Raw genomic sequence first — 115,343 nt, forward strand, 5'->3', positions numbered from 1 at the left:
CATCGAAAATTGGATTAACAACTATCCAAAGAAATGTTTGAACTATTTATCTCCTAGACAATTTTTACTAAATGCCTAACTTAGACTTGAAATTTAGCGTTCGAAAGTTGACAAAGTGTTTTGTTTAGAAAATAGCTGATACTCACTCAAAATCTCCAATAGAGAAGGCAGGTTAATGGAATTAGACGGTGAATCCTAGCGTCGCATAGCTTTGTTTTTGGTAGAGTAGGGCTTTATTTCAGATTCTCACTCTATCATACAGACTAAAAAATCATGCAAAAAACCAGAGTGCTTAGCTCTGGTTTTCAGACTGAAGACAAAGTCTCTAGGATTGATTTTCATGGCTTTTCTTAGCAGACGCAAAAGCAATAAAATATTTTTGTCCATCTACTGTAGTAATAACACCTGAAAACAACTTTTTATGTGTTGATGTTTTATAAAATTGAGAATACTCTACCTCTGAATCAATATTACCCAATTTGTAAAATTAAGCTAGACAGAAAAAGCCATCTATGTTAGGCTCAGATAAACTACCACATTTGTCTGAAAGGAACTAACATAAATGACTTATACTCATCTTACCACAAATGAACTCGTAATGATAGAGGCTTATTACCAAGAAGGTAAGAAAGTTTGCGCTATTGCAAAGTCACTTGGAAGAGCGAGATAAACCATTTATAATGTTATCTCTTTTCTGAAAACGGGTCATTCAGCTTATGACTATTATCAACGCTACAAAGCCAACAAGAGGCATTGTGGCCGGCAAAAGACCCAACTCACCAAACCAGTACAAGAGTTTATTCAATCCTATCTAGCATCAGATTGGAGCCTCGATGTGATAAAAGGAACTCATCCTGATAAAATTCCTTGTTCCATGCGTACTCTCTATCGCTTAGCTGACCGCGGCATCTTCAAGAAAGAGGCTATGCCTTGGCAAGGCAAACGAAAGCCAAATGGGATGAAAGAGAGGCGAGGAAAACAAGCTTTTCGCAGAGATTTGCGGGAACGCGCTAACATTTATCCAAACTTTGAAACTGAATTTGGTCACCTTGAAGGAGATACTATTGTTGGAAAGAATCATAAAAGCGCTGTTATCACGCTAGTTGAAAAGCAGTCAAAAGCGATGATCGTGCTTCAATCCAAAGGGCGAAAAGCCAGTGACATTGAAGCTGCTATAAACCAATGGATGTCCCGATTTCCTAAGAATCTCTTCAAGTCCATCACTTTTGATTGTGGGAAGGAATTCTCGAATTGGAAGTCAATTTCTAACAAACAGGACATTGACATTTTCTTTGCGGATCCTGGTTGCCCCGGTCAACGCGGACTAAATGAACATTCTAACGGTTTATTGAGACGCCATGGACTTCCAAAGCAGATGGATTTCAGCGAACTTTCTCAAACATTCTTATCAGCTGTAGCTGATAAGAGAAATCGAATCCCGAGGAAGTCCTTGAACTACCAAACGCCATACCAAGTTTTTCTGAGTCAGGTGAAATTGTCTAGCTTAATTTGACAAATGAGGTTATGTAAAAATTCTAGATAATCAATATCGATATTATAAAAACCAAACATATAATCCTTTCCCAAAAAAGGAACAGCCAAAGCTGCTCCTTTATCACCTTCGCTTAATAGGTGGAAGAACACCTTATCTAATATAATCTTACCATTTTTTTCTTATTTGCCAATATCAAACTTATCATTAATTCACACATCAACCTTTATATTTGACATACCAGCTCAAAAATTTTACAATGTAAGCGATAACAAATTAATAAATTCAGTATTTAGGTTAGAAAGGAGAAATAATAATTATGATTACAACAATAATCGTTTCCCTCTTAATATTTAGCATTCTCGGATTCTTAATTTACTTACTCTTCAAAACACTAAAAAAACAACACTAACAAAAAAAAGAACGAGTTGGATATGTACTGACCCCCAAAAGTTGGACAAGAAATATTATTGAAAGGATTTAATTCTGTATTGCACAGGACTAAGTCCTTTTAATTTTGTTTTGATTCGTTTGTTATTGTAGTAAAAAATATAATCGCTAATTGCTTGTTCCAGTTGTTCTAGTGATGTGAAGGCATTCTCAAATCCATAAAACATCTCGGACTTGAGAATGCCAAAGAAGGATTCCATCATGCCATTATCAGGACTGTTCCCCTTACGAGACATCGAAGGACAAATCCCTTTAGATTCCAAAAAGTGATGATAAGACCAGTGTTGATATTGCCATCCTTGGTCGCTATGGAGAATGGTTCCCTCGTAACGGTTAACTGGAAAGGCTTTTTCAAGCATGGTATGTACCTGTCTCAAGTTCGGTGAGCGAGATAAAGTAAAGTCAATAATTTCACCATTATATCCATCCATAACAGGGGATAGGTACACTTTTCCCTCCGTTAAAGCAAACTCCGTTACATCTATATAGCACTTCTCATAAGGTTTAGTTCCTTCAAACTGACGTTGAATCAGGTTGTCAGCCTTCTTTCCTACCTCGCCCTTGTAAGAGGAATACTTGCGTTTCCGACGAATACGAGCAGCTAGTTTCATCTCTGTCATCAAACGTTGTACCTTCTTGTGGTTGACACAGAAGCCTCGATTGCGAAGTTCCAAGTGAATACGACGATAGCCATATGTGCCTCTACCTTCAGTTCAGATATGGCAATATCTTCCACGATTTAGGTGGACGGTCTTTATCGCCCTAATCGTCTCCCTTGTCGCCTACAAGCAAATGTCTTAAATGAAAAAGACACCTTATTTCTGGATTGGCAGAAGCAGGTGTCTTTTATGGTTTTGAGATGGGTTCTAGCGATTAAACACAATCGGCATCTCGCGACTGAACTGGGATTTATAGCTGTCATACACCATAAATTTAGCAATGTTCTGCCGTGACACACTGAATTTTGCCTTACTATCCCCGAAAGCGTAGGTGTAACCTACGCCGTCTGATTTGAGGTTGGGGTTGAGAAAACGGACGACTGTCCAGTCAACGGATGTTTGCTCCAAGATAGCTTGCATTTTCTTCATTTCTCGGTAGCCAGCTGGTAGGAAGAGCCGAGCCATGACTTTTGGAACGAGTGTCACTAGAGAATTTTTGTCGCGGTGGCGGTCGGCTAAGGTTGGCGTGCCGTTAATAATCAAGCGTTTGCTCTGCCATTCTTCCATAACAGCTACCAAGACAGCCAAGCCATCGGCGACAGGTGTGGTTTTATCCTGGCGCTTGCTGTTTAAGGAGGGGCCGACTGCTGAGATGACGACATCGCTATTAACGACTTGCTGTCGGACAAAGTTGGCATCGGTCATTAAGCCATAAGCTTTATGCTGGGCGGGCGACTTGTCCAAGGTTCCCTGACGGCGGGCGACGGCAATGACCTCATGTCCAGCCTTGACGGCTTCACGGACAACAGCTTGGCCAATGGCACCATTGGCACCAAATACGGTTAGTTTCATATCATTTCTCGCTTTCTTATTGTATAATGCTAGTATAGAGAAATCAAGAAAGGAAAACAACCAACAATTTTCTGAATCTGTTGGTCAAGATAATATGGATAAGTAGTTTATTCCTGCTGAGGACAAGATTAAGGAAACATTTCTGAATTTGTTGCAACACGAAGAGTTTGAAAAAATTTCGGTGCGACTGATTTGCCAGACAGCCAACATCAATCGTAGCACCTTTTACGCTCATTTTGAGGACAAGTATCAGCTGGCTACGGTGGTTTTTCAAGAGCAAATGAAGGATTTTATGCGTCACCATCCTGCAGCCACCTTCCCTTTTGGAAGAGATTTTGTCTGGGAATTATTGGTTGGAACTCGGTCCTTTATTGATGACATCGCTGAAACTTGGGGCTATGGGTTCTCTTCTCTCATCCCTCTCGTGCAGGAGCAGTTGCAGACCGACTTGCAGACTATTCTAAATTTTCAACTGAGGACAGCAGACCTAAATTTAACACCTCATCAGAAGGACTGGCTGGCCAAGAGTTTGTCCGCCAGCCTCTTCTATCTGATTCAAGATAGTCACAAACGGAAAATTGATTTCTCGTCCTTAAAAAATGACTTACTGCCCGTCATCTATCCAACACTTGACTGATTTTGTTGGTTGTTTTTCGATTTTTCCTTTGTTAGACTAGGGGCATCATTAAAAAGAAATGAGACTCAGTTATGACAAGTTTTGAATTTGGTGTTTATAGTTTGGGCGAACGCATACCCTTAGCTGATGGGCAGCGACTCAGTAGCAGAGGGCGGATTGAAAATATCATCCAGATGGGCAAATGGGCAGACCAGGCCGGTCTGGATGTCTTTGGGATTGGCGAGCACCACCGTGGGGATTTTGTGACTTCCTCCTACGCCATGATTTTGGGAGCGATTGCTCGAGAGACTAAGGGTATCAAGCTGACCAGCACCCTGTCCGTTATCAGCACCGTTGACCCCGTCCGTCTCTACGAGGATATGGCGACTCTTGATTTATTGGCAAATGGCAGAGCGGAGGTCTTTTTAGGGCGTGGAGCCTTCCTAGACTCATTCAAGCTGTTTGGGGCAGATGTCCGCCAGTATGATCAATTATTCGAAGAAAAGCTGGAGCTATTCAGCCAGCTTCAAGAACAGGATAAGGTCACTTGGCAAGGACAATTTCGCCCAGCCCTGAAAAACGCTCCGATTGCCCCTCGACCAGTTCAACAGAAACTACCGACCTGGATTGGTGTTGGTGGGAGCCCAGAATCTGTTGAACGTGCCGCTCGTTTAGGCTATAAAATGGCTCTCGGTGTCCTAGGCGGTACAGTTGACCAGTTCAAACCCCTGACCGACCTTTATTGGGCAGTCGCCAAACAATATGGTCACGACCTTAACCAACTGCAAATCGCTATTACAGGTCATAGTTTTGTCGGAGAGACAGGTTATCAAACGAGAAAAGATTTTCTTTTGCCTTATAACCGCTATCAAGAATACTTTGCCAAAGAAAGAGGTTTCCACTTTGTACAGACCAAAATGTCCGATTTGGAGCGGCAGAGTGCACCAGAATACATGCTGGCGGTCGGTAGTAGCGATGAGTTGGTCGAGAAAATCCTCTATCAACATGAACAGTTAGGTCAGACACGGTTTATGGGGCAGTTCGACATGGGAGGCATGCCCCTAGCCAAGGTTGAAAAGGCCATTGATCTCCTAGCGACTGACGTAGCTCCAAAAGTGAGAAAAGCATTAAGGATTTGAAAATATTCAGTAAAAAAGCGCAAAAAGTGAACCGCACCCCAAAAGTTAGACAGACAATCTAACGAATGGGGTGCGGTTCAATATCCAACTCGTTCTTTTTTTATTTCACACTTGTCAATCAGATCTATCAATTCTTCAACCGAATCACCATCTTCGCCATCTTGAAAACTCTCAAGCGATTCATGATGAAAAGCAGGATTCTTTGCATTCAATTCAATCATCTTATCCAAAATTTCTATTATTACCTCACTTCCAGAACTGCCACCACGATTTTTTATCGTGTTCAATCAACTTTAATTCTTGATTTTCCTTTTGAAATTTCAACAAAAGAACGTTTTGTTGTTGATTTGATTCAATCAAAGAACGAATAGTTTCATTCTTTTTATTCAGTTCATCGCGTAACATTTGTATTACTAACGAATCACCTTGTTTTTCTTCTGCTTCACTTTGTTCAGCGTTCGTTTCACTTCGTGATTCATTGCTAAAAAGAATATAACGTATATACTCAGAAAGCTTCATATCAACATTCTCAGCACGATTCTCTAAATCGGATTTCTCCGATTCAGATAACCGTATATTGAGATTCTTTGTGTTTTGTTCTACCATTGTTTTACCTTTGTTTTTCAATGTTTTCGTTTTTGTTATACTTATTTGTAATACACGTTTGCGATTTTGATTATACTGTTCTTCAGATTTTATCTGAACATTTGAGAATTTTGATTCATCAACAAACCCATATTGTTTTTCACTTTCATCATGAACTTTCTCAACAATCCCTTTGAACACTTCAGGACGATAACGACCGCTAAGATTATTGAATTTCAAAACATCACTTGGCTTCTGAGGCAAAATCTCTTCATCAATTTTACCACCGCCAGCGCCAGTTGATTGTCGTGAAAAATATGGGAGCTTCTTGCGAACGTCATCACTCAAATACTCATAAATGACTGGTTCATAAACCATTTTCAAAATCGAACAAGCATATTTTGAGCGAGTGAGTTCAACCCATACTGGTTCCGATTGTAGTCTAGCTTTTCTTTGTGAAACATAAGAAGACCTCACAAGCGTTTTCTTTTATTATACTCCTAAAAACACGAAAAGCCTCTAGAAAATCAATCCTAGAGACTTTGTCTTCAGTCTGAAAACCAGAGTTTTTTCCTGAAAACTCTGGTTTTATCTTGCTTATTTTTCTCCAAAGAAGGCTTGGTAGAGGGAGCGAACGGCCTCTTCTTCTTGCTCAGTTTTGATAACGAACATGATGGAAAGCTCACTTGAACCTTGAGAAATCATTTCGAGGTTGATATTGCTTTGAGAAAGGGCACGGGCGGCGGTTTCCATGACTCCAATATGGTTTTTCATGTTTTCGCCGACGATCATGATGATGGACAGTCCTTTTTCAATAGACACTTCGTCAACTTCTAATTTACGTGTTAATTGGTCAATGATTTCTTGTTCCTTGATAGGCGTTAATTGCTTAGCCTTGAGGACGATGGACATGTCATCAATTCCTGTTGGCATGTGCTCGAAGCGGATGTTGAGGTCTTCTAAGATTTGCAAGACTTTACGTCCGAAACCAACTTCCTTGTTCATAAGGTACTTAGACATGTTGATGCTGACAAAATCAGAAGCGCCTGAAATACCGACTACAGGGAAGGTAGCTCCGCTATGTTTGGTAACAATCTTTGTACCTGGATGAGATGGGTTGTTGGTGTTTTTAATAACCAAGGGAACACGACCGCGGTAGGCAGGGATGAGAGCTTCATCGTGGAGGACGGAGAAGCCAGCATAGGCCAGTTCACGCATTTCCTTGTAGGTCAATTCTGTAATCGAATGTGGGTTTTTAACCACACCTGGATGGGCAGCGAAGATACCGTCTACGTCAGTGAAGTTTTCGTAAAGGTCAGCCTTGACACCAGCTGCAACGATAGAGCCGGTAATGTCAGACCCACCGCGTGAGAAAGTACAAATTTGACCTTGAGCAGTTACTCCAAAGAAACCAGGGATGACAAGGATTTCATCTGAATCGCGTAGTTCTTCCAATTTGTCGTAGCTAGATGGCAGGATGCTTGCGTTACCCGGTTCACCAGTTACGATGATTCCTGCCTGTTTAGGATGGACATAGCGAGCGGTCAAACCATTTTTTTGGAAATACTCCGCAATGAGTTTGGCGTTGTTATCTTCACCTGCAGCTAGGAAGGCGTCGTAGGCAAAATCATTGCCTTCGATTTCAATTTTAGCCAGTTCTTGAATGGCGAAAGCAATGTTTTGTGCCAATTTTTCAGAGAGACCAAGTTCGCTAATCATGTCGTGGAAGCGCGTGATAATCCAGTTTTGAATACCTGTGACATCTTGGTTGGCTGCAGAGGTTTTGTAATACTTGATCAAGGCATCGGTAACCTTGGTATCTTCTGAATTACGTTTACCCGGTGCAGACACGACCACAAAGCGACGGTCAGGGTCAGATTTTACAATATTGAGGACTTTCTCGAGTTGCTGGGCAGAGGCAAGAGAGCTTCCACCAAATTTAATAACCTTCATAGTTTAGTTTTCCTTTTCTTGAGTTTAGGCAATTATACCAAAATTCTGTCATTCTGTCAGTATTTTTTGAATTGAATGACAATTTATTTTTTGAAAGAAATAGCAGAGCTGTGACAGCGGAAAAATGATTGACCTATTTGCTTTTTGGGGTGGCGCAATATAGAGAAAGAATTCTGTTTTTCGAAAAATACTTTGATGTTTTAACTTTTCAATTATCAAACTATCGGGTATAATAAAGGTGATAAAACAGCCTAATAGGTCATCGAGGAGGTCACTATGGCATTTGAAAATATTTTGTTCACGGTAGAAGACGGAGTTGCAACCTTATCTTTTAATCGCCCAGAAGTATCCAATGGATTTAACATTCCCATCTGTAAGGAAATTTTAGAAGCTATTGAATTGGTCAAGGCAGATGAGTCTGTCATGATTTTGAATATTACTGCTCAAGGTGCTGTCTTTTCGGTCGGTGGAGACCTGGTTGAAATGCAACGAGCTGTTGAAGCGGATGATGTTCAATCCCTAGTTGAAATTGCTCACCTGGTCAATGATATTTCCTATGCCCTTAAAAAATTACCAAAGGTCGTGATTATGTCAACTGATGGAGCAGTTGCAGGCGCAGCAGCTAATATGGCAGTTGCAGCAGATTTCGTTGTTGCTTCTGAGAAGACTAAATTTATCCAAGCCTTTGTTGGGGTTGGATTGGCACCAGATGCTGGTGGTTTATTCCTGATGAGTCGGGCAATTGGAGCTACACGGGCAACCCAGTTAGCCATGACCGGTGAGGGACTCAAGGCTGAAGAAGCCAAAGACTATGGTATTGTCTATAAGGTTTGTGAATCTGAAAAATTAGAAAAGACAACTGCTCAACTCATCAAAAAACTGAAACGGTCTTCACCTAATTCCTTCCGTGCTATCAAGGAAATGGTTTGGCAGGCTAATTTTGTGGGTTGGGAAGACTATGCTAAGGTTGAACTCGGTTTGCAGAAAGAACTAGCTTTCAAGGAAGATTTTAAAGAAGGGGTTCGTGCCCATGCAGAGCGCCGTCGTCCGAACTTTTCTGGGAAATAAATGAAGTCGTAATAAAGGAAAAATGTAGGACATTTGCTGTGTTCATAGTTTTCTTTTCAAATAATTTGAGACAGCAAATACTTGCATTTTCAAATCGAATCTGATATATTTTGATTATCAAAGTTTTATCAAGCTGTAAAGGAGGTAATGTTTTTGGACATCAAACAAATTAATGATCATCTCGTCGATATTTTTAACCGTATTTTGGTCATTGAAGAGAATAGTCTTAAGGTTAGTCAATTTTCAGATGTATCCCTTAAAGAAATGCACACGATTGAAATTATTGGCAAAAGTGACCGCGTTACCCCGAGTGACATTGCTAGAGAGTTATTGTTGACATTAGGCACTGTAACAACGAGCTTGAACAAACTTGAGAAAAAAGGTTATATTGAACGTACACGGTCGGAACAAGACAGACGTGTCGTCTATTTATCGCTAACGTCTAAGGGGCGCTTGTTGGATAGACTTCACGGGAAATTCCATCGCAATATGGTGAAGCATATCACTGAAGGGATGGACGAGTCTGAGGTTGAGACCCTTGGTCGCGGTTTGAGTAACCTGTATACTTTCCTGGAGGAGTTGATGTAGCATGGTTTTTGCAAAAATTAGTCAGGTGGCGCACTATGTTCCTGAACAGGTGGTAACCAATGATGATTTGGCACAAATCATGGACACCAACGACGAATGGATTTCTACTCGGACTGGAATTCGCCAACGTCGAATTTCGCGTGACGAAAATACCAGTGACTTGGCAATCCAGGTGGCCAAAAGCTTGTTGAAAAAGGCTAAGCTTGAGGCAAGTGAGCTTGACTTCATTCTGCTTGCGACAATTACGCCAGATAGTCTGATGCCGTCTACAGCGGCTAAGGTTCAAGCGGCAATTGGGGCAACTAAGGCCTTTGCTTTTGACCTAACAGCTGCCTGCAGTGGATTTGTCTTTGCTCTATCAACAGCAGAGAAATTTATCAGATCGGGTGCTTATAAGCGAGGTTTGGTTATCGGAGCTGAGGTTTTTTCAAAGACTCTTGATTGGTCAGATCGGTCAACGGCTGTTCTCTTTGGAGATGGAGCTGGAGGTGTTCTACTAGAAGCCTCTGCAGAGCAACACTTCCTAGCTGAGTCCCTCAACACTGACGGATCACGGCAGGTTTTGACATCTGGCAAGGCAGCCTTTGGTTCACCATTTACCCAATATGCAGAACCAGAGGAAAATGCCTTGCAAATGGATGGTCGAGCAGTCTTTGATTTTGCCATCAAAACCGTCTCACAAAACATTCTGCAATTGCTGAATGACAGTGGTATAGACGAGTCTGAGATAGAGTATTTCTTCTTGCACCAGGCTAATATCCGGATTTTGGATAAAATGGCTCGTAAGATGAAGATAGCACGGGAGAAATTCCCAGCTAATATGATGCGATATGGCAATACTAGTGCCGCGAGCATCCCCATCCTTCTTTCCGAATGCGTGGAAGATGGAACGATCAAATTGGATGGAAATCAGACAGTTCTTCTATCTGGATTTGGTGGAGGCTTGACATGGGGGAGCCTCATTGTTAAACTTTAGTTATATGATTGTGCAAAAGCACAGCTATAAAAAATTTATTTTATTGAAGGAGACAACATCATGGCAGTATTTGAAAAAGTACAAGAAATCATCGTAGAAGAACTCGGCAAGGACGCTGAAGAAGTAAAATTGGAAACAACTTTCGATGAGTTAGACGCTGACTCATTGGACGTATTCCAAGTTATCTCAGAAATCGAAGATGCTTTCGACATCCAAATCGAAACTGAAGATGGATTGAACACTGTTGGCGACTTGGTTGCTTACGTAGAAGAAAAAACTAAATAAGAAAATGGTGGGGTGGGCGATGTCTCACTCCCTCTTCTTCTAGATATACTTTGATTATCAAAGAATTCCAGAAGATGAAATTTAGCAGTTAGAAGGTTATTTAAAATGAAAACGCGTATTACAGAATTACTAGGCATTAAATATCCAATTTTCCAAGGAGGAATGGCATGGGTCGCTGATGGCGACTTGGCAGGTGCAGTCTCCAATGCTGGTGGGTTGGGCATTATCGGGGGCGGTAACGCACCTAAAGAAGTTGTAAAGGCCAATATTGACAAAGTAAAATCAATTACGGACAAGCCTTTTGGGGTTAATATCATGCTCCTTTCTCCATTTGCGGATGATATTGTAGATTTGGTCATTGAAAAAGGAGTCAAGGTTGTCACAACTGGTGCTGGAAATCCTGGAAAATACATGGAGCGTTTCCATGAGGCAGGAATTACGGTAATCCCTGTTGTTCCATCAGTCGCTTTGGCTAAACGAATGGAAAAACTTGGAGCGGATGCCGTTGTTGCTGAAGGGATGGAAGCTGGAGGTCATATCGGTAAATTGACAACCATGGCTCTCGTCCGTCAGGTTGCCGCTGCAGTTGATATTCCAGTTATTGGAGCTGGTGGTGTCGCTGATGGTGAAGGTGTTGCAGCTATCTTTATGTTGGGAGCTGAGGCAGTCCAAGTTGGGACACGCTTTGTTGTTGCCAAGGAATCTAATGCCCACCCAGCCTTTAAGGAAAAAATTCTAAAAGCTAAAGATATTGATACGACTGTGTCAGCTTCAGTAGTTGGTCACCCGGTTCGTGCCATTAAAAACAAATTGTCTACAGCCTATGCCAATGCTGAGAAGGACTTCTTGGCGGGTCGCAAGTCTGCTGAAGAAATTGAAGAGCTTGGAGCAGGTGCCCTCCGCAATGCTGTTGTTGATGGAGATGTGGTCAACGGTTCTGTAATGGCAGGTCAGATTGCTGGTCTGGTTTCTAAGGAAGAAACCTGTGCAGAAATCTTGGAAGACCTCTACTCAGGTGCTAAGGCTGTGATTGCTGAACAAGCTAAACGTTGGTCTTAAGATAAACGAGGAAAAAATAATGGGAAAAACTGCCTTTTTATTTGCGGGACAAGGTGCCCAGCAACTTGGGATGGCGAGTGAACTCTATGCCAAATATGAGGTTGTCAAGGAGACCTTTGACCAGGCCTCTGAGATTTTGGGTTATGACTTGCGTCAACTGATTGATGAAGATGAGGCTAAGCTCAACCAAACTCGCTACACGCAGCCAGCAATTTTAACGACTTCAGTAGCTATTTATCGTCTCTTAGCAGAAAACGGCATTCAACCAGACATGGTTGCGGGCTTATCCTTAGGAGAATATTCAGCCCTTGTCGCTGCTGGAGCCCTTGATTTTGAAACTGCAGTGGCCTTGATTGCCAAGCGTGGTCAATTTATGGAAGAAGCCGCACCAGCTGGTTCTGGTAAGATGGTTGCTGTCATGAATACAGACCCAGCCCTCATTGAAGAAATCTGCCAGCAGGCTTCAAGCAAAGGTGTGGTTACACCAGCCAACTACAATACACCAGCTCAGATTGTCATCGGTGGTGAGGTTGAGGCTGTTAACTATGCAGTTGAATTGCTCAAAGAAGCAGGGTGTAAGCGACTGATTCCCCTCAAAGTATCAGGTCCCTTCCATACAGCCCTTCTGGAGCCAGCAAGTCAACAATTAGCTGCTGAGTTGGACAAGGTTGAGTTTGCAGAGTTTCGTATTCCTTTGGTGGGAAATACGGAGGCAACCGTTATGCCAGCTGATCAAATCAAGTCACTCTTGGCCCGTCAGGTCAAGGAGCCGGTGCGTTTTTACGATTCTATCGAGACCATGCTTTCAGCTGGTGTTACTGAGTTTGTTGAAATCGGTCCTGGGAAGGTTCTCTCAGGCTTCTTGAAGAAAATTGCTAAAGAAGCGGTAGTATACCAGGTTGAAGACCAGGCAGGTCTGGACTTGATTCTAGCAGAAAAAGGAGATCGGGAATAAATGGAATTGACACAAAAAAATGTCTTTATCACGGGCTCAACGCGTGGGATTGGCCTGGCTATTGCTCATAAGTTTGCCAGCCTTGGTGCCAACGTGGTGCTCAACGGTCGCTCTGCTATTGCTCAAGATATCTTAGATCAGTTCAAGGATTATGGGGTTAAAGTAGTGGCGATTTCCGGCGATGTGTCTGATAATGCGGATGCTAAACGGATGGTCGATGAAGCCGTCGAAGCCTTGGGAAGCGTGGATGTTCTGGTTAACAATGCTGGAATTACCAATGATAAGCTCATGTTAAAGATGACTGAGGATGATTTTGAGCGTGTGCTAAAAATCAATTTGACAGGAGCCTTTAACATGACACAATCGGTCTTAAAGCCGATGACCAAAGCGCGTCAAGGTGCTATTATCAATATGTCCAGCGTGGTCGGTCTGACTGGAAATGTTGGACAAGCTAACTACGCAGCATCCAAAGCTGGCTTGAACGGCTTTACCAAATCGGTGGCCCGTGAAGTAGCTGCTCGAGGTGTCCGTGTTAATGCGATTGCGCCTGGTTTTATCGAGTCTGATATGACGGATGCCATCCCAGATAAAATGAAAGATGCCATGGTTGCTCAGGTCCCAATGAAACGGATGGGACAGCCTGAAGAAGTAGCTGAAGTAACAGCTTTCCTAGCGACCCAAGAGTACCTTACTGGTCAAGTTATCGCTATTGATGGCGGTATGACCATGCAATAATGACCTTCTAATAAGCCTAAGAATAGGAGAAGAAACATGACTAGAGTTGTTGTAACAGGTTACGGTGTAACCTCACCAATCGGAAACACACCAGAAGAATTTTGGAATAGCCTCCACGATGGTAAAATCGGGATTGGCCCAATTACAAAATTTGATACGACAGATTATGCTGTTCACAATGCTGCGGAAATTAAAGATTTTCCATTCGATAAATACTTCGTCAAAAAAGATACCAACCGTTTTGATGACTATTCTCTGTATGCCCTTTATGCGGCTGAAGAAGCAGTTGCCAATGCTGGCTTGGATACAAAAACTATCGATACGGACCGTTTTGGTGTTATCGTAGCAACTGGTATCGGTGGTATTTTTGAAATTGAAGATCAGGTCTTGCGTTTGGATGCCAAGGGTCCTAAGCGTGTGAAACCAATGACTCTTCCTAAAGCCTTGCCAAACATGGCTTCAGGGAATGTTGCCATGCGTTTTGGAGCAAACGGTATCTGTAAGTCAGTCAACACAGCTTGTGCATCTTCAAATGATGCTATTGGTGAAGCCTTCCGTACCATCAAATTTGGGTTGCAAGATATCATGTTGGTTGGTGGCTCAGAAAGCTCTATCACTAAGTTTGCGATTGCAGGTTTCCAAGCCTTGACAGCTTTGTCTACGACTGAGGATCCAACTCGTTCATCTATTCCTTTTGATAAGGACAGAAATGGCTTTATCATGGGTGAAGGTGCTGGTATGTTGGTCCTTGAAAGTTTGGAGCATGCTCAAGAGCGTGGGGCTACAATCTTAGCGGAAGTTGTAGGCTATGGAAATACCTGTGATGCCTACCACATGACATCTCCACATCCAGAAGGTTTGGGCGCGATCAAGGCTATGAAATTGGCCTTGACAGAAGCTGGAATTGAGCCAGCTGAAGTTGGCTATGTCAATGCTCACGGAACATCTACCCCTGCAAATGAAAAGGGCGAGAGCGCAGCTATTGTTCAAGTCTTTGGTAAGGAAGTTCCTGTTTCCTCAACCAAGTCCTTTACAGGTCACCTTCTTGGAGCGGCAGGTGCGGTTGAGGCCATTGCCACAATCGAGGCTATTCGTCATAGCTATGTTCCGATGACAGCTGGAACTCAAGAATTATCTGACTATATTGAAGCTAACGTTATCTACGGCCAAGGTAAGGAAGCGGACGTTAAGTACGCGATTTCAAACACCTTTGGTTTTGGTGGGCACAATGCTGTTGTGGCCTTTAAACGTTGGGAGGGTTAAACCGTGAATATCTCTGAAATTAAAGAACTCTTGGCTCAGTTTGATCAATCAAGCCTCCGTGAGTTCTCTTACAAAAATGGAACAGATGAGTTGAAATTCTCCAAAAATGAGCATCAAGCTCCAGAATTTCCACCAGTACCACACTTTGCTCATCCAGCCCCTGTATCAGCTGAAGTACCGGCTGTCCAAGCAACTGCTCCTATCGCTACAGATGCTCCTACAGCTACTGAGTCAGGACAAGCAGAGGGAGAAGTTGTTGAAAGTCCACTGGTCGGTGTAGCCTATCTTTCACCATCTCCAGATAAACCCGCCTTTGTTGCTGTCGGAGATAGTGTCAAGAAAGGACAAACCCTCTTGATTATTGAAGCAATGAAGGTCATGAATGAAGTACCATCTCCACGTGATGGTGTGGTTACTGAAATCCTCGTTAACAATGAGGACATGATTGAGTATGGAAAAGGTTTGGTACGCATCAAATGACAATAGATATCAATCAGATTAAGGAAGCACTTCCCCACCGCTACCCATTCTTACTGGTGGATCGTGTGCTGGAAGTTTCTGAGGATGAGATTGTTGCTCTTAAAAATGTGACAGTCAATGAACCTTTCTTTGAAGGCCATTTCCCTCAGTATCCTGTCATGCCTGGTGTTCTAATCATGGAAGCCTTGGCCCAAACGGCAGGCGTTTTAGAATTGTCCAAGCCTGAAAACAAGGGTAAACTTGTCTTTTATGCTGGCTTGGACAAGGTCAAGTTTAAAAAGCAAGTTGTCCCTGGGGACCAGCTGATTATGACGGCTAAGTTTGTGAAGCGCCGTGGAACGATTGCTGTTGTTGAAGCCAAGGCTGAAGTTGATGGTAAACTGGCTGCCAGTGGAACCCTAACCTTTGCGATTGGACAATAAGATTATACACACTCTATAGTCTTTTGAATTAACCTTGATACATTGTTATTTTCGACTTGCAGTACCCTGGTACTGTCTACGTCTCAACGCCTTGTCTCAAAGTTCTTCATTCGACTATAAATCAAAATCAGACGGGTCAAGTTGACCCTGACCTTAAACAGTTCGGCAAAAAGCTTTACGACGTTTGGTTTTGATTTTGAAAGAGTTTTAGTCTGGTCTAACCGAAGTCTAGTCTACTAGCTGAAGAGCTCAAAATAAGATTGTAAAAATGATGTTTAAGAAAATTTTGATTGCCAATCGAGGCGAAATTGCGGTGCGGATTATCCGTGCTGCCAGAGAATTAGGAATTGAAACCGTTGCAGTTTATTCTGAGGCAGACAAGGATTCCCTCCATGCCCTTTTGGCAGATGAGGCAATCTGTATCGGTCCTGCTAAGGCGACAGATTCCTACCTGAACATGAATGCAGTGCTTTCGGCTGCGATTTTAACCAAGGCTCAGGCCATCCATCCAGGATTCGGTTTTTTGAGTGAAAACTCCAAGTTCGCGACCATGTGTGAAGAGATGAACATCAAATTCATCGGTCCTTCAGGAACAGTCATGGATAAGATGGGGGATAAAATCAACGCCCGTGCGGAGATGATTAAGGCTAATGTGCCTGTTATTCCAGGTTCTGATGGTGAGGTTTTCACGGCTGAGGATGCTTTGGAAATAGCAGAGCAGATCGGCTATCCAGTCATGCTTAAGGCTTCTGCCGGTGGTGGCGGAAAAGGGATTCGTAAGGTCACTCAAAAAGCAGACTTGGTTGCTGCCTTTGAGTCTGCCTCTCAAGAAGCACTCGCTGCTTTTGGGAATGGTGCCATGTATATTGAAAAAGTGGTTTACCCAGCCCGACACATTGAGGTGCAGATCTTAGGCGATAGTCACGGCAACATCATCCACCTTGGAGAGCGGGATTGCTCCCTTCAACGTAACAACCAAAAGGTTTTGGAAGAAAGTCCGTCAGTGGCTATCGGTCAAACCCTTCGCGATGAGATGGGGCAGGCAGCAGTCCGCGCGGCCCAAGCTGTTCAGTATGAAAATGCTGGGACAATCGAGTTTTTGGTTGATGAGTCGACTGGCCAATTCTACTTTATGGAAATGAACACACGGATTCAAGTCGAACATCCTGTGACTGAATTTGTGACAGGTGTTGACCTGGTCAAAGAACAAATCAAGGTGGCAAGTGGCTTAGAATTGTCCTACCGTCAGGAAGACATTTCCATCACTGGCCATGCCATTGAGTGTCGGATTAACGCTGAAAATCCTGCCTTTAATTTCGCACCAAGTCCAGGTAAGATTGAATCAGTCTTCCTGCCTGCTGGCGGTGTCGGAGTTCGTGTAGACTCAGCTGTTTATCCAGACTATACCATCCCTCCTTACTACGATTCAATGATTGCCAAGGTCATCGTTCATGGGGAAAATCGTTTTGATGCCCTGATGAAGATGCAACGAGCACTCTACGAATTTGAGGTTAGTGGTGTGATTACCAATGTAGACTTCCAATTGGATCTGATTTCGGACAGCCACGTAATTGCGGGAGATTACGATACGTCATTCTTGATGGAAACCTTCCTCCCTGCCTACCAAGAAGATAAGGAATAGTGCCTATGGGTTTATTTAGTAAAAAGGATAAATATATTCGCATCAATCCCAATCGTTCGGTGGTGAGAAAAACAGAAGCGCCTCAACCTGATGTGCCAGACGATCTCTTTGCCAAATGCCCAGCTTGCAAACATACGATTTACAAAAAGGACCTTGGTGTCATTAAAATTTGTCCCAAGTGTTCCTATAACTTCCGGATATCGGCCCAAGATCGCTTAGCGATTACGGTAGATGAGGGAAGTTTTGTGGAATTATTCAAAGGTATTGAGACGACTGATCCGCTCAAGTTTCCTGGTTATAAGGCAAAGTTGGTCCAAACTCGTGAAAAAACTGGCCTTGATGAGGCAGTAATTACAGGACTGGCAGAGATGAATGGAGTCAAGATGGCTCTGGCAATCATGGATTCCAATTTCATCATGGCGTCCATGGGAACCGTTGTTGGTGAAAAATTGACCCGTCTCTTTGAATATGCGACAGAAGAAAAGTTGGCGGTTGTTATCTTCACGGCTTCTGGTGGAGCTCGTATGCAGGAGGGGATTATGTCCCTCATGCAGATGGCCAAGGTCTCCGCAGCAGTGAAACGTCACTCAAATGCAGGTCTCTTTTATCTGACTGTGTTGACGGACCCAACTACTGGTGGTGTTACAGCCTCTTTTGCCATGCTGGGAGATGTCATCATAGCAGAGCCACAGAGTTTGATTGGTTTTGCTGGACGACGTGTGATTGAGACTACGGTACGTGAGAACCTGCCAGATGATTTCCAGAAGGCCGAGTTCTTGCTGGAGCATGGTTTTGTCGATGCCATTGTCAAACGAACAGAAATGAAGGATACGATTGCGAAACTCGTTGCCTTCCATGGAGGTGTCTGATGAGCGATGTATCAAGAGTTTTAAAAGAAGCCCGTGACCAGTCTCGCTTGACGGCCCTGGATTATATTGATCTGATTTTTGAAGATTTTATGGAACTCCATGGCGACCGTCATTTTGCTGATGATGGGGCCATTGTCGGTGGTCTTGCTAAACTTGATGGACAAGCGGTCACAGTTATCGGGATCCAAAAAGGGAAGAATCTACAAGATAACCTCAAGCGGAACTTTGGTCAGCCAAACCCTGATGGCTATCGGAAAGCTCTGCGTTTGATGAAGCAGGCTGAGAAATTTAACCGCCCTGTCATTACATTCATCAATACTGCTGGTGCCTATCCAGGTGTTGGAGCGGAAGAACGTGGTCAAGGTGAAGCCATTGCTCGTAACCTTCTGGAAATGAGCGATTTGAAGGTGCCCATCATTGCCATTATTATAGGTGAAGGTGGTTCTGGAGGTGCCTTGGCCCTGGGCGTTGCAGATCAGGTTTGGATGTTAGAACATACAATTTACGCCATCCTCAGTCCTGAGGGCTTTGCCACCATTCTTTGGAAAGATGGGTCTCGGGCGACTGAAGCAGCTGAACTGATGAAAATCACGGCTAGAGAATTGCTGAAGATGGGTGTGGTCGATAAGGTCATCCCTGAACACGGCTATTTCTCATCGGAAATCGTCGCCAATATTAAGTCAGAATTAGTTAAAGAGCTGACTAATTTGCAAGGTCAAGACCTATCAGACTTGTTGGAGAAACGCTACCAACGCTTTAGAAAATATTAATACTAGCCAAGTCAACTTTCGAGTTGGCTTTTTGTGTTCGAAAAAGCTTCTTGACCATTGATTGAAAAATGAGTAAAATAGTCTAGACAATTATCAACAATTTGAAAGTGATGGACTCATGAACCAGAAAAAATCGTTTCTTATCTTTCTCATCGTGGGACTGATGTTGTTTGCTCTCTTTTTTGGAGCAGGAAATCTCATTTATCCAGCTTTACTTGGTCTGTACTCAGGTCAGAATATTTGGTGGGCTGTGTTGGGCTTTTGTTTGACGGCTGTGACCCTTCCTTTACTGGGGGTGGTCGCTATTGCATACACAGGGGCTGAAGATGCTCAAGGCATCTCTAGTCCGGTCGGTAGATGGTATAGTATAGCTTTTTCAGTGGCTCTTTATCTTTCGATTGGTCCATTTTTTGCTATTCCTAGGACGGGAGCAACTTCCTATGCGATTGGTATTGAGCCAATTTTCGGGTCTAGCTTTATGGGTAAGCTCTTGTATGCTTTGGTTTTCTTTGGGATTTCCTATTGGCTGGCCATTCGCCCGAGTAAGATGGCAGACCGAATTGGGAAATATTTAACTCCAACACTGTTAGTAGTTCTCTTAGTCTTGGTGGTAGCATCTTTTCTTCATCCTGCTGATGGTATTGGTCAGGCCCACAATGCTAGTAGCGCGATTAGCGATGCCTTTGGAGACCACCCTCTGATTGCGGGGCTGATTCAAGGTTATGGGACCATGGATGCTCTGGCATCACTGGCCTTCTCAATCGTTGTGATCAATTCGGTTAAGACACTAGGGATTAAGAAGAACACAGAGATTGCTAGTGTATCTGTCAAGTCGGGTGTAGTCGCGATTGTTCTCTTGGCTCTGGTTTATATTTTTGTGGCCCGTATTGGGGCGACCTCACAGTCTCTTTTTGACTTTAAGCAAGGTGTTTTTATGTCAAATGGCGGAGCGGTTGACGGAGGTCAGGTGCTCAGTTTAGCCTCACGTTTTTATCTGGGAACTATCGGTCAGGCTGTCCTTGCCTTGGTAATTTTCCTAGCCTGTTTGACGACTGCAACAGGATTGATTACAGCCTGTGCTGAATATTTCCACAAACTGTTACCTCGGTTATCACATCAAGTCTGGGCTACGATTTTCACCTTGGTTGCGATGGTTTTATACTTTGGTGGTTTGTCTGAAATCATCAAGTGGTCGATCCCGGTACTCTATCTTCTTTACCCACTGACTGTTGCGATTATTTTCTTAGCATTGAGTCAAAAGTGGTTTGGGAAAGACCCAATTGTCTATCAGATAACCATCGGGTTTACAGCTCTGGCTGGACTCTATGATGCACTGCTGACTTTGTCAAAGATGACAGGACTCTTTACGTTACCGAATGTTGTACAGTCTTTCTTTGAAGCCGTCCCAATGGGACAATTTGCCATGGGCTGGATTAGTTTTAGCCTCTGTGGCTTTGGCATCGGGATGCTCTGTCATGTCCTAAAAGGAAAACAAAACTAAGCTGGGAACTTTCCCGGCTTTTCTTATGGAGAACATAAAATTTTAGTTTGTGATGTGGTATAATGGAAAGATAAAGATTTTTAAACTGATTATGGCTTCAGAGAGTCATTTCTTATCTCTCAAGGCTTCCGGTGTCCTTGTTGGAGTTTCTTGTGGGGATAGATAGTGAGTTAAAAATTTTACGTTATGAGCAGTATGTTAGCCAATTGGAATGGGAGAAGCGATGAGTCGATTGATACCTGGTAGAGTACGAAATGAGGGTATAGGCCTATTTGAGTCTGGACTGGTTAAGTTTAAAGAACAAGATGGACAGACATTAAGGTTTCAAGTAGAAGGTCACAATCTTTCTTATTCCTCCATAGATGAAGAGATTGATTGTGATTGCGAGTTCTTCTCGAAGAAGGGATACTGTGAACACCTCGCGGCAGTTGAGGCTTACCTCAAGCAGACTTCAGAAGGGCAGGAACTTGGACAGAGTTTAGAAGAGGAGCAGGCTCACGTAAATGTGGAGCGCAAGGAACACACCTTTGGCAGTTTATTTTTAGATGGCTTAGCCATCAATGAAGATGACCACTTACGCTATCGAATTGCTGCAGTTGGTGAGTTGTCTCCTTTTTCTGGAGATATTTGGTGGACTTTGAAAATCAACCGATTACCAGATGCGAGGTCTTACGTAGTTCGTGATATCAAGGCCTTTTTATCTACCATAAGAAAAGAATCCTATTTACAAATTGGAAAAAATTATTATGAACCCGTGTCTTTTCTTCAGTTTGATGAGGCTAGTCAAGCTTTGATTTCCTTTCTCTGGCGATTAATTCCTGATGGAGAGAGGATTGACTGGAGTTATCTTCTTCCTGAACAGCACCGTTTTCTGGCTTTGCCATCAGGCTTTTTTGAAGAGGGAGTTAATTATCTCAGCCATCTCTATGACTTTCACTTGACCATTGGCAACCTAGGATTTTCGGAAGTTCGCTTTAAATCATTGGAGTCTAAAGATGAACTGTTTGCATTTAAAGTTCTGGTTCATCGACGTGAGTTAGAATTAATTGTGACGGAAAAAAATTGTCACTCCTTTTATGGCGGGAACTTTCTTTGGTATTTGAATACCTTTTATCACCTTAGCTCAAAACAATTCAAGCTTATGCAAGCTTTGCGTTCTCTGCCCATTGGGAGTGACTTAGCCAAGCATGTCCTCTTTGATTTGGAAGATCAGGCAAAGCTTGCAGCTAGTTTGTTAGATTTCAAAGAACTTGGACCCGTTGATGCTCCTAAGGTTTTTAATATTCAGGAGTTTGAGGTATCCTTTTTCCTAGAGCAAAATGGACCAAAGGAAATAGGCTTGCAAATGATTTTTGATTATGGAAACATAAAAGTTTCTAGTCGAGAAGAACTCAATCAGTTGCCTTTTACAAGCCATTTTAAAAAGGAAGAGACCATAATTCGGACCTTGCGTGAACTCGGATTTGGACTTGGTTTTTCCTCACGTCGGCATTTTGATAGCGAGGAAGCTGTCTATCATTTTTTCAATCATGATATCGAACGTCTCAAACGACTGGGACAAGTCCTTTTGTCTGAAGAATTACAGGAACTCTATCGCTTAGTTCATCCGAAGGTTACGGTTACTCGGCAGGGAGGTCTCTTGGATGTCTCCTTTGATTTTTCGGGAGTCGCCGAAGCTGACGTTAATCAAGCCTTGGATGCCTTGTTGGCAAATGAAGACTATTTTGTTTCGACTAATGGTCAAATTTTAGTCTTTGATGATGAGACAAAAAAAGTCTCACAAACCTTGCAAAATCTAAGGGCAAAACGAAGTGCTAATGGCCACCTTAACCTTAGTCAGCTGGCTGTTTATCAAGTTTCAGAGGCCTTATCGTCACTAGAAGAGATTGAGTTCTCACAGGATTTTGAGCAGCTCGTCTATGATTTGGCGCATCCTGAATCCTTTGACATGGGAGAGGTTACGGTTCAAGCGACCTTACGTGACTATCAAACGACGGGGATTAAGTGGCTATCCATGCTGGATCACTATGGCTTTGGGGGAATCTTAGCTGATGATATGGGGTTGGGCAAAACCCTCCAAACCATTGCTTTTCTGACTGCCAAGCTAACAGTAGAGTCCAAGGTTCTCATTTTGGCACCCTCCAGTTTAATTTATAACTGGAAGGATGAGTTTACCAAGTTCAGTCCGGATCTTGATGTGGTGGTTTCCTATGGGCTTAAGGATCAGAGGGACAGGCTCATAGCAGAGCGGCATCAGGTTGTTATTACTTCTTACGCTTCGTTTCGACAGGATTTTGAACTCTATAGTCAAGACTCTTATGACTATCTGATACTGGACGAGGCCCAAGTCATGAAAAATTCTCAGACTAAGATTGCTCAGGCTCTTCGAGAGTTTGATGTTAAGCATTGCTTTGCCCTGTCTGGGACACCGATAGAGAATAAGCTCTTAGAAATCTGGTCTATCTTCCAGATTGTCTTGCCTGGCCTTTTGCCTAGTAAGAAGGACTTTCTTAAACTAGACGCTGAGGCAGTTGCCCGCTATATTAGGCCTTTCATTCTGCGTCGTAAGAAGGAGGATGTTCTGCCTGAATTGCCAGATTTGATTGAAATGACCTACCCCAATGAATTAGCTGAGGAGCAAAAGGCTATTTACTTAGCGCAGCTCCGACAAATGCAGGACAGTATCCGCCAATCCAGTTCCACTGAACTCAATCGACGGAAGATTGAAATTCTTTCAGGTATTACCCGACTACGCCAAATCTGTGATACACCAAATCTCTTTATGGATTATGACGGACCAAGTGGAAAATTGGAGAGTCTGCGTCAGCTCTTGCTGCAGATCAAGGAAAACGGTCACCGAGCCCTCATCTTTTCTCAGTTTACGGGCATGCTTGCCATTGTTGAAGACGAATTGGCCAACTTAGACATGACGTCTTATAAGATCACTGGATCAACCCCTGCCAATGAGCGTCAGGAGATGACTCGTGCCTTTAATAAGGGCAGTCGAGATACCTTCCTTATCTCCCTTAAGGCAGGAGGTGTCGGGCTTAACCTGACAGGGGCAGATACTGTTGTTCTCATCGACCTTTGGTGGAATCCTGCCGTTGAAATGCAGGCTATCAGTCGCGCCCATCGAATCGGTCAAAAGGAAAATGTTGAAGTTTACCGTCTGATAACCAAAGGAACAATCGAAGAGAAAATTCTTGAGCTACAAGAAAGTAAGAAAAATTTAGTGACAACAGTACTTGATGGTAATGAAACGAGAGCCAGTCTAAGTATTGACGATATTAAAGAAATTCTAGGATTAACAGATGATTAGGATGATGTTTTTGGACAAAAAAGCGAAGGACTTTGAAAACTTTAAAGAATTAGTTTATAATAAGAGTGTTATTGCGAAGGTCCAAACGACTTCCTCAGAAAGGATTCCAAGATGATTAGAAATGAAAGACCCTTTCCCTTGGTTGCCGATGGGGAAACCGTTATTGAAGAAGCTAGAATCATGCGCCTCTATGAAAATGAGGATTTAATTACCAACATCAAGGGTAATTATCAAGAAAAGGATTACGATGATGTCACTCGAGATTATCAATTCATCTCGGGAGGTCGTCATTCTGTTCATGCCAATCCTGAACGTTACCAGACACGGGAAGAAGGCAAGTCTTATGCAGAATTGGCGCGTGAAGAAGCAAGACGGGATATTAAAAAGAAGCGTCAGGCTATGCCTATCAAAGAGCACGTCCTTACATCAAAGCGTAGAGAAGTTAAACCAACTGCTCCGCTTATTCAAAAGAAAGTGGGAGACCTTCAAGCTTACGCCCAAAACTTACACCAAGAGGATTATATCTTAGCAGAAATCAAGTCTAGTTATAGTCAGCCACAAAATCCATCAACGAAAGCTTTTAAAAAGAACAATTATGATTACCTTAAGCGTAGTCAAATTTACAACAAGGAAGCCTATAGCAAAAAAAATCAGCAGCAGCCTGCCCAGGAGCTCAACTTGTCTCGCTTTGATGAGGTTGAGTAGGTAGGCAAAACAGGAGAGAATATGTCAAAAACCTATCATTTTATCGGAATTAAAGGCTCTGGGATGAGCGCCCTTGCTCTTATGCTTCATCAGATGGGGCACAAGGTTCAAGGGAGCGATGAAATCAAGTATTACTTTACGCAACGTGGACTAGAGCAAGCAGGTATTGCAATTTTACCTTTCGACGAAGCAAACATTACTGCGGATGTTGAGCTGATTGCTGGGAATGCCTTTAAAGAAGGTAATAATATTGAAGTGGCCTATGCTGTTAAAAATGGGATTCCTTTTAAACGCTACCACGAATTTTTGGGTGAATTAATGAATCAGTACACCAGTTTTGGTGTGGCTGGAGCTCATGGAAAGACTTCAACAACAGGTCTTTTGTCTCATGTCATGAGAAATATTACAGATACTTCTTATCTTATCGGAGATGGAACAGGTCGTGGATCTGAAAACAGCCAATATTTTGTTTTTGAATCCGATGAATACGAGCGCCATTTCATGCCTTACCATCCAGAGTACACGATCATTACCAATATCGACTTTGATCACCCTGATTATTTCACGGGGATTGATGATGTGTTTAATGCCTTTAATGACTATGCTAAACAGATCAAAAAAGGGATTTTTGCCTTTGGTGGCGATGAGTATCTTCGTCGTCTGGAATCAGATACTCCGATCTACTACTACGGTTTTGTTGAGGGAGAGGATGATTTTGTAGCTTACGATTTGATTCGCTCCACGAATGGATCTGATTTTAAGGTTAAGTACAAGGATGAAGTTCTCGGCAGCTTCCATGTTCCTGCATTTGGTAAGCACAATGTCCTCAATGCGACGGCAGTTATTGCCAATCTCTATATCGCAGGTTTTGATATGGCATTGGTTGCAGAGCATCTCAAGACCTTTGAAGGGGTGAAACGTCGCTTCAGTGAAAAGCGGATTGGTGAGACCATCATCATCGATGACTTTGCCCACCATCCAACAGAAATCATTGCGACTCTCGATGCAGCCCGTCAAAAGTACCCATCTCGAGAGATTGTAGCGATTTTCCAACCGCATACCTTCACACGGACTATTGCCCTCTTAGATGATTTTGCAACAGCCCTCAATGAAGCCGATATTGTTTACTTGGCACAAATCTATGGGTCTGCTCGTGAAGTGGACAATGGTGATGTCAAGGTTGAGGACCTAGCGGCTAAAATCAACAAACCAGCTCAGGTTGTAACGGTTGAAAATGTTTCTCCTCTACTCGACCACGACAATGCGGTCTACGTCTTCATGGGCGCGGGTGATATTCAACTCTACGAACGCTCTTTTGAGGAACTATTGTCTAATCTAACGACTAATAATCAATAATGACAAGCGAGGCTGGAATGAAGATTCTAGTCTCACTTTTTAAAAAATGGGCTGATCTTTAATGAATTCATTGGTAGACTGAAAATTGTGTCAGATAAAGAGCTTTTTAAAATCCAAACTGATAAATCCTGTTGCAGTGGGCTTGTTCTTGCAGGTGAGATGAGGAAAAGTAGGTTTTTAAAATATGATTCAATTTGGGTGTTACCTGCAAAGATCAAATTTAGGATTAAAGAGAAAAGGAGTTGAGTAAATGTCGCTTACCATGTCCATCAGACAGGGAAAACCTGAAGATTTAGAAATTTTATTTTCCATTGAATATGAAAATTTTGGACCAGAGATAGGGATGCCAAAATCGGTAATGGCAGCTTATTTAGCAAAGGCCAGTGAAACTTTTCTGGTTGTGGAATTTGGAACTGTCATTGCAGGTTATATTATGGGAACGATGGCACTCCAAGCAAACCTTATTGATGAGTATTTTTTTAGTGTTCCCTCCCAGTCGATTTCTGAAGCTTATGTGGCAGTTACAGGATTGTCTGTTTCAGAGGCCTTTCAAGGCCAGGGGATTGGCACGATGCTTTTGGCGGCGATGAAAGACCTAGTTGTTTCCAAAGGGCATAAAGGAATTGTTTTAACTTGTGAAGAAGGTCTAGTGCCTTATTATGAGATGAATGGCTTTGAAGACTATGGTTTATCCGAATCAAAACTGGGGAATCAAGAATGGATTAAAATGGTTTGGTTAGCTCAGGATAGAGCTGATATTGTTACGAAACCATAACAAATAGCCTCTAAGATTGCATTTATAGCTATTTTACGCTATAATGGCGTTTGATAAAGATTAGGAGGACAAGCCTTGACTGATAATCAAAACGACACTAATAAGGTCGGGAATCAGCCGTTGAGCTTCAAAGAACAAATCCTAGCTGATTTAGAAGAAGCCGTAAGACAACGTCGCCTTCGTGAAGAAGAAGAGTTAGAAAAGGAAAGACTAGCTAAAGAAGAAGCAAAGCATCAAGCTGAGCTAGAGCTGCAACGTCTAGAAAGTCTTCAAGCTCAAAAAGAGGCTGCGCTTGTATCAGCTGCTAAGGAGCAAGCCCGACAGGAAGCGGCAGCACGTGCCACTATCCAAGCTGAAAAAGCTCAAGAAGAGGCCAAGCGAGCCAAGGAAGAGGCTGCAAAAGCTCAAGCGATTGCTTTCGCTCAGATGGAGCAGGAGCAGGAGCGACTCAAACAGGAAGCTCTCAGTCGCCAGGTTACTGATGTAACTTTAGTTGCTGAATCAGAAAACGTGACTGAGCGAGATTTGGATCAGACACAATATTACGATAAGGGCACCTTGGCTAAGTCGTTGGCAACTCAGAATGATGACCTGGCAGAGACAAAGTCTCTTCCTGTTGATTTGATCGAGAATCAGCAGACAGGAATTGTTGAGGATTCGTCAGACAATGAAGAGTTAGAAAATAACGATAAACTTCGTCGCGACCGCCATCGCCAACAAAATAATCGGATTGCACGTAAGATTTCTCTTGGAATTGTAGCGGTAATCGCAGCTGTGGTTCTTTTGACTGGTATTTTCACCTATCGATTTATTTCATCTGCGATTGGTCCTGTAGATGCTGATTCAACCGAGTATGTTCAGGTTGAAATTCCATCCGGTTCAGGAAACAAACTGATTGGTCAGATTTTGGAAAAGGCAGGCGTGATTAAGAGTGCGACTGTTTTCAACTACTATACCAAATTTAAAAACTACAGTAATTTCCAAAGTGGTTACTATAATGTTCAAAAGAGCATGGACTTGGATGACATTGCCGAACTACTTCAACAAGGTGGAACTGCTGAGCCAGTAACTCCTGCGCTTGGTAAAATTCTGGTTCCTGAAGGCTATACAATTGAGCAAATCGCTGAGGCAGTAGCTGTTAATGCGGGATCTAAGAAGGGTGATGCGAGTCCTTATAAGGCTAAAGATTTCCTGAACTTAGTTCAAGATGAAGACTTTATTTCAAAAATGGTTGAAAAATATCCAAAACTGTTAGGAAGTCTTCCTGATGCTAATCAGTCGAAATATCAGTTGGAAGGTTATCTTTTCCCAGCGACGTATGCATACTATGATGGGACGACCTTGGAAGATATCGTTGATCAGATGTTGGCAGCGATGGATAGTAATCTAGCAGCCTATTATGACGAAATCGTTGCGAATGGTCAGACTGTAAATGATGTGTTAACCTTGGCTTCCCTAGTGGAAAAAGAAGGTTCTACGGACGATGATCGTAAGAATATTGCGAGTGTCTTTTACAATCGCCTAAATGCAGATATGCCATTACAAAGTAACATTGCAATTCTTTATGCGATGGGTACCCTTGGTCAGTCTACAACCTTGAAGCAAGATACGACGGTTGATACGTCTATCGACTCACCTTATAATGTTTACACTAATACCGGCCTAATGCCTGGTCCTGTAGACAGTCCAAGTCTAGCCGCTATTGAGGCAACAATGGCTCCTTCAGATACTGATTACCTCTACTTTGTAGCTGATGTCACAACTGGAGAAGTTTATTATACGACTGATTACGAAGAACATTTATCAAATGTTGAGAAATATGTGAACAGTAAGGTTAACTAAGGCTAATCTAACCTTGCTCACAATTTAAGATAATAAGAAAGAGGTTAAGGATCTAGGTCCAGCCTCTTGTCTTTGTCCCAGGTTATAAAGCCTGGAAATGATTAGCCCTCTAACTAAGACTATAAAAAAGAAAAGAGAAAACCATGGCAGAAAAAACCTACCCAATGACCCTAGCTGAAAAGGAACAGTTAGAAAAAGAACTTGAAGAATTAAAACTTGTCCGTCGTCCAGAAGTTGTCGAACGGATTAAGATTGCCCGTTCCTACGGTGACCTTTCTGAAAACTCAGAGTACGATGCCGCTAAAGATGAGCAAGCCTTTGTTGAAGGTCAAATTCAAATCCTTGAAACGAAAATTCGTTATGCAGAAATTATCAATAATGATGATATTGCCAAGGATGAAGTTGCTATTGGGAAAACTGTAACCATTCAAGTTGAAGGAAGCAAAGAGAAAAAAGTTTACCATATTGTAGGAGCGGCAGGTGCAGACATTTTCGCCTCTAAAATTTCTAACGAGAGCCCATTGGCCCATGCTTTAATCGGTAAAAAAGTTGGAGATAAAACAACTATCTCAGCCCCATCTGGAAGCTACCAAGCTGAAATCGTCGCTGTTAAGAAGACAAAGTAGATGGCCTTCAGACTGAATCACTAAATTTAGGTTTACTCTCTCTGCAAAGGGAGTAAACCCTTTTTTTATGCCTTGAAATGTGATAAAATAAAGTGTTATAAACTGAGAAATTGGAGGTGGTCACTTGCGTTGTCCAAAATGTCATAATACGAAATCCAGTGTTGTCGATAGTCGTCAAGCTGAAGAGGGTACTACTATCCGTCGTCGACGTGAATGTGATGACTGTCATACGCGCTTTACAACCTTTGAACGGATTGAAGAGCTTCCTCTTTTGGTTATTAAAAAGGATGGGATGCGGGAGCAATTTTCACGCGAGAAAATCATCAACGGGATTATCTATTCGGCTCAGAAACGTCCAGTTTCTCGCGATGAGATTGACCTGGCTGTGACCAAAATCGAACGTGACATTCGTCGGGATTATGATGGCGAAGTTCCTAGTTCAGTTATTGGAAATAAGGTGATGGATACCTTAGCAGAACTGGATGAAATTACCTATGTGCGTTTTGCCTCAGTTTACCGGAGTTTCAAGGATGTTGATGAGATTGAGGACCTGCTCCAGCAAATCTCCCAACGGGTGCGTGCAAAGAAGGGCAAAGTGAGCCATGAGACCGAATGAGACTTTCGTCTACTTAAAAAATAACCAGGTTTGTTACGACGGGGCCAGTCTGACTCAACTCTATCTTCCCATCATGGGGAAGGATGCCTTGGCGCTCTATGACTATTTCTACCATTTCTTTGATCATGGGTCTCAGAAACATTATTTTTCTGATATCCTCAACCAATTACAGTTCGGCATGGCTCCCATGGAGGAGGCGCTTGCCATTCTAACTGGTCTAGATTTGGTGGGCTTTTATAAGACGACGGAACATTATCTCATCCTTCTTAAGCCTGCACTAGGTAAGGAAGCATTTCTGGCCCAGCCGATTTATCGGAAACTTCTTGAGAATCGGATTGGTCAGCCAGCGGTTGAACGTCTTGAATGTCGCTTGCCTCAGACCTACAAGGATCTCTCCAAACGTTTTTCAGATGTTTTTGGAGATACTGGTGAAGTTGAGCTCAAGCCTGTCCAGTCTCAGACTCAGTTTGATTTAATGGCATTTAAGGATCGGATGAAGGCTGATGGCTTGGCTTTTGCTGATGAGGCCCATGATGTGATTGCCCTGCATAATATAGCAGAGCGGTACAACTTATCTTGGTATCAGACCTATCTTTTGGCCAAGGAGACTGCGGTGAATCTGACCATTTCACCCAAGCGCATGCAAATCAAGCAGGAGACTGCTGAGCAAGAGGCACAAAGTATGAGTGACTTAACCAAGGAAGAAGCCATTATTTTGCGGGAAGCCAAGGCTTGCAAGGCTGAGATTTTCCTAGCTAAAATCAAAAATTCCCGTCAAGCTGTGGTGACCGCTGATGAACAAAACCTGCTTCGTGACTTAGCCCAACGCGGCTTCCTCGATGAGGTGATCAACGTCATGGTCCTCTATACCCTCAACAAAACTCACTCAGCCAATGTCAATAAAACCTACCTGATGAAGATTGCCAATGATTTTGCCTTTAAAAAGATTGTTACGGCAGAAGAAGCTATCTGTCAGATGAGGGAGTTTACAGAGCGCAAGCCTGCAACTGCAAACAAGCCCACAAAACCTCAAAAAACCAATATTCCAGCTTGGAGCAACCAGGATTATAAAAATGAAACCACCGAGGACGATTTAGCCCGCCTAGAAGAGCTCAAGCGTCGTAGCCTCGAAAAACTAAGAAAGAAGGATGAGTAGATGGAAAAAGTCGGTCAGACCTTAGCCAATCAGGGGCGCCTGTCTCAGGGCTCTTACGATGACCTTGTTCAGACTATTTTGGCAGATAAGGATATCGCAACCTTTATTACAACGCAAGGCTTGACCGCTGATGAAATCAAGCTCAGCCTACCTAAATTTAATCAATACCTGATGGAAAAGGAACGTTTCCGCAATCAGGACCCTGGCTATCTGGCTAAGGGCTATGAGCCTATTCTTACCATGAATGAAGGCTATGCGGATGTTACCTATCTAGAGACCAAGGAACTCAAGGAAGCCCAGAAAAAGGCTGCCATTGAAGACCGGATTACCATTGTTAGCCTACCTAAGTCTTACAAGCATATTTCCTTTGACGATGTGCTTTTGGATGATGTTAAGCGAGTTGGTGTCTACGAACGCCTAGTTGACTTCGTGAGTTCCTATCCACAGGCGGGGCTCAAGGGCCTCTACCTCTATGGAGATATGGGAATTGGCAAGTCCTTCTTGCTGGCGGCCATGGCTCGTGAGCTGTCTGAGCAAAAAGGTGTTGCGACGACCATGATTCATTTTCCAAGCTTTGCCATTGATGTCCGTAATGCAATTACGACCGGTACGGTCAAGGAAGAAATAGATGCGGTCAAGGCAGCTCCAATCCTCATTATCGATGATATCGGGGCTGAGCAAACCAGCACCTGGATTCGTGATGAGGTCCTGCAGGTTATTCTCCAGTATCGGATGCTGGAAGAACTGCCAACCTTCTTCACGTCGAACTATAGTATGGCTGATTTGGAACAAAAGTTAGCTACGATGAAGTCTGGAGATGAGTCCTGGCAGGCGAAGCGCGTGATGGAGCGCGTTCGCTTCTTGGCTCAAGAAATGCACCTGCAAGGTGATAACAGACGCTAACTGAAAGCAAAAACTAATAACTGCTAATAGGGCCATTTAGGCCAGAAGAAAATGGACTGGTGAGCTGACACAGAGACGGCTCAGTCCCAACTAAAGGAGTACACATGAGTTTACCTACAGTGGCGATTGTCGGCCGTCCAAACGTCGGCAAGTCGACCCTCTTTAACCGTATCGCTGGTGAGCGTATTTCCATCGTTGAAGATGTGGAAGGCGTAACCCGTGACCGTATTTACACAACTGCCAGCTGGCTCAACCGTCAGTTTTCCTTGATTGATACTGGGGGAATTGACGATGTTGATGCTCCCTTCATGGAGCAAATTAAGCACCAAGCTGATATCGCTATGACTGAGGCAGACGTTATCGTCTTTGTTGTTTCTGGCAAGGAAGGCGTGACGGACGCAGACGAATACGTAGCTCGCATTCTTTACAAGACCAATAAGCCAGTCATTCTAGCGGTGAACAAGGTTGATAATCCAGAGCTCCGCAATGAGATTTACGATTTCTATTCACTTGGTCTGGGAGATCCTATGCCAGTTTCTTCTGTCCATGGGATTGGAACTGGGGATGTTCTTGACGCTATCGTTGAGAATCTGCCGACAGAACACGAAGAAGAAAATCCTGACATTATCCGCTTTAGCTTGATCGGTCGTCCAAATGTTGGGAAATCTAGTCTGATTAACGCCATTCTCGGTGAAGACCGCGTGATTGCCAGCCCAATTGCTGGAACGACCCGAGATGCTATTGACACCAACTTCTTTGACAGTGAGGGTCAAGAGTATACCATGATTGATACCGCTGGAATGCGTAAGTCTGGTAAGGTCTATGAGAACACGGAGAAATACTCTGTCATGCGTTCTATGCGAGCGATTGATCGGTCTGATGTCGTTCTCCTGGTTATCAACGCTGAAGAAGGCATCCGCGAATATGACAAGCGCATCGGTGGTTTTGCCCATGAAGCTGGTAAGGGAATCATCATTGTTGTCAATAAGTGGGACACGCTTGAAAAGGACAATCACACCGTCGCCCAATGGGAAGCGGACATCCGTGATAACTTCCAGTTCCTGCCTTATGCCCCGATTATCTTTGTCTCTGCGGTAACCAAGCAACGCCTGCACAAGTTGCCTGAGATGATTAAGCGAATCAGTGAGAGTCAAAGCACTCGTATCCCATCTGCGGTCTTGAATGATGTCATTATGGATGCCATTGCCATCAACCCAACGCCGACTGATAAGGGTAAACGCCTGAAAATCTTCTATGCGACCCAGGTTGCGGTCAAACCACCAACCTTTGTGGTCTTTGTCAACGAGGAAGAGCTCATGCATTTCTCTTATCTGCGTTTCTTGGAAAATCAAATCCGTCAGGCCTTTGGCTTTGAAGGGACACCGATTAAACTCTTAGCGCGCAAACGTAAATAAACTTAACTGGCGTCGGTTTGTCACCGCGTCAGTTTTTTAGAAGGGAACTATCCATGTATCAAGAATTGTCAACCTATCTGAGCTATCAGGGCGACCATTACATCAAGCCAGAAAGGGCGGGGGCCCTGGCTCCTCTCATGGTCGAGCTCAAAGATGCCGGTCAAGAGGCTCGAAAAGTGTTCACCAGTCTGTCAAAGGCTCTGGAAGAGCGCATCAGGCCTTTTAAGATGACCAGAGTATCCAACTGGGCCAATCAGGCTCAAATTGCCCGCCCCCATTTTTGGACCTATTATCGCCTGCCTGAGGACTCAGAGGATGATGTGGCCCTTGCTATTAGGCTTTATGGCGAGTCTGATGACTTTGGTGTGTCCGTTGAAGTGAGTTTTATTGAGCGCAAGAAGTCGGAGTCGACACTGGCGAAGCAAGCGCGCGTGTTGTCCGTGCCCATAGCAGAGCCCTTTTATTATATTGTTCAGGTTGACGGAGTTAGCCACCGAGAGCCTGGTACGGAAGGCAATCGTCAGTCCCTCCAAGAAGGTCTGGCCGCTGGTCAGGTTCGTAAGGTCCTTGTTAAAACGGATATCCCTATAACAGCCGACCTCAGTCAAGAAGGGCTCCTTAATCAACTGGTTGAGCGAGTTAACCTAGCCATGCCCTACCTGCAAGCGACTAAAGAGGCCGAACACTAATACTCCTCCTAAATCAAAGCTATAGGCCGTTAGGGCTCCTTGCCTAACTCCATTTATGCCTGCGTCAACCTGGCTTGTCTCTTTTGATTTTGAGTGAGTATAACTTGACTGAAGCAACCTAAAAATCTGAACATTGGACGCTCAAAAAGTTTGTGAAATTCTCTTATTTATAATGGTTATTATTAATGTAAACCCTTTTAGAATTAGGGTTGACAAGGTCTTGAGTTTGTGATATTTTAGCAGGGTATTACTTTTCCAAAATCAAAACAATAGTGGATTTGGATGGCTGAAATGAAATCAGTTTTGGTTCCTGTTTACTCCATTTAACTTTAGATTTTTGAAGGGTTTACTATGAAAGATTTAGGAGATTTTCAATGAGAAAATACGTCTATATATTGTTGTCCTCTGCTCTGCTATTGACTGCCTGCTCAGTAGGAAATAGTCAATCCTCTTCAAGTGATTCAAAGGCAACTAGCAGCCAAACGACTGCAGCTAATAATGAAGCCTTGACCAAGGCAACTGAAAGCTATAAGGCCTTTGTTGAAGAGCAAATTGATGACCTCTTAACGGATACCGAAGCCTGGGCTGAAGTGCTCAAGTCTGGGGACTTGGAAAAAGCCAAGGTCCAATATCCAGTCATCCGTATGGCCTATGAGCGCTCAGAGCCGATTGCAGAATCTTTCGGAGAATCTGACGTGAAAATCGACTTCCGTGAAGCGGATTACGTGGCTGAAAATGGCTCAGACGAAGGTTGGTCAGGTTTCCACCGCATTGAAAAAATCCTCTGGACTGAAAATACAACCAAGGGAACAGAAGAATATGCGGACCAACTGGTTAAAGACATCAAGGAACTCAAGGCCAAAATTGCAACTGTTGATGTGACGCCTGACGTGATGTTGACAGGTGCAGTTGACCTCCTCAATGAAGTTGCGACCAGTAAAATCACTGGTGAGGAAGAAATCTTCTCTCACACAGATCTCTATGACTTCCGTGCTAACATCGAAGGAGCTGAGGAGATCTTCAAACTCTTCAAGTCTAGCATCGAAGAAAAGGATGCCGAACTTGCAACAAGTATTGAGACAGAATTTGCGAATGTTAACAGCCTACTGGATGAGTACATGACTGATGACACTAACTACAAACTTTATACAGATCTGACAGAAGCAGATACTAAAAAATTGGCAGAAGCGGTAACTAAACTCGGTGAACCTCTGTCACAAATGGGTGTCATCTTAGAATAGGACTTGGCTATGACGGAAGAAAACTTTTTCGATAAGAAAATGAGCCGTCGTGAATTTCTCAAAAAAGCAGGTATTGGAGGAGCTGGGCTAGCCCTAGGTGCTTCTGCAGCATCTGCTTTTTTTGGACAGGCGACGGAAGAAGCTCGAGACAGCTTTGATGGCGATGAAGAAATTCCTTTTTATGGAAAACACCAGGCTGGAATTACGACGCCGGTGCAAAAGCATGTCTATCTCTGTATCCTTGATTTGGCTAGTACAGATAAGACCAGTATCCAAGAGCTCTTTAAGGATTGGACCAGCTACATCGCTAAGATGGTCGAGGGGGAATTGGTTAAGGAGACTGAGGCTAATTCTTTTAGACCTCCTCATGATACGGGAGAAACTGTTGGCATCAAACCTCACCGTCTAACCGTAACAGTTGGTGTGGCTGGGACCTTCCTCGATAAACTAGGGATGTCTGACAAGAAACCTGCCGCCTTAAAGGACCTGCCAGCCTTTCCACGTGACCAACTCAGGGAGGAATTTACTGGCGGTGATATCATCATCCAGGCCTGCTCGGATGATGCCCAGGTATCCTTCCATGCAGTCCGTAATCTGGTCCGTAAGGGCCGTAATCTGGTTACCATGAAATGGAGCCAGGCTGGCTTTTTAGCCATTGGCGGTCGAAATCAGACACCACGTAATCTCTTTGGTTTCAAAGATGGTACGGTGCAACCCGACAAGAAAGACTATGATAATCAACTCTGGGTGACAGATGAGGGCTGGCTCAAGGGCGGTTCCTATTTCATCATCCGTAAGATTGCCATGTATTTGGAGACCTGGGACAGGACCAGCCTGCATGAGCAGGAAGCCACCTTTGGTCGCTATAAGGAAAGTGGCGCACCATTTGGTAAGAAAAATGAGTTTGATGAAGTCGATTTGAATCTCAAGGATGAAAATGGTGATCCCCTCATTCCGGTTGATTCCCATGTTCGTTTGGCCAGAGAATCAGGTGCTCAAATCCTGAGACGGGCCTATTCTTACTCAGATGGTCTAGATAGCAAAACTGGACAGTTTAATACAGGCTTGCTTTTTCTCTGTTTCCAAAAGGACCCTGAGCAATTTGTCACCATCCAGAAAAATCTAGGAAGTGCAGACAAGCTCAATGAGTATATTAGTCATATTGGTTCAGGTGTCTTTGCAGCCTTTCCAGGTGTCAAGAAGGGAGGCTACCTTGGTCAAAAACTCTTTGAATAAATGGTGGCTTGGGCTTTTTACTTTACTGATGAGTTTGGTACTTGCGGTACCAGCATGTGCCTCTAATGATTATGCTGATTTCTTTGTTCAAATCACCGATGCAACCTCAGCACTTAAGGATGGTAATGAAGAAGAAGCCAAGGCAATCTTGGCTCAACTTCAGACTGATTTTGCAGCAGTTGAAAATCACGACTCTGAGGCAGGGCAAGCCGTCACTAAGGCTATGGCTGTTCAGGGGGATTTAAAGGAAAGTGATCTAGTGGCAATTTCCAAAGCTCTTTTGGCCTTTGACCAGGAGCAGAATCCAATAGACCTGGATGCTGAAAAAAACAAGCTACTGACGAAATTACAACCTGAGTACGACAAACTTCAGGCGGCGATTGACCAGCAGGATATTGAAACAGTCAAGACTGCCTTTAAAAACCTCAACACGATCTGGACTCGCAATGAGGGGATTGTCCGTGACAATGCGGCTCACTACGGTAATATAGAAACGGCGATTTCCTTCCTCAATGCCTCAACCGTGGCAGATCCTGTTGACTTTGCGACCATCCAGTCTAACTTCGACGCTGTAAAAGTAGCAGTTCAATCCTTTATAGATGGGGATGACTTATCGAGTACGACCTCAGAAAATCTGACTCTGGCAGATGGGATTGACCTCCTCAAATCCGCCCTGAAAGACTTTCAGGCTGGAGAAACCAGTAAGGCTAGTCAGACCATGAAGGAGTTTGTGACTATCTGGCCTACCATAGAAGGGGACATCTCAACTCGGGATAATGCCCTTTACACGCGGGTGGAGAGTGAGTCGCCGGTCATCATGGTCAAGGGATCGGATAAGGCTTATCAGGACAAGCTTCAGGCTCTGATTGATGATTTGTCAGCTATTGATACGGACGCTTCCTATAACTTCTTTGATGCAGCCTTGATTCTCCTTCGTGAGGGAGTAGAAGCCTTGCTCATTGTCTTAGCCCTTGTGTCTTCGCTCAAGGCTACCAAGCAGCGTAAGGACTTGCCTTGGGTCTATGGTGGAGCAGTGGCAGGGATTGCGGCCTCCGTCTGTGTAGCCTACCTGCTGCAGAAACTTTTCCCAACCCTGGCTGCGAGCTCCAATCGTGAGATCCTCGAAGGATTTGTTGGTATCGTAGCCGTCGTCCTGATGTTTCTCATCGGGATTTGGCTCCATAGTAAAGCTTCCGTTAAACAGTGGAATGACTTTATGAATCGTCAGATGAAGGTTGTGACGACTTCCGGTAGTTTTATTTCCATGTTCGCCCTTTCTTTCCTCGCGGTCTTTCGTGAGGGGGCGGAGACCATCCTCTTCTACGTGGGGATCTTACCAAAAATCACGACCAGTCAGCTAGTGCTAGGGGGTGTTATAGCGGTAGTGGCCCTAGTGATCGTAGCCCTTGCCATGACCTTCTTGACAGAGCGAATCGTGGCTCACAGGGTCTTTTTCTACCTAACCTGGCTACTCTACGGACTAGCCTTTAAGATGTTGGGAGTCTCCATCCATGCTCTGCAATTGACCAACCTCCTTCCCAACCATCTGATTGATGGTCTGCCGACGGTAGAGGTGATTGGCTTTTATCCGAGCTGGGAGACGGTAGCTCCGCAAGTGATTTTTGTGGGGCTGGTGGTCCTAGTAACCTTGAAGAATCGAGCGGCCAGCCATGACTAGAGACCAAGACCAAACAGTTGTCGAACACCTGACGGAATTCAGGCACCGATTTGTCTCTGTCTGTGTCTGCTTTGCTTTAGTTTTTGTGGCCAGTTTCTTCTTTGCTCCTCAAGTCTATGCCTTTCTGACCTCAGGCTTTGATCAGAAGTTGATCGTTCTTGGGCCAGATGATATCCTCTGGATTTACGTCCAGTTATCATCTATCATGGCCTTTACGGTCAGTCTCCCCTTTATGGTCTATCAGATTTGGGCTTATGTTAGACCGGCCTTGGAAGAGACCAGTTCACGCCTAGTTGGGATTTACATTTTAGCCATTTTCCTCTGTTTTATCGGAGGACTAGCCTTTGGCTTTGTCTTTGTCACCCCCAATCTTTTGCGCGTGCTATTGTCGCTGGGACAAGGGTTGTTCGAGACACAGCTAACGGCGAGAAACTACTTGAACTTTGTTCTTCATACCAGTTTACCCCTGGCGCTTATCTTTGAGATGCCTGTTTTGGTTGCTTTTTTGACCTCGCTCTCTATCCTTTCGCCGACTTTTTTGGTAAACTATAGACGATACGCCTATTTCATCTTGTTGGTTTTAGCAGTCGTTTTGACCCCTGCCGACTTCATCAGTGATTTGGCGATGACCCTACCGCTGATAGGAATTTATGAAATCAGTCTCCTCGTCAGCCGGATAATCAGTAGAAAGAAGAAGTGATATGGGAATTTTAGGTGACATTGGCGCACCCGGTTTGATTATCCTCATCCTGGGAGCCCTCTTGATTTTTGGACCCAAACGCCTGCCAGAACTAGGCCAAGCTGTGGGAAAAATGCTGGCGGAATTCAAAAAAGCCTTCAATGGCAAGGATGACGACAGCACCAAGGATGACAATAAAGAGTAGAAATAAAAAACCAGCCACGACAAGATAAGACTCTTGTCGTGGCTGGTTTTGTTCTACTCTTCTCAAATTAAAATGATAGGTCCTTAGGTTTTCTTATCTAACTCACTTATGTGTGTGTAAAACTAGAGTTTGAGTGAGTGTAGGTGCTTACGACTAATTACCTTCTCATCAACTGTCGATAGTGGTTAGGGGTGATGTGGTAGTTTTCTTTGAAGATGCGGAAGAAATGGCTTTCGCTAGCATAACCAATTTGGTCAGCGATGGTGGCAATGGGTAGGTCACTCGTCGCCAGTAAGTCCTTGGCAAGCCGTAATTTTTCAGCAAGAAGCAGTTGAGATATAGTCTGGCCGGTGGTCTTTTTGATATGTCGGGAGAGATAGTTGGCATGATAGCTGAGCTCGGTTGCAAGCTGGGCCTGACTAATGTTGCCTTTGTGGTAAGAGATCAAGTCTAGGCATTGGGCAGTTAATTTGTCTCGGTTAGGATTTGAAATGGTAGTTTTTTTCTGACTGAGATGATGAAGAACTTGGAGAAAGTTACCTATGACGCTTAAGTCAGACTGGAAATCTTGGTTAATATAGCTCAGTAAGAACTGCTCCAAAGCACGCTCAAAATCAGGCTGCTTGGCCTCTAGCTCTTGTCTGGTAAAATGCTCTGCTATGGTCATAAAATCAGAGGATAAACTGATTGTAGAAATCAAAGCTAGCAAATCTGGATGAAGGAGAAAATCAATGACTAGAATCTGATCCTTCTCAAGGGGGGCCAGAAGATGCTCGGTCTTTGGTGGGATGATACTGATATCGCCTTCCGTCATGATGAGAGGTTCCTGATTGATGATTTGGATGAGTCGGCCTTTGGCAACGTAACAAATCTCTAGGTAATCATGGTAGTGCAGGCGTGAAGGCTCATTTAAGGGATGGCAGACCAGACCGAGTTGACTCTGACTATCTAGGCCTATACCTGCTAGAACATCTGCCATGGCGAAAAAGCTAGCCTGGTCCTGAAGCTTGGTAAAGGGCATAAAATCAGGATCATCATAGATATAGCTAGCCATATCTGTAGTAGAATCTTTGGATGTTTTGAATGTCGGGAGTACATTTAATAAATCTTCGGAAATCATGGTTTCACCTCAAAAGTCATATTATCACAGTCTTTAGATATAAGCAAGCATTGTAAAAAATTTCATGACAGCTTATAATGAGGAGAAAAATCATCAAGTTAAAAGAGGTATCTCATGAAAAATCGAGCATCCTTATGGACAGGCCGTTGGATTTCATCTAGCCAAGCGACGATCTCAGAAGAACCAGCATTTACGCTAGAAGAAATGTTCTCAGGCAAACTCCGCCCGCAAGCGCCTGTTGAAGAACGGCTGCACCCGTCGGTTTATTTCAAAAAACTTTTTGACTTGACTGAGCTTGTTGAGAAAGCGGAACTCATCATCACCAGCCAAGGGATTTACCAGGCCTATCTTAATGGTAAAAAGGTTACGGATGCCATTTTTACCCCAGACTACACCCAGTACGAAGACGACCTTATGTATCAGACCTATGACGTGACGACTCTCTTGCAGGCTGGGACCAATGTGCTAGCTATTGAGCTAGCGGACGGTTGGTACGCTGGTCGTGTCAGTGTCCAGGGTGGAAGCGCCCAGTTTGGGAATCAGTTGGCTGTCCTGGCAGATTTGACAGTGACCAATCAGGCTGGAGAAGAGCTGGTCATCGGGACCGATGCCACCTTCACAGCTGGAACTGGTAAGCATGTCTATGCAGACATTCAAATCGGCGAAAAACAAGACCTGCGTTTAGACAATGACTGGAAAATAAGTTCTAGCGATTTGGCAGAGCAAGCCATGGTCATCGAGGCTGACTACGCTCGCTTGACCCCTCAGGTTGGTCCTATGGTTTACCGTAAGGAAGTCTTGCCTGCTCAAAAAATTTGGTCAGAGGGTGACAGTCTAATTGTCGATTTTGGTCAAGTCATTGCAGGGCGTGTACGACTCACGGCGGATATTGCCGATGGTCAGGAGGTTATCCTTGAACACGCTGAAGCCCTTAACGAAAACGGTCTTTTCTTCAAAAATATCGTTGGCCGGAACAAGGATGCAAGAGATATCTTTGTTGGGCGTGGTCGTCGAGAGGTTCTAGAGCCTGACTTTACCTTCCATGGTTTCCGCTATGTAAAAGTAACAGGACTGGCCAGTCTTGACTTCGCTGATATTGAAGCCATTGCCATTTATTCTGACATGGTTGAGACTGGAAAATTGGTGACCAGTGATGCCAAGGTCAACCAGCTCCTTTCAAATATCCTCTGGAGTCAAAAGGGCAATATGTTGTCCATTCCAACGGATTGTCCGCAACGGGAGCGGGTTGGCTGGACAGGAGACATGCAGGTTTTTGCACCGTCTTCTACTTTCTACTTGAACACCAACGACTTTATCCAGCGCTGGCTTAAGAGTGTTCGCCTGACTCAAATGGAAAACGGTAAAATCATCGATTACAGCCCTATGCCGCTGGATGGACGTAATTCTGCCTTCACAGGGACCTATTCCTCTGCTGGGTGGGGGGATGCCATTATCATGGTACCGTGGACTCTCTATGAACGTTATGGAAATCGGGAAGTCCTGGAGGAAAACTACGAGGCGATGCTTCAGTGGTTTGCCTATGAGCAAGAGAGCGCTGCAGGAGATAAGGATGGTGACCGTCGTTATATCTGGGATACGAAGTTCCATTATGGAGACTGGATGTTCCCAACCTTTATGATGGCCAATCCTAATCCCATGAGGACAGCAGAAGTGACCAAAGACTTGGTTGCGACGGCCTTCCTAGCTCATTCAGCAGAACTTTTAGCGGGTATTTCTGAGGTTCTTGGAAAGGATGGTCAAGTCTACCTCGACTATGCGCGTGAGGTGAAGGCTGCCTTTGCCAAATACTTTGTCACAGAAGATGGAAAATTGACTTCGGACTATCAAGGTTGCTATGTCCTTGCCTTGGCCTTTAAGATGACTGATAGAGCCACAGAAGCTAAGTTGATTGCTCAGCTTGTCCAAAAAATCAAGGAAAATGGCAATCGCTTAGACACAGGATTCTTGTCTGTTCCTTATCTCTTGGATGTCTTGTGTGAACATGGTCATGCAGATTTGGCCAAGACCATCTTCTTCCAGGATGCTTGCCCATCTTGGTTCTATGAAGTCAATCAGGGCGCTACAACCATTTGGGAATCTTGGGCAGGCATTCAGCCCGACGGTAAGGTCGGAACCTTCTCCTTTAATCATTATGCCTTTGGCTGTGTCCTGGACTGGATTATTCGTGAGACGGTAGGCTTAAAAGCAAGTGCTCCAGGTTTTAAAGCAGTTCAGATTAAGCCATCCCTAGAAATTGTAGAAGATTTTGAACTGTCTTATGAGTCAGCAACTGGGCCAATCCATATCACCAAGGTTGGCAAAGATTGGACTGTGCGTGTGGCTGACGGTGTGAGAGTTGATATAGACTTAACAGCAGTAGCTGGCAGACTTATAGATTAGCCGTCTACTGACAAAGGTTGAAGAAGAGGGAGTTAATCCTTTTCAAATCAAAGTGATAGATTACGAGGCTGATACTCACTCAAAAGCTTAACAGATAAGGCAGGTTGTTGCAGATATGAGTAGTTTAGGCAAGGAAATCTAATGACCTATCGTTTAGATTTTTGAAAAGTCTGATAAGTTCAGGCGGTGGTTCTCGATTACCTCTTCTATTTTTACTTAAATCACAAAAAAACGGCGATTGAGCCGTTTTTTGTTTGAATTATTTCGGAGCAATAACGTCTACACCACCCATGTAAGGACGAAGGACTTCAGGAATGGTTACAGAGCCATCTTCATTTTGGTAGTTTTCCAAAATCGCACAGACTGTACGACCGACAGCCAAACCTGATCCGTTGAGGGTGTGGAGGAGTTTAACCTTGCCATCAGCTTCATCACGGTAGCGGATTTGGGCACGACGGGCTTGGAAATCTTCCGTATTTGAGCAAGATGAAATTTCACGGTAGGTGTCTTGTGCTGGCAACCAAACTTCTAAGTCATAGGTTTTTGCAGCTGAGAAGCCCATGTCCCCAGTGCAGAGGGTGATTACGCGGTATGGTAAGCCCAATTTTTGGAGGATATTCTCAGCATTGGCTGTCATTTTTTCCAACTCATCGTATGACTCTTCTGGCTTAGCAAATTTCACCATTTCTACCTTGTGGAATTGGTGAAGGCGAATCAAACCACGGGTATCACGGCCAGCAGAACCCGCTTCAGAACGGAAGGAAGGGCTCATGGCTGTAAAGTAAATTGGCAGGTCCTTACCGTCGATAATTTCATCGCGGTAGTAGTTGGTTAACGGCACCTCAGCTGTAGGAATAAGGACAAATGGACGCTCCTCGTCTGCGATTTCAAAGGTATCTTCCTTGAATTTTGGATATTGGCCAGTTCCGAACATGGAGTCGCGGTTAACCATGTAAGGTGGGATGATTTCCGTGTAACCTTCTTCCGCATGTTGGTCCAACATGAAGTTATAGAGGGCACGCTCCAAACGAGCTCCCAGTCCCTTGTAGAAGAGGAAGCGAGACCCAGTCACCTTTGCGCCACGTTCCCAGTCTAGGATATCCAAATCTTCTCCCAAATCCCAGTGGGCCTTAACTTCAAAGTCAAATTGACGAGGTGTTCCCCAACGGCGAACTTCAACGTTTTCGTCTTCGTCAGCACCAACGGGCACGCTGTCGTGTGGGGTATTTGGCAAGATGGTAATGATTTGGTTGAGTTGGTCATCGATTTGAGCCAAATCAGCATCGATTGCCTTGATATCTGCAGATAGGGCCTGCATGGCAGCGATTTGTTCGCTAGCGTCTTCCTTGTTGCGTTTGGCTTGGGCGATTGCCGCAGAGGCAGTGTTGCGGTCTGCTTTAAAAGCTTCTGATTGCACCAAGAGTTGTCGGCGTTTTTCATCCAATTCCTTGATTTGCATGAGGGTTTCTTCAGCCACACCACGGTTGGCTAATTTGGCAGCGACACCTTCAAAATCGGTGCGGATACGTTTTAAATCGAGCATAATGTCTCTCCTTTGAATACAAAAATAGGCGCAGTGATGATCATGCTGGAGTGCTTTCACACGGTTCCATCCAGCTTCACAATTACTGTGCCCTTAATCTTATTGACAATAATAACACGGTAGAATTTCACATGCCCTCCCTATCTGCTCGCAGCACCCGCAGACTTTCTGAAAAAGAGGCACACCCTACTTATCCGATGTGGCTATTATAGCGAATTTTTCCGAATTTGTAAACTGTTGTCTTGAAAAATAGCAGAGCTCGATCAGTTCTGATTTTCCATTTTCTTAGAAAAATACCTAACTTATTGGAATGCTTGAGGAACTTCTCTTAAATCAAAACTATCTGTCATTGAGGTTTCTTGTTTAACTCTCTTCTGTCTGCATCAACTTGTCTCGTCTTACAATATTTTGAGTCAGTTTGCATCTTCTCCATTTTGAGTTAGCTCTTTTTAAACAGCCCCTTGACCTTACGACTGATGGTTTGGAGGAGTGTCGGAAGTTTTACAACCTTATCGTTGCCGATTTGTTCACGAGCAAGCTTGAGAATTTTTCCAGACTCCTGTGAAGCAAAGAGGAAGCGACTCTTGTCTGTATAGACTTCAAAGTGTCGACTAACCTTGTTATTAACCACGTTTGCACCAATTTTATCGATGCTGGTCCAAGGAATTTGAATGTAGCGCTCAACATTAGTATCTGGGTAAAACTCAAGTGCCTTGTCGCCGATTAAAAATTGCCCGACCTTGTTCCCAACAGCCATATAGGAAACTCCCTTAGTCTGGACAAGGACCTTACTATTCAATGATTCTGCCATGTGTACTCCTTTTCTAATGCTATTATAACAAGAAAGAGAGTGGGACGGAAGTCCCAAACTCTCTTGAGGGTTAATCTTACATGATTCCGAAGAAACGAGCAGCGATACCAACGATGAAAAGTCCGATAATCATTGTGATTGGAGTGACTTTTTTCTTAAGCAAATACATGCACAAGAAGGTCAAGAGGAGACCCATCAAGCCTGGAATCAAGGAATCAAGCTGACCTTGGAGGGTCTGTGCTTGTTCTGGATAGAGGCTAAGACCATCGAGAGCCTGACCAAGGATTCCTTGGAGTTGCTCACCTGTCACGTTTCCTTGAGGGAATTCGATATAGGCACCTTCAGACAAGATTTTTGAAGGCAGGTTAATGGCAAAGGTGATGGATACCCAACGTTGTACCAAGACCGCGAGGATAAACATACCGAGGATTGAAGCCCCTTTAGTGATGTCTTGGAGGATACCACCTGACATGTCTTTAGTGATTTCAGAACCAGCACGGTAACCAAACTCTTGTGTCCACCAGAGGAAGAACATACGGATGGCGTTCCAACCGAGGAAGAAGATGAGTGGTCCCATGATGTTACCACCAGCCATGGCGATAGAAGCACCTAGTGCTCCAAGAATAGGACGAACAGTAAACCAGAAGACTGGGTCTCCGATACCGGCCAAAGGTCCCATCATACCAATTTTAACCCCTTGGATGGCGGTATCGTCGATAGCTGCACCGTTAGCACGTTCTTCTTCAAGGGCAAGTGTTACCCCGATGATTGGAGAAGCTACGTATGGGTGGGTGTTGAAGAATTCCAAGTGACGCTCGAGAGCAGCAGCTTGATCTTCTTTTTTAGTGTAAAGCTTTTTGATAGCTGGGATCATGGCATAGGCCCAACCCAAGTTTTGCATACGCTCATAGTTCCAAGAACCTTGAAGGAAGGTTGAACGCCACCAAACTTTTTTACGATCACTTACGGAAAGTTGAATTTTTTCAGTCATAATGTACAAGCTCCCTTCTTAGTAGTCTTCGAGAATGTCGCCGATTGGGTCATTTGAACCAGTAGAACCACCGTTTCCTGAACCACCTTGCTTAGACAAGTTGAGGTAGATAAGGGCGATAGCTACACCGATAACACCGAGGGCGATGAGGGTAAGGTCGCTAAGGGCAGCAAAGGCAAAACCGAGAGCGAAGAATGGCCATACTTCACGAGTAGCCATCATGTTGATAACCATGGCATAACCAACGGCAACAACCATACCACCACCAACGGCCATACCACCTGACAACCAAGCTGGCATTGCAGCAAGAACAGATTGAACTGCTTCAGCAGGGATAGCAAGGAGAAGGGCTGCGGGAACAGCGATACGAAGACCTTGAAGGACAAGGGCGATCAAGTGATAACGTTCAACGGCTGCAAAGTTCGCATCTTTAGCTGCATTGTCAGCACCGTGAACGAGACCAACTGAGATAGTACGAACGATCATGGTCAAGAAGAGACCAGCAACGGCAAGAGGGATAGCAGTTGTTGTTGCAACTGTGATACCAGTGCCCGAGAAGTCACCACCTTTAACCATGATAATGGCAGCAGCAACAGAAGCAAGGGCAGCATCCGGAGCAACCGCTGCACCGATGTTTGCCCAACCAAGGGCAATCATTTGTAGGGAACCACCGAGCATAACGCCGGCAGCTAAGTTACCTGTCACCGCACCTATAAGGGTACAGGCAACCAATGGTTGGTGGAATTGGAATTCGTCCAAGATACCTTCAAGACCAGCTAAGAAGGCAACGAAAACCACCAAAATTGCAGAAATAAATGAAATATCTGACATTGTAGATTTCCTTTCCAAATTGTGTAGAGGCAGGGCCTCTGATCAAATAGTTAGATTTTTGGGACCTCTAGCCATGCTAGGTTAAGCAATTTCATCCTTTTGGGTGAGTTTGCTTTGGCATGGGTTAAGTGAGTCTCAAGTGACCAAATTATTGAACGTTGGCCTTGTTGATAAGCTCGAAGAGGTCTTTTTTGCTGTCATTTGGCACCTTGCGGACATCAAATTTCACACCGAGATCACGCAATTTTTCAAAGGTAGCCACGTCGTCTTTGTCCATAGAAAGAACATTATTGACCATGGTTTTACCTGTTGAGTGGGCCATTGAACCGACGTTGAGTTCTTCAATCGGCACGCCTCCTTGGATTGCTTCGAGAGCTTCCTGTGGAGTTTCAAAGAGGATAAGCGCGTGCGTATTTCCGAAACGAGGGTCCTTAGCTGCTTCAATCAATTTACGGATTGGAACAACGTTTGCCTTAACACCGTTAGGTGCAGCTTGCTTAATCAAGCCCTTACGTAAGTCATCAGCAGCAACCTTATCAGAGGCTACGATGATACGGTCTGCCTTAGATGCAGGTGTCCAGTTTGTCGCAACCTGACCATGCAAGAGGCGGGTATCGATACGGGCCAAATTGATTTTCAATTTACCATCACCGATAACAGTTCCTTCAGGAATTGCACCCTGTGGTGCTGTAGCTTCAGCAGGAGCGGCAGTCGTTTCGTCGACAGGATTTAACTCCTCTGGAAGAGCCTTGATACCGTCCTTAGACTCTTTGATGATGTTGGCAGCAACTTGCTCAACGCCTGCATTCGCATCCATCATACGCTCTGTGTAGGCTTGAATCAACATCGGCAAGTTGAGACCAGTGATGATGGCAAATTTACGATCTGGATTTTCAGTAGCGACACGACTAGCCTGGTTAAATGGTGAACCAGACCACAGGTCAGCCAAAACCAAGATCTCATCATTTGCATCAAATGTGCCAATGGCGTCATTGAACTTAGCATATAAATCATCTGGACCTTCGCTTGGCATAAAAGTAACAACAGCAACTTTTTCTTGTTCGCCAAAAATCATTGAACCAGACTGATGAATGCCAGCAGCAAATTCACCATGACTTGCAATAATGATTCCAATACTCATTATTGTTCCTCCTTAAAAATTCTTTTCATAAACATTTCGTTTCCGAAACTATTTACGGGTAACATTGTAACCCTCTTATATGAAAATGTCAACCGTTTTCAAAAAAATACTATTTGTAAATATACGAAAAAGAATATTAGAAATTTAAGGTTTTCACTCCCGTAATCTCTATAAACAATATAATATAATATTTATTTTTATATTAAATGTATCGTAAATTCAATTTTCTACAATTTAGATGAATAAAATCAAAAGAAAAACATGAAATAATTTCTGTAAATTTCAGAAATTATTTCATGGTGCAGGTGGATTTTAATTAAAGAAATAAGGCTTCCAAGGTCCGAGCGACACCGTCTTCATCGTTGGTCCAGTTAGTTTGTTCCTTGGCGAAGGGAAGCAGGAGTGGATTAGCATTTTTCATGGCATAGCCAGTGCCTGCGTAGGCCAGCATTTCCGTATCATTGTGCTCGTCCCCAAAGGCAATCAAATCTTGGGGGTCACGGTTGAGGGTTCTTAGGAGATAATCTAGAGCATAGGCCTTGTGTACCCCTTTTGGTGCCATTTCAAGGATATTAAGTGGTCCTCCCCAAGAGTCCACCTCAACCTGATTGTTCAGATAGGATTTGAGAGTGTCAGCGATTTGATACTTATCCCTATTCCGAGTTTGCATCAGAAGGGCATTTGGATCGCTGGTAATCTTAGAAATCTCCAAGGTCATAGCATCTGTAATGGCCTCGAGACCAAAAAGAGCCGGATTGATGGTGGAGCGATCCTGATAGCTCAGAAACACCTTATCCTTGTACTCGCTGGCTACGAAGTCCATCTCGAAGTCATCTTGGACCTTGAGCACATCCAGGAGAATATCCCTATCAATCCTCACGCTGTGTTCAAAGTTCCACTTTTGCCCAGGGATATGGGTAAGGGCGCCATTAAAGGTAATCATGGGACCTGTCAGGCCCAGTTCCTTGTAAAATGGCAGAGCCATACGGAAGGGACGGCCTGTAGAGATGATGATTTGGTGGCCTTGGCTACTAATTTTTTTCAGGGTATCGATCGTATAAGCTGACAAGGTCGAGTCGCTTCTGAGCAGGGTCCCGTCCAAGTCAATGGCAATCATTTTCTTATTCTTAGTCATGCAAGCATTATAGCAAAGTTAGAGTAAAATCACAATTCTCAATATGAGCTTACTTGAAAAGTTAGTACGTTTTTAAGATTACATGCTATAATAGTAAACAAGTTTTGTAATGGAAAATTCAAGGAGGATTTTAGGATGCAGGAACCGATTTTTTTAGAGTCTGTCTTTCAGGAGAAAATCTGGGGTGGCCGTCAGATGGCTGATTATTTTGGCTATGCTATTCCAAGTGATCAGACAGGTGAATTTTGGGCGATTTCAGCTCATCCCAACGGTCCATCTATTTTAAAGAATGGTCCTTATGCGGGTAAAACCTTGGCTGAGGTTTATAGCCAAGCGCCTGAACTTTTTGGATATCCAGCGGAGCCAGTTTTTCCACTCTTGACCAAAATTATCGATTCTAGCGACTGGCTCAGTGTCCAGGTCCATCCTGATGACCGCTATGCTATGGCCCACGAGGGAGAATTGGGGAAGACAGAATGTTGGTATATCCTTGATGCTGCTGAAGGGGCTGAGATTATCTACGGCCAATCTGCTGCCAATCGCGAAGAATTGTCGGAAAAGATTGCTGTTGGGGATTGGGATGGGTTCCTGGAGCGTGTTTCTGTTAAAAAGGGTGACTTTTTCTACGTCCCAAGTGGAACCGTTCATGCAATCGGTCCGGGTATTATCTTGTTGGAAACCCAGCAGTCTAGTGATACGACCTATCGGATTTATGACTTTGATCGGGTTGATGACCAGGGGCAGGCGCGTGACTTGCATATCCAGCAATCCCTTGATGTGGTAACCTATGGCCCTGTCGCCAATAGCAAGCCCCAAACCTTGCAAGTGGATGCCTTGACTTCAACTCTTCTAGTGACCAATGATTATTTCACGGTTTACAAGTGGGAGGTGGCTGGGCCTCTTGAAATGACAAGAACAGCACCTTATTTGCTGATCAGCGTCATTGATGGTACTGGTCAGCTTGAAGTGGCAGGAAGGTCCTATCCTCTTCAAAAAGGCGAGCATTTTATCTTGCCACATACCGTTACGGATTGGCGCTTGGAAGGTCAAATGACCCTGATTGCCAGTCACACGAGCTAGGGCGGGCTGACTGCTTTGGCTGGTTGTGCTCTCCAAAATAAAAACCATACATTGTTAGGTTTCCCTGGCCAACTGTCTTATGTCAGTGTCACTCTGTCTCGTTTGGTTTTGAGTGAATATCCTCTCTTGGACAAAGGAGTTCTCTTGAAAAAAATTATTTCAGTTCATGTCTTTTTTGCAGTGATTTCGGCTGCCTTTTACTATAAAAATCCCTATGGTCCAAACTTAGTTTGGAATATGTTTTTGGCTTTGGCAGCCCTTGATTTTGCCTATGTTATGTACCGTTTGCGCAATCGTTTCTTGGTGGCTGTGCTGGCAATCTTGTGGTTGCTCTTTTATCCCAATACCTTTTACATGCTGACGGATGCGGTCTATTTTACCTGGGCCAAGGAGATTCTAACTGACCAACAGGCCCTGATTAACTTCTTTATCTTCATGTCCAGTATTTTATTTGGTGTGCTTTGTGGTGTCTATTCTTGGCAGTTGGTGGTGGAGAAGTTCAGGGTGGATAATCCTTGGCTACGTTATATAGCTATAGCAGGTCTATCCTTGGTGTCCAGCTTTGCCATTCACATCGGTCGCTATGCTCGCCTTAATTCCTGGGATGTTTTTACCGACCCTATGATGGTGGTTCGGGAGATTATGGCGGTGGCCAATAGCGGAGCCCTGTATTTTATCATCGGTTTTACCTGTTTTCAGGTGATGACTCTGGTCTTTACGGATAAGGATTATAGTTAGAGGGAACAAAACATCTCACTGATTTTTATCTAATTCATCCCTTGTTATAATGAGGAGCAGGTCCTGCCAAAGATCCTGCCCTTATTTTTTGAACAGTTGATTCGATCATCTCTGGAACTTGAAAAGCAGATAAAGCTGCCAATCAACCATTGCGTATGATTGTTTAATAGGTTGGACAAAAATCCAACCTTTTTTATTTCTCAGGTATTTGCTCTGCCATTGGTTAAAACCATCGATTAAAGCAGTCAAACTTTGTGCAGTAGCAGGAAGACATACACATTCGAGCTCTTTTCATATGGAGGCGGAAGGGGAATATTCAGGATATTCAGTTGGAGGAGATTGAGTGAATTTGGGCTGAGTAGTTTTTGAATCAGACACACGACACTCAATTAAAATAAAGTAAGGTGAAAAAGTGAAAATTCGTTTACCTGACAAAATCTATGGATGAAGTTAATCCCTTACATAGATCACAAAACAATAGGATAAAAATACCAAGGGTGAGCAAGCTTATTAAGAAAAGCGAAATCACAAGAAAAATTCGTGAAAATAAACTGGATAATTCGGGTGTCATGACGTAATAATCCTTGGTAAATAATATCAGGATTCATTTTGATACAAACCTAAGAATTAAACTAAAATACTTGAAAAGTGAACGATATTTTTGTATAATTTATTATTGTTCGTGAAAAATCAAAAATAAACCATGTTTTTCACTTATAAAGGAGAAATTTTTAATGGATAAGTTTTTTAAACTTAAAGAACACGGGACATCCGTGTCCACAGAAATCATGGCCGGTCTGACAACCTTCTTTGCCATGAGTTATATCCTCTTTGTCAACCCTTCTATCTTGGGTGCGGCAGGGATGCCGACTCAGGCTGTTTTTCTGGCGACTATTATCTCGGCTGTCATTTCGACGCTGATTATGGGACTTTTTGCCAATGTACCTTATGCCTTAGCTCCAGGTATGGGACTCAATGCCTTCTTTACCTATACAGTCGTCTTTGGACTTGGTTTTTCTTGGCAAGAAGCTTTGGCTATGGTTTTTATCTGTGGTTTGTTCAATGTCTTTATCACGGTTACCAAGGTGCGTAAGAGCATTATCAAGGCCATTCCGGTTAGCCTTCAACATGCCATTGGTGGTGGGATTGGTGTCTTTGTAGCCTATCTTGGTTTTAAAAATGCAGACATCATTACCTTCTCAACTTCTGCGAGCAACATCATCACTGTAAATGGTGTGGCACCAGCGGAAGCGACTGCTAAAACCTTTGAAAATGGGGTAACTTCTGTCTTTGGTAACGGTGGTGTTGTCCCAGCGATTTCTACCTTCACAGACCCATCTGTTCTCTTGGCCGTTATCGGACTCTTGTTGACAGCTGTGCTTGTGATTAAAAATGTCCGTGGTGGTATCTTGATCGGTATCGTTGTAACCACTCTTCTTGGGATTCCAATGGGCGTTGTGGACTTGTCTGCTATCAGCCTCAACAACAGCCTTGGTTCAGCCTTTGGCGAACTGGGTACAACCTTTCTTGCCGCCTTTGATGGGATGGCGTCTCTCTTTAGCGACACCAGCAAGTTGCCATTGGTCTTGATGACTATCTTTGCCTTCTCATTGTCTGATACCTTTGATACCCTTGGTACTTTTATCGGTACAGGTCGTAAGACAGGTATCTTCTCAGCTGAAGATGAAGCAGCCCTTGAAAACTCTTCAGGTTTCTCTTCAAAAATGGACCGTGCTCTCTTTGCGGATGCGATTGGTACGTCTATCGGTGCCCTCTTTGGTACCTCAAATACAACAACTTATGTTGAGTCTGCAGCAGGGATTGCAGAGGGCGGACGGACTGGTTTGACAGCTGTCTCAACAGCGGTAGCCTTCCTCTTGTCAACCCTTCTCTTGCCAATTGTTGGAATTGTTCCAGCGGCAGCGACTGCACCAGCCTTGATTATCGTCGGTGTGATGATGGTTTCTTCTTTCCTTGATGTGGATTGGAGCCAATTCGAAGATGCGCTTCCAGCCTTCTTTGCAGCCTTCTTCATGGCCCTTTGCTACTCTATCTCTTACGGTATTGCAGCAGCCTTCATCTTCTACTGCTTGGTGAAAATCGTAAAAGGTCAAACTAAAGACATCCACCCAATCCTTTGGGCTGCGACAGCTATGTTTGTCCTCAACTTCATCATCTTAGCGATTCTGTAAGCACCTAAAAACTCTGAAAATGATTTCAGAGTTTTTTTGTTTCATTTTTAGGGAAATACCTGGAATTTCTGATATAATGTTACTATGTTTTATAGTCAGAATGAACAAGAGCTGATGGCTTTGGGTCAGCGGATAGGAAATCTTTTGCAAGCGAATGATGTGCTAGTTCTTACGGGCAACTTGGGAGCAGGGAAAACCACTCTGACCAAGGGGATTGCAAAGGGACTAGGAATTGAGCAGATGATCAAAAGTCCAACCTATACCATTGTCCGTGAGTATGAGGGGCGCTTGCCGTTGTATCATCTGGATGTTTATCGGATTGGGGATGACCCAGATTCCATTGACTTGGACGAATTTTTGTTCGGGGATGGTGTGACTGTGATTGAATGGGGAGAACTCCTGGCGGATAATTTGCCAGCTGATTATTTGGAGATCCAGATTGAACCCTACGGTGACGGTCGTCAGGTGACCCTGGTTGCCAAGGGACCGCGCTCACAGAGACTTTTGGAGACTATTGAACATGCCTAGACAAGAAATAAGCTTCCGCGAAGCGACGGGACAAGATGCAGCGACAGTGATTGCCCTATTTAATCAAGTGGGAACTGAGTCCGAATATCTAATAATGGACGAGACTGGTTTTCAAGGAGCTCTTGAGCAGATGACTACTGTCCTTGATAAGGGCTTGGAGACACCTAATACGCTTTGTCTACTAGCTCTAGTCAACGATGAGGCTATTGGTATCGTTAATATCAAGGCAGACTGGCATGAACGGATTAACCATATCGGTGACGTCTTTATCGCAGTCCGTAAAGACTATTGGGGACACGGAATCGGTCAGATTTTGATGGAAGAAGCCATAGACTGGGCCCAGCACTCTGGTGTCATCAAGCGCCTAGAATTGACGGTTCAGGTGCGCAATAGCAGAGCAGTTCACATTTACGAAAAATTTGGTTTTGAGATAGAGGGCACCAAGCGACGTGGTGCAAAAACAAAGAATGGAGAATACCTTGACGTTTACCTGATGGCTAAACTGATAGACTAAGCAGACGATGAAACTGACGAGAAAAATTTTAGTCATGCTTGCCATGATTGTACTGACAACAGTTGTAGCCGTTGGGATTTATTTTTCTACAGCCTATAATTTTACTGTAGATTCCCTAAAGGGAACCTTCAAATCCTATGGTAATGATACAATAACAGCTATTGAACAGACAGAGCCTATTTCTATTTTGCTCATGGGTGTAGATACGGGTTCGGCTGAGCGTACAGACCAGTGGGTAGGAAATTCTGATTCTATGATGGTCGTGACTGTTAATCCCAAAACGAAGGAAACAACTGTTACTAGTTTGGAGAGGGATATCTTGATTAGCCTGACTGGTCCAGAGGATAACAGTATGAACGGTGTCCAGGCTAAGTTAAACGCTGCCTATGCTTCAGGTGGAGCAGAGATGGCAATCATGACAGTTGAGGACTTGTTGGATATTGATTTAGACTATTACGTCCAGATTAATATGCAAGGTTTGGTCGACCTAGTTGATGCTGTAGGTGGTATTACCGTTACCAATGACTTTGATTTTCCTATCAAGATTTATGAGCAAGAGCCAGAATACACGGCACAAGTTCAACCGGGAACTCATAAAATCAATGGCGATCAAGCCCTTGTCTATGCACGGATGCGTTACGATGATCCTGAAGGAGATTATGGTCGTCAGCGCCGTCAACGGATTGTCATTCAAAAAATTATGGAAAAATTACTGGCATATGATAGTCTAAGTTCCTATCAAAAAGTCATATCAGCAGTTTCTGATAATGTTCAGACGGATATCAAAATCAATTCAACCACCATTCCTAGTCTACTTGGATATAAAGATGCTTTGGAGAATGTTTCTAATTATCAATTGCATGGACAGGATGCGGAGTTCGATGGCGGTAGTTATCAGATTTTAACTTCAGATCATCTTCTTGAAACCCAGAACCGTATCAAGTCGCAGTTGGGGCAAGCAACTTCAACGACACTTAAAACAACGGCCATCCTCTATGAAGATTTATTTGGTACCTTCTATGGAGATGACACCTATGTATCGGATGAAGAAGCTGCTACTGAAAGCGATATTTCAACCACTGAAACGACTCAAGTATCAGATGCGGAAACCTATAATCAAGAATAAAAGTGATAACTCCTAAATTCCTTACAGTGGATTTTAGGAGTTTTTCTATTTAGAGTACAATGGCTTCTCTAATTTCTTCGGTGGACTTACTCTCTACAGAAATTAGAGTTGAAAAAAACTAGACTGTATCTGTCCGGTTTTTGAATAGGAATAAATATTTAGATTTATTCAACGCTGCTTGCCCAAGTTTTAGCAAGGAGATGAGAACACTGTGAAATCGCGAAGTTGATCATGAAATAAATCAAAGTGACCATGATGTAAAGGGTAAAGACCTGTTCAGCTTCAAAGTGACGTCCCATCAAGATTTGACTTGAACCGAAGAGTTCCTGGAGGGCAATAACGGAGTAGAGGAAGCTAGTGTCCTTGATCACCGTTACGATTTGCGAAATGATGGCTGGAAGCATTTTACGGAGAGCTTGTGGGAGGACGATGTGGGTCATGATTTGGAAGGTGGTGAATCCTTGAGCCAAACCAGCCTCTGTTTGTCCATGGCTGACAGCGTTTAATCCACCACGGATAATTTCTGCCATTGCGGCTGTCGTAAAGATAGTAAAGGCTGTTATCCCAGCAGGTGTTGATTTCATCTGGAAGACCAAAAAGACGGTGAAAATCCAGAGAAGGTTGGGAACGTTGCGGACAAATTCAATGTAAATTGTCGCCAACCACTTGAGTGGTTTGTTTTTACCGTTTCGTAAAATCGCGAGAATAGCACCGAAGATGACGGATAGGACAACTGAAATTGCCGAAATATAAAGAGTCAGCATCAAACCTTTCCAGAGCAATTGGAAGGTTGAGGGTTTCATAAGTTCTAAAATTGCAGACATGAGTCAACCTCCTAAATAGAAAAGCGTGTTTTGTTGGCTTCTTCAATCCGGCGGCCAAGGCTGGCAACTGGGAAGCACATGATAAAGTAGAGAAGGGCAGCACCAGCAAAGGCTGGGATATAATTACCGTTGAGGGCTGACCAAGACTTGGTCAAGAACATGATATCTGCTCCTGAAATGATAGCTACAGTCGCTGTGTTTTTGATTAGGTTCACCACTTGGTTGGTCAGAGGTGGTAGGATAGCAGGGATGGCCTGCGGCAAGATAATCATCCGCATGGTCTCGCTACGGGTAAAACCTTGAGAGAGGGCGGCTTCTGTTTGTCCCTTTGGTACCGATTGGATACCAGAGCGAATAACTTCAGCGATATAGGCGCCGTGATAGAGTCCAACACAGATTACGGCAGTCCAATAGATTGACGGCATCAGTACGTAATCAGAGATGAGTGGGAAGCCGTAGTAGATAATCATGAATTGTACCAGCAAGGGAGTGTTTTGGTAGAACTCGACATAGACGCGGGCCAAAAATTTGAGGACCTTGTTTCTGGAAGTTGACAGACTGCCAAAGAAAATGCCTAGTAACAGAGCTAAAATTAAAGCTCCGATTGAAATGGCAATGGTAAAGAGGAAACCGCCAAGGAAAGTTGGAAAATCCTTGAAGTAAGATACCCAGTTTTCCCAAGCATAGGGGCTTGTTGTTAAAAATAGCATAGCAGTCTCCTTTCTAGGCATCTGTTTCCGTTACAGGAACCAGGCCATTGTCGTCATAGATTTCTTGTAAGCTACCGTCGTTCTGCCATTTTTCAAGGAGAGTATTGAGGTAGTCGTTGAGTTCGGTGTTGGAAAGTTTTGTGGCAATTCCGTACTCTGAAGCTGAGAAGGTGAAGTCCATCAACTCGTTCTTGGAAGACCGATAACCGGAGAGGATAGACTGGTCAACAGAGAAGGCATCTGTCCGATGAGCTCTTAGAGAAACCGATAATTCAGGATATGAACCCAGTTCGGCAAAGGATACAGAGATACCGTATTCTTTAGCCAGTTCTTTAATTTGAAGCTGAGTGATGGAGCCTTGGGAAACACCGATAGTCTTCCCGTCAAGGTCTGCGAAGTTTTTGATGCCGCTATCCTTGTTGACTAAGAAACCAACCGCGTCAGTGTAGTAAGGTGTTGAGAAATTATAGAGGAGACGGCGCTCTTCGGTAATGGTGAAGGTCGCAATGACCATATCGACTTGCTCGTTGTCCAGGAGGGGGCCACGAGTTGCTGCGGTTACCGGTGTAAATTCGATTTTAACGCCGAGTTCTTTAGCAATCTTACGGGCAATCTGGACTTCCATCCCTTCAAATTCACCAGAATCTGGGTTGAGGTAGCCAAAGTTAGGGACGTCCTGTTTCACTCCGACACGGAGTACGCCGCGCTTAATAATGGCTTGAACCTGATCTGAATTGGTGAGTTTAGTAGAATCTTCAGCTTGTGCAGATGGCTGTTTAAAGACTAGGCTCAAACAGAGAACTAATCCCAAACAGAGAGTGGCTAAAATGAGTCTCTTTTTTGTGTTCGTCATAGGAGCCTCCTTTTAGAGTTTGACCTTGTCAGACTCGTGGTTGATGATTTTGCTAAGGAATTGCTTAGCACGTGGGTCTGTCGGATTGTCAAAGAAACCGTCAACATCGGTCGTGTCTACAAGAACTTCCCCATCAGCCATAAAGATAATGCGATCCGCAACCTCACGGGCGAAGCCCATTTCGTGAGTAACGACAATCATGTTCATCCCATCGCGAGCTAGTTTTTGCATAACCGCCAAAACATCACCAATGGTTTCAGGGTCGAGGGCAGATGTTGGCTCGTCAAAGAGAAGGAGCTCAGGATTCATAGCGAGACCACGAGCGATGGCAACCCGTTGCTTTTGGCCGCCAGATAGCATAGCTGGATAAGAATCTTTACGGTCCCACATGTTAACAAATTCAAGGTATTTTTGAGCAGCAGCCTGAGCTTTTGCCTTGTCCCAACCAAGGACCTTAATCGGGGCCAAGGTTACATTCTCTTCAACAGTTTTATGAGGATAAAGGTTGAAGTGTTGGAAGACCATACCGACTTCCTTGCGAAGGTCAACCAAGTCTTTAGAACGCGCACCGTTTACAGTGTGTCCGTGAACGACTAAGGTTCCGTGGTCCACCTTTTCTAAGCCGTTGATGGTACGGATGAGGGTTGACTTACCAGAACCTGAGGGTCCTAAGAGTACAACAACCTGACCATTTTCAAATGAGAGATTTATGTTTTTTAGAGCGTGGAAATCTCCGTAATATTTATTAACGTCTGTGAATTCGACTAGGGCCATAAAAGTTCTCCTTTATGATTTATTTGTGTCACAAAAAGTAACTTAAATGAATCTTAACATAAAAAAATAATTTTTTCAAGGCTATTAAACTTAAATAGATTATTTTGTGTTACATCATATAACACAAAATCGGATTTAAAACGTTTTTTAAATGGGATTTAGTATTTTTTGAAATTTTAAATAATTTTGAAAATGAATATAAATATATTTGAAATGTAAAAATCATGCATTTGTCATGTGAGAGATGAAAAAATGGTTGTTTTATCTTATAATAGGATAAAACATGGAGATGCTGGAGGAGATAGCTTGCAACTAACACAGAAATGGGTCATTCGTTTTTTGACTATTCTAGGACTATTGTCCTCTCTAGCTATTATCTATTATTTTCAGCAACATCCAAACCTATTTACCGTCGGTGGAGAATTGCAAAGTCGTTTAAAAGCCTTTGGGATTTGGGCGCCCCTTGTTTTTATGGTGCTCCAAGTCATCCAAGTCATTTATCCTATTATTCCTGGTGGCATGACAACGGTCATCGGACATGTGCTTTTTGGCCCCCTCTTGGGCTTCATCTATAATGTGACGAGTATCTTTATAGGTTCTGTTCTTGCCTTTTACTTGGCAAGGCGCTATGGCGAGACCTTTATGAGGGCCTTTGTTTCCGAACGGACCTATGATCGCTATATCTACTTTATCAACAAGCCAGGTTTTGCCTACTTGTTAGGGGCAGCCTTTGCCTTACCTGGTTTCCCAGACGACTTTCTCTGTATGGTGGCGGGTGCTAGTACCATGAGCCTCCGTAAGTTTAGTTTTATTTTTCTTTTGACCAAGCCAATCACGCTCTACATTTATACTTTGATGGGTTACTACGGGGCGTCTTGGTTGTTGCATTTATTTGGATAATAGCAGAGCTTCTTCGGATGGGAGGGATGAGATGTCTGCACGCATATATTTGGCAGATGACGAAGCTAACATTCGTCAGCTCTTAGAATCATTTTTAGTTCGAGAGGGCTACGAAGTTTCTACTTTTGAAACTGGGGACCAGTTGCTGCTAGCTTTTATGGAAAATCCAGCAGATGTGGTGGTTCTAGATGTCATGATGCCCGGGAGTGACGGCTTTGCTATTGCTCAAGAAATCCGCAAACGGTCCCAGGTGCCTCTTATTTTGCTTACGGCGCGGGATTCTGATCAGGATTATTTGGATGGGTTTAAGGCTGGGATTGATGACTACTTCACCAAGCCCTTTTCTCCCTTGAAATTGGTTCTCCGGATCAAGGCGATTTTGCAACGCCTCGAATATGAGCACCAGGATGAGAGTGCTAAAAAAATGGAATTTGCTGATCTCGCCTTGAAACCCAATGATCGTGTGCTAGTCTCACGAGGAAATCAGCTGCCCTTGACCAATACAGAATACGATGTTTTACGAGTTTTGATGGCAGAAGCAGGGCAAGCTGTCTCACGTGAAAGGTTATTAAGAGAGATTTGGGGCTATGAAAGTAATGTCGAAACCCGAGCGACGGACGACACCATCAAGCGATTACGTAAAAAATTAAGGCAGATTGAGAGTCAAGTCTCTATAGAAACGGTATGGGGTTATGGGTTTAAACTTTGTCAGAAGCAAGCATAAGCAAGGAGGGCGGCTGAGGTATGCCCTTTTTGTCCAGCCTTTTCTTATCTTATTAGCGTCCTTTTTAGCGCTCTACCTCATTTTCTTCTTATCCGTCAATCGATTTATGAACAAGGAAATCGAATCTGCTGTCGAAGCCCGTTTCAATCTCCTAGATACCTTATATGAGCAGGGAGAGTCAGAGGGAGACTTGGTCGGGCATACTATTGATTCCTCCTACATGATTGTTGATGAAAAGGGGACCTTGCTTTATTTGTCAGGAGAAGATGAGGAGGATTTTCAAGAAGAAGGTCAGGAGCTTCTCCAAGCCATTTCTCAGCATGGTTCAGCAGAGGCTGATGAGGACAATGAGCTAGAACTCGGGATGAACTTGGTCAGTCTTTTGAGAGTGGATGAGGAGTCCTATTTTGTGGCACAAAAAACCTATAGCGGTGTTTTACAGGGAGCCTACGTCCTTAAAAGTAGCCAATCTTCTCAGAATTTCCAGGTCTATGCCTTGGTTGAGGTATCGACCTTTCAAGAGCTCCTAGGGACTGTTAATCGGGTTCTCTTGATTTTGATGCTTTTGGCCTTTGTGCTAACAGCCTTTGCCATTTATTGGACGGCGAGAAAGATGGATCTTGCTTTTCGGAACTTAAGAGACTACATCAGTCTTGTTGGAAGTCGAAAAAAACTTTCGACAGTTGACCTAATCCTGCCCTATCAAGAATTTAAGGAAGTTAAGACCAGTGTTGATTTAATGGCTGAGGAGCTTGTAGCCAATCAACGGAGCCAACAAATTTTCTTTCAAAATGCTTCTCATGAGTTGCGGACCCCTCTCATGTCCATTCAAGGGTATGCAGAGGGCATTGCTGATGGTGTGGTAGACCAGCAGTCAGGTGCCATAATTATCCAGGAAGAGGCTTCCAAAATGAAGAATCTGGTGGATGATATCTTGCTGCTTTCCAAGTTGGAGTCTAGTCCACGTCCTTTGTCTCTAACCGAGTTTTCACTAAAGGATAGTCTCTACGATTTGACCTGGTCTTTTGATGCCCTAGCCAAAGAGAAAGGCCTTGTCTTTCATCATGATTTTCCTGCCACAGCGATGGATATCCAAGCAGATGAAGTCCTTCTGGAGCGGGCCCTCTCTAATATTTTGTCCAATGCCATACGTTACGCCAGAACGGGCATTTGGGTCACCTTAAAAAGGGAGGCATCTGGTCTTCTGATCTCGATAGCCAATGATGGCCCTGAGATTGCCCCTTCTGATTTGCCACATATTTTTGAGCGTTTTTACCAGGGCACAGATGGTCAGTTCGGAATTGGCTTAGCCATCACAAAGGATATTATTGGACGCCATGGTGGTTCCATAGAGGTGGACACGTCACCCTTGACCTGTTTTAAGATTTTTCTTCCCTTGTCCCATAGCTGAGCTTGCCACACTTTTGCCACAGTTTTCCCTCACTTTGACCGAGAATTTTAGATAAGATTGAGCTATACTAGACCTATCAAGATAAGAGGAGGAATTCTCATGAATATGAAAAAAATCATTTTAAGTAGTTTAGCTCTGACAGTGTCAGGTCTCTGTTTGGTGGCCTGTGGATCGACAACTACCCAATCTCAAGGGGTGAAATCAATTGTCTCAACGACTCAAAGTCAAGCGGGTATCAGTGGTGAAGAGGCACAAGAAATTGCCTTGAAGGATGCTGGTCTGACCTCTGCGACCTACATTTCAAATCATCAAGATTTTGAAGACGGTCAGGACGTCTACGATGTTACCATTCGTACTGAAGATACTGAGTACGACTATACCATCTCTGCCAAGGACGGCAGTATTTTGAGCAAGGATCAAGAGAGTTTAGGTCAAACAACCAAGATTGCTTCAGAATCGAATACGACTCAAACCACTAGTCTCAGCAATGACCAAGCTAAGACCAAGGCTTTGGAAGCGGCAGGTCTAGCGGAGTCAGCAGCCAGCAATCTAAAAATTGAATTGGATCAGGAAAATGGTCGAGCAGTTTATGAGGTTAGCTTTGACGACCTGACGAAGCAGCTGGATTACGACTACACAATAGATGCCAACAGTGGGGAAATTCTTGAGCAAAGTCAAGAACCCCTCAATGATTAAAAAATCAGCCTCCTCATTTTTTGGGGGCTGATTTTGTGTGTGATACTCTTCCAAAATCAAAACTATACGTCGTTAAGTTTCCTTGTCTAACTCTCTTATGTCAGCATCAACCTGCCTTATCTATTGAGATTTTGAGTGAGTATAAGGTCTATTGAACCTTATATAGGACTCGGCTATCGAATCCTTGGTTGCTGTCGAATTGTGTTGAGGTAATGGCAAAACGATCTCTGTTGGCGTCAGAATTATCCTCACTACCATCTGCGAAGAAGTCACTTGAGAAGGTCTGTCCAGTCTTGGCAAAGACCAAGCCGATTTGTTCCGTCTGGTCAGCAGATGTGATCATCATTTCCAGAAAACCATCATCTCTGAGAAAGGCTCCGGTGAGGCTGTATTCAGTCGAGACCAGTCCGTTTTCATCAAAGGTGTAAGTGTCTCCCAAATCATTTTGCCAGGTCCCAACAAGGCTGGCATAGTCTCCGCTTTCAATCGCTTTGAAGTCAAGTCCGGTTTGAGTCGTAGCATCGGAAACAGTTGTTTCTGGGCTAGTCGATTCAGTTAGGCTAGTAGTTGTTGAAACTGCTGCTGATGTGGTTTGATTTGAAACAGTTTGTGTTGCTTGCTCTGAATGACAAGCCTGTAAAAGAATTAAGCTAGAGAGAAGGAATAGATTGGCGGTAACCCTTGTTTTAATCGGATGTTTCATCTGTTAATCTCCTTTCCTCAATTATATCCCATTTTAGGTGATGGGTGGGTTTTTAACTAAAAATTAGGGAAAAATATGACTTGACTGCCAAAAGCGTGCTGTTTTACAGTGAGTTAACGAGTCAGTTATTCGGCGATTCCCAATTTCTGAAAATGGTCTATGTAGTGTGCTTTTAAGTTGTCCTCTCTCCAAATATCCAAAATCTGTATCGCTTTTTTCATTTTATCTATGCCATTGCTGGCGCTCTGTTTCCATTCAAAATATCCAGTTGCATAGAGAAAGACGGTTTGCTCGTAAAAATGTAATTCATTCTCTAATAGAACTGTTATTTCTTTAATTAAATAGTTGCAATTAGAAAATTCTTCCTGCTCGATGCTCACAATAAAGCAATTAATCGCCAGTTGAGTGACCATTCGTTTATTGGTTTTATTGAGGGTAGAGTAGATATAGTTGTTGAGCATTTCTTTAGTGAGTAGGAACAAGGACTGGTAGTTAATGGTTCTAGCCGAGTTGGCTAGCAAGATGATTTCATAATAACCCCGTTTTTCAACTGTGAAGAGGTAATTCGTAAGTTGGAGTAATTCTTCTGCTGACGGAATGATGCTTGAATCCATTGTGTGAAGAATCGATGCAATCATGGTTATTTCATAATCATTGATTGCATAATCTGAGGTATCGGTCAGTAAATAAGCGATGTTTTCCATGTTTTGAGTTGCGTATTGTTTGCGAATGTACTGGACCAAGTTGATAAATGATTGTGTTTTGGTATGGTCCTTATCATGGAGAATTAAAAATTCATCCAAAGAAATATAGTAGCTCTTACATCTAGTAAAATGGTATCAAAGGTTGGCGATATCGTTTTTGATTTTGCAAATAATACCTTTTTGGCTGGCCTGAATCCAACTTCTCTCTCTTTGGTTGCAGTCTATCAATCCCTAGAAAGCATCATCGGTGTTCTCTTTAATTTATTTGGTGGCGTGATTGCAGACAGTTTTAAACGGAAGAAAATTATCATCGGTACTAATATTTTATGCGGACTTGCATGTATTAGCCTTTCCTTTATCACCCAAGAGAAGTGGTTGGTTTATGCGATTATCCTTACCAATGTTTTATTGGCTTTTCTGAGTGCTTTTTCTGGCCCGTCCTACAAGGCTTTTACAAAAGAAATTGTTCAAAAAGACCATATTGCGCAACTAAATTCCTATTTGGAAACAACTAGTACCATCGTTAAGGTAACGATTCCGATGATTGCCCTTTTCTTGTACAATTTTCTAGGGATACATGGGGTGCTCTTGTTAGATGGCTTGTCCTTTCTGATCGCAGCATCTGTGATTGCCTTTATTACACCTGTACATGAGGAAGTGGTCACAAAGGAGAAACTAACACTTAGAGGAGTCTTTCGTGATTTAAAGTTAGGCTTTGAGTATGTATTTCGTCACAAGACCATTTTCCTCATTATTGTGCTTTCTGCTCTGGTTAATTTTTTTCTAGCAGCTTATAATTTATTGCTACCTTATGGCAATCAAATGTTTGATTCAATTTCATCTGGAGTTTATGGCATGTTTCTAACAGCGGAAGCGATTGGTGGCTTTTTCGGTGCACTGTTGAGTAGTTTTGTCAATAAATCTTTGTCCAGTAGACGCTTGATGCTCTTTTTGACTCTTTCAGGAATCATGCTGATGGCAGCACCGCCGCTGTATCTGCTGTTTCACCAGCGCTATTTAGCTTGTTTTTGTCTATTTTTAATATCCAATTTTTCTCTATTGTCCAAAGAGATGTGGATAGTGAATTTTTGGGCAGGGTTTTTGGGATTATCTTTACAGTGGCTATTTTGTTTATGCCGATTGGTACAGGTGTTTTTTCAGTTCTGTTAGACCCTCATAATACCTTTAATCTTTTACTGATTGGAGGCTTTGTTACCTTGCTATCCATCATCTTTGGTGCTCTTTTTAAAAAGTATCAGATGGCATAATAAGTATGTAGTAACAAAAAATTTACTAGAAATAGGAGAGAGAAAATCAGATTGCTCTTTTTAAACCCTAGGCGAGTCAGAACAGACCCGCTTTTTTCGGTCTTTCTATGGTATAATAAATAGAAAAGTTTTGGGTGGAGCTTTGGGCTTCCGAGAAGGATAAGGATTTCTTTTATGATTAAATTGATAGCAACAGACATGGATGGGACTTTTTTAGATGCTTCGGGGCAATTTGACCGTGAGCGCTTTGTGGCTGTTCTTGAAAAATGTCGTGAGCAGGATGTTTTGTTTACCGTGGCTAGTGGTCGTGGGATTTTGGCCTTGGAAAAGTTGTTCGCTGGATTTCTAGACCAGATTGCTCTTGTGGCGGAGAATGGAAGTGTTGTGACCTATCAAGGAAAGATTCTCTACGAGCGAGCCATGACCAGAGAACAGGCTGAGGCGGTCGTCCAACATGTCTTGGCTAGCCCCTATTCTACTGGGCCTCAGTTGCTTCTCTCTGGAGAAAAAGGGGCCTATGTTCCACGCTCAGCGGATCCAGCTTATGTTGAGCATATGAAACACTACCATGAAGGGATTAGGCTTTACGATGACCTAGCTGAGATTGATGATGTTATCATCAAGGTAACGACGGTTTTCAAACCTGAAGAGGTTGCCCTTGGTTCAGCCTGGCTCAATGAGCGCCTGCCCTTTGTAACAGGAGTAACGACTGGTTTTGAAGCCATCGATATTATTCTCTCTGATGTCAACAAGGGTGAGGGGCTAGCCCATCTCTGCCAGGAGCTCGGTCTTACTGCAGCTAATGTGACGGCTTTTGGCGATAATCTCAATGACTTAGAAATGTTAGAGTTTGCGGGCTCTGCTATTGCCATGGAAAATGCTCGGCCTGAATTAAAGGCAGTGGCAGATAGGGTTATCGGTCACCACGATGATGGTGCGGTGCTGAGTTATTTGGAGGAGGCTTTGAAGAATGACTGATATTAAGATTTTAGCCTTGGACCTGGATGGAACGCTCTTTACTCATGACAAGCAAGTGACGGCTGAGAACAGGGCGGCCCTAGCCTACGCACGTGAACGTGGCATTAAGGTTGTCATCACAACAGGGCGTCCCTTGGCAGCGATTGGAAATCTCCTGGAGGACTTGGACTTGGTGTCAGAGGATGATTATAGTATTACCTTTAACGGGGGCCTGGTTCAGCGTAATACGGGTGAGATTTTATCCCAGCAGGGTCTCAAGGATGAAGAATTGGATGTGATTTTTGAAGCGCTCAAGGCTGTGAACCTGCCAGCTGATTTTCTGGCTGATGACACAGTTTATTCCGTCTCGAATGGGGGTGTAAAATCCCTTTACCACCAGGCTAATCCTATGCTGACCTTTATCGAGTTGGACTCTTATCTGGATTTACCGCGTGATATTCGTTATAATAAGGTCGTCAGTGTGACAGAGGCTGCTTATTTGGATGCTGCCATAGCAGAGCTTCCAAGTCAGCTACGGGGGGACTTCGAGGCCTTTAAGTCACGGGAAATCATCTTTGAAATCATGCCCAAGGGTGTCCACAAGGCAGCTGGATTGGACCGCCTTTGCCAGCACCTGGGACTGGATGCCAGTCAGGTCATGGCCATGGGCGACGAAGAAAATGATCTCTCCATGCTCACTTGGGCAGGTTGGGGCGTTGCCATGGCCAATGCCACACCAGAGGTTAAGGCAGTCGCAAAGGCTGTAACGACCGCCGATAACGACCATTCTGGTGTCGCTGAGGCAGTACGAACATATATAAAGTAAGATAGGAACGATTATGGGATTATTTGATCGATTATTTGGAAAAAAAGAAGACCAATCAGTCGAAGACGTTTTGGAAGAAGTGGTTGGTGAAGTTGTTGCAGAGGACGCTCCTACTGATGAAGCTTCTGTCAGTGAGACTTTTGATGTTGAAGACCCGTCTCTTGTGGCTGGAGTGACGGACATGGGAGACGATGAATTTTTATCTGCAGATGCTATCTTTGAGGAAGAAACAGAGGCAGATGCCCTTGCTCTTTCAGAGGAAGTTGATGTTGCTGTTAGTCCTGTTGACCAAGTGATCAATGAAGTTGCCAATAAAGACTTGGTCAGCCTTGGCAAAGACCAAGCGACTGATGACTTGCCAACGGATGAAATCACTATTGAAGAAAGGGAACAATTAGCAACGACTGAACTAGAGGTTGATAGCCAGTCCCTTGACGTGTCAGAGGTTGAAGAAACAGTAGTGGAAGATAGTTCTGCTGAGGAAGAATTAGTGGATGGTGAGGAGCCTTCTCAACCAGTTGAAGAGGAATTATCGCAAGGTGCGAAAGACTTCTACGCTGAATACATGCGCCAGAAGGAGCGGGTGGCTCAGGCCATTGCTAAGGGACAAGACTTGTCTGAATTAGCCCAAAAAACTCGCCGTGATCTGGAACCAGAACCTGTCCAAGAACCAGTCGTCTCAGAACCTGTAGAGACCGAGCAGGAAAAATACAACCGAACCCTCAAGAAAACTCGGACAGGTTTCGGGGCCATGCTTAATAATTTCCTGGCTAATTTCCGGACGGTGGACGAAGAATTCTTCGAGGAATTGGAAGAAATGCTCATCCTGTCTGATGTAGGTGTTAGTGTCGCCACCAATCTAACTGAGGAGCTCCGCCATGAAGCTCGCCTAGAAAACGCCAAAAAGCCAGAGGACCTCAAGCGGGTCATCATCGAAAAGCTGGTCGATCTCTACGAGAAGGATGGTTTTGACAGTGAAAAAATCAACCTGCAATCGGGCCTAACGGTTATGCTCTTTGTCGGTGTTAATGGTGTCGGTAAGACCACCTCCATCGGTAAGCTAGCCTATCGTTACAAAAATCAGGGCAAGAAGGTTATGTTGGTGGCGGCTGACACCTTCCGTGCAGGAGCAGTGGCCCAGCTAGCTGAGTGGGGACGGCGCGTGGATGTGCCTGTGGTAACGGGACCTGAGAAGGCTGATCCGGCTTCTGTTGTTTTTGATGGCATGGAAAAAGCTGTCGCAGAAGGAGTTGATATCCTCTTGATTGACACGGCCGGACGCTTGCAGAACAAGGATAACCTCATGGCAGAGCTGGAAAAAATTGGCCGCATTATCAAGCGCGTGCTTCCAGAAGCCCCACATGAGACCTTGCTTGCTCTGGATGCCTCAACTGGACAGAACGCCCTGGTCCAAGCCAAGGAGTTCTCAAAAATTACACCGTTGACCGGTCTTGTCCTTACCAAACTTGACGGAACTGCTAAGGGAGGTATTGTCCTTGCCATCCGAGAAGAGCTGGACATCCCTGTTAAGTTCATCGGATTCGGTGAAAAAATAGACGACATCGGCCAATTCAATTCCGAAGACTTCATGCGAGGCCTGCTGGAAGGGATAATTTAAACAAGAAACAACCTCAACCAAATGATTTGGCTGAGGTTGTTTTTCTTTATCCTAAAACACCCGATAGACATAAGCGTTGTCTGGTTGGTTGACCTGCTGGCAGTCGGTAACATGAAGGACGGGCAAGGTCTGCTGGAGGTTTTGATTGTATTCGACGACGATTTGCCCCTTGACCTTGACCCAGGTGTTATCGCTGTAGGTTTGGTCAGCGTCCTTAATCATGAGGCCATAGACTCCCGAGTCTGCGATGCAGTGGATAACTCCAAAGCGAAAGGCAAAGAAGTCAGCATTGTCCACAGGATCATTATAAACAAAACCGACGTATTCGATGTCTCGCCCGACGAATTCACTGGGATAGAGGTAGATGAGCTCCATAATCTCCATATAGGTTTCACTGGTGATTTTTAAAGTTCCAGTTCCTTGGTACTTTTCTAGGGATTTTTGCATTTCTTTAGAATAGGTAGAGCTGGTAAAGTAGAGACTGGTGTCGGGTTTGAGGTACTGGACGCGTTGACCGTCTTCAGAGACACCGCTGGGGTCAGAGCCACTAGCAGTCGGGAAATAATAGCCCTTGGCAGAGACGGTAGTTGAGTCCAGAGTGACGGTTGGGATAAAGAGGGCCACCATAACCGGTATCGCTAGGATAAGCGGGCTGGTCAGCTTTGCTATTTTCCCAGATAAGTGTGAATGAACCTTGAGCCTGCGCATCCAAATGGTGAGCTGGACTATGGCAAGGATGAAGGCTAGAACCATGGACATGTAGGTCAGGTAGGTATAGTGGCTGTTGATATACTGGTCAAGTTTGCCGGTCAGTTGGAGGTACATGGTCATCTCCAGGTAGCCGACAAGGACGAGAAAGCGAATCATGAAAACACCCCCAAACTAAGGCAATAAAGGACAACTGCCATAATCGAAACAGAGACGAACTGCCAGATGAAGGCAGTTTTAAAATAGGAACGCATCATAAGCAAGTTTTTGATATCCACCATGGGACCGATAAGTAGAAAGGCTAGAACAGGTGCCACACCAAAGGTTGACAGGAGGGAAGCGCCGATAAAGGCATCCGCTTCACTACAGAGTGACAAGATAAAGGCTAGGAGCATCATGACCAGAATGGCTGTCAGGGGATTGCTACCGATGCTGGTCAGGTAGCGGGTCGGCACGTAAATCTGCATGCTGGCGGCCACCAAACTTCCAAAAATCAAGTAACGTCCCGTATCGAAAAATTCATCAATGGCATGGCTGAGCGCCGCAAAAATTTTGGCAGGTTGACTTTGATAAACATGGGCATGGTCGTGTGGGTGGTCCTGATGCTGAACCGTACTGGCATTTTTCAAGATGTCCTCATCCACAATAAAGGCCAACATAAGCCCTAAGATGATAGCGACCAGACTGGCACCTAGGAATCTTAGAAAGACAAACCGCCAGGAATTCCCGAAGGCAGAGTAGGTGGCAAAGAGCACGATGGGATTGATAATTGGTGCCGTAGCCAAAAAGGGAATGGCCGTGTAAGAGGGGACCTTTTTCTCCATGAAGCGATTGACGATAGGGACAATCCCACACTCACAGGAGGGAAAGACAAAACCGATAAAGGTCCCAAAGAGAATCCGGAGCAGGCGGTTTTGTGGCAAAAAGCGCTGCACCTTGTCAGGTGTCAGATAAACATCAATAAAGCCTGAAAGGATGGCTCCGATAAGCACAAAAGGTAGGGCCTCGATAATGATGGACAAAAAGATAGCCATGCATTGCAAGACACTGTCTGGAAGATTGGAGAGAAAAGCCATGGCTAGTCCTTGCTGGTTTCCTTAAGTTCTTCAGCTGTCTCAGGAGTTGGGTCAACTGCTTTTTCTAGGGTCTTTGGCAGGGTCGCAAAGCTCTCTAAGATTTTTTCTAGGTCGTCTTGTTTTTTGTAAGTTAAAGCCATTCCAGGCACCTCTTTCTATCGTAATATCTCCATTATACTCTAAAAGCCTTAAAATGTGACCTTAAAAACATAGCAAAGCACTTGGGTTGAATCAATCACTATATAGTGATAAAATTTTCTAAAATAAACAAAAGGAAGACCCTTATGAACATTGAACTTGGAATTTCAACCTTTGGAGAGACGACGATTTTGGAAAAAACGGGCCAAGCCTACAGTCATGCTGAGCGTATTCAGCAGCTGGTTAAGGAGATTGAACTGGCTGACCAGGTTGGTCTAGATGTCTACGGCATCGGCGAGCACCACCGCGAGGATTTTGCGGTGTCGGCTCCCGAGATTGTCCTAGCAGCTGGAGCGGTCAACACCAGCCGGATCAAGCTGACCTCCGCCGTCTCTATCCTCTCCTCCATGGATCCTGTGCGCCTCTATCAGCAGTATGCGACCATCGACGCCTTGTCAAATGGCAGAGCTGAAATCATGGCAGGTCGTGGGTCATTTATCGAGAGTTTTCCCCTCTTTGGTTACGATTTGCAAGACTACGAGGAACTCTTTGATGAAAAGTTAGCCATGTTGCTCCAAATTAAGGAGCAGACCAATCTGAACTGGCAGGGCAAGCATACGCAGACGGTTCAGAATAATCCGGTCTACCCACGAGCAGTCCAGGAAGACTTTCCAATCTGGGTAGCGACCGGAGGCCACGTTGAATCTACAATCAAAATCGCCAAGGCTGGACTCCCTATTGTCTATGCTATCATCGGGACTGCCCCTAAAAATTTCAAGCCCTTGGTTGATGTCTACCGCAAAATGACCCGTAATCTGGGCTATTCACCAGAACAGACTAAGGTCGCAGCCCATTCCTGGGGGTGGATTGGCGATGACAACCAAGCGGCTATCGATGCTTATTTCCACCCAACCAAGCAGACGACGGACAACATTGCCAAGGACCGTCCGCATTGGACAGAAATGACCAAGGCAGCCTATCTCCAGTCCATCTCTGATCAAGGAGCCTCTATCGTTGGAGATCCAAAAGCAGTAGCCCAAAAGATGATTGAGACTATTGAGACACTTGGCTTGGATCGATTCTTCCTCCACTTGCCTGTCGGTTCCATGCCCCATGACGAGGTCCTCCATGCCATCGAACTTTACGGTCAAGAAGTCGCTCCCCGCGTCCGTGCCTACTTCGCTGATCAGTAAGATAAGCTCTGCTATGGTTTAGAAGTATAGGAAATGGCGGAGCAGAAGCTTTCGGAAAGGTTAGGAGCTCTTGAGGGGTAGGCAACCTTACATGTTCCCAAAATTCTGAAGATTTGCTATAATGGTCCTATCACAATTAAGGAGTTTACCATGGTAAAAACGATTCATACAGACAAGGCCCCTGCGGCTATCGGACCTTACGTCCAAGGTAAGGTTGTTGGCAATTTCCTCTTTGCTTCTGGTCAAGTGCCGCTGTCACCTGAAACTGGAGAAGTAGTTGGGACAACAATCCAGGAACAGACTGAGCAAGTTTTGAAGAATATCTCAGCGATTCTGACTGAGGCAGGGACAGACTTTGATCACGTCATTAAGACAACTTGCTTCCTCAAGGATATGAATGATTTCGTGGCCTTTAATGAAGTCTATGCAACAGCCTTCAAGGCAGATTTCCCAGCGCGTTCAGCAGTGGAAGTGGCACGTCTTCCCCGCGATGTAAAGGTTGAAATCGAAGTCATTGCATATTTGGATTAAACTATAGTTATTGGAAAGCCTGAGCTGATAAGAAAGCTTCGGCTTTTTCTATTTTTCTGCTATAATAAAACTAGGAATTTGAAGAGAAAGAAGATGATGAAAATGACAGAACATGCGATTCAGTTGGTGATTGTTACCGGGATGTCCGGTGCGGGTAAGACTGTGGCTATCCAGTCTTTTGAGGACCTGGGTTACTTTACCATTGACAATATGCCACCGACCCTCTTGCCCAAGTTCTTAGAACTCTTGGCCCATAGTGGGGATAATGATAAGGTGGCCTTGGTGGTCGACATGCGCAGCCGTCTCTTTTTCACAGAGATTACCTCTATTCTTGATGAGTTAGAGTCCAATGAGGCCATTGATTTTAGGATTTTATTCTTAGATGCGACGGATGGTGAGCTGGTGTCCCGCTACAAGGAAACTCGCCGCAGTCATCCCTTAGCTGCAGATGGCCGTGTCCTTGATGGGATTAGTCTAGAACGGGAACTCTTGGCACCGCTTAAGAGCATGAGCCAAAATGTTGTGGATACGACTGAACTGACACCTCGCCAGCTCCGGCAGGTCATTTCAGAGGAGTTTTCAGGCGACCAGCAGCAGTCTAGCTTTCGGGTTGAAGTGGTGTCTTTCGGCTTCAAGTACGGCTTGCCCCTAGACGCTGACCTGGTCTTTGATGTGCGCTTCTTGCCAAATCCTCACTACATAGCAGAGCTCCGTGAATTGACGGGCTTGGACCAGCCAGTTTACGATTACGTGATGCGGCATGAGGAGTCTGAACATTTCTATCAGCATCTGATTCAGCTGATTAAACCGATTCTACCAGGCTATCAGAAGGAAGGAAAATCCGTCCTCACCATAGCAGTTGGGTGTACAGGAGGTCAGCATCGCAGCACTGCCTTTGCCCACCGCCTGGCCCAAGATTTGGCTCAAGACTGGCCAGTCAATGAAAGCCACCGCGACAAAAATAAACGCAAAGAAACGGTTAACCGCTCATGAGAAAACCTAAAATTACCATTATCGGTGGGGGAACTGGGATTCCAGTTATTTTGAATAGTCTTCGCCACCAAAATGTTGATATTACAGCAATCGTGACGGTAGCAGATGACGGCGGTTCATCTGGAGAGTTGCGGACTGCCATGCAGATGACTCCGCCGGGTGACCTCCGCAACGTCCTTGTGGCCATGAGTGATATGCCCAAGCTCTATGAGCAGGTCTTTCAATATCGCTTTAACGAGAATGATGGCCCTCTGTCGGGTCATCCCCTTGGGAACCTCATCATCGCTGGCATCGCTGAAATGCAGGGTTCGACTTTTAATGCCATTCAACTTCTTCGTCGCTTTTTCCACGTGACGGGTAAAATCTATCCAGCTTCAGAGGAGGCTCTGACCCTCCATGCGGTCTTTAAGGATGGTCATGAAGTAGTTGGGGAGAGTAAGATTGCAGACTATCAAGGCATGATTGATCACGTCTTTGTGACCAATAGCTACAATGATCAGACTCCACAGGCTAGTCCCAAGGTGGTTGATGCCATTATGGAGAGCGAAATGATTGTTTTGGGACCTGGTTCTCTCTTCACATCAATTCTGCCTAACCTTGTGATTCCTGAGATTCGCCAGGCCCTGCTTGAGACGCCTGCTGAGGTTGCCTATGTCTGTAACATCATGACCCAGTATGGGGAGACCGAGCACTTCTCTGATGCGGACCATGTGGCGGTCCTCAACCGTCATCTGGGGCAGGATGTCATTGATACAGTCTTGGTCAACATTGATCCAGTGCCACAGGCCTACATGAACTCCAACCAGTTTGACGAGTACTTGGTCCAGGTCGAGCATGATTTTGAGGCCCTTAGCCAGCAGGCCAAGCGCGTGATTTCGGCTAATTTCTTGCGTTTGGAAAATGGCGGAGCCTTCCACGATGGGGAGCTAGTGGTCGAAGAACTCATGACCCTGATTAGGAGCCGTGGCCTATGAGCTTTAGCAGTAGCGTAAAAGAAGAAGTCCTGCACCAGTCACGGATTGATAGGAGTGAACTCTCAGCCCTCATGAAGATGTCTGGTAGTCTAGGACTGACCGGCAATGGCTTGACCCTCACCATCTCTACAGAAAATGCTAAGGTTGCCCGTCATGTTTACGAACTGTTGGACAGCCTTTACCAGGTCAAACCCGACATCAGTCACCATCTCAAAAGTAATCTCAAAAAAAACCGCGTTTATGCGGTCGCGATTGAAGAGGATGTCGAAGCTATCTTGGCAGATATGAGGTTGGCAGATTCCTTTTTCGGTATTGAAACAGGAATTGAGGAATCGATTTTGTCTGAGGATGAGGCTGGTCAGTCCTACCTGAGAGGTGCTTTTTTGGCAACAGGGTCCATTCGAGATCCAGAGTCCGGCAAGTATCAGTTGGAGATTTTCTCAGTCTATCAAGACCACGCAGAAGACCTTGCTCAACTGATGCATAAGTTCATGTTGGATGCCAAGGTTGTCGAACATAAAAATGGAGCCGTGACCTATCTGCAAAAGGCTGAGGACATCATGGACTTCCTGCTCGTGATTGGCGCCTTGGAAGCTAAGACTCGCTTTGAAGAAGTAAAGATTAAGCGTGAGGCCCGCAATGACCTCAACCGAGCCAACAATGCAGAGACAGCAAATATTGCCCGTACGGTGACCGCCAGTGTCCGAACCCTTAACAATATCAGTAAAATCATGGATACGATCGGGATTGACCAGTTGTCAGGAGACCTTCAGACAGTGGCTCAACTCCGCATCAAGCATCCGGATTATTCTATCCAGCAAATCGCAGATCTAATGGACCCACCTCTGACTAAGTCAGGCGTCAATCACCGCCTGCGTAAAATCAACAAGATTGCTGACGAGTTGTGAGTTTTGCTAGACTAGCTAGAATCAAACAAAATCCTCGAAATTACAGTCAGATTAAAGAAGTCAACTTTTTAGGGAATGGGAAATAATCCCTAAAAGCTGATAACTTCAGTGAATTAGAACTTATTCAGCAGCGGTTCATTGGTGCGACTGTGCAGGGGCCATCCTAAGCTGGCAAAGCTAGTAGAAAGGCTCCCAACCACTGTGTTAGAATGTTAAAACAAACTCTAGATAGAGAGGTTGGACTTTATGCCCAGCCTCTTTTTTATGCGGAAAGTTTTAACTTTTGAAAACTATTTTGAAACCTATGTTGTATGAGAGACCCTATAATAGTAGGGAAACCAAGCACTGATTCACTTATCCATGTTTAAAAACGAAAAGACCAGCTCGTTAGAACCGGTATTTTCAGGAGATGGATGAACTGCATTTTAAGACTAAATATTTAAGATGCAAATACTGTAAGAGCTGGTTAAAAATATTTTGCTAGTTTCCGTAGTTTTAGTTGCTTACTTTTTAAATTTAGAAAGAAGTTTGCCAGGTTTGATGCGTATTTCAAAAAAACTCCTACCTTATCGATTCCATGAATTTTTAAAGATTTCTGCCTTTCTTGGCTGATCAATTTCATAAAAATAAGCATAAAGAATATCTAGGATAATGAGGAAAGGATATTGTGGGGAAATACGATTACCATAGTTAAGATCTCGACTAGAAGCAATTGTAATACTTTCTGTAAACTCAGAAAATGTCTTAGTAGAAAGAAGTACCGTCTTAGCTCCCTTTTTTTGGGCAATTTGAAGGCTACTTATAATATCCTCTGTTTCACCCGAAAGAGTAATACCAAAAACCAGACAAGAGCTATCAAGAATGCTGGATGTCCATGCGAAACTATCTCGCTCTGTCATCGCTTCACAAACCACACCAAGTCTCATCAAACGACTTTTCATCTCACGAGCAACCAAGCCTGATGAACCGACTCCGTAAAAATAAGCTCGGTCTGCTTCTTCTAACATTTGAGCAATTCTTTGGAGTTGAGCCTCATCTAATTGCCTGAGTGTCTGTTGATGCAGTTCTGCATAATCAGAAAGTACCCGTTTGGTAACCCCGTAATTGATAGTCGAAGTAGGAGCTTCCTGTTGACGAATACAATTATGGTAATCGAAAACAAATTCTCGGTAGCCTGTGTAGCCACATTTTTTGGCAAAACGGGTTAAAGCTGCCTGAGAGATATGGAGTTCTTGAGCAATCTGTTGAGAGGCTAATGCTTTCTCAGATAAATCTTGAGTTAAAAAATACTCTGCAATTTCCCTTTCCAAATCTGTCATATCAGACAAATGTTGTTTAATGGTAGCTAGTATGCTAAGTTCCTGTGTCATGATAATGCTGTTCCCTAGTTGAATACGATTTCAAAATAGATTATACCATAAATTACTCCTTATGTTTATCTTTAAAAACCTTTTTACTTGCTTTTTATTTAGAATGGTTATAAAATAGATTTATAAATAATAATCATTATAAATAAGCAAAGGAGATTCATTATGTCAAAAACTATGATTGATAACATTTATTCAACAGTTGTTCACAATGTCCCTGCCAAATCAGCTGATAAGTTTGAAAAAACCAAGGCTGTCTTAAACCAAGCAGTTGCTGATCTCTCAAAGGCTGCTTCCATCGTTCACCAGGTTCACTGGTACATGCGTGGCCCAGGATTTCATTACCTTCATCCTAAGATGGATGAACTCATGGATGGTCTCAATGACCACCTAGATGAGATGAGCGAGCGATTGATTACCATTGGTGGAGCTCCATACTCAACACTTCGAGAGTTTGACCAATATTCGAAATTGGATGAAGCGTCTGGTTCATTTGACAAATCCATGGATGACCACCTGGCAAGATTAGTAGAAGTCTATACCTACCTGTCTAATCTCTTCCAAGTAGGTTTGGATGTGACAGATGAAGAAGGAGATGATCCTTCAAACGGTCTCTTCTCAGATGCGCAAGCAGATGCAGAAAAAGTCATCTGGATGCTTCAAGCAGAACGTGGTCAAAAACCAGGAATCCGTTAATTTAGTGGATAAAGTCAGGGTGAAAGTCCTGGCTTTTTTGATTCTCAGTTCAAGGGAAAGCGGACTTTGACAGACAAGAAATTATAGAAATCAAGCTCTGCTATTGACCTAATATTCTTCCAAGATCAAAAGTATAGGTCGTCAGGCTCGCATCCCTAACCCTTTTATGCGTGCGATAACCTACCTTGTCTGTTGAGATTTTGGGTGAGTATAAAAACTTTCTGCAAACGATTGCAAATTAGGATTGAAAATGGGGGGATTTTTTGCTAAAATAGTCTTATGAAAACCTTATATGATGTCCAACAACTTTTGAAGCGATTTGGGATTATCGTCTATATGGGCAAGAGGTTGTACGACATCGAGCTGATGAAAATTGAGCTTCATCGCTTGCATGAAAATGGCCTCATGGACAAGGACGAATATCTGACGGCGGAGTTGATTTTACGGCGGGAACATCGTCTCGAACTAGAAAAGGAAGCAAAAAATGGCTAAAAAACTATTAGGAATTGATCTTGGTGGCACGACCATCAAGTTTGGAATTTTAACGGCTGAAGGCGAGGTCCAAGAAAAATGGGCTATCGAAACTAATATTTTAGATGAGGGGAAGCAGATTGTCCCTGATATTATTGCTTCTATTAAGCATCGCTTGGAACTTTATGCCTTGACCAAGGATGATTTTATCGGGATTGGAATGGGCTCTCCTGGTGCCGTAGACCGTGATGCTAAGACTGTTACGGGAGCCTTCAACCTCAACTGGGCTAAAACTCAAGAAGTTGGCTCACTGATTGAAGCAGAGACAGGGATTCCCTTTGCCATCGATAACGATGCCAACGTCGCTGCGCTCGGGGAGCGCTGGGTTGGTGCGGGTGCTAATAATCCTGATGTTGTGTTTGTAACGCTGGGAACTGGTGTCGGTGGTGGTGTTATCGCTGATGGGAACCTTATTCACGGTGTCGCAGGAGCTGGTGGCGAGATTGGTCACATCATTGTCGAACCAGTCGATGGTTTTGCGTGTACCTGCGGTAGCCATGGTTGCTTAGAGACAGTTGCTTCAGCGACAGGAGTCGTCCGTTTGGCCCGTCACATGGCAGAGCAGTACGAGGGAAATTCTGAGATCAAGGCAGCCATTGACGATGGTCAGGATGTGTCTTCTAAGGACATTTTTACAGCGGCTGCAGCTGGCGATTGTTTTGCGGATTCGGTTGTTGAGAAGGTTGGGTTCTATCTTGGTCTCGCAACAGCCAATATCTCAAACATTCTCAATCCGGATTCCATTGTTATTGGTGGAGGAGTTTCAGCTGCGGGTGAATTCCTGCGATCTCGCATTGAGAAGTATTTTGTGACCTTTACCTTCCCACAGGTCCGCCAATCTACAAAAATTAAAATGGCAGAGCTGGGCAACGATGCGGGTATCATTGGTGCGGCTAGCCTTGCCAGTCAATTTCAAGCTTAGGAGACAAACATGACATTTGGAAAACTTGTATCGTATGCCATTATCACTTTTGCGATTGGGTACATGCTTTGGACACTTTGGCAGTATTTTTCAACCCGTAAGTTAGGTAAGCAAGTGACCAATCCAGAGTTTCAAGAGCTGATGCGGACTGGGCAGCTGATTGATGTCCGTAGTGGTGAATTATACCGTCGGAGCCATATTCTGGGTGCTCGTCACTTCCCAATCGAGCAACTCTCAACAGCGACCAATGCCTTTCGCAAGGACAAGCCAATCCTGCTCTATGATAGCCGTGGTGGTGCAGAAACCGTTCGCGCTATGAAAATCCTCAAGAAGGCTGGTTACTCTGATTTTTATGTCCTCAAAGAAGGTTTCGACTACTGGGACGGTAAGGTGAAAAGCAGCTGATTTGGATTAATCTCATAAATCAGTGGTAGGAGAGAAAGATAAGTCATCATAAATAGCCCTCGTTAACTGTGTTTAAGCTCAGTTAACGAGGGCCTTTTTGCATGCTGCCAACATTCATTCGAATTTAGCCAAGCGAAAACCAGCTAGTTGCCTAGCTGGTTAGTTGTTTATTTCCGTGAGCGTTGTTTGCCTGCATTGCGGTTGCGGCCTGGCTCAGAGATGGCAGATGGTGTGTTGGTCACGTCACGACGGGCAGCAGCTGCGGTCGTACGAGCCATCGGCTTATATGGTTTTGGTGGATTGGCGATGAATTCTGCCTCCACTTTTTTCTTGAGCATTGGTTTGATAACCATCATGACGATGATTTGTTGGATAACGGAGAAGATACCACCGACTAACCAGTAGAGGGCTACCCCTGCAGGAGATATCCAAGCAAAGTAAACCATCATGAGTGGGGTCATGTACATGGTTGTCTTCATTTGTGCCCGTTGTTCTTCAGGAATGGTCTTCATAGAAAGCCAAGCTTGGAAGAAGTAGAGGGCAGCGATGATGATAATCAGAGGGATATCTCCAGCCTTGTCCAGCTGGAACCAAAGGAATTTAGACCCTGCGATTCCTTCTGTATAGCGTGCTGCGTAGAAGAGCGCTGAGAAGAATGGCATTTGAATCAAGAGTGGCAGGCATCCGATGCCACCGAACATGGAGATGCCGTATTCTTTTTGAGCTGCCAAGAGTTCCTGCTGTGCCATCAGTTTTTCTTCCTGAGTGGCATTCGGGTCCTGCATGCGTTTATTGATCGGCTCAAAAATGTAGCTGAGGTAGTTGCGACGTTCCGTCTGATAGGTTGACTTCCATGATTGGTAGAGTCCAAGTGGAAGGATGATAAAGAGACGAACGATGATGGTTACGATGATGATTGCGATCCCATAGCCCAAGCCCTTGTTTTCCGCAAAGTATTGGATGACTTCTCCCATAGGAGCAACGAGGAGGTTATAAACCCATCCTTCACCCGTTGGGACACCATTCTTGGTTTGGACACATCCTGATAAAAGCAGGAGGAAGGACAGGCCAAATCCTGTCAGTAGTAGGCGTTTGAATTGTTTAGTCACTATTACTTTCCTTTTTTTTAAAACTTTTTCTTGCTTGAAGCAATACCTTACTATTTTACCTTTTCTTGGCAAAAGTTTCAATACATCTGTAGGCCGATTTCTCCCAGCTGAATAGAGAGAGAACGGATGAATCTGCCTAGGGACTTTAATTTCCCATTCGAAAATCGGTAAAATCCTTGAAGTTGGCTAGGGAGACATCAACATAGGTGACCTTGGACATGCGCGAAGGCCCCTTACGAATCTCCTGGATGAACTTAGCGATTTGAGCACTATCGTCTGATTGGGCAAGGATTTCAACTGTTCCATCATCATTGTTCCAAACGCGTCCATAAATATTGCCCATTTCAAGCGCTAGAGCATAGGTTGAGTAGCGAAAGCCAACTCCCTGCACGCGACCGGATACTAATAGCCTAACCTTTCTCATATTATCCTCCTTGAAACCGTATTCTTTTTAACATTATACCATAGTTTAGCCAGGTCGGTATGCTATAATAGCCTTATGACAATCATCACATCTAAGAGTAATGCGCTTATAAAGGCAACACGAAAATTATTGCAGAAAAAGTATCGAACCCAGTCCTATTTGATTGAGGGGTGGCACCTTTTTGAGGAGGCTACTAAGAGTGGCGCAAGTTTCCGTCATGTCTTTGTCGAAGAGAGCCAGGTAGACAAGGTCGCAAATTTCCCTCAGGTCCATCTGGTGACGGCAGAGATTCTCAAATCGCTAACGGATAGTCGGTCGCCTCAAGGGATTGTGGCAGAGGTTGAAATGGCAGAGCTCTCTCAAGCTGATTTGAGCCAGGGACGTTATCTGGTCTTGGAAGATGTCCAGGATCCAGGCAATCTGGGAACCTTAGTTAGGACAGCAGATGCGGCTGGTTTTGATGGGGTTTTTATCTCGGAGAAGTCGGCCGACCTCTATAATCTCAAGACACTCCGCTCCATGCAGGGTAGTCATTTTCACCTGCCCATTTATCGGACGGATGTCTTAGATTTGGTCAAGTCCTGTCGGGCTGCAGGGCTGATGACACTGGCAACCACCCTGTCCCAGAGCTCCGTCGACTACCGCAGTTTGGCTCGCTACGACAGCTTTGCCCTTATCATGGGAAATGAAGGTCAAGGCATCAGTCAAGATATGGCCGAGGCAGCTGAGCAACTGGTGCATATCACCATGCCTGGACAGGCCGAGAGCCTCAATGTCGCCATCGCAGCGGGTATCTTGATGTTTCATCTTCTCTAAAAATCAGTCCTAAGACCTATCCTGTATTTTAGAAGTCTTTAAGGCTTAGTGGTATAATAGAAGCAGGAGGTGTTTCTATGCACGATTACCAAAAAGACACTGAGTTCATGAACCATGTGGGGCATATTATAGAGCACCCTCGGTTTCAGAAGTTAGAGGATATTGTACAGCACCAGCATTCAACCCGCTATGAACATTCCATCAATGTCGCCTATACCTCTTATAAAATAGCAAAGCGGTTTGGCTGGGATGCCAAGTCAACAGCACGAGGTGGTGTGTTACATGATTTCTTCTATTATGACTGGCGTGTGACCAAGTTTAACAAGAGCCATGCCTGGGTTCATCCCCGTATCGCTGTCCGCAATGCCAAAAAATTAGTGGACCTCAACAAAAAAGAAGAGGACATCATTCTCAAGCACATGTGGGGGGCGACGGTTGCCTTCCCTCGCTACAAGGAATCTTACATCGTCACAATGGTTGACAAATATTGGGCCATCAAGGAAGCTGCGACTCCCTACCGTCAAAAATGGGCCAAGCGTAAATTCTTCAACCGTAAGCAACTGCAGAGTCACGGGCGGTAAAATTATTAATTTTAGAACTTGAAAAACCAACTGGGAGTGACCTAGTTGGTTTTTTCATGCTTGAGTAATCCGTACTCAAAATCTCAATAGACGAGGTAGCTTGGCATAGGAATTGGAGTTAGACAAGGCAGCCTAACGGATTTTGGAAGAGTATAAGTCTTGTTCTAGCTGGTTTAGATAATCTAAGCGACCGTGACATTCTAAGTCAAAAAGAATTTCTTTGGCCTTGTCAATCAGGGCCTGTCCCTTGCTGTGTTCATCCGTCAAATAGCGATAGTAACAACCCAAGAAAAATTTAAAGAAGATTCGGGAGGTAAAATCAAGTTCATTAATGTCTAATCTCGCGATGATATTAGCATAGGTCTTACCGATGTCAGGGCGATTTTCCAGGCAGGCTTGATAGAGAATGGTGGTCAAGATGCTATCTGTAACTGCATTATAGGGACTTTTTCGGTAGTAGTCCAGTTTTTCCAGAACAGGTTGCGAAAATTGTACCAATTGATTGAGCGACAGTTTTTCGGTTAAATTACCAAAAAGGTGAAATTCAAGATAAAACCATTGCTCGCAAGAAAATAAATAATCAAAGACCTCTTTTTTATTTGTTTCAAAATCCAGAGGAAGTTCAGTATATCCTAAATTATCCAGTCCCTGCCAAATCATCGTTTCTAAGTAGAAGTAGGTTTGCCCAGGGTTGGTTTGGTCTAACAGCTGGCATCTGCTAATAAGGTTCAATAACTGTGCAACTTCTTTGGCAAAGTAGGCATCGTAGAATTGTCGCACGAGGACTTCTAAATCGGACTGCTGATAATCTTTGTGATAGGAGAAAAATTCGCTGGGTGTGATATTGAGTTTGCTGATTAAGTGGAGTAAGCGTGTTGCTGACAGGTCAGACACCCCACGTTCAAACTTAGAAATCATGGATTTGGAGACGTGATCATCTTCCAGTTGGTTAATGCTAAAACCTCTGGCCTGGCGCATTTGGCGATAGACTTTTCCAAAAGTCAGTTTTGATTGGTTTTCTTGTGTCATATATTACCTCTTTTCTCCATTATACACTAGTCATGCTAAAATAGCCCTAAGTAATCGAAAAAGGAGATTCAGATGAACAAGCATGAAATTTTTGATGAGATAGTGGCCATTATGATGCGAGATTCGTCAACCAAAAAGGATATTGTAGGTGCAGATCCAGAAGCCTTTCGCCAAAGGCTATCAGAAGAGATGACGTCGAGCGACTTTTTGTATGTCGCCAAGGCTTATTTGGCTAGTTTTGGAGTGATTAGCCATGTCGGTATTGGTTTTAAGGACCGACAGCCGCTAGGGTTTTCGGTCCGCCGCCATGAAGATGCTCTCTATGTTACCCGTGCTCTGCCATCTACCGGCCTAAAAAAAGAGGACAAGATTAGGCGGATTAATCAGCAGTCTATTCAGGCTTTTTATGAGTCTCATCAGGATATTTTTGTGAGTCAAATAGCAGAGCGACAAACTCAAGACTGGCTCTATTTGATAGGCAATTGTTCAGATGGACAGCTGTCTATAGAACGGGATGGCCAAACCTTAGAGTTGACCATTCAAAAGCCTGATAGCAATGAGACATTTGGTTCACCATTTGAGGGTTATTGGATTGATGACCGCACCTACTATCTGAAAATGGAAAATTTTGCAGATGAGCCCGCTATTGCCAGTCTCTATAAAAAGGTGTTATCGGAGTTGGAAAAAGCCCAAAACCTTATTATCGATGTTCGGGTGAATCAAGGTGGTAGTGATTCCCTCTACTTTCCCTTACTGCCTTATGTCTTACCCGCTGGGAAAACCTATCAGGATATTTCAACTGAGGAAGAAGGGATGGAAATCCTTTACTCAGACCGTAATGTAGATAGTCGTTTAGCTTACTTTAATACCATCTTATTGGATGAGCAGGTTTCAGCAGAAACGCGGCTCATGATAGAGGAGATGAAGGCTGAATTGATGAAGCATCGTGGTAAAGGCTATGTTCTCTATGACAATTCTGATGACTCAATCTTTAAGAATTATGTGGGGGTAGAAAATTCTCCAAAGCAGGTTTATGTCTTATCGGATGTTGAGTGTGGTTCATCTGGTGACAATTTTGTGCTGATGATGAAGAATATGCCCAAGGTAACGGTTGTCGGTCGGCCGACATTGGGAATTTTGGATTATTCTAATTGCACACTAGTTGATCTAGGCGAATTTGAAATGATTTACCCGACCTCACGGAATTGTTGTATCAATAAAGGGCAGGGAATGAATGACGTTGGTGTCTTACCAGACATTTATCTCCCTTGGACTCCAGAGATTTTGACAAGAGATACCGATTTAGAATGTGTCTTGAATATGATTAATAGGGCTGGCTAAGACAGAGTAAGTGTCCAACTCTCCAATCGCCTTTTATCAATTTTTATGGTAGAATAGTCTCCATATTAGGATTGGGTGAGTTCAATTTGAAACTTGCCATCAAAGGAGTTTTACCATGAACAATACATCGATTTATGAGTCCAGTGAAGCGGGTCTTAATAGTTTTTACGCCCGTATCTATAGCCTGGTAGGCATGGGGATTACCTTGTCTGCCTTGATTGCAGCCATGATGCTTTACATTTTCCCCGAAAATCTGATTCAGATTGCTTACGGTATGCCCTTGGTTTACTTAGGCGCCTTGATTTTAGAGGTTGTTCTGGTTTTTGTGGCGACTAGTATGGCTCGGAAAAATAGCGGAGCGGCGCTCCCGATTTTCCTGGCTTACTCAGCTCTCAATGGCTTTACACTAAGTTTTATCGTCATGCGCTATGCTCAGACGACGGTGGTATCAGCCTTTGTGACGGCAGCCCTGGTTTTCTTTGCTATGTCTATTATCGGTCGCTACACCAAGAAAGATTTGTCTGGTATGCGTAAGGCCCTCTATGCAGGTCTGATTGGGATAGTGATTGCTGGGCTTGTCAATATGTTTTTGGGATCAGGCATCGTCAGCCTACTGATTAGCGTCGTGGGTGTAGTGATTTTCTCAGGTCTCATTGCCTATGATAATCAGCTGATTAAAAATGTTTACTACCAAACAGGTGGTAATGTTGGCAATGGCTGGGCAATCTCCATGGCCCTCAGCCTTTACTTGGATTTTATCAACATTTTCCTCTATCTCCTTCGCCTATTTGGTTCACGAGATTAATCCTGCCTTTAACTTCAATATAGAAAAAAAGAGGCTGGGCTCAAGTCCAACCTCGTTTTCTAGAGTTCGTTTTAACATTCTAACGCAGTGGTTGAATGGCTGTTTCGGTCGCGTTTTGGCTCCGAACTAAGCCTAACGAATGTGGGAAACTTTGTTTCCCTTATTTTCAACCTCCAACAGTCACTTCCCTGACTGTTGGAGCTGTGCGGGGGTGGGAAGACGAACTCTTTTTCACTTTTAGGAGTTCTTTCCCACTCCCTTTCTTTTGCATAGAGAGTTTTTTACAGTTTGATATCCTACCAAACACTTTTGATCGATGTTCACTTGGCTTTTTTAGGACATTAAGAGCTAGGCTCAGTCTTTGAGGCAGAATTGGAGGAATTCCAAGAAGTGGTCGGCCCAGTATTTTTCATGGTGGATTTCATTGGCTTTGATCAGCAGTTGGATTTTGTCCATAGCGTGGCCAGTTTTCAAGAGGGATTGGTAGTAGTGGAGGCTACAGTCAATGTAGGCCTGGTTCATGTCGGGAGCGAATTTTTCATCGACTTCATCACCTTCCTTGGTCCCAACTTGGATAAAGACTTGACTATCTGGGTGAAGGGGATGATGATCTGTAAAGCGCAAGAAATCACGCTCGCTGAACCAAGAGGCTAGGGAGAAGACCCCAAGGTGACCGAAGATTTCAGGGTAGGCTGCCCCCATGTAGGCGGTGATGATGCCCCCCATCGAGGAACCTGCAAGGAGGGTATGGTTGCGATCAGCTTTGGTGCGATAGGTTTGGTCGATGAAGGGTTTGACCACTTCAACGACCCATTTGCCATAGTCCATTCCGTCTCCACCGACGCTAGCAGTCTCAGGAGTCGTTCCAACATCTGTCATCCAAGGAGCATATTCATTGAGGCGGTTGCCTTCGGCATTGTCGATACCGACCACGATAACCTTGGGCAGCTGCTTGTTATTTTTGATGGTAGGGATGATTTTCCAAGAGTAACCAGAAAAAGATTCCTTGCTGTAGAAAATATTTTGCCCGTCGTGCATGTAGAGGACGGGATAGCTGGCCCAATCTTCCTTATCATAATCCTTGGGCAACAGAACACGGATTCGGCGTTCCTCCTGATAGTAGGGAACTGACAAATAGTGTTCGTCCATCTGCAAATAATAGTTATTGAGTTTGGTCTTTTTCACAACAAGCTCCTTTGAAACATTTTTCCCATTATATCATAAAGACGGCTGGTCTGTCGCATGGGATTTTCTAGGTCATTTTTAAGCTCTGTGGTATAATGAACATTATGGAAATCGGAACAAAACAGCAACGATATGCTATCGTGGATTTGGAGGCGACATCAGCATCGGCTGACGCAGCCATCATTCAGGTCGGTATCGTGATCGTGGAAAATCAGACCATCATTGAACGCTATGAAACGGATGTCAATCCCTATCAACCTCTAGATGACCACATTATCAACTTGACCGGCTTGACAGACCAGCGTCTCGCTAATGCTCCTGGATTTGAGCAGGTGGCGGGAGACATCTATGAGCTGATTAAGGATTGTATTTTTGTGGCTCATAATGTCAAGTTTGATGCCAACTTATTGGCAGAGCAACTCTTTTTCGAAGGCTATGAACTTCGGACGCCGAGGGTCGATACGGTGGAACTGGCCCAGGTCTTTTTCCCAACCCTGGAAAAGTATAATTTAAGTGACCTATCGGAGGCTCTCGACTTGGATCTCAGCGATGCCCACACAGCGATTGCAGATGCCCAGGCGACTGCTCTGCTATTGATTAAACTGCAAGAGAAGATGAGGGCCCTGCCTCGTTTGGTGTTGGAGAATATTCTGACCTATTCGGATAGCTTGCTCTTTGAGTCGGCCTTGGTCATTCGGGAGGCTCTGGCAGAGGCGAGTTTGGATATGGCAGCCTATGATGAGTTGGCCGGTCTTGTGGTTAGAAAATGGCAGAGCTACGGCACTGAGCGGAGGCTTTCTCAGGACTTTGCGACCAATCTGGCTTTACTGGAGTTAGAAGAACGACCCAAGCAGATGATTTTTGCCCAGGCCATCGCGGAGCATTATGCTGATCCGAGACCTGTTTTTATGGAGGGCCAGGCTGGACTGGGTAAGACCTATGGCTATCTTTTGCCGCTCCTAGAGGCTGATCCAGATCGCAAGCTTATCCTCTGTCTACCGACTAAAATTTTGCAGGACCAGGTCTACCAACAAGAAGCCGCAAAAATAGGAGAGATTTTCCACATCAACGCGGTCAATCTCAAGGGCCCACAAAATTATATTAGCTTGGATAAATTTTATGAGACCTTGCAGCGGGAAGACAGCAACCGACTGATTAACCGCTACAAGATGCAACTCCTGGTCTGGTTGACGGAGACAGAGACTGGAGACCTGTCAGAAATCAAGCAACAGCAGCGCTACCAGGCTTATTTTGAAGAAATCAAGCACAACGGTGACATACGTGAGACCGCCCTCTTTTATGACCTGGATTTTGTCAAGCGACTGCAAGATAAGGTCCAAACCAGTCGCCTAATCATCACCAACCAAGCCTACTTTTTGACTCGAGTGGAAGATGATAAGGCTTTTGCGGAGGGACACATTCTTGTCATTGATGAGGCCCAGAAATTTTTCCTAGCCCTAGAGCAGTTTTCAAGGCGGACACTGAATCTGACAGAGACCTTACAGGCCTTGGAAAAACGGATAGGCTCTGGTGAGCTTGCCCTTCTGGAACGGCGTCTGATGGAGAGTCTGAGTTTTGAACTGAGTCAGGCAGCGGAGGCCTACTATCAAGGCCAAGGCGAGACCTTGTCTGAACTGACACTTGCAAAGATTCGTCAAGATTTGAGAGAGTTGGAAAGTCAGGACGTCTCAGATTTGGCGGAACTGTTTCTTCCAACCTACACGGATTTTTGGTTCAGTCAGCACTACGATAGGATGCGGGAGATGAGGCAGACTGACCTCCATGCAGCTCGGTTGGACTTTCTTCACTTTCCTGATTTTTTACCAGAGACGACCAAGACCTACTTTATTTCAGCGACCTTGACCATTTCCGACCAGGTTGCCTTGCCGCATTTGTTGGGCTATCAGGATTACCTTGCCAGCTATTTGCCGATTGATAAGCCTCATAATCAGAAGGTGTGGTTGCTGCCGGAGATGCCTGATGTCAGTCAGATTGAGGATGAGGACTATGCCCATATTATGGCTGGGAAAATAGCAGAGCTGACAGAACTAGCGGTTCCTATCGTCATTTTGACCACCTCACGGAGGGCCTTATTCGCTCTCTCGGATGCTCTGGATAATTATCATCTCAAGCACCTCTGTCAGGATAAGAATGGAACTGCCAGTCAGGTCAAGAAACGTTTTGAAAGAGGCGATAGTAGCATATTACTGGGGACTGGTGGCTTCTGGGAAGGGGTCGATTTTGCCAAGCAAGATAAGCAACTGCTAGTCATCACACGACTGCCTTTTGATAATCCAAGCGACCACTTCATCAAAAAATTGACAGAGAAGCTCCGCTTTGAAGGCAAGACCTTTTTCAAGGACTACGAACTGCCTATGACAACCCTACGCTTAAAACAGGCCATTGCCCGGACCAATCGTCACGCTAGACAAAAATCAGCTGTACTCCTTATGGATAGTCGAATAGTTCATAAGTCTTATAGCTCTGCTATTCAAGAAGCCCTGGAGCAGCAGTATCCAATTGAAGTCAAAGATTTTGAGTCTAGTTTAGGTGCTATCAGGACTTTTTTCGAGACGGACTAGATTGTTGCTAATGGTCGAGAATAGCTATTTTTCTCAAATTAAAGATTGGGGTGTATCTGAAGAAAATCTGAGGAATGAGAAATTCTCTCACTCAGGTTAAGAAAGCTGTTCAGAATAAGCCTATCTATGCTATAATAAGAGGTAATATCCTTGGGCGCGTGGGCTCTACGGCTCGAGGAAAGTCTTAGAATTTGGAGCTCAGATATGACAGTATTATCCCAACGCGTTTTGGAGATGGAAGAATCAGTAACCCTGGCTGCAGGTGCACGGGCCAAGGCCCTCAAGGCTGAAGGTCGAGATATTTTAGAGTTGACCTTGGGTCAGCCTGACTTTGTTACTCCCAAGAATATTCAGGAAGCTGCGATTGCTTCAATTGAAAATGGCAAAGCTTCGTTTTACACGATTGCATCAGGTCTGCCAGAATTAAAGGATGCTGTCAGTCAGCATTTTGAGCAATTCTATGGTTACAAACCTGCACCTAACAATATCGTGGTGGGAACAGGGGCTAAGTTCTTGCTCTATGCCTTCTTTGCTGCTGTTATCAATCCAGGTGATGAGGTCATCATTCCGACTCCTTATTGGGTGTCTTATGCAGACCAGATTAAGATGAATGAAGGGTGTCCAGTCTTTGTCACAACGACTGAGGAGAATGATTTCAAGGTTACGGTTGACCAACTCGAAGCTGTCCGTACAGAAAAGACCAAGGCTATCTTGCTCAATAGCCCGTCAAATCCAACAGGTATGGTCTACGAACGTGCAGAACTAGAAGCTATTGGCAACTGGGCAGTTGAACATGATGTCCTGATTCTAGCTGACGATATTTACGGACGCCTGGTCTATAATGGTGCTGAATTCATCCCGATTTCTAGTCTGTCTGAGGCAATTCGTAAGCAGACTCTAGTGATAAACGGCGTTTCCAAAGCCTATGCAATGACAGGATGGCGGGTTGGTTACGCAGTCGGTGAGCCTGAGTTGATTGCTGCCATGGCTAAAATCGTCAGCCAAACCACATCAAACTTGACCGCAGTATCTCAGTACGCAGCGATTGAGGCCTTGATTGGTGACCAAGGTTCTGTAGAAGAAATGCGGATCGCATTTGAAGAGCGCCTCAATACCATTTATCCCCTTCTCTGTGAAGTCCCAGGATTTGAAGTGGTTAAACCTCAGGGGGCTTTCTACCTCTTCCCAAATGTCAAAAAAGCTATGGAAATGAAAGGCTATACAGATGTTACAGCCTTTACGGATGCTATCTTAGAAGAAGCAGGTGTAGCTTGCGTCACAGGTGCAGGATTTGGCGCATCAGAAAACATCCGCCTCAGCTACGCCACAGATTTAGACACCCTCAAAGAAGCCGTACAACGCCTAAAAACCTTTATGGAAGGCTAGGCTGATTACAAGAAGGAAAGCGAAGCTTCCTTCAAATAAGGATACTTCCGCCGTAGTGAAAGCGGCCGCACATCGATGCGGTTGCGACAGGATTTTTGAGACCTAGGCTCGAAAATAAGGCATGGAACTCCGTAGGAGGTCGCTGCCGTCCGCACTACTTAAGGAAGCATTAAAAAAAGAAAAGAAAAACCAAACAAAGAAAAGAGAGAACTATGACACGCACATTAGTGACCATCAACCAAGTCAAAGACTACGTCGGTCAAGAAGTGACCATCGGTGCTTGGGTTGCCAACAAATCAGGTAAGGGTAAAATCGCCTTCCTCCAACTCCGCGACGGAACTGCCTTCTTCCAAGGCGTTGCCTTCAAACCAAACTTCATCGAAAAATTTGGAGAAGACGAAGGTTTGGCCAAGTTTGACCTCATCAAACGTCTCAGTCAAGAATCGTCTGTTTATGTGACGGGTATCATCAAAGAAGACGAGCGTTCAAAATTCGGTTATGAATTGGACATCACAGACATCGAGCTTATCGGTGACAGCCAAGATTACCCTATCACGCCAAAAGAGCACGGGACAGACTTCCTCATGGACAACCGCCACTTGTGGCTTCGTTCTCGCAAGCAGGTTGCCATCCAACAAGTTCGCAACGCCATTATCTATGCGACCTACGAATTCTTCGAAAAAAACGGCTTCATCAAATTTGACAGCCCAATCTTGTCTGGAAATGCAGCGGAAGACTCAACGGAACTTTTTGAAACAGACTACTTTGGCCAGCCAGCCTTCCTCAGCCAATCTGGTCAGCTTTACTTGGAAGCTGGAGCTATGGCTCTCGGACGTGTCTTTGACTTCGGACCTGTTTTCCGTGCTGAAAAATCAAAAACCCGCCGTCACTTGACCGAGTTCTGGATGATGGATGCGGAATATTCTTTCTTGACCCACGACGAATCTCTGGACTTACAAGAGGCTTATGTCAAGGCTCTGATGCAAGGTGTTATTGACCGTGCGCCACAAGCCTTGGAAACTTTGGAACGTGATGTAGATGCTCTCAAACGCTACATTGCTGAGCCATTCAAACGTGTGTCATATGATGACGCTATCTCCCTCCTCCAAGAGCATGAAGCGGACGAAGACACGGACTACGAACACTTGGAACATGGAGACGACTTTGGTTCACCACACGAGACCTGGATTTCCAACTACTTTGGCGTGCCAACTTTCGTGGTCAACTACCCAGCAAGCTTTAAGGCCTTCTACATGAAGCCAGTTCCAGGTAACCCTGAGCGTGTCCTCTGTGCGGATCTCTTAGCTCCAGAAGGTTATGGGGAAATCATCGGTGGTTCCATGCGTGAGGACGACTACGATGCCCTCGTTGCTAAGATGGACGAGCTTGGTATGGATAAGTCTGAATACGACTTCTACCTAGATCTCCGCAAGTATGGTTCTGTACCACACGGCGGCTTTGGTATCGGTATCGAGCGTGTGGTAACCTTCGTATCAGGCACCAAGCATATCCGCGAAGCCATTCCATTCCCACGGATGCTTCACCGCATTAAACCGTAATCAGCAACAGCTATGTGAGCGCCTTAGGGCGCTCTTTTTAGGTGAGGATAAAAAAATTCTCAAGCAACCCTTGTCAAATTAGATGCCCCGCATACCTTCACGATTATAAAGCAGGTAAGATTGCTGATCAGATTAAGGCGTTTGCCTCTCATCTAGTGGAATAAGCAGGGCTATGGTATAATAGATTTATGGAAAATATGACATCTATTGCCCAGGAATTGGGTCTAAAAGAATCGCAAATTGCTAAGGTTTTGGAGTTGACTGCTGAGGGGAATACCATCCCCTTCATCGCCCGTTACCGTAAGGAAATGACCGGTAATCTGGATGAAGTTGCCATCAAGGCCATCATTGATTTGGATAAGTCTTTGACGGCTTTGGCTGATCGCAAGGCAACGGTTTTGGCTAAAATTGAGGAACTTGGCAAGTTAACACCTGAGCTCAGCCAAGCTATCACCGAGGCCAACAAACTTGCAGAGGTAGAAGAACTCTATCTACCTTATAAAGAAAAACGTCGGACTAAGGCGACTATTGCTCGTGAAGCTGGTCTCTTCCCCTTGGCCCGCCTCATCTTGCAAAACGCAGCAGATTTGGAAATAAAGGCAGAGACCTTCACGACAGAAGGCTTTGAAACGGGAGAGAAGGCTCTGGCTGGTGCTGTTGATATCTTGGTTGAAGCTCTTTCGGAAGATACCCAGCTCCGCTCCTGGACCTACAACGAGATCTGGTCTAACAGCCAAATCCTTTCTGAAGAGAAAAATGCAGACTTGGATGAGAAGAAGGTCTTCCAGATTTACTATGACTTCTCAGAACCGATCCACAAGCTTGCTGGTTACCGGACCCTAGCCCTTAATCGGGGGGAAAAGCTGGATATCCTCAAGATTTCCTTTGAGCACAATTTAGATAAAATGGTTCGCTTCGTTGGGGCTCGGTTCCGCCAGAAAAACGCCTACATCGACAAGATCATCCTAGAGGCCCTCAAGAAAAAAATCATCCCAGCCATGGAGCGTCGGATTCGGACAGAATTGACAGAGATAGCCGAGGATGGTGCCATCAAACTCTTCTCTGATAATTTGAAAAACCTCCTCCTAGTCTCACCACTCAAGGGTAAAATTGTCCTCGGCTTTGACCCAGCCTTTCGGACGGGGGCTAAGTTGGCCGTGGTCGACCAAACCGGTAAGCTCCTGACAACCCATGTCATCTATCCTGTTCCGCCAGCCAGTCAAGCCAAGATTGAGGCGGCTAAGGCAGAATTAGCTGAGCTTCTCACCACCTACGGAGTAGAAATTATTGCTATCGGAAACGGGACAGCCAGCCGTGAAAGTGAGGCCTTCGTTGCCGGAGTCCTCAAGGATTTTCCAACAGTGTCCTACGTCATCGTCAATGAAAGTGGGGCCTCAGTTTACTCGGCTTCAGAACTGGCTCGACATGAGTTCCCTGATCTGACCGTAGAAAAACGCTCTGCTATTTCCATCGCTCGCCGGCTCCAGGACCCTTTGGCAGAACTGGTGAAAATCGATCCGCAATCCATCGGTGTCGGCCAGTACCAACACGATGTCAGTCAGAAAAAACTGGCTGAAAACCTGGACTTTGTTGTCGATACCGTGGTGAACCAGGTCGGTGTTAATGTCAACACAGCCAGTCCGGCCCTCCTGTCCCATGTCGCTGGCCTCAACAAAACCATTTCAGAAAATATCGTCAAGTACCGTGAGGAGAATGGCGAGATTACTTCGCGTGCCGAAATCAAGAAGGTGCCGCGCTTGGGAGACAAGGCCTTTGAACAGGCTGCTGGTTTCCTGCGTATCCCAAATGCCAAAAATATCCTCGACAATACGGGTGTTCACCCTGAGTCCTACAAGGCAGTCGAAGCCCTGCTCAAGTTGCTGGATATCACAGAATTGGACGAGTCAGCCCATGCTAAGCTTCAGGCTATTTCCCTTCCAGAAATGGCAGAGCAGGTTGGCTTGGGAGTTGAGACCCTCAAGGATATCATTGCAGACTTGATGAAGCCAGGTCGTGACCTCCGTGATGATTTTGAAGCGCCAGTCCTGCGTCAGGATGTTCTGGATGTTAAGGACTTGAGAATTGGCCAAGAGTTGGAAGGCGTCGTTCGAAATATCGTCGACTTTGGAGCCTTTGTGGACATCGGTGTCCACGAGGATGGCCTCATCCACAATTCCCGCCTCATCAAGCGCAAACGTGATAAGAAGACAGGCCGTCTCCAACCAGCACCACATCCAAGCAGTATCCTGGCTGTCGGACAAATCGTGACGGTCTGGGTGGTCGAAATCGACTTGGAGCGCCAGCGTATCGGCCTGAGTTTGGTAAAACCTGATGGACTTGACTGAGTACGTTCGTAAGGTCTCTCGTGAGGATTTTGGTTGGGAATTTCGACATGAGGCTGTTTGGAATAGCAGGCTTCAGACCACAGGTGGCCGATTTTTCCCCAAGGATAGGCACTTGGATTTCAACCCTAAAATGTATGAGGCGGTTGATCTAGAAACCTTTCGCAAAATTGTCCGCCATGAGCTCTGCCATTATCACCTCTATGATCAAAAGAGGGGCTATCAGCATGGAGACACGGACTTTAGGCAACTACTGGCTAAGGTTGATGGGCTCCGCTATGCGCCAAGAACTGGAAAAGAGGGCGCTCGATACCTTTACGCTTGTTCAAATTGTGGTCAAGTCTACCCAAGGAAACGCCGTATCGATCTGAAAAAGTACCACTGTGGGCGCTGCCGTTCGCCTCTAGTCCTCAAAAATCAGTCCTAGGACCCATAGTCAAACGGTTAGGGAAAACTTATAATAAGAGTATCAACAAGAAAGAAGGATTTCGTATGAAAGCGAGCTTTTACAAGTTAAAACAATATCGGGCCGTTTCAGGGGTCCTTGCAGGCTTAGCAGATAAGTTTGACTGGGACTTAGGCTTGACTCGGGCGCTTTATTTGCTGTTCTGTTTCTTTTCCAGTGGATTTGGATTTTTCCTTTACATCGCTTTAGCCATGTTCTTGCCCTACAAGGAAGACCTCTATGAGGATGCCTATGGGACTGGCCCTCGTAAACGCAAGGATGCGCGTGCCGTTGAGGAAGATGATAATGATGGCTGGTATTGGTAAATACGAGACGAGAGAAAGTGAGTGTTAACAGGTCCTCCTTCCTTTACAAGCAAGTCTGAAAGGGCTTGCTTTTTTCAACATTATTTCCCCTATTATCCTGAAAATATGATAAAATAAAGGCTAGATAGGGGAGGTTTATTTCAATTTGTTGAAAAAACTGATGCTCTTCTAAAATCATAACTCGAGGTCCTTAGGTTTCCTGTCTAACTTTCTTATGTTAGTGTCAACCTGCCTCAACAAATTTTGATTTTGAGTGAGTATCACCATTCCTTTCGTTCTAAATGTCTAGATTTTTCTAACTAGGACAGGTTGACCAAGATAGAAACTTGGGCTCTGGCAGTAGCTAACTGCACAAACAATGAATTAAGGAAGAACATGACAGTTACACTAAAAATGCTCGTAGATAAGGTCAAATTAGACGTTATTTATGGGAACGATGAACTCTTGGCTAAGGAAATCACAACCTCAGATATTTCTCGACCAGGACTTGAGATGACAGGATATTTTGATTATTATTCGCCGGAGCGTCTCCAGCTCTTAGGGATGAAGGAGTGGTCCTACCTAGTTGCCATGACCTCACATAATCGCTACTCAGTCCTTCGCCACATGATGAAGTCAGATACCCCGGCCATTATCATCTCTCGTGGCTTAGAAATTCCAGAGGAGATGCTTCAAGCGGCTAAGGAAGAAAATATCGCTATCTTATCTAGCAAGATGCCAACCAGTCGTTTGTCTGGAGAGATGTCTTGGTACTTGGATTCCTGCCTTGCAGAACGTACCAGTGTTCACGGGGTGCTCATGGATATTTATGGAATGGGTGTTCTCATCCAGGGAGATTCTGGTATCGGTAAGAGTGAAACCGGTTTAGAATTAGTCAAGCGGGGCCACCGCCTGGTTGCAGATGACCGCGTTGATGTCTATGCCAAGGATGAAGAAACCCTCTGGGGAGAACCAGCAGAAATCCTTCGCCACCTCCTTGAAATTCGTGGTGTCGGCATCATCGATATCATGAGTCTCTACGGGGCTAGTGCGGTTAAGGACTCTTCACAAGTTCAGCTGGCTATTTACCTTGAAAACTTTGAAAAAGATAAGGTCTTTGACCGTCTCGGAAATAATGCTGAAGAGCTCGAAGTGGCTGGTGTAACCATCCCTCGTCTTCGTATCCCAGTTAAGACAGGACGCAACATCTCTGTCGTGATCGAAGCTGCTGCGATGAACTACCGGGCTAAGCAGATGGGATTTGATGCGACCAAGACCTTTGAACGTCGTCTCGGTGAATTGATTGCCAAGAATGGAGAAGGTAATGATTGATCCGATTGCGCTGAAACTGGGTCCCTTTAGTATTCATTGGTATGCCATCTGTATTTTAACTGGGGTGATCCTTGCAGTATGGCTGGCCATGCGAGAGGCACCTCGGAAAAAAATTAAGCCGGATAATGTGTTAGACTTTATTCTCATTGCCTTTCCCTTGGCCATTATCGGTGCCCGTATCTACTACGTGGCCTTTCAATGGGATTATTATAAGGCTAACCCAGCAGAAATTATAGCCATTTGGAATGGCGGTATTGCCATCTATGGTGGCTTGATGATGGGTACCATCGTACTCTTGATTTTCTCTTACTATCGGATGATTAAGCCTTTGGATTTTTTGGACATTGCAGTGCCTGGTGTCATGATTGCTCAGGCTATCGGACGCTGGGGAAACTTTGTTAACCAGGAGGCCTATGGCTCTGCGGTGGACAATCTTAATTACCTACCGAGCTTTATCCGTGAGCAGATGTTCATTGATGGCGCCTATCGCCAGCCGACCTTTCTCTTTGAAAGTCTCTGGAATGTTTTGGGATTCATCATCATTCTTTTCCTCAGAAGACGGCCAAAATTGCTCAAAGAAGGTGAAGTCTTTGCCTTCTACCTGATCTGGTATGGCATCGGACGTTTCTTTATTGAAGGTCTAAGGACAGATAGCCTCATGTTAGCAGGACTTCGCGTCTCCCAGTGGGTCTCTGTTGTTCTTATTATTGGTGGTATCAGTTTTGTATTTTACCGCCGTCGTCAACCACGTGTTCCCTATTATCAAAACTAATCAAACAAAGGAGTTCTTATGGATTTAGTTGGAATTGCACTTATTATCTTGGCCCTCGGTTTTGTTGGTCTAGTGATTTACATTGGCCTCTTGCTCTTGGAAATCAAGAAGACTGTCGCAGAAATCAAGACCCCTCTCCTGAAAACTGTTGATGAAGTTAATGAAACAATCAATGTTTTGCGTGGAGATGTGGATGTTACGCTTCATCAGACTAACGGTATTTTAGCCAAGGCTAATGTTCTCGTAGACGATGTGAATGGCAAGGTTGAAACCCTCAATCCGCTCTTCACAGCAGTCGCTGACCTCTCAACCAGCGTTTCTGATTTAAACACTCAGGCGCGTGAATTAAGTTCTAAGGCTGTCAAAACAGGTTCAACTGTTGGTAAAGCAGGAACAGTCGCAACAGCAGCCAATGTGGCTTCGAAATTATTCAGCCGCAAATCAAAATCAACAAACTAATATCATATCAGATTACAAAGGAGTTTGACCATGAAATTTTTTAGAAATCTTATTATCTCTGCAGCTGCAGGGGCAGGCTTTGCTTACTTCTTGACCAGCAAAAAAGGCCAAGAACTGAAAGAAAAAGCTACAGAAGCCTATGAGGACTATAAGGCAGATCCGGAAGCTTTCCAAAAATCAGCCAAGGACAAGGTTGCAGAATACTCAGCTTCAGCCAATAAAACCTTCCAAGAATACAAGACAAAGTTTGAATCTGGTGAATTGACCACAGACGACGTCTTGAACACCGTTAAGGAAAAAGCAGCTCAAGCTGGCGAATACGTTAACAAGGTTGTGGCCGATGTTCAGGACCAATTCCAAGGAACAGAAAAAGCAGAACCAAGAGATGTCACTGAACCTATTACAGAAGCAGAGGTGGAAGATATTATCATCGACTACCCAGAAGCAGACCTCGCTGAAGAAGAAGTCCTCGCAGATGAACCCGAAGCAACTGAAAAAGAATCAGAATAACAATAGACGAGCTCAAGTAAATGGGCTCGTTTTTAGTTTGACGGACGTCTTCAATCTGAGGTGAAAGTCATCAGAGTTCAGCTACTACAGGGGACTCTAATGGTGACACCCAAGTCTGCCTTTCCTTAGGTGGCGGGGAAAAATTGGGGAAAGACCCTTTTAAATTCAGCTCTAGAAAAAAGTTAGAGAAAGGGATAGTGAAATCGTAACTCTACGAATCCTCTTCTACAAACAATAGTCACCCAAAAACTAGATAATCGACTGACTTAGTGTGATGCAGACAAAAGAGAGTCATGCTTTTCCCAAATTAAAACTATCCATGCTAGGCCTCCTGACTAACTCTCACATAGTTCGTCAGGCCTGTCTTGTCCATTGGGATTTCGAGTGAGAATCAAAGTCTAAAAAGAAACTAAAATCAGCTAAACGCAGAAAAAGGGTCAGCATAGACCCTGCTTTTTTATTCAATTGATAGTTGATTAACCTTGCTTGAAGAGATCAATCAGTTTAAAAATTCCAAGGGTTGCTCCCAAAGCAACGATAGCTGCTACAGGCAAGGCAATGAGTGCTGGCAAACCTGTTACGAGGAAGACAAAACTTGTTAAGACTGTCAAAACGCCAAAGAGTGAAATCTTAGTGAAGAACAAGACTTCCTGAAGTTTAATAGCTTGTGGACTTAATCCAGTATATTCGGTGTAATTTGGCTCATACGTTTCCTGATAATCATAGAAGTCATCAGTCCTGTGTTGCCTATTCAATTGTGCTGACATAGGGCTCTCCTGTAGTGACAGAAGTCACTTTCATCGCTGCAAAATTACATATCAAGGGGCAGACGATGGTTTCTCTTTCATAGTGTTCTTGCTGTAAAATTTTCTGGTGCCTTGTGTGAAAAATCATAGAGGTACACAAAAACCCGAATTTAGATAATTTTACTTCTCTATCTTACCATAAAAGAGAGTGATTATTATTACAATTTTGTTACAGTCAAGCAATTTGTCTAATTTTTAAAAAAAAGTGTAAAACTTTGTGAAAAATTTGCTAAAATAAGATTATGAAAACAATCACAATTACAGCGACAGCTGAGAGTCTTGCTCAAGCTGAGCAACTTTTAGCCCTAGGAGTCGATCGTCTCTACATCGGTGAGCGAGCTTATGGCTTGCGCTTGCCCCAAACTCTTACCTTATCGGAAATACGGAAAATAGCAGAGCTGGCCCATTCACAGGGAAAAGAAGTGACCATTGCGGTCAATGCTCTCATGCACCAGGCTATGATGGATGCCCTGCCAGACTATCTTGACTTCTTAGAGGAAATCAAGGCGGATTACATTACCGTGGGAGATGCGGGTGTCTTCTATATCTGCAAGAGAGATAAGCGCCCCTTTAAGACCATTTACGATGCCTCAACCATGGTAACCTCAAGCCGTCAAATCAATTTCTGGGGCAAGCAAGCAGGAGCTTCCGAGGCTGTTTTAGCCCGAGAAATCCCTTCTGCAGAACTCTTTGTCATGGCAGAAAAGCTAGAAATTCCCGGAGAAATTTTGGTCTACGGGGCTAGTATTATTCACCATTCCAAGCGTCCGCTTTTGCAAAATTACTATAACTTTATCAAGACGGACGAGGGCCAAATCAGCAAGGAACGAGATCTTTTCCTGGCTGAACCTGGTGATCCAGAATCCCACCACTCAGTCTACGAGGACAATCACGGGACTCATATTTTTGCCAACAATGACCTCAACATGATGACCAAGTTAGAGGAGCTGGTAGGACACGGTTTTGACCATTGGAAATTAGATGGTGTCTATTGTCCAGGCCAAAATTTTGTGGATATCGTGGCCTGCTTTACTGAGGCAAGAGACCTCTTATATAGCGGAGTCTTCACTGAGGCAGAAGCCCAACGCCTGTCAAGTCGAGTCCAAGAACTTCATCCCGTCAACCGAGGTCTAGATACTGGTTTCTATGACTATGCTCCAGACCGTGTCAAATAGCCCATTTGGGCCCTATCTTGTAAATAGGAGAATTACATGACAACTATGAAAAAACGCCCAGAGGTCTTAGCACCTGCTGGAACTCTAGAAAAATTGAAAGTCGCTGTCGATTACGGTGCAGATGCCGTTTTCGTCGGAGGACAAGCCTATGGATTACGGAGCCGTGCCGGAAACTTTTCCATGGAAGAAATGCGAGAAGGCATCAATTACGCCCATGAACGGGGCTCCAAAGTCTATGTTGCTGCCAACATGGTTACTCATGAAGGGAATGAAATCGGTGCAGGAGCCTGGTTCCGTGAACTACGAGACATGGGTCTCGATGCCGTGATCGTCTCAGATCCCGCCCTGATTGAAATCTGTGCGACAGAAGCACCAGGTTTAGAAATCCACCTGTCTACCCAAGCCTCAGCAACCAACGTTGAAACCTTCCATTTCTGGAAAGAATATGGGTTGACTCGGGTCGTCTTAGCCCGTGAAGTTTCAATGGAAGAATTAGCTGAAATCCGTAGTCGGACGGACCTGGAAATTGAAGCCTTTGTTCATGGTGCCATGTGTATCTCCTATTCTGGGCGTTGTACCCTGTCCAACCACATGTCTGACCGTGATGCCAACCGTGGGGGCTGCTCTCAGTCCTGCCGTTGGAAATACGACCTCTATGACATGCCTTTTGGACGTGAGCGTCAGTCGATTCAGGGTCAGGTTCCTGAAGAATTCTCCATGTCAGCTGTTGACATGTCCATGATTGATCACATTCCTGACATGATCGAAAATGGAGTGGACAGCTTGAAAATCGAGGGACGGATGAAGTCCATTCACTACGTGTCCACTGTAGCCAATTGTTACAAGGCAGCAGTAGACGCCTACATGGAAAGTCCAGAAGCCTTTGAAGCGATCAAACAAGACTTGGTAGATGAGATGTGGAAGGTTGCCCAACGGGAACTCGCTACAGGGTTCTACTATGGAACACCAACAGAAAACGAGCAACTCTTCGGTGCCCGTCGCAAAATTCCCCAGTATAAGTTTGTCGGTGAAGTCGTGGCCTACAATCCAGACCATCAAACAGCTACCATTCGCCAGCGTAACGTTATCCTTGAAGGTGACCGTGTCGAATTTTACGGCCCAGGTTTCAGACACTTTGAAACCTTTATCGAGGATCTGCGTGATGCTGAAGGCAACAAAATTGACCGAGCTCCAAATCCAATGGAACTCTTGTCCATTAAAGTTCCCCAGGAAGTTAAGCCTGGTGATATGATCCGTGCCTGCAAGGAAGGCCTAGTCAACCTTTATCAAAAAGACGGAACCAGTAAGACCGTTCGAGCCTAATTCCTTCCAAAATCAAAACTATACGTCGTTAGGTTTTCTTGCCTCACTCTCTTATGTCTGCGTCAACCTGCCTTGTCTATTGAGATTTTGAGTGAGTATAAACCAATCCTCCCTGTTCAATCATGAGCAGGGAGTTTTTACATTGATCAAGATAAAAGAAAAAGAACCCGTTTTTCCTAGGGTTCTCAGACGTCTAAAGATGCCACCACCGAGAATCGAACTCGGAACGGAGCATTACCATTGCTCTATTATACCATTTAACTATAGCGGCTACCTTTATATAATACTATAGAACCAAAAAATCCGCAACCCCTAAAAGTGCAAGATTTTCTGAAAATGTGAGCTTAGCCACTCAAACCCTTGATATTATCCTATTTTTTCGCTATAATCGTCTTGTAGATTTTTAGAAATGGAGATTTTATGTCGGACCAAGAACAGTTCCTGTCGGACTTCGAGGCCTGGGTCGATAGCCAAATCATGATCAATGAGATGGCAATGGCAGAGGCGCGTAAGGTAGTCGAGGAAGACAAGGATGAACGTGCGGCGGACGCTTATATCCGCTATGAGAGCAAGCTCGATGCCTACCAATTTATCAAAGGCAAATTTGACAACTATAGAGCAGGCAAGGACTTCCATGCCCTTCCAGACGGACTCTTCGGCGAAAGACATTATTAAAAAGGACAAAAATCATGGCAAAAAAAACTGTTAACCGTAAAAAACAACTTCGCAAACAATTGGCAGACCTCCGTCGTGCCAGCAAGGACCTGGCTGACGTAGCCGTTCAAAAAGTCCAAGAAACGACTGAACAGGTTGCAGAAGCAGCAGGGCACGTCGTTGAAAGCGTGACAGAACGTGTTCACGAAACTGTTGAAAATTTGACTCATAAGACTGAAGAAACTAAGACCAAGGCTAAGAAAACAGCTGAAAAAGCTGAGAAATCAAGCAAACAAGCTGCTGAAAAAGCCAGTAAAACCTTTGAAGACTTTGCTGAAAAATTCGAAGGCGTGGCTTCAGCACGTTTGGAAACCTTCTATGAAGAAGGCATCAAGTCTGTCAAAGACTTCGCCAACTGGACTGAAAAAGAACTCCTTGAACTCAAAGGTATTGGTCCAGCAACCATTAAACAATTGAAAGAGCTTGGTGTTAAGCTCAAGAAATAAGACTCAACGAGGATAATATGGGAAAAAACAAGAAGAAAAAAGTTCTTACGTTTCCTACTAAACAATCATCATCTATGGAAGATGTTGACCAAAAGTTTTGGAAACTCATGAAAACCAAGATTGGTAAGAGACAGCTTCTTGTGGAACTTAAACAATTGCTGGCTCGAAATCCGGAACATCTGGGTGCACAATTTGAATTATTCCTTCGTACATCGGATGCATTAACGTCTGATGATATCGAACGCATGCAGGAGTTCACCAGTAAAGCTAAGAAACATTGGCTATCTGAAGGGACACCAGACTGGGGAGCCAGTATAGATAGTCAAGCTTTGCCGATTTTTTTGCATGCTATTGACTATTACCTTGCCATGGGTTTATATGGTTTAGCGAATGATTTGTGTGACTTTATCATTTCAAGGCCTGTTAATCAATTACATAGTCACTTTCTTTTCTTGTTATTCTCGACAAAAAATCTGGTTTTTGACTTTCACTTTATTGAGGAGCAATATTTTAGTGATGTTAAAAAGTTAAAGGTAGAAGATTTTGTTGCGATTCATTACTTGATTGCCTGTCTAGTTCATGGAGAATTTGCCAAAGCTAGAGCCGTTTTAGAACAAATTGTCACCGTCCATCCAGAAAGTCTTTTTATTTTTAAATTGGGAATTTGGCCTACGTTAGCAACAGAACTTGATCATTTAATAGAATTGCCGAGCGATAAACTGTTGTATCAGGCTATTGTGCCTTTACAAGAGTTTATTTTAGAACGTAAATTCATTGTAACTAAAACAAGCGAGTTTGCACATGAGATTGCTTCAAGAACACCGGGGACGTACGCTCATTTTATGCAATTTTATGAAATTCCTGAAATAAGTGTTTTACAAGAAAAACGTGCTAGAATCTTGTATGATGTGGGGATTCAAAACTTAGACGATTTTAAAAATTGGACAGTTGATGACTTATTGGCTATAGATGGCATTGGAAAAACAACTATTACCCATTTACAAAATCAGGGTATTACTTTTAAATCGTAGTTTAGTTGCCTTATCGTGTAAAATCTGCTATAATCAAGTCATTCAGAGGTGTTTTGAAGCCCATTTGTCACAGAAAGCGGTGTTGCTGAGAAATCCGCCCAAATGTCAAAACTGGTTGCTGATGGTTACAATTGCATACACAAAGTTGCGGGTGCAAACCCGAATTTGGGTGGTACCGCGGAAATCGAAAGAAATTCGTCCCTGTCTAGCATCATATGCTAGGCAGGTTTTTTGATACAGCCTATATAAAGGAGTGCGATTGATGGATTTAAATCAATTAGATATTATTGTGAAAAATGTTCCTCAAACCAGTGCAAGATTAGAAACATTGCTGGATCTGCCAGCAGACTATCAGGATGAGCATTTTGCCCAGTTCACGATTGGTAGCCACTGTTTGATGGTGTCGGATAAGGCCTTGATTCCGCTTGAGCAGTTCCAATCGGGGATCATTCTTCATGTCCAAATTGAGGATGTAGATGGGAAATACCAAGCCCTTCAAGCAGTTGGCGAGGCGATTCTCAATCCACCGACCAAAACAGACTGGGGAACGTATTCGCTCATGGTTCAAGGACCAGAGGGTATTGTCCTAGATTTCTATCAACTCCAGGAGGACTAACATGAGCAACAATAACAATACTGAAGAAAAAATCAGTCTGCCGAATCTTGAGACTGACCGACTTTACCTGCGAGAACGCACCGTTGCAGATGCAGAAGCAGTGTTCGAATATGCTAGCTTACCAGAGGTCTCCTGGCCAGCAGGTTTTCCACCTGTCAAAACAGTTGAAGATGAAGTATATTACTTAGAGCATGTTCTGCCGAAACGTAATGCAGACCATCATTTGCCATCTGGTTATGGGATTTGCTTCAAAGGGACAGACAAGGTTATTGGCTCTGTTGATTTTAACCTACGTCATGCTGATGATGTCCTAGAAATGGGCTATACTTTACATCCGGATTATTGGGGTCAAGGCATGATAACTGAGGCCGCTCAAGCCCTAATCGATCTGGGCTTTACCCAACTTGGTCTCCACAAAATTGAAATCGGCTGTTACGACTACAATGTTGGCAGTCGCCGCGTCGCAGAAAAACTCGGTTTCACCCTTGAAGCGACCATCCGTGATCGCAAGGACGCCCAAGGCAAGCGCTGTGCGGATTTGCGATATGGGTTATTAAAGAGTGAATGGGAGAAACACCATGGAAGTATTTGACATCAATAAATTGGTTTGGACACGCCAGCCAAAATCTTATCAGATTTCTGAAAAAGAAATCACCATTGAAACCCTGCCTCATACCGACCTTTGGCAGCGGACTTATTATCATTTTCGCAATGACAATGCGCCTGTCTTGCAGATGACGACCGACGAGCAGTATTTTTCCTTTGTTGTGAAAACGATCTTCGACAGTAAGCAGCGCTTTGACCAGTGTGGCGTGGTGGTCTATCTGGATAGCGACAACTGGATCAAGGGCTCTATTGAATATGAAAATGAGGATTTTCAGCATTTGGGCAGTGTCGTGACCAATCAAGGGTATTCCGATTGGGCAACGGTGGAAATTCCTGCGGAGACCAACAGCATGTGGTATCGCCTCAGTCGTCGTGGCCAGGATTTTCGGATTGAAAATTCGATTGACGGGGTGACTTTTAAGCAAATGCGGATTGCTCACTTGGCAAAAGCAACCGATGAGATTTCTTTTGGGATTTATGCTTGTAGCCCAGAGGATTCCTCTTTCAAGGCAACCTTTACCGATTTTGAACTGCTCGACTGTCAATGGCAGGCTCACGATGGGCAAGCGCCTGATGAGGAGATGGAGTAGGGACTGCGATGGTCATTTTATGGATAGTCAGAAAGTGAGGAAACATCATGATAGATAGACAATATACAAGTTTTGGAGATACTCAACTGTTTGAAGAGGCGATTGCCATTACGATGGACTTAAACAGTCGCTATCATGGGCCTGATGAGGTTCGCCGGTTGATGAGTCAACTGACAGGGAAGACAGTTCCAGACAGTCTGCGCGTCTTTCCGCCTTTCTATACGGACTTTGGTAAAAATATTACCTTTGGTGAAGATGTCTTTATCAATTCAGGCTGTCATTTTCAGGATCAGGGAGGCATTGCGATTGGTGCTGGTAGTCTCATTGGGCACAATGTCGTTTTGGCAACGGTCAATCATGCGCTAGAGCCTAGTCGCAATCGAAAGAACAGTTATGATTCTGTTGTGATTGGCAAGCATGTCTGGATTGGCTCAAATGCAACCGTCCTTCCAGGAGTGACCGTTGGCGACTGGGCAGTCATCGCGGCAGGTGCAGTTGTCACAAAGGATGTTCCACCTTATGCGGTGGTCGGCGGAGTCCCAGCCAAAGTTCTCAAAATGGTGGATCCAGAAAGTTAGGAAGTATATCAAGCGTCTGCTATTGAGGAGAGAGTGGAACTGTCAGCAACGAGGAGGATAAAGTATGTTGCATCACATTGAACTTTATGTGTCTGATTTGGCACGCAGCCGTGCCTTCTACGACTTTCTCCTCCCTCGCCTAGGCTATACCCTCTATCAGGAGTGGGCGAAGGTTTCTCTATGAAAATAGCAGAGCACTACATCGTTTTTGTTCAAACGCCAGCTGATTTCCTAGAAGCAGGCTATCACCGTTGCCGAACAGGGCTGAATCACCTAGCCTTCCACGGCGGTAGCCGTAAGCAGGTTGACCAACTCAGGCAGGATTTGATGACCAGAGGAGTCAAACTCCTCTACGATGACCGCTACCCCTACGCAGGAGGCCCAGAACATTACGCCCTTTACTTTGAAGATCCTGATGGAGTGAAGATTGAGGTGGTGGGGGAATGAAAGGAAAATGGTATGCTTACAGCTCATTCTTTAATTTCTTTGAATAATGCAGAGTTGCTAAATCCTTCTGAAATAAATTCTATATCAAAAGGTTATAATCCTCATCTATACATGATACTAGGTATTCCTAAGTGGTATATAAAAAGGGCTAACTTAATTGAAGGAAATTCAAAGATAGATATTGAACTGCAATCGGAAGATGGATTTAGTTATAAAAATACTTTAAAATTTATAGATAAGCGTGATCAAAAATTAAGAAATTTAAATTCTATCAAGATTACAAAAGATAATCGATTTTTGGTTATCAATGAAACTGAAAAGCATCAAGCAACTGATATTATGTGGAATTGTTGTATGGAGTTTATTCCGTCGTGTAAAATTTTATATATAGGAAAAGCTCATGGAAATAAAAATGATAGAACAGTAAAAGAAAGGTTAAGTTCTCATAGTACAGTTCAACAAATACTTTCAGATTCGAATGATTTAAAAATTAATTACGATATAAAAGTCTTAGTTTTTAGTATTATTGAATCTAAAGTAGCTACGACTTTAGGTGATGTATCAATATCAGGCTTATCAGTAGAAGATATTGCTGATTTTCCGAATGATAAAAATTTAATAAGTCTTGTTGAAGCAAAGCTAATCAACTACTTTAAACCTAGTTACAATAAAACTTTTACAAAAGGCCAAGTGCCTAAGCTACGGGACAAATCTTATAGTGAATATTTTACTAAACACTTTAATAGCATGATTATTGATTTTAGAAATCTGGGTGAAATTTTTTTCTATACTGATAATGTTAAGAGTTTTAATACTTTTTCTGATTGTATTGATTATACAATTAATGGTGATGCAAACACCTTTGAATTATTGATTAGGCCGTATTTTGAATAAATTATTATAAAGGAGACCACACATGTCAAACCAACTTTCCCCAAAATACAATCCAGCCGAGGTTGAGGCTGGTCGCTACGCCAAATGGCTTGAGGCTGATGTCTTCGCACCGTCAGGCGACAAGAAGGCCAAGCCCTATTCCATCGTGATTCCACCGCCAAACGTGACGGGTAGATTGCACCTTGGCCACGCTTGGGACACGACTTTGCAGGATATCATTATCCGCCAGAAACGCATGCAGGGCTTTGACACCCTCTGGTTGCCAGGGATGGACCACGCAGGAATTGCGACCCAGGCTAAGGTGGAGGAGCGCCTTCGTGAGCAGGGCATTACCCGTTACGACCTTGGTCGTGAGAAATTCCTAGACAAGGTCTGGGAGTGGAAGGAAGAGTACGCCGAGACCATTCGCCAGCAGTGGGGCAAGCTGGGCTTGTCTTTGGACTACCAGCGTGACCGTTTCACCCTCGACGAGGGCCTCTCCAAGGCTGTCCGCAAGGTCTTTGTCGAGCTCTACAAGAAGGGCTGGATTTATCGCGGTGAGTTCATCATCAACTGGGACCCAGCAGCTCGCACCGCTCTCTCTGACATCGAGGTCATCCACAAGGACGTGGAGGGCGCCTTCTACCACATGACTTATATGCTGGAAGATGGCTCGCGCGGGCTTCAGGTCGCGACCACGCGCCCTGAAACCATGTTGGGAGATGTGGCTGTCGCTGTCAATCCAGAAGACCCTCGCTACAAGGACCTAATCGGTAAAAATGTCATCCTACCCATCGTCAACAAGCTCATCCCAATCGTTGGTGACGAACATGCGGATCCAGAATTCGGAACAGGAGTGGTAAAAATCACACCAGCCCATGACCCGAATGACTTTGAGGTTGGTCAGCGCCACAACCTCCCACAGGTCAATGTCATGAATGACGATGGCACCATGAATGAGTTGGCTGGTGAATTTGCGGGCATGGACCGCTTTGAAGCACGTAAAGCAGTGGTTGCTAAGTTGGAAGAAATCGGTGCCCTTGTTGAAATCGAAAAACGTGTCCACTCTGTTGGCCACTCAGAGCGGACAGGTGTGGTGGTTGAACCGCGCTTGTCAACCCAGTGGTTTGTCAAGATGGACCAATTGGCCAAGAATGCCATTGCCAATCAATCGACCGATGACAAGGTAGAATTTTACCCACCACGGTTCAATGACACCTTCCTCCAATGGATGGAAAACGTTCACGACTGGGTGATCTCTCGTCAGCTCTGGTGGGGTCACCAGATCCCTGCCTGGTACAATGAAGCAGGCGAAATTTATGTTGGCGAGGAAGCGCCAGCAGGTGATGGCTGGAAACAGGACGAAGACGTCCTTGACACTTGGTTCAGCTCTGCCCTTTGGCCTTTCTCAACCATGGGTTGGCCTGATGAAGATGCGGAAGACTTCAAGCGCTACTTCCCAACCTCGACCTTGGTAACCGGTTACGACATCATCTTCTTCTGGGTGTCTCGCATGATTTTCCAATCGCTTGAATTTACTGGGCGTCAGCCATTCCAAAACGTCCTGATCCACGGTCTTATCCGTGACGAAGAAGGGCGCAAGATGTCTAAATCCCTTGGCAATGGGATCGACCCTATGGATGTCATCGACCAGTACGGTGCCGACGCCCTTCGTTGGTTCCTCTCCAACGGCTCTGCCCCAGGACAGGATGTCCGTTTCTCCTATGAAAAAATGGACGCTTCATGGAACTTCATCAACAAAATCTGGAACATTTCCCGCTATATCCTCATGAATAATGAGGGCTTGACGCTGGCTGATGCGACCGCAAATGTGGCGAAAGTGACGAGTGGTGAGGCTGGCAATGTGACGGATAAGTGGATTCTCCACAACCTCAATGAGACCATCGGCAAGGTGACGGAGAACTTTGACAAGTTTGAGTTTGGAGTGGCCGGTCACATCCTCTACAACTTCATTTGGGAAGAATTTGCCAACTGGTATGTGGAATTGACTAAGGAAGTTCTTTACAGCGACAACGAAGACGAGAAGGTCATCACTCGCTCTGTTCTCCTCTACACGCTGGATAAAATCCTTCGCCTCCTCCACCCAATCATGCCGTTTGTGACCGAGGAGATTTACGGCCAGTATGCGGTAGGTTCCATCGTGACAGCTGCCTATCCGACGGTTGATGCCTCTTTGGAAAATAGCAGAGCTGCGCAGGATGTGGAGATCCTCAAGGACTTGATCCGTGCCGTCCGCAACGCCCGTGCTGAGGTTAATGTGGCACCAAGCAAGCCCATCACCATCCTCATTAAGACCGCAGATAGCGAGCTGGAAAACTTCTTCAAGGCAAATGTCAACTACATCAACCGTTTCACAAATCCTGAGACACTAGAGATTAGCTCTGCCATTGCCACCCCAGACTTAGCCATGTCAGCCGTTATCACAGGGGCCGAAATCTTCCTGCCCCTCGCTGACCTGCTCAACGTCGCAGAAGAGCTGGAACGCCTCAACAAGGAACTAGCCAAATGGCAAAAAGAACTGGACATGGTCGGCAAGAAACTAGGCAACGAACGCTTCGTCGCTAACGCCAAACCAGAAGTCGTCGAAAAAGAAAAAGCCAAACAAACCGACTACCAAGCCAAATATGACGCGACCGTAGAGCGTATTAAAGAGATGGAGAGGTTGGGGGAGTAAGAATCTAGGAGATACTATGGGAAAAAATATTGATCTTCTATTTGTCGGAAGTTCCAATCATAGAATAACACTTCAAACGGAAAATGGTAAAAAATTTTATAGATTCAATAGCAATAATTCAGATTTTAACAGCTATTTGTTAAAAGATATTTTACAATTTGTTACTGTAATTCTGAGTAAACCATTTAAATTGGATGTTGAATTTATATTTAATGATATAACAATACAGGATAAATTAGTATATATTTATTTTGAGTGTTTATGCTATCATTTAATTTCAAAGGGATATAAGGTTCGGATTTATTTTGAAACCGCGGTGTCAATATCGACAGCTGGAATAAATCATTCACCAATACGATATCTAAATCCACCAAATGGGAAATATTCTATTGATGAATTTAAAAGATATTTCCTTAAAGACCTTGGTGTAAATCATTTTAGATTATGGGTAGGTGAGCAGATAAACCCGTCTATATTATCAAGTGATATAATTATGTTCTTAAAGCATACGCAATTATTCCCCAAGAGAATGTTATATTCAATAGCTAATACTATTTGTGAGTTAGTTGGAAATGCGATTGAGCATGGAGAAAGCGACTGTTTAATTGATATTGATATTGCTCCTAATTATTCTCATAGAAATAAGAAGAATTTGAGTTTTATGGGAGTGAATGTAGTTGTCTTAAACTTTTCGAATAAGAATATAGGAGATTTAGTTCGGCAAAAAGTTTTATCTGGGAATGATTATGGAGAAAAATATAGTAAACTACAACAAATTCGAAATAGACATAGTCAGTATTTTACGGATCAATACACTGAGGAAGTTTTTTGGATGTTAGCTTCTCTTCAAGATGAGATATCTGGTCGACTTGATACCTCAATCAGTGGCGGAAAAGGGAGTATGGAATTGATAAAATCCATTATTGATTATTCAGAAAATAGTTATTGCTATGTCATGAGTGGGTGCTTTACTTTATCTTTTGAAAAAGAGTTTCTGAAAAAGGATTTGAAAGGCTTCATACCATTCAATGATTCAACGTTTGAAACTGAACCTCCTAGATTAGAGCTCTGCTCTAAAAGTATGGTAAGTATACCGGGTGTAGGATATAATTTAAATTTTGTAATTCAGGAGGCAGAGTAAATATGGTTAAAGAAATAAAACTGAATTTTAAGAAGACATATATAAGTCTATCAGGAAATCCTTATGGTCAGCAGATATATACTGAGCAAGTAAAAAAAATCTCTGACACAGACGATAAAATTAGATTAGTTTTTCCTGAACAAATAGAGAATATCGCATCTTCATTTTTTCAGGGTCTATTCAAAGATGAATTAGAAAAAATAGGAAAAAATGCAGTTATAAAAAAATATGAACTGGTATTTGAAAATCAATTAATTCCTTATGGTACTAAGGAGGCATTAGATTGAAAGAAATATTAATATTATCTGCTACTGTCTCACAAAATTCTAATGACATTTCATTAGAAAATATTTTATCATTTCTAGCGATAGTTGTGTCAGTATGTTCATTTATAATTAATTTATATTTTGAGAATAAACGTTCTAAAAGGGAGGTTGCTACAAGAATATTTCAAGATATTTATTTTAAGTATATGCAATATACAATCCCAAGATCTGACAGTAATATTAGTTTTAATAGTACTTCTAGTAAATTAGAAGGAATAACAGAAATGACAATTATGTTGCATAATTTGAGAAAGAAATCAAATTCATATAAATTTACTGATAAAGAATTTCATAAAAAAGTAGTAAACTACATTATAGAATTAGAAAATTTTTATTCCGATTCTCTTAATACAGTGACTGATAGTGAAAGATATCAAAAATTTAAAATTGATTCTACAAAACAAATTGAAGGATTGTATAGAATATTAAACAAAAAGTTAGAGAAGGGAAAATAGAGAGAAATTTTCTTTTGTTTAAATTATTTCACTTATATAAATATAGAAAGAGGTGCTTACATGACAAATTCTGTAAGTTCTCCAGCCATGAAGAAGCACAACATTGCAGCCTTCTTCTCTGGTGTGGGGGGAATTGAGTTGGGTTTTGAACAGACCAACGAGTTCAGAGTGGTGTATGCCAATGAGTTTGATAAGTATGCGAGAATGACTTATCAGTTGAATTATCCAGATACTCATCTGGATGGGCGTGATATTCACGATGTTCCTGCCGATGAAATCGGCGAAAATATTGATGTGATTGTAGGTGGATTTCCTTGTCAGGCCTTTTCTATTGCAGGTTATCGCAGGGGATTTGAAGACGACCGTGGCGGTTTGTTTTTTGAATTGCTTAGAATGATTGAAGCTAAACGTCCCAAGGTTGTCTTTGTGGAAAACGTGAAAAACATGGTATCTCACGACCACGGCAACACCTTTAAGGTGATCCGTGAAGCCTTGACAGAGAACAACTACTTTATCAAGTGGAAGGTTTTAAATGGCAAGGATTACGGTAATATCCCGCAAAATCGGGAAAGAATCTATGTGATTGGCTTTGACAATAAAGAAGCCTATGACGCCTTTGAGTTTCCAGAGGAAATTAAACTGACAACCACCTTAACTGATGTTATTGATTTCGGGGCAGAACCAGAAGAAATCTACTATTATCGTGAAGGGAAACAGCCTTTTTACGAACTCCTCAAGCATGCCATAGACAGTCAAGATACAGTTTATCAATGGCGGAGACAGTATGTCCGTGAAAATAAAAACGGTGTAGTACCGACACTGACAGCAAATATGGGGACTGGTGGTCATAATGTGCCCTTGATATTGACCGATAAAGGTGACATTCGTAAGTTGATGCCTAAAGAGACCTTTAATGTCCAAGGTTATCCAAAGACTTTTAAAATTCCAGAGAATGTTTCCAATGGTCAACTGTATAAGCAGGCTGGCAACAGTGTGGTTGTCCCTGTTATCAAGAGAATTGCGGAAAACATAGCTGGTGCTATGGTGCAAGCGGGCCAATCTCAATTAGATAGAGATGGAAAATTTGCCATTATCTATACAAAAATGAACGGTCAATTTGAGGGTCAATCATATGTAAAAGATTTTGCTTCCAGTTATGAAGAAGCTGAAACAAAGATTAGTTCTTATAATGACGGTCTGGGCATTTTATCTGATGAAGACTACCTGCGTTTAGTAAAAAAAGGTGGGCACCTAGAATTTTATAGTATTAATTAACGAATAGATAAATAAGGGGTTAGTGAAAAACTAATCTCTTTTTGATATACTATACTTATTACAAGTGAGGGACAGATATGTGGGATAAACTAAAAGTAGAGCACAAAGAAAAGTATAAAACCTTGATTACCAACTTTGCTAGTTTGAGTGAGGCGTTTTCTCAAAAGGCTGAGACAGCCGACCAAAATGATACAAATTATGTTGCTCCGATTGTCAATTCTAAATTTCAAGAAACTGTTTTTCAAAAAGCCTTTCATGCGGTAGGTGAGGACATTGCCAATACTTCCTATGACGCTTCCGTTGTGGTTGATGACAAGCATAAATATTTGGTCGGTATCAAATCTTTTGGTATCAATTCTGGTGATCAAAAGGTTGCCCAGTTCAAGAAAAATTCTCAGGAATGGAATGAAATATTATCAGAAATAAAATTTTATGATTCGATCGGAGAGGATAATACTGAACGCTATGAATTCCTCGCTCGAGAAATTTCTGAATTAAGAAATCAGCGGATTGAGTCTTCAAAAGCCCAAATTAAAGGCTTCAACTCAAATTCGGTTTCTGTAGAATCTGTTTATCATGTACTTATGCCAACATCTAAGGGTGATAAGCCTCAGATTTATGTTGGAGAAACAAGTTATCTACCGATTGATTTGGATAATTTGAAAATTTTAGGTTCTACTGGTAAAAATAATCCAACAAATTTCCGCTTTACAGATGGTCAACATACCTATAAATATACCGCTGCGGATAGTCAGTTACACATGACCTTTAATAATAGGGATATTGTGGTTGATACATGGGATGTGACTTATATTGAAGATCCTTTTACAATCTTTGAGCAATTACATTTGCTAACAGGTAGCAGGGAAGAAGCAGAAGTTCTTGAGACTGTTTCATGGGTTATCACAGATAAGCATGGACAAGTAGAGGAGAGTTCAGGCTTTAATGCGTTTGATGGTGGTTCAAAACTAGCCAAAAAAGATAGGGAACAAAGGATTGTCCGATTGCTAGAAAAATATCGGGATTCATTGAAATCTGAAGAGCGTGCCTATGTGACACAGCTTTTAGAAGACATTTTATTGAAAAAATGGACGACAAAAGATGAAAAAGTCCATATGAAACAACTTAGGGCAGAATTACTTCATTTTGCTAAAGAATCGGATGTAGTTGACCTAGCAAAGGACATTGAAAAGCTAGTCTATCGTCCAGTTAGTGAGGTCTATATTCCCTTACCTGATTCTAAAAACTTTCATGATGAGCGCCCACATTTCTTTGGTATCAATGCAGGTACATTTGAAAAAGGAACCAAGAAGTTAGCTCTTCCTAAGGAAAATCGGACCTTTGATTTAAAATTCCTATCATCAGGAGATGTCATCAAGGCTTATATCAATCAAGAATCAGGAAAAGCCATTCAGTCAACGGAAAAACAAGAAATCCTTGGAGAATGGATTTTACGCGGTGTCTTCCAGTTGAAAGAGCGTGAGATTCTGACAGGTGAGAAGCTAGAAGAACTTCAAATCAATGGAATTCGATTGACCAAGTTTAAAAATAGTCAGATAGGTATAGAATTTATTTGGATAGATACAGACAATCCCCCACAAGATGCGATTGGTTGGGTGTCGAAGAAGTAATGTATTACTTTATGTTTGTTATAAAATAAAACTTTTATGAACTAATCATTGATATTGAAAAGTTTGATATTTTCTAGCGATATAAATTCAAACCCCTTCTTCTTTCTGCTATAATAAACCTATAATGCTCAAAAACACTTTTCAAGTAGGAAGTAGCAATGGTACAGACTAGTTATGAACCAAGTCGCAATGTGGAAGATTTTCATTTAGCCGGTTTTGCATATTAGTCAAAGAGTCCAGTGGACTCTTTGAGCTCGCTTCCTCGAAATAAGAGAGAAGCGAGGGGAGCGAGGTTCTGGATGAACTGAAGCCGGGCGTGTACTTGGATTTGGTGGCGGAGCCGACCAATCCGTATGATTCAGAGGCAGTGGCCTTGTTTTATAAAGGAAAAAAACTGGGTTATATTCCCAAGGATCGCAATACATTGATCAGCCGAATGTTGTTTTATGGGCATAGTTCTATCTTAGAGGCGCGTGTTCAGATGGTGGATTTAACAGTGCACCCCGAGCGGCAGTTGCGTGTGGTGGTCAAGTTCAAGGACAAGCGCTAGTCGCTACACTGTCTAAAATGAAGAGCAGGTCTCTTCATTTTTTATTGTGCTCGTAATTATAGTTTGAGCGACAAAATGAGCGACAAAATGAGCGATAAAAAAGGAGTGGGAGCGGATTCAGGTCAGCTTGATGTTAAAATTAGACATTTTTGAAGCGTGGAATTTGAGCAAAAATGTTACTTGGCTGAGGTTGCTTGCTTCTGAAGTACCTAATAGTAGACGAATTTCTAAGCTGACAAAGCCAGATTGAAAGGTCCCAGACTACTATGTCTTGTAAGGATATCGAAGAAAGTAAAGAAGCTGCGAACGTTTGTTCGAGCCTCTTTTTATCTATTTTCTCGCCTTACTCTGTTCAATCAGATATTGTCGATTTGAATTCTAGTTTTAAGTGTCCATTGGCGCTATTAATCTCAATCAGAACTTTGGTTTCTAATGGTTATAAGTGTTTTTACAGGTCAAAAATGGTCATGGCACTTGTGAATTCCTTGTAGAGATGCTGGGCCTTGTAGGCTTGGAACTCGGATAAGTGCTTGACGGCATTGAAGCGTTTTGAAGGAGACTGCTGACGGTTGTAGGGGATTTCAGGGTGTAAGTGGAAGAAATCTCTAACGAGTTGCCATTCACGCACATAGCCTAGGGGCCTAACGTGATAGGTCACCCCGTCAAACACATGAGGTTCTTCTCGCCAGTGAATGTGACCGAAGACAACGTCTTGGACCTGGT

General features: G+C 43.9%; 113 protein-coding genes, 1 tRNA gene and 5 pseudogenes (1 of these 119 running past the window's edge). 89 read left to right on the plus strand and 30 right to left on the minus strand.

Going from position 1 to position 115,343, the window contains the following annotated elements; all coding sequences use genetic code 11:
- Positions 1-325: 325 nt before the first annotated feature.
- Complete coding sequence (locus ACFORF_RS08640) at positions 326-478, minus strand: type III toxin-antitoxin system ToxN/AbiQ family toxin (protein ID WP_380427355.1); 153 nt, start codon at positions 476-478, stop codon at positions 326-328.
- 84 nt (positions 479-562) lie between these two features.
- On the opposite strand from ACFORF_RS08640, the pseudogene ACFORF_RS08645 reads away from it, so the two are divergent.
- Positions 563-1,513, plus strand: a pseudogene (locus ACFORF_RS08645) (IS30 family transposase).
- A gap of 446 nt (positions 1,514-1,959) precedes the next feature.
- Here ACFORF_RS08645 and ACFORF_RS08650 read toward each other — a convergent pair.
- A pseudogene (locus ACFORF_RS08650) lies at positions 1,960-2,655 on the minus strand (IS3 family transposase); the annotation flags it as partial.
- 153 nt (positions 2,656-2,808) lie between these two features.
- Positions 2,809-3,453, minus strand: a complete 645-nt coding sequence (locus ACFORF_RS08655) for an NAD(P)H-binding protein (protein WP_380427357.1) — start codon at positions 3,451-3,453, stop codon at positions 2,809-2,811.
- A 148-nt stretch (positions 3,454-3,601) separates the two neighbouring features.
- Between ACFORF_RS08655 and ACFORF_RS08660 the strand changes: the two genes are divergently transcribed.
- Together ACFORF_RS08660 and ACFORF_RS08665 are read left to right on the plus strand one after the other, a co-directional pair.
- The gene (locus tag ACFORF_RS08660; RefSeq protein WP_380427359.1) at positions 3,602-4,090 is read left to right on the plus strand and encodes a TetR family transcriptional regulator; all 489 of its coding nucleotides are present in this window, start codon (positions 3,602-3,604) and stop codon (positions 4,088-4,090) included.
- A 71-nt stretch (positions 4,091-4,161) separates the two neighbouring features.
- A complete protein-coding gene (locus tag ACFORF_RS08665; RefSeq protein WP_380427361.1) occupies positions 4,162-5,208 on the plus strand; it encodes an LLM class flavin-dependent oxidoreductase in 1,047 nt (348 codons plus the stop codon).
- Between the two features lie 77 nt (positions 5,209-5,285).
- On the opposite strand, the gene ACFORF_RS08670 is transcribed toward ACFORF_RS08665, so the two are convergent.
- The 3 genes from ACFORF_RS08670 to ACFORF_RS08680 form a co-directional block, all read right to left on the minus strand.
- Positions 5,286-5,438 (minus strand): hypothetical protein, encoded by a 153-nt coding sequence (locus tag ACFORF_RS08670; RefSeq protein WP_380427362.1) that lies wholly within the window; start codon positions 5,436-5,438, stop codon positions 5,286-5,288.
- Positions 5,439-5,454: 16 nt separating this feature from the next.
- Positions 5,455-6,171, minus strand: a complete 717-nt coding sequence (locus tag ACFORF_RS08675; protein ID WP_380427632.1) for a plasmid mobilization protein — start codon at positions 6,169-6,171, stop codon at positions 5,455-5,457.
- 219 nt (positions 6,172-6,390) lie between these two features.
- Complete coding sequence (locus ACFORF_RS08680; RefSeq protein WP_380427364.1) at positions 6,391-7,746, minus strand: aspartate kinase; 1,356 nt, start codon at positions 7,744-7,746, stop codon at positions 6,391-6,393.
- A gap of 276 nt (positions 7,747-8,022) precedes the next feature.
- Here ACFORF_RS08680 and ACFORF_RS08685 point away from each other — a divergent pair, with 276 nt between their 5' ends.
- The 30 genes from ACFORF_RS08685 to ACFORF_RS08830 all read left to right on the plus strand — a co-directional run bounded on the left by ACFORF_RS08685 (position 8,023) and on the right by ACFORF_RS08830 (position 38,800).
- Positions 8,023-8,814 carry an enoyl-CoA hydratase gene (locus ACFORF_RS08685; RefSeq protein ID WP_380427366.1) on the plus strand — a complete coding sequence of 264 codons (792 nt, stop codon included), beginning with the start codon at positions 8,023-8,025 and terminating at the stop codon, positions 8,812-8,814.
- Positions 8,815-8,961: 147 nt separating this feature from the next.
- On the plus strand, positions 8,962-9,402 hold the full coding sequence (gene fabT, locus ACFORF_RS08690) for a fatty acid biosynthesis transcriptional regulator FabT (RefSeq protein ID WP_380427368.1): 441 nt from the start codon (positions 8,962-8,964) through the stop codon (positions 9,400-9,402).
- A 1-nt stretch (position 9,403) separates the two neighbouring features.
- A complete protein-coding gene (locus ACFORF_RS08695) occupies positions 9,404-10,378 on the plus strand; it encodes a beta-ketoacyl-ACP synthase III (protein ID WP_380427369.1) in 975 nt (324 codons plus the stop codon).
- A 60-nt stretch (positions 10,379-10,438) separates the two neighbouring features.
- Positions 10,439-10,663, plus strand: a complete 225-nt coding sequence (locus ACFORF_RS08700) for an acyl carrier protein (protein WP_380427371.1) — start codon at positions 10,439-10,441, stop codon at positions 10,661-10,663.
- Between the two features lie 105 nt (positions 10,664-10,768).
- Positions 10,769-11,722 carry an enoyl-[acyl-carrier-protein] reductase FabK gene (gene fabK, locus ACFORF_RS08705; protein ID WP_380427373.1) on the plus strand — a complete coding sequence of 318 codons (954 nt, stop codon included), beginning with the start codon at positions 10,769-10,771 and terminating at the stop codon, positions 11,720-11,722.
- Between the two features lie 19 nt (positions 11,723-11,741).
- Positions 11,742-12,677, plus strand: a complete 936-nt coding sequence (fabD, locus tag ACFORF_RS08710) for an ACP S-malonyltransferase (RefSeq protein WP_380427375.1) — start codon at positions 11,742-11,744, stop codon at positions 12,675-12,677.
- Positions 12,678-13,412, plus strand: a complete 735-nt coding sequence (fabG, locus tag ACFORF_RS08715) for a 3-oxoacyl-[acyl-carrier-protein] reductase (protein WP_380427377.1) — start codon at positions 12,678-12,680, stop codon at positions 13,410-13,412.
- 36 nt (positions 13,413-13,448) lie between these two features.
- Complete coding sequence (gene fabF / locus ACFORF_RS08720; protein WP_380427378.1) at positions 13,449-14,675, plus strand: beta-ketoacyl-ACP synthase II; 1,227 nt, start codon at positions 13,449-13,451, stop codon at positions 14,673-14,675.
- A 3-nt stretch (positions 14,676-14,678) separates the two neighbouring features.
- A complete protein-coding gene (gene accB / locus ACFORF_RS08725; protein ID WP_380427380.1) occupies positions 14,679-15,155 on the plus strand; it encodes an acetyl-CoA carboxylase biotin carboxyl carrier protein in 477 nt (158 codons plus the stop codon).
- A complete protein-coding gene (fabZ, locus tag ACFORF_RS08730) occupies positions 15,152-15,577 on the plus strand; it encodes a 3-hydroxyacyl-ACP dehydratase FabZ (protein ID WP_380427382.1) in 426 nt (141 codons plus the stop codon). The genes accB and fabZ overlap by 4 nt, the downstream gene beginning before the upstream one ends.
- A 271-nt stretch (positions 15,578-15,848) precedes the next feature.
- Entirely contained in the window at positions 15,849-17,219 is a 1,371-nt protein-coding gene (locus tag ACFORF_RS08735; protein WP_380427634.1) for an acetyl-CoA carboxylase biotin carboxylase subunit, read from the plus strand.
- 5 nt (positions 17,220-17,224) lie between these two features.
- Entirely contained in the window at positions 17,225-18,088 is an 864-nt protein-coding gene (accD, locus tag ACFORF_RS08740) for an acetyl-CoA carboxylase, carboxyltransferase subunit beta (protein WP_380427384.1), read from the plus strand.
- Complete coding sequence (locus tag ACFORF_RS08745) at positions 18,088-18,858, plus strand: acetyl-CoA carboxylase carboxyl transferase subunit alpha (protein WP_380427386.1); 771 nt, start codon at positions 18,088-18,090, stop codon at positions 18,856-18,858. The genes accD and ACFORF_RS08745 overlap by 1 nt, the downstream gene beginning before the upstream one ends.
- Before the next feature lie 118 nt (positions 18,859-18,976).
- Complete coding sequence (brnQ, locus tag ACFORF_RS08750) at positions 18,977-20,359, plus strand: branched-chain amino acid transport system II carrier protein (protein WP_380427388.1); 1,383 nt, start codon at positions 18,977-18,979, stop codon at positions 20,357-20,359.
- 223 nt (positions 20,360-20,582) lie between these two features.
- The gene (locus ACFORF_RS08755) at positions 20,583-23,678 is read left to right on the plus strand and encodes an SNF2-related protein (RefSeq protein WP_380427390.1); all 3,096 of its coding nucleotides are present in this window, start codon (positions 20,583-20,585) and stop codon (positions 23,676-23,678) included.
- Positions 23,679-23,789: 111 nt separating this feature from the next.
- Positions 23,790-24,383, plus strand: a complete 594-nt coding sequence (locus ACFORF_RS08760; RefSeq protein WP_380427392.1) for a hypothetical protein — start codon at positions 23,790-23,792, stop codon at positions 24,381-24,383.
- 21 nt (positions 24,384-24,404) lie between these two features.
- Positions 24,405-25,739: a UDP-N-acetylmuramate--L-alanine ligase gene (gene murC / locus ACFORF_RS08765; protein WP_380427394.1), complete on the plus strand. Its 1,335-nt coding sequence runs from the start codon at positions 24,405-24,407 to the stop codon at positions 25,737-25,739.
- A 250-nt stretch (positions 25,740-25,989) separates the two neighbouring features.
- Complete coding sequence (locus tag ACFORF_RS08770) at positions 25,990-26,514, plus strand: GNAT family N-acetyltransferase (protein ID WP_380427396.1); 525 nt, start codon at positions 25,990-25,992, stop codon at positions 26,512-26,514.
- A 75-nt stretch (positions 26,515-26,589) separates the two neighbouring features.
- On the plus strand, positions 26,590-28,356 hold the full coding sequence (gene mltG, locus ACFORF_RS08775) for an endolytic transglycosylase MltG (protein WP_380427398.1): 1,767 nt from the start codon (positions 26,590-26,592) through the stop codon (positions 28,354-28,356).
- 143 nt (positions 28,357-28,499) lie between these two features.
- Entirely contained in the window at positions 28,500-28,982 is a 483-nt protein-coding gene (gene greA / locus ACFORF_RS08780) for a transcription elongation factor GreA (protein WP_380427400.1), read from the plus strand.
- A 124-nt stretch (positions 28,983-29,106) separates the two neighbouring features.
- Positions 29,107-29,598 carry a transcriptional regulator NrdR gene (nrdR, locus tag ACFORF_RS08785; RefSeq protein ID WP_380427402.1) on the plus strand — a complete coding sequence of 164 codons (492 nt, stop codon included), beginning with the start codon at positions 29,107-29,109 and terminating at the stop codon, positions 29,596-29,598.
- On the plus strand, positions 29,585-30,754 hold the full coding sequence (locus ACFORF_RS08790; RefSeq protein WP_380427404.1) for a helicase loader: 1,170 nt from the start codon (positions 29,585-29,587) through the stop codon (positions 30,752-30,754). The genes nrdR and ACFORF_RS08790 overlap by 14 nt, the downstream gene beginning before the upstream one ends.
- Positions 30,755-31,657, plus strand: a complete 903-nt coding sequence (gene dnaI, locus ACFORF_RS08795; RefSeq protein ID WP_380427406.1) for a primosomal protein DnaI — start codon at positions 30,755-30,757, stop codon at positions 31,655-31,657.
- Between the two features lie 104 nt (positions 31,658-31,761).
- A complete protein-coding gene (gene der / locus ACFORF_RS08800) occupies positions 31,762-33,072 on the plus strand; it encodes a ribosome biogenesis GTPase Der (RefSeq protein WP_380427408.1) in 1,311 nt (436 codons plus the stop codon).
- A gap of 53 nt (positions 33,073-33,125) precedes the next feature.
- Positions 33,126-33,761, plus strand: coding sequence for an HI_0552 family protein (locus tag ACFORF_RS08805; RefSeq protein ID WP_380427410.1), 636 nt, complete (start codon positions 33,126-33,128; stop codon positions 33,759-33,761).
- A 374-nt stretch (positions 33,762-34,135) separates the two neighbouring features.
- Complete coding sequence (efeO, locus tag ACFORF_RS08810; RefSeq protein WP_380427412.1) at positions 34,136-35,002, plus strand: iron uptake system protein EfeO; 867 nt, start codon at positions 34,136-34,138, stop codon at positions 35,000-35,002.
- A gap of 9 nt (positions 35,003-35,011) precedes the next feature.
- Positions 35,012-36,238 (plus strand): iron uptake transporter deferrochelatase/peroxidase subunit, encoded by a 1,227-nt coding sequence (efeB, locus tag ACFORF_RS08815; protein WP_380427414.1) that lies wholly within the window; start codon positions 35,012-35,014, stop codon positions 36,236-36,238.
- Positions 36,216-37,916, plus strand: coding sequence for an FTR1 family iron permease (locus tag ACFORF_RS08820; protein ID WP_380427416.1), 1,701 nt, complete (start codon positions 36,216-36,218; stop codon positions 37,914-37,916). Before efeB ends, ACFORF_RS08820 begins: the two co-directional genes overlap by 23 nt.
- Positions 37,909-38,616, plus strand: a complete 708-nt coding sequence (gene tatC, locus ACFORF_RS08825) for a twin-arginine translocase subunit TatC (RefSeq protein ID WP_380427418.1) — start codon at positions 37,909-37,911, stop codon at positions 38,614-38,616. Before ACFORF_RS08820 ends, tatC begins: the two co-directional genes overlap by 8 nt.
- Before the next feature lies 1 nt (position 38,617).
- Entirely contained in the window at positions 38,618-38,800 is a 183-nt protein-coding gene (locus ACFORF_RS08830) for a twin-arginine translocase TatA/TatE family subunit (protein ID WP_380427420.1), read from the plus strand.
- Positions 38,801-38,957: 157 nt separating this feature from the next.
- Here ACFORF_RS08830 and ACFORF_RS08835 read toward each other — a convergent pair whose 3' ends face one another.
- A complete protein-coding gene (locus ACFORF_RS08835; protein WP_380427422.1) occupies positions 38,958-39,920 on the minus strand; it encodes a helix-turn-helix transcriptional regulator in 963 nt (320 codons plus the stop codon).
- A gap of 114 nt (positions 39,921-40,034) precedes the next feature.
- Here ACFORF_RS08835 and ACFORF_RS08840 point away from each other — a divergent pair, with 114 nt between their 5' ends.
- Entirely contained in the window at positions 40,035-42,320 is a 2,286-nt protein-coding gene (locus tag ACFORF_RS08840) for a family 78 glycoside hydrolase catalytic domain (RefSeq protein ID WP_380427424.1), read from the plus strand.
- Positions 42,321-42,579: 259 nt separating this feature from the next.
- Here the strand turns inward: ACFORF_RS08840 and serS are convergent, their stop codons facing one another.
- The 6 genes from serS to ACFORF_RS08870 form a co-directional block, all read right to left on the minus strand.
- Positions 42,580-43,863 (minus strand): serine--tRNA ligase, encoded by a 1,284-nt coding sequence (serS, locus tag ACFORF_RS08845; protein ID WP_380427426.1) that lies wholly within the window; start codon positions 43,861-43,863, stop codon positions 42,580-42,582.
- Between the two features lie 439 nt (positions 43,864-44,302).
- Positions 44,303-44,674 (minus strand): DUF956 family protein, encoded by a 372-nt coding sequence (locus ACFORF_RS08850; protein WP_380427428.1) that lies wholly within the window; start codon positions 44,672-44,674, stop codon positions 44,303-44,305.
- Positions 44,675-44,750: 76 nt separating this feature from the next.
- Positions 44,751-45,665, minus strand: a complete 915-nt coding sequence (locus ACFORF_RS08855; RefSeq protein WP_380427430.1) for a PTS system mannose/fructose/sorbose family transporter subunit IID — start codon at positions 45,663-45,665, stop codon at positions 44,751-44,753.
- Positions 45,666-45,683: 18 nt separating this feature from the next.
- Positions 45,684-46,496 carry a mannose/fructose/sorbose family PTS transporter subunit IIC gene (locus ACFORF_RS08860; RefSeq protein WP_380427432.1) on the minus strand — a complete coding sequence of 271 codons (813 nt, stop codon included), beginning with the start codon at positions 46,494-46,496 and terminating at the stop codon, positions 45,684-45,686.
- 148 nt (positions 46,497-46,644) lie between these two features.
- Positions 46,645-47,637, minus strand: a complete 993-nt coding sequence (locus tag ACFORF_RS08865) for a PTS sugar transporter subunit IIB (RefSeq protein WP_380427434.1) — start codon at positions 47,635-47,637, stop codon at positions 46,645-46,647.
- A gap of 316 nt (positions 47,638-47,953) precedes the next feature.
- Positions 47,954-48,772: a Cof-type HAD-IIB family hydrolase gene (locus ACFORF_RS08870; protein WP_380427436.1), complete on the minus strand. Its 819-nt coding sequence runs from the start codon at positions 48,770-48,772 to the stop codon at positions 47,954-47,956.
- 135 nt (positions 48,773-48,907) lie between these two features.
- On the opposite strand from ACFORF_RS08870, the gene manA reads away from it, so the two are divergent.
- From manA to lytR, 6 genes are all read left to right on the plus strand, one after another.
- The gene (gene manA, locus ACFORF_RS08875) at positions 48,908-49,852 is read left to right on the plus strand and encodes a mannose-6-phosphate isomerase, class I (RefSeq protein WP_380427438.1); all 945 of its coding nucleotides are present in this window, start codon (positions 48,908-48,910) and stop codon (positions 49,850-49,852) included.
- A gap of 144 nt (positions 49,853-49,996) precedes the next feature.
- Positions 49,997-50,590, plus strand: a complete 594-nt coding sequence (locus tag ACFORF_RS08880) for a DUF1361 domain-containing protein (protein ID WP_380427440.1) — start codon at positions 49,997-49,999, stop codon at positions 50,588-50,590.
- Between the two features lie 734 nt (positions 50,591-51,324).
- Positions 51,325-52,782, plus strand: a complete 1,458-nt coding sequence (locus ACFORF_RS08885; RefSeq protein ID WP_380427442.1) for an NCS2 family permease — start codon at positions 51,325-51,327, stop codon at positions 52,780-52,782.
- 84 nt (positions 52,783-52,866) lie between these two features.
- Positions 52,867-53,310 (plus strand): tRNA (adenosine(37)-N6)-threonylcarbamoyltransferase complex ATPase subunit type 1 TsaE, encoded by a 444-nt coding sequence (tsaE, locus tag ACFORF_RS08890; protein ID WP_380427444.1) that lies wholly within the window; start codon positions 52,867-52,869, stop codon positions 53,308-53,310.
- A complete protein-coding gene (locus ACFORF_RS08895) occupies positions 53,303-53,824 on the plus strand; it encodes a GNAT family N-acetyltransferase (RefSeq protein ID WP_380427446.1) in 522 nt (173 codons plus the stop codon). Before tsaE ends, ACFORF_RS08895 begins: the two co-directional genes overlap by 8 nt.
- Positions 53,825-53,831: 7 nt before the next feature.
- A complete protein-coding gene (gene lytR, locus ACFORF_RS08900) occupies positions 53,832-54,950 on the plus strand; it encodes a glycopolymer--peptidoglycan transferase LytR (RefSeq protein WP_380427448.1) in 1,119 nt (372 codons plus the stop codon).
- A gap of 164 nt (positions 54,951-55,114) precedes the next feature.
- On the opposite strand, the gene ACFORF_RS08905 is transcribed toward lytR, so the two are convergent.
- The 4 genes from ACFORF_RS08905 to ACFORF_RS08920 are packed head-to-tail and all read right to left on the minus strand — an operon-like array spanning position 55,115 to position 58,111.
- On the minus strand, positions 55,115-55,774 hold the full coding sequence (locus ACFORF_RS08905) for an amino acid ABC transporter permease (protein WP_380427450.1): 660 nt from the start codon (positions 55,772-55,774) through the stop codon (positions 55,115-55,117).
- Between the two features lie 11 nt (positions 55,775-55,785).
- Positions 55,786-56,484: an amino acid ABC transporter permease gene (locus ACFORF_RS08910; RefSeq protein WP_380427452.1), complete on the minus strand. Its 699-nt coding sequence runs from the start codon at positions 56,482-56,484 to the stop codon at positions 55,786-55,788.
- 13 nt (positions 56,485-56,497) lie between these two features.
- Complete coding sequence (locus tag ACFORF_RS08915; RefSeq protein ID WP_380427454.1) at positions 56,498-57,337, minus strand: transporter substrate-binding domain-containing protein; 840 nt, start codon at positions 57,335-57,337, stop codon at positions 56,498-56,500.
- A 12-nt stretch (positions 57,338-57,349) separates the two neighbouring features.
- Positions 57,350-58,111: an amino acid ABC transporter ATP-binding protein gene (locus ACFORF_RS08920; protein ID WP_380427456.1), complete on the minus strand. Its 762-nt coding sequence runs from the start codon at positions 58,109-58,111 to the stop codon at positions 57,350-57,352.
- 252 nt (positions 58,112-58,363) lie between these two features.
- Between ACFORF_RS08920 and ACFORF_RS08925 the strand changes: the two genes are divergently transcribed.
- The 4 genes from ACFORF_RS08925 (at position 58,364) to ACFORF_RS08940 (ending at position 61,842) form a co-directional block, all read left to right on the plus strand.
- The gene (locus tag ACFORF_RS08925; RefSeq protein WP_380427458.1) at positions 58,364-59,011 is read left to right on the plus strand and encodes a TVP38/TMEM64 family protein; all 648 of its coding nucleotides are present in this window, start codon (positions 58,364-58,366) and stop codon (positions 59,009-59,011) included.
- 31 nt (positions 59,012-59,042) lie between these two features.
- Positions 59,043-59,735 (plus strand): response regulator transcription factor, encoded by a 693-nt coding sequence (locus ACFORF_RS08930; protein ID WP_380427460.1) that lies wholly within the window; start codon positions 59,043-59,045, stop codon positions 59,733-59,735.
- Positions 59,704-61,146: a sensor histidine kinase gene (locus ACFORF_RS08935; RefSeq protein WP_380427462.1), complete on the plus strand. Its 1,443-nt coding sequence runs from the start codon at positions 59,704-59,706 to the stop codon at positions 61,144-61,146. The genes ACFORF_RS08930 and ACFORF_RS08935 overlap by 32 nt, the downstream gene beginning before the upstream one ends.
- Before the next feature lie 99 nt (positions 61,147-61,245).
- On the plus strand, positions 61,246-61,842 hold the full coding sequence (locus ACFORF_RS08940) for a PepSY domain-containing protein (RefSeq protein ID WP_380427464.1): 597 nt from the start codon (positions 61,246-61,248) through the stop codon (positions 61,840-61,842).
- 148 nt (positions 61,843-61,990) lie between these two features.
- Here the strand turns inward: ACFORF_RS08940 and ACFORF_RS08945 are convergent, their stop codons facing one another.
- Together ACFORF_RS08945 and ACFORF_RS08950 are read right to left on the minus strand one after the other, a co-directional pair.
- Positions 61,991-62,545 carry a DUF6287 domain-containing protein gene (locus ACFORF_RS08945; RefSeq protein WP_380427466.1) on the minus strand — a complete coding sequence of 185 codons (555 nt, stop codon included), beginning with the start codon at positions 62,543-62,545 and terminating at the stop codon, positions 61,991-61,993.
- A 125-nt stretch (positions 62,546-62,670) separates the two neighbouring features.
- A pseudogene (locus ACFORF_RS08950) lies at positions 62,671-63,357 on the minus strand (Rgg family transcriptional regulator); the annotation flags it as partial.
- 21 nt (positions 63,358-63,378) lie between these two features.
- Between ACFORF_RS08950 and ACFORF_RS08955 the strand changes: the two are divergent.
- From ACFORF_RS08955 to ftsY, 4 genes and pseudogenes are all read left to right on the plus strand, one after another.
- Positions 63,379-64,517: pseudogene (locus tag ACFORF_RS08955) on the plus strand (MFS transporter).
- Positions 64,518-64,691: 174 nt separating this feature from the next.
- Positions 64,692-65,495 carry a Cof-type HAD-IIB family hydrolase gene (locus ACFORF_RS08960; protein ID WP_380427468.1) on the plus strand — a complete coding sequence of 268 codons (804 nt, stop codon included), beginning with the start codon at positions 64,692-64,694 and terminating at the stop codon, positions 65,493-65,495.
- A complete protein-coding gene (locus ACFORF_RS08965; protein ID WP_380427470.1) occupies positions 65,488-66,300 on the plus strand; it encodes a Cof-type HAD-IIB family hydrolase in 813 nt (270 codons plus the stop codon). Before ACFORF_RS08960 ends, ACFORF_RS08965 begins: the two co-directional genes overlap by 8 nt.
- A gap of 181 nt (positions 66,301-66,481) precedes the next feature.
- Positions 66,482-67,918, plus strand: coding sequence for a signal recognition particle-docking protein FtsY (gene ftsY, locus ACFORF_RS08970; protein ID WP_447449955.1), 1,437 nt, complete (start codon positions 66,482-66,484; stop codon positions 67,916-67,918).
- Between the two features lie 51 nt (positions 67,919-67,969).
- Here the strand turns inward: ftsY and ACFORF_RS08975 are convergent, their stop codons facing one another.
- The 3 genes from ACFORF_RS08975 to ACFORF_RS08985 are packed head-to-tail and all read right to left on the minus strand — an operon-like array spanning position 67,970 to position 69,842.
- Positions 67,970-68,785, minus strand: coding sequence for a TIGR03943 family putative permease subunit (locus ACFORF_RS08975; RefSeq protein WP_380427474.1), 816 nt, complete (start codon positions 68,783-68,785; stop codon positions 67,970-67,972).
- Complete coding sequence (locus ACFORF_RS08980) at positions 68,782-69,702, minus strand: permease (RefSeq protein WP_380427476.1); 921 nt, start codon at positions 69,700-69,702, stop codon at positions 68,782-68,784. The genes ACFORF_RS08975 and ACFORF_RS08980 overlap by 4 nt, the downstream gene beginning before the upstream one ends.
- 2 nt (positions 69,703-69,704) lie before the next feature.
- Complete coding sequence (locus ACFORF_RS08985) at positions 69,705-69,842, minus strand: SPJ_0845 family protein (protein ID WP_380427478.1); 138 nt, start codon at positions 69,840-69,842, stop codon at positions 69,705-69,707.
- A gap of 144 nt (positions 69,843-69,986) precedes the next feature.
- On the opposite strand from ACFORF_RS08985, the gene ACFORF_RS08990 reads away from it, so the two are divergent.
- From ACFORF_RS08990 to whiA, 5 genes are all read left to right on the plus strand, one after another.
- Positions 69,987-71,033, plus strand: a complete 1,047-nt coding sequence (locus ACFORF_RS08990) for an LLM class flavin-dependent oxidoreductase (RefSeq protein WP_380427480.1) — start codon at positions 69,987-69,989, stop codon at positions 71,031-71,033.
- A 150-nt stretch (positions 71,034-71,183) separates the two neighbouring features.
- Complete coding sequence (locus ACFORF_RS08995) at positions 71,184-71,564, plus strand: RidA family protein (RefSeq protein WP_380427482.1); 381 nt, start codon at positions 71,184-71,186, stop codon at positions 71,562-71,564.
- 102 nt (positions 71,565-71,666) lie between these two features.
- Positions 71,667-72,557 carry an RNase adapter RapZ gene (gene rapZ, locus ACFORF_RS09000; RefSeq protein ID WP_380427636.1) on the plus strand — a complete coding sequence of 297 codons (891 nt, stop codon included), beginning with the start codon at positions 71,667-71,669 and terminating at the stop codon, positions 72,555-72,557.
- A complete protein-coding gene (locus ACFORF_RS09005; RefSeq protein ID WP_380427484.1) occupies positions 72,554-73,531 on the plus strand; it encodes a YvcK family protein in 978 nt (325 codons plus the stop codon). Before rapZ ends, ACFORF_RS09005 begins: the two co-directional genes overlap by 4 nt.
- The gene (gene whiA, locus ACFORF_RS09010) at positions 73,528-74,439 is read left to right on the plus strand and encodes a DNA-binding protein WhiA (protein ID WP_380427486.1); all 912 of its coding nucleotides are present in this window, start codon (positions 73,528-73,530) and stop codon (positions 74,437-74,439) included. Before ACFORF_RS09005 ends, whiA begins: the two co-directional genes overlap by 4 nt.
- A 566-nt stretch (positions 74,440-75,005) precedes the next feature.
- Here whiA and ACFORF_RS09015 read toward each other — a convergent pair.
- Complete coding sequence (locus ACFORF_RS09015; RefSeq protein WP_380427488.1) at positions 75,006-75,809, minus strand: MurR/RpiR family transcriptional regulator; 804 nt, start codon at positions 75,807-75,809, stop codon at positions 75,006-75,008.
- Positions 75,810-75,971: 162 nt separating this feature from the next.
- On the opposite strand from ACFORF_RS09015, the gene ACFORF_RS09020 reads away from it, so the two are divergent.
- The 4 genes from ACFORF_RS09020 (at position 75,972) to ACFORF_RS09035 (ending at position 78,360) form a co-directional block, all read left to right on the plus strand.
- Positions 75,972-76,502 carry a Dps family protein gene (locus ACFORF_RS09020; protein ID WP_380427490.1) on the plus strand — a complete coding sequence of 177 codons (531 nt, stop codon included), beginning with the start codon at positions 75,972-75,974 and terminating at the stop codon, positions 76,500-76,502.
- A gap of 279 nt (positions 76,503-76,781) precedes the next feature.
- The gene (locus ACFORF_RS09025; RefSeq protein ID WP_380427491.1) at positions 76,782-76,994 is read left to right on the plus strand and encodes a YqgQ family protein; all 213 of its coding nucleotides are present in this window, start codon (positions 76,782-76,784) and stop codon (positions 76,992-76,994) included.
- Positions 76,987-77,955: an ROK family glucokinase gene (locus tag ACFORF_RS09030; protein ID WP_380427493.1), complete on the plus strand. Its 969-nt coding sequence runs from the start codon at positions 76,987-76,989 to the stop codon at positions 77,953-77,955. The genes ACFORF_RS09025 and ACFORF_RS09030 overlap by 8 nt, the downstream gene beginning before the upstream one ends.
- Positions 77,956-77,964: 9 nt before the next feature.
- Complete coding sequence (locus ACFORF_RS09035; RefSeq protein ID WP_380427495.1) at positions 77,965-78,360, plus strand: rhodanese-like domain-containing protein; 396 nt, start codon at positions 77,965-77,967, stop codon at positions 78,358-78,360.
- Between the two features lie 167 nt (positions 78,361-78,527).
- Here ACFORF_RS09035 and yidC read toward each other — a convergent pair whose 3' ends face one another.
- A complete protein-coding gene (gene yidC, locus ACFORF_RS09040; RefSeq protein ID WP_380427497.1) occupies positions 78,528-79,469 on the minus strand; it encodes a membrane protein insertase YidC in 942 nt (313 codons plus the stop codon).
- Positions 79,470-79,614: 145 nt separating this feature from the next.
- Positions 79,615-79,893, minus strand: coding sequence for an acylphosphatase (locus ACFORF_RS09045; protein WP_380427499.1), 279 nt, complete (start codon positions 79,891-79,893; stop codon positions 79,615-79,617).
- A 75-nt stretch (positions 79,894-79,968) separates the two neighbouring features.
- Between ACFORF_RS09045 and ACFORF_RS09050 the strand changes: the two genes are divergently transcribed.
- Both ACFORF_RS09050 and ACFORF_RS09055 read left to right on the plus strand, forming a co-directional pair.
- The gene (locus ACFORF_RS09050; RefSeq protein WP_380427501.1) at positions 79,969-80,709 is read left to right on the plus strand and encodes a TrmH family RNA methyltransferase; all 741 of its coding nucleotides are present in this window, start codon (positions 79,969-79,971) and stop codon (positions 80,707-80,709) included.
- A 77-nt stretch (positions 80,710-80,786) separates the two neighbouring features.
- Positions 80,787-81,290, plus strand: coding sequence for an HAD family hydrolase (locus ACFORF_RS09055; RefSeq protein WP_380427503.1), 504 nt, complete (start codon positions 80,787-80,789; stop codon positions 81,288-81,290).
- A 132-nt stretch (positions 81,291-81,422) separates the two neighbouring features.
- On the opposite strand, the gene ACFORF_RS09060 is transcribed toward ACFORF_RS09055, so the two are convergent.
- Positions 81,423-82,319 carry a helix-turn-helix domain-containing protein gene (locus tag ACFORF_RS09060; protein ID WP_380427505.1) on the minus strand — a complete coding sequence of 299 codons (897 nt, stop codon included), beginning with the start codon at positions 82,317-82,319 and terminating at the stop codon, positions 81,423-81,425.
- Positions 82,320-82,391: 72 nt separating this feature from the next.
- Between ACFORF_RS09060 and ACFORF_RS09065 the strand changes: the two genes are divergently transcribed.
- A complete protein-coding gene (locus tag ACFORF_RS09065) occupies positions 82,392-83,660 on the plus strand; it encodes a S41 family peptidase (RefSeq protein WP_380427507.1) in 1,269 nt (422 codons plus the stop codon).
- Positions 83,661-83,775: 115 nt separating this feature from the next.
- Entirely contained in the window at positions 83,776-84,465 is a 690-nt protein-coding gene (locus ACFORF_RS09070) for a Bax inhibitor-1/YccA family protein (RefSeq protein ID WP_380427509.1), read from the plus strand.
- Positions 84,466-84,819: 354 nt separating this feature from the next.
- Here ACFORF_RS09070 and ACFORF_RS09075 read toward each other — a convergent pair whose 3' ends face one another.
- On the minus strand, positions 84,820-85,650 hold the full coding sequence (locus ACFORF_RS09075) for an alpha/beta hydrolase (RefSeq protein WP_380427511.1): 831 nt from the start codon (positions 85,648-85,650) through the stop codon (positions 84,820-84,822).
- Between the two features lie 104 nt (positions 85,651-85,754).
- Here ACFORF_RS09075 and ACFORF_RS09080 point away from each other — a divergent pair, with 104 nt between their 5' ends.
- From ACFORF_RS09080 to ACFORF_RS09125, 10 genes are all read left to right on the plus strand, one after another.
- Positions 85,755-88,232 carry a bifunctional DnaQ family exonuclease/ATP-dependent helicase gene (locus ACFORF_RS09080; protein ID WP_380427513.1) on the plus strand — a complete coding sequence of 826 codons (2,478 nt, stop codon included), beginning with the start codon at positions 85,755-85,757 and terminating at the stop codon, positions 88,230-88,232.
- Positions 88,233-88,436: 204 nt separating this feature from the next.
- Positions 88,437-89,618, plus strand: a complete 1,182-nt coding sequence (locus tag ACFORF_RS09085) for a pyridoxal phosphate-dependent aminotransferase (protein WP_380427515.1) — start codon at positions 88,437-88,439, stop codon at positions 89,616-89,618.
- Between the two features lie 212 nt (positions 89,619-89,830).
- Positions 89,831-91,177 (plus strand): asparagine--tRNA ligase, encoded by a 1,347-nt coding sequence (asnS, locus tag ACFORF_RS09090; protein WP_380427517.1) that lies wholly within the window; start codon positions 89,831-89,833, stop codon positions 91,175-91,177.
- Positions 91,178-91,365: 188 nt separating this feature from the next.
- The gene (locus tag ACFORF_RS09095) at positions 91,366-93,522 is read left to right on the plus strand and encodes a Tex family protein (protein ID WP_380427518.1); all 2,157 of its coding nucleotides are present in this window, start codon (positions 91,366-91,368) and stop codon (positions 93,520-93,522) included.
- Positions 93,509-93,946, plus strand: a complete 438-nt coding sequence (locus ACFORF_RS09100; protein WP_380427520.1) for a SprT family protein — start codon at positions 93,509-93,511, stop codon at positions 93,944-93,946. Before ACFORF_RS09095 ends, ACFORF_RS09100 begins: the two co-directional genes overlap by 14 nt.
- Positions 93,947-94,011: 65 nt before the next feature.
- Positions 94,012-94,290 (plus strand): PspC domain-containing protein, encoded by a 279-nt coding sequence (locus tag ACFORF_RS09105; RefSeq protein WP_380427521.1) that lies wholly within the window; start codon positions 94,012-94,014, stop codon positions 94,288-94,290.
- A 375-nt stretch (positions 94,291-94,665) separates the two neighbouring features.
- The gene (gene hprK, locus ACFORF_RS09110) at positions 94,666-95,601 is read left to right on the plus strand and encodes an HPr(Ser) kinase/phosphatase (RefSeq protein ID WP_380427523.1); all 936 of its coding nucleotides are present in this window, start codon (positions 94,666-94,668) and stop codon (positions 95,599-95,601) included.
- Positions 95,594-96,373: a prolipoprotein diacylglyceryl transferase gene (gene lgt / locus ACFORF_RS09115; protein ID WP_380427525.1), complete on the plus strand. Its 780-nt coding sequence runs from the start codon at positions 95,594-95,596 to the stop codon at positions 96,371-96,373. Before hprK ends, lgt begins: the two co-directional genes overlap by 8 nt.
- A gap of 18 nt (positions 96,374-96,391) precedes the next feature.
- Positions 96,392-96,832 carry a DUF948 domain-containing protein gene (locus ACFORF_RS09120; RefSeq protein ID WP_380427527.1) on the plus strand — a complete coding sequence of 147 codons (441 nt, stop codon included), beginning with the start codon at positions 96,392-96,394 and terminating at the stop codon, positions 96,830-96,832.
- Between the two features lie 30 nt (positions 96,833-96,862).
- Positions 96,863-97,342, plus strand: coding sequence for a YtxH domain-containing protein (locus ACFORF_RS09125; protein ID WP_380427528.1), 480 nt, complete (start codon positions 96,863-96,865; stop codon positions 97,340-97,342).
- A 476-nt stretch (positions 97,343-97,818) separates the two neighbouring features.
- Here the strand turns inward: ACFORF_RS09125 and ACFORF_RS09130 are convergent, their stop codons facing one another.
- Positions 97,819-98,109 (minus strand): DUF3270 family protein, encoded by a 291-nt coding sequence (locus ACFORF_RS09130; RefSeq protein WP_380427530.1) that lies wholly within the window; start codon positions 98,107-98,109, stop codon positions 97,819-97,821.
- Between the two features lie 281 nt (positions 98,110-98,390).
- Between ACFORF_RS09130 and ACFORF_RS09135 the strand changes: the two genes are divergently transcribed.
- On the plus strand, positions 98,391-99,323 hold the full coding sequence (locus ACFORF_RS09135; RefSeq protein ID WP_380427532.1) for a peptidase U32 family protein: 933 nt from the start codon (positions 98,391-98,393) through the stop codon (positions 99,321-99,323).
- Between the two features lie 36 nt (positions 99,324-99,359).
- Entirely contained in the window at positions 99,360-100,646 is a 1,287-nt protein-coding gene (locus ACFORF_RS09140) for a peptidase U32 family protein (protein WP_380427534.1), read from the plus strand.
- A 200-nt stretch (positions 100,647-100,846) separates the two neighbouring features.
- Here ACFORF_RS09140 and ACFORF_RS09145 read toward each other — a convergent pair.
- Positions 100,847-100,917 (minus strand) — tRNA-Thr (locus tag ACFORF_RS09145).
- Between the two features lie 149 nt (positions 100,918-101,066).
- On the opposite strand from ACFORF_RS09145, the gene ACFORF_RS09150 reads away from it, so the two are divergent.
- From ACFORF_RS09150 to ACFORF_RS09225, 16 genes and pseudogenes are all read left to right on the plus strand, one after another.
- The gene (locus ACFORF_RS09150; RefSeq protein WP_380427536.1) at positions 101,067-101,321 is read left to right on the plus strand and encodes a DUF1912 family protein; all 255 of its coding nucleotides are present in this window, start codon (positions 101,067-101,069) and stop codon (positions 101,319-101,321) included.
- A 14-nt stretch (positions 101,322-101,335) separates the two neighbouring features.
- Positions 101,336-101,806, plus strand: a complete 471-nt coding sequence (locus ACFORF_RS09155) for a helix-hairpin-helix domain-containing protein (protein ID WP_380427538.1) — start codon at positions 101,336-101,338, stop codon at positions 101,804-101,806.
- A 17-nt stretch (positions 101,807-101,823) separates the two neighbouring features.
- Complete coding sequence (locus ACFORF_RS09160; RefSeq protein WP_380427540.1) at positions 101,824-102,837, plus strand: hypothetical protein; 1,014 nt, start codon at positions 101,824-101,826, stop codon at positions 102,835-102,837.
- Between the two features lie 262 nt (positions 102,838-103,099).
- A complete protein-coding gene (locus ACFORF_RS09165; protein WP_380427542.1) occupies positions 103,100-103,453 on the plus strand; it encodes a VOC family protein in 354 nt (117 codons plus the stop codon).
- A 1-nt stretch (position 103,454) separates the two neighbouring features.
- A complete protein-coding gene (locus ACFORF_RS09170) occupies positions 103,455-104,045 on the plus strand; it encodes a GNAT family N-acetyltransferase (RefSeq protein WP_380427544.1) in 591 nt (196 codons plus the stop codon).
- Complete coding sequence (locus tag ACFORF_RS09175) at positions 104,032-104,649, plus strand: DUF1349 domain-containing protein (RefSeq protein ID WP_380427546.1); 618 nt, start codon at positions 104,032-104,034, stop codon at positions 104,647-104,649. Before ACFORF_RS09170 ends, ACFORF_RS09175 begins: the two co-directional genes overlap by 14 nt.
- A gap of 47 nt (positions 104,650-104,696) precedes the next feature.
- Positions 104,697-105,227 carry a DapH/DapD/GlmU-related protein gene (locus tag ACFORF_RS09180; RefSeq protein ID WP_380427548.1) on the plus strand — a complete coding sequence of 177 codons (531 nt, stop codon included), beginning with the start codon at positions 104,697-104,699 and terminating at the stop codon, positions 105,225-105,227.
- A 64-nt stretch (positions 105,228-105,291) separates the two neighbouring features.
- Positions 105,292-105,674: pseudogene (locus tag ACFORF_RS09185) on the plus strand (VOC family protein).
- Positions 105,675-105,686: 12 nt separating this feature from the next.
- Positions 105,687-106,568: a type I restriction endonuclease subunit S gene (locus ACFORF_RS09190; protein WP_380427550.1), complete on the plus strand. Its 882-nt coding sequence runs from the start codon at positions 105,687-105,689 to the stop codon at positions 106,566-106,568.
- 22 nt (positions 106,569-106,590) lie between these two features.
- The gene (locus ACFORF_RS09195; RefSeq protein WP_380427552.1) at positions 106,591-109,242 is read left to right on the plus strand and encodes a valine--tRNA ligase; all 2,652 of its coding nucleotides are present in this window, start codon (positions 106,591-106,593) and stop codon (positions 109,240-109,242) included.
- Positions 109,243-109,258: 16 nt separating this feature from the next.
- Positions 109,259-110,383: a hypothetical protein gene (locus ACFORF_RS09200; protein WP_380427554.1), complete on the plus strand. Its 1,125-nt coding sequence runs from the start codon at positions 109,259-109,261 to the stop codon at positions 110,381-110,383.
- 2 nt (positions 110,384-110,385) lie between these two features.
- Complete coding sequence (locus ACFORF_RS09205) at positions 110,386-110,670, plus strand: hypothetical protein (RefSeq protein WP_380427555.1); 285 nt, start codon at positions 110,386-110,388, stop codon at positions 110,668-110,670.
- Positions 110,667-111,164, plus strand: coding sequence for a hypothetical protein (locus ACFORF_RS09210; RefSeq protein WP_380427557.1), 498 nt, complete (start codon positions 110,667-110,669; stop codon positions 111,162-111,164). Before ACFORF_RS09205 ends, ACFORF_RS09210 begins: the two co-directional genes overlap by 4 nt.
- 60 nt (positions 111,165-111,224) lie before the next feature.
- On the plus strand, positions 111,225-112,439 hold the full coding sequence (dcm, locus tag ACFORF_RS09215) for a DNA cytosine methyltransferase (RefSeq protein ID WP_380427559.1): 1,215 nt from the start codon (positions 111,225-111,227) through the stop codon (positions 112,437-112,439).
- Between the two features lie 77 nt (positions 112,440-112,516).
- Positions 112,517-114,070: a hypothetical protein gene (locus tag ACFORF_RS09220; RefSeq protein ID WP_380427561.1), complete on the plus strand. Its 1,554-nt coding sequence runs from the start codon at positions 112,517-112,519 to the stop codon at positions 114,068-114,070.
- Positions 114,071-114,386: 316 nt separating this feature from the next.
- Complete coding sequence (locus ACFORF_RS09225) at positions 114,387-114,620, plus strand: HIRAN domain-containing protein (RefSeq protein ID WP_380427563.1); 234 nt, start codon at positions 114,387-114,389, stop codon at positions 114,618-114,620.
- 448 nt (positions 114,621-115,068) lie between these two features.
- Here ACFORF_RS09225 and ACFORF_RS09230 read toward each other — a convergent pair whose 3' ends face one another.
- Positions 115,069-115,343: the 3' end of a metallophosphoesterase gene (locus ACFORF_RS09230; protein WP_380427565.1), read on the minus strand. 583 nt of this gene lie beyond the right edge of the window; only the last 275 of its 858 coding nucleotides appear in the window; the start codon falls outside the window, past its right edge — the gene reads right to left on this strand; its stop codon occupies positions 115,069-115,071.

The sequence above is a fragment of the Streptococcus caprae genome (genome assembly GCF_042649745.1).
Lineage (GTDB): Bacteria > Bacillota > Bacilli > Lactobacillales > Streptococcaceae > Streptococcus > Streptococcus caprae.

Excerpts from the sequence above, each read along its gene's own strand:
- ACFORF_RS09095 (WP_380427518.1), top strand. The coding sequence starts at position 91,366 with ATGGAAAATATGACATCTATTGCCCAGGAATTGGGTCTAAAAGAATCG.
- fabD (WP_380427375.1), top strand. The coding sequence starts at position 11,742 with ATGGGAAAAACTGCCTTTTTATTTGCGGGACAAGGTGCCCAGCAACTT.
- ACFORF_RS09060 (WP_380427505.1), bottom strand. The coding sequence starts at position 82,319 with ATGACACAAGAAAACCAATCAAAACTGACTTTTGGAAAAGTCTATCGC.
- ACFORF_RS08835 (WP_380427422.1), bottom strand. The coding sequence starts at position 39,920 with ATGATTTCCGAAGATTTATTAAATGTACTCCCGACATTCAAAACATCC.
- ACFORF_RS09005 (WP_380427484.1), top strand. The coding sequence starts at position 72,554 with ATGAGAAAACCTAAAATTACCATTATCGGTGGGGGAACTGGGATTCCA.
- lytR (WP_380427448.1), top strand. The coding sequence starts at position 53,832 with ATGAAACTGACGAGAAAAATTTTAGTCATGCTTGCCATGATTGTACTG.
- ACFORF_RS09020 (WP_380427490.1), top strand. The coding sequence starts at position 75,972 with ATGTCAAAAACTATGATTGATAACATTTATTCAACAGTTGTTCACAAT.
- ACFORF_RS09205 (WP_380427555.1), top strand. The coding sequence starts at position 110,386 with ATGGTTAAAGAAATAAAACTGAATTTTAAGAAGACATATATAAGTCTA.
- ACFORF_RS09175 (WP_380427546.1), top strand. The coding sequence starts at position 104,032 with ATGGAAGTATTTGACATCAATAAATTGGTTTGGACACGCCAGCCAAAA.
- ACFORF_RS08985 (WP_380427478.1), bottom strand. The coding sequence starts at position 69,842 with ATGGCTTTAACTTACAAAAAACAAGACGACCTAGAAAAAATCTTAGAG.
- ACFORF_RS09045 (WP_380427499.1), bottom strand. The coding sequence starts at position 79,893 with ATGAGAAAGGTTAGGCTATTAGTATCCGGTCGCGTGCAGGGAGTTGGC.
- ACFORF_RS08995 (WP_380427482.1), top strand. The coding sequence starts at position 71,184 with ATGGTAAAAACGATTCATACAGACAAGGCCCCTGCGGCTATCGGACCT.
- ACFORF_RS09165 (WP_380427542.1), top strand. The coding sequence starts at position 103,100 with ATGGATTTAAATCAATTAGATATTATTGTGAAAAATGTTCCTCAAACC.
- ACFORF_RS08655 (WP_380427357.1), bottom strand. The coding sequence starts at position 3,453 with ATGAAACTAACCGTATTTGGTGCCAATGGTGCCATTGGCCAAGCTGTT.
- tsaE (WP_380427444.1), top strand. The coding sequence starts at position 52,867 with ATGTTTTATAGTCAGAATGAACAAGAGCTGATGGCTTTGGGTCAGCGG.
- ACFORF_RS08920 (WP_380427456.1), bottom strand. The coding sequence starts at position 58,111 with ATGGCCCTAGTCGAATTCACAGACGTTAATAAATATTACGGAGATTTC.
- ACFORF_RS08885 (WP_380427442.1), top strand. The coding sequence starts at position 51,325 with ATGGATAAGTTTTTTAAACTTAAAGAACACGGGACATCCGTGTCCACA.
- ACFORF_RS08665 (WP_380427361.1), top strand. The coding sequence starts at position 4,162 with ATGACAAGTTTTGAATTTGGTGTTTATAGTTTGGGCGAACGCATACCC.
- ACFORF_RS08915 (WP_380427454.1), bottom strand. The coding sequence starts at position 57,337 with ATGACGAACACAAAAAAGAGACTCATTTTAGCCACTCTCTGTTTGGGA.
- ACFORF_RS08735 (WP_380427634.1), top strand. The coding sequence starts at position 15,849 with ATGTTTAAGAAAATTTTGATTGCCAATCGAGGCGAAATTGCGGTGCGG.
- ACFORF_RS09200 (WP_380427554.1), top strand. The coding sequence starts at position 109,259 with ATGGGAAAAAATATTGATCTTCTATTTGTCGGAAGTTCCAATCATAGA.
- asnS (WP_380427517.1), top strand. The coding sequence starts at position 89,831 with ATGACACGCACATTAGTGACCATCAACCAAGTCAAAGACTACGTCGGT.
- ACFORF_RS08860 (WP_380427432.1), bottom strand. The coding sequence starts at position 46,496 with ATGTCAGATATTTCATTTATTTCTGCAATTTTGGTGGTTTTCGTTGCC.
- ACFORF_RS09015 (WP_380427488.1), bottom strand. The coding sequence starts at position 75,809 with ATGACACAGGAACTTAGCATACTAGCTACCATTAAACAACATTTGTCT.
- ACFORF_RS09140 (WP_380427534.1), top strand. The coding sequence starts at position 99,360 with ATGACAACTATGAAAAAACGCCCAGAGGTCTTAGCACCTGCTGGAACT.
- ACFORF_RS08805 (WP_380427410.1), top strand. The coding sequence starts at position 33,126 with ATGTATCAAGAATTGTCAACCTATCTGAGCTATCAGGGCGACCATTAC.
- ACFORF_RS08685 (WP_380427366.1), top strand. The coding sequence starts at position 8,023 with ATGGCATTTGAAAATATTTTGTTCACGGTAGAAGACGGAGTTGCAACC.
- ACFORF_RS08910 (WP_380427452.1), bottom strand. The coding sequence starts at position 56,484 with ATGCTATTTTTAACAACAAGCCCCTATGCTTGGGAAAACTGGGTATCT.
- ACFORF_RS09155 (WP_380427538.1), top strand. The coding sequence starts at position 101,336 with ATGGCAAAAAAAACTGTTAACCGTAAAAAACAACTTCGCAAACAATTG.
- ACFORF_RS09035 (WP_380427495.1), top strand. The coding sequence starts at position 77,965 with ATGACATTTGGAAAACTTGTATCGTATGCCATTATCACTTTTGCGATT.
- lgt (WP_380427525.1), top strand. The coding sequence starts at position 95,594 with ATGATTGATCCGATTGCGCTGAAACTGGGTCCCTTTAGTATTCATTGG.
- ACFORF_RS09190 (WP_380427550.1), top strand. The coding sequence starts at position 105,687 with ATGCTTACAGCTCATTCTTTAATTTCTTTGAATAATGCAGAGTTGCTA.
- ACFORF_RS08850 (WP_380427428.1), bottom strand. The coding sequence starts at position 44,674 with ATGGCAGAATCATTGAATAGTAAGGTCCTTGTCCAGACTAAGGGAGTT.
- ACFORF_RS09150 (WP_380427536.1), top strand. The coding sequence starts at position 101,067 with ATGTCGGACCAAGAACAGTTCCTGTCGGACTTCGAGGCCTGGGTCGAT.
- brnQ (WP_380427388.1), top strand. The coding sequence starts at position 18,977 with ATGAACCAGAAAAAATCGTTTCTTATCTTTCTCATCGTGGGACTGATG.
- ACFORF_RS09220 (WP_380427561.1), top strand. The coding sequence starts at position 112,517 with ATGTGGGATAAACTAAAAGTAGAGCACAAAGAAAAGTATAAAACCTTG.
- ACFORF_RS08975 (WP_380427474.1), bottom strand. The coding sequence starts at position 68,785 with ATGATTCGCTTTCTCGTCCTTGTCGGCTACCTGGAGATGACCATGTAC.
- ACFORF_RS09120 (WP_380427527.1), top strand. The coding sequence starts at position 96,392 with ATGGATTTAGTTGGAATTGCACTTATTATCTTGGCCCTCGGTTTTGTT.
- ACFORF_RS09065 (WP_380427507.1), top strand. The coding sequence starts at position 82,392 with ATGAACAAGCATGAAATTTTTGATGAGATAGTGGCCATTATGATGCGA.
- ACFORF_RS08790 (WP_380427404.1), top strand. The coding sequence starts at position 29,585 with ATGAGACCGAATGAGACTTTCGTCTACTTAAAAAATAACCAGGTTTGT.
- ACFORF_RS09170 (WP_380427544.1), top strand. The coding sequence starts at position 103,455 with ATGAGCAACAATAACAATACTGAAGAAAAAATCAGTCTGCCGAATCTT.
- ACFORF_RS08755 (WP_380427390.1), top strand. The coding sequence starts at position 20,583 with ATGAGTCGATTGATACCTGGTAGAGTACGAAATGAGGGTATAGGCCTA.
- ACFORF_RS08830 (WP_380427420.1), top strand. The coding sequence starts at position 38,618 with ATGGGAATTTTAGGTGACATTGGCGCACCCGGTTTGATTATCCTCATC.
- fabF (WP_380427378.1), top strand. The coding sequence starts at position 13,449 with ATGACTAGAGTTGTTGTAACAGGTTACGGTGTAACCTCACCAATCGGA.
- ACFORF_RS08840 (WP_380427424.1), top strand. The coding sequence starts at position 40,035 with ATGAAAAATCGAGCATCCTTATGGACAGGCCGTTGGATTTCATCTAGC.
- efeB (WP_380427414.1), top strand. The coding sequence starts at position 35,012 with ATGACGGAAGAAAACTTTTTCGATAAGAAAATGAGCCGTCGTGAATTT.
- ACFORF_RS08675 (WP_380427632.1), bottom strand. The coding sequence starts at position 6,171 with ATGGTTTATGAACCAGTCATTTATGAGTATTTGAGTGATGACGTTCGC.
- ACFORF_RS08895 (WP_380427446.1), top strand. The coding sequence starts at position 53,303 with ATGCCTAGACAAGAAATAAGCTTCCGCGAAGCGACGGGACAAGATGCA.
- accD (WP_380427384.1), top strand. The coding sequence starts at position 17,225 with ATGGGTTTATTTAGTAAAAAGGATAAATATATTCGCATCAATCCCAAT.
- whiA (WP_380427486.1), top strand. The coding sequence starts at position 73,528 with ATGAGCTTTAGCAGTAGCGTAAAAGAAGAAGTCCTGCACCAGTCACGG.
- ACFORF_RS09055 (WP_380427503.1), top strand. The coding sequence starts at position 80,787 with ATGCACGATTACCAAAAAGACACTGAGTTCATGAACCATGTGGGGCAT.
- ACFORF_RS09030 (WP_380427493.1), top strand. The coding sequence starts at position 76,987 with ATGGCTAAAAAACTATTAGGAATTGATCTTGGTGGCACGACCATCAAG.
- ACFORF_RS08960 (WP_380427468.1), top strand. The coding sequence starts at position 64,692 with ATGATTAAATTGATAGCAACAGACATGGATGGGACTTTTTTAGATGCT.
- efeO (WP_380427412.1), top strand. The coding sequence starts at position 34,136 with ATGAGAAAATACGTCTATATATTGTTGTCCTCTGCTCTGCTATTGACT.
- ACFORF_RS09080 (WP_380427513.1), top strand. The coding sequence starts at position 85,755 with ATGGAAATCGGAACAAAACAGCAACGATATGCTATCGTGGATTTGGAG.
- ACFORF_RS08700 (WP_380427371.1), top strand. The coding sequence starts at position 10,439 with ATGGCAGTATTTGAAAAAGTACAAGAAATCATCGTAGAAGAACTCGGC.
- ftsY (WP_447449955.1), top strand. The coding sequence starts at position 66,482 with ATGGGAGACGATGAATTTTTATCTGCAGATGCTATCTTTGAGGAAGAA.
- ACFORF_RS08760 (WP_380427392.1), top strand. The coding sequence starts at position 23,790 with ATGATTAGAAATGAAAGACCCTTTCCCTTGGTTGCCGATGGGGAAACC.
- ACFORF_RS09105 (WP_380427521.1), top strand. The coding sequence starts at position 94,012 with ATGAAAGCGAGCTTTTACAAGTTAAAACAATATCGGGCCGTTTCAGGG.
- ACFORF_RS08925 (WP_380427458.1), top strand. The coding sequence starts at position 58,364 with ATGGTTGTTTTATCTTATAATAGGATAAAACATGGAGATGCTGGAGGA.
- ACFORF_RS09130 (WP_380427530.1), bottom strand. The coding sequence starts at position 98,109 with ATGTCAGCACAATTGAATAGGCAACACAGGACTGATGACTTCTATGAT.
- ACFORF_RS08870 (WP_380427436.1), bottom strand. The coding sequence starts at position 48,772 with ATGACTAAGAATAAGAAAATGATTGCCATTGACTTGGACGGGACCCTG.
- ACFORF_RS08905 (WP_380427450.1), bottom strand. The coding sequence starts at position 55,774 with ATGTCTGCAATTTTAGAACTTATGAAACCCTCAACCTTCCAATTGCTC.
- ACFORF_RS08745 (WP_380427386.1), top strand. The coding sequence starts at position 18,088 with ATGAGCGATGTATCAAGAGTTTTAAAAGAAGCCCGTGACCAGTCTCGC.
- fabZ (WP_380427382.1), top strand. The coding sequence starts at position 15,152 with ATGACAATAGATATCAATCAGATTAAGGAAGCACTTCCCCACCGCTAC.
- ACFORF_RS08855 (WP_380427430.1), bottom strand. The coding sequence starts at position 45,665 with ATGACTGAAAAAATTCAACTTTCCGTAAGTGATCGTAAAAAAGTTTGG.
- ACFORF_RS09050 (WP_380427501.1), top strand. The coding sequence starts at position 79,969 with ATGACAATCATCACATCTAAGAGTAATGCGCTTATAAAGGCAACACGA.
- ACFORF_RS09195 (WP_380427552.1), top strand. The coding sequence starts at position 106,591 with ATGTCAAACCAACTTTCCCCAAAATACAATCCAGCCGAGGTTGAGGCT.
- fabT (WP_380427368.1), top strand. The coding sequence starts at position 8,962 with ATGTTTTTGGACATCAAACAAATTAATGATCATCTCGTCGATATTTTT.
- der (WP_380427408.1), top strand. The coding sequence starts at position 31,762 with ATGAGTTTACCTACAGTGGCGATTGTCGGCCGTCCAAACGTCGGCAAG.
- dnaI (WP_380427406.1), top strand. The coding sequence starts at position 30,755 with ATGGAAAAAGTCGGTCAGACCTTAGCCAATCAGGGGCGCCTGTCTCAG.
- hprK (WP_380427523.1), top strand. The coding sequence starts at position 94,666 with ATGACAGTTACACTAAAAATGCTCGTAGATAAGGTCAAATTAGACGTT.
- ACFORF_RS09070 (WP_380427509.1), top strand. The coding sequence starts at position 83,776 with ATGAACAATACATCGATTTATGAGTCCAGTGAAGCGGGTCTTAATAGT.
- fabK (WP_380427373.1), top strand. The coding sequence starts at position 10,769 with ATGAAAACGCGTATTACAGAATTACTAGGCATTAAATATCCAATTTTC.
- rapZ (WP_380427636.1), top strand. The coding sequence starts at position 71,667 with ATGACAGAACATGCGATTCAGTTGGTGATTGTTACCGGGATGTCCGGT.
- ACFORF_RS08930 (WP_380427460.1), top strand. The coding sequence starts at position 59,043 with ATGTCTGCACGCATATATTTGGCAGATGACGAAGCTAACATTCGTCAG.
- ACFORF_RS09160 (WP_380427540.1), top strand. The coding sequence starts at position 101,824 with ATGGGAAAAAACAAGAAGAAAAAAGTTCTTACGTTTCCTACTAAACAA.
- manA (WP_380427438.1), top strand. The coding sequence starts at position 48,908 with ATGCAGGAACCGATTTTTTTAGAGTCTGTCTTTCAGGAGAAAATCTGG.
- ACFORF_RS09135 (WP_380427532.1), top strand. The coding sequence starts at position 98,391 with ATGAAAACAATCACAATTACAGCGACAGCTGAGAGTCTTGCTCAAGCT.
- ACFORF_RS09180 (WP_380427548.1), top strand. The coding sequence starts at position 104,697 with ATGATAGATAGACAATATACAAGTTTTGGAGATACTCAACTGTTTGAA.
- ACFORF_RS09025 (WP_380427491.1), top strand. The coding sequence starts at position 76,782 with ATGAAAACCTTATATGATGTCCAACAACTTTTGAAGCGATTTGGGATT.
- ACFORF_RS09125 (WP_380427528.1), top strand. The coding sequence starts at position 96,863 with ATGAAATTTTTTAGAAATCTTATTATCTCTGCAGCTGCAGGGGCAGGC.
- ACFORF_RS08980 (WP_380427476.1), bottom strand. The coding sequence starts at position 69,702 with ATGGCTTTTCTCTCCAATCTTCCAGACAGTGTCTTGCAATGCATGGCT.
- ACFORF_RS08865 (WP_380427434.1), bottom strand. The coding sequence starts at position 47,637 with ATGAGTATTGGAATCATTATTGCAAGTCATGGTGAATTTGCTGCTGGC.
- ACFORF_RS09100 (WP_380427520.1), top strand. The coding sequence starts at position 93,509 with ATGGACTTGACTGAGTACGTTCGTAAGGTCTCTCGTGAGGATTTTGGT.
- serS (WP_380427426.1), bottom strand. The coding sequence starts at position 43,863 with ATGCTCGATTTAAAACGTATCCGCACCGATTTTGAAGGTGTCGCTGCC.
- ACFORF_RS08935 (WP_380427462.1), top strand. The coding sequence starts at position 59,704 with ATGGGTTTAAACTTTGTCAGAAGCAAGCATAAGCAAGGAGGGCGGCTG.
- greA (WP_380427400.1), top strand. The coding sequence starts at position 28,500 with ATGGCAGAAAAAACCTACCCAATGACCCTAGCTGAAAAGGAACAGTTA.
- murC (WP_380427394.1), top strand. The coding sequence starts at position 24,405 with ATGTCAAAAACCTATCATTTTATCGGAATTAAAGGCTCTGGGATGAGC.
- ACFORF_RS09085 (WP_380427515.1), top strand. The coding sequence starts at position 88,437 with ATGACAGTATTATCCCAACGCGTTTTGGAGATGGAAGAATCAGTAACC.
- ACFORF_RS08945 (WP_380427466.1), bottom strand. The coding sequence starts at position 62,545 with ATGAAACATCCGATTAAAACAAGGGTTACCGCCAATCTATTCCTTCTC.
- ACFORF_RS08965 (WP_380427470.1), top strand. The coding sequence starts at position 65,488 with ATGACTGATATTAAGATTTTAGCCTTGGACCTGGATGGAACGCTCTTT.
- tatC (WP_380427418.1), top strand. The coding sequence starts at position 37,909 with ATGACTAGAGACCAAGACCAAACAGTTGTCGAACACCTGACGGAATTC.
- ACFORF_RS08770 (WP_380427396.1), top strand. The coding sequence starts at position 25,990 with ATGTCGCTTACCATGTCCATCAGACAGGGAAAACCTGAAGATTTAGAA.
- fabG (WP_380427377.1), top strand. The coding sequence starts at position 12,678 with ATGGAATTGACACAAAAAAATGTCTTTATCACGGGCTCAACGCGTGGG.
- ACFORF_RS08940 (WP_380427464.1), top strand. The coding sequence starts at position 61,246 with ATGAATATGAAAAAAATCATTTTAAGTAGTTTAGCTCTGACAGTGTCA.
- ACFORF_RS08990 (WP_380427480.1), top strand. The coding sequence starts at position 69,987 with ATGAACATTGAACTTGGAATTTCAACCTTTGGAGAGACGACGATTTTG.
- ACFORF_RS08695 (WP_380427369.1), top strand. The coding sequence starts at position 9,404 with ATGGTTTTTGCAAAAATTAGTCAGGTGGCGCACTATGTTCCTGAACAG.
- dcm (WP_380427559.1), top strand. The coding sequence starts at position 111,225 with ATGACAAATTCTGTAAGTTCTCCAGCCATGAAGAAGCACAACATTGCA.
- ACFORF_RS08680 (WP_380427364.1), bottom strand. The coding sequence starts at position 7,746 with ATGAAGGTTATTAAATTTGGTGGAAGCTCTCTTGCCTCTGCCCAGCAA.